At 71.8% G+C, this 89,647-nt stretch carries 76 protein-coding genes and 4 pseudogenes (1 of these 80 cut by a window edge); 43 read left to right on the forward strand and 37 right to left on the reverse strand.

Annotated features, from left to right (window positions below; genetic code table 11):
- The 19 genes in view from ACIQVL_RS41200 to ACIQVL_RS41290 are tightly spaced (at most 16 nt apart) and all read left to right on the forward strand, a layout consistent with a single transcriptional unit that may run on beyond the window.
- On the forward strand, positions 1-1,092 hold the 3' portion of the coding sequence (locus tag ACIQVL_RS41200) for a glycosyltransferase family 4 protein (RefSeq protein WP_403435850.1). Its footprint begins 177 nt before the window's first position; only the last 1,092 of its 1,269 coding nucleotides appear in the window; the start codon falls outside the window, past its left edge; it ends in the stop codon at positions 1,090-1,092.
- Complete coding sequence (locus ACIQVL_RS41205; protein ID WP_403478008.1) at positions 1,089-2,459, forward strand: Wzz/FepE/Etk N-terminal domain-containing protein; 1,371 nt, start codon at positions 1,089-1,091, stop codon at positions 2,457-2,459. Before ACIQVL_RS41200 ends, ACIQVL_RS41205 begins: the two co-directional genes overlap by 4 nt.
- Positions 2,456-4,009 carry a Wzz/FepE/Etk N-terminal domain-containing protein gene (locus ACIQVL_RS41210; RefSeq protein WP_403435854.1) on the forward strand — a complete coding sequence of 518 codons (1,554 nt, stop codon included), beginning with the start codon at positions 2,456-2,458 and terminating at the stop codon, positions 4,007-4,009. The genes ACIQVL_RS41205 and ACIQVL_RS41210 overlap by 4 nt, the downstream gene beginning before the upstream one ends.
- Before the next feature lie 3 nt (positions 4,010-4,012).
- The gene (gene asnB, locus ACIQVL_RS41215; protein WP_403478009.1) at positions 4,013-5,947 is read left to right on the forward strand and encodes an asparagine synthase (glutamine-hydrolyzing); all 1,935 of its coding nucleotides are present in this window, start codon (positions 4,013-4,015) and stop codon (positions 5,945-5,947) included.
- Between the two features lie 16 nt (positions 5,948-5,963).
- Positions 5,964-8,180 carry a bi-domain-containing oxidoreductase gene (locus ACIQVL_RS41220; RefSeq protein WP_403435857.1) on the forward strand — a complete coding sequence of 739 codons (2,217 nt, stop codon included), beginning with the start codon at positions 5,964-5,966 and terminating at the stop codon, positions 8,178-8,180.
- Positions 8,177-10,126, forward strand: coding sequence for an alginate lyase family protein (locus ACIQVL_RS41225; protein WP_403478010.1), 1,950 nt, complete (start codon positions 8,177-8,179; stop codon positions 10,124-10,126). The genes ACIQVL_RS41220 and ACIQVL_RS41225 overlap by 4 nt, the downstream gene beginning before the upstream one ends.
- Positions 10,127-10,133: 7 nt before the next feature.
- Positions 10,134-11,678: a right-handed parallel beta-helix repeat-containing protein gene (locus ACIQVL_RS41230; protein ID WP_403478011.1), complete on the forward strand. Its 1,545-nt coding sequence runs from the start codon at positions 10,134-10,136 to the stop codon at positions 11,676-11,678.
- A gap of 1 nt (position 11,679) precedes the next feature.
- Entirely contained in the window at positions 11,680-12,915 is a 1,236-nt protein-coding gene (locus ACIQVL_RS41235) for an O-antigen ligase domain-containing protein (protein ID WP_403478012.1), read from the forward strand.
- Between the two features lie 2 nt (positions 12,916-12,917).
- Entirely contained in the window at positions 12,918-14,159 is a 1,242-nt protein-coding gene (locus ACIQVL_RS41240) for a glycosyltransferase (RefSeq protein ID WP_403478013.1), read from the forward strand.
- Positions 14,156-15,403 (forward strand): methyltransferase domain-containing protein, encoded by a 1,248-nt coding sequence (locus tag ACIQVL_RS41245; RefSeq protein WP_403435865.1) that lies wholly within the window; start codon positions 14,156-14,158, stop codon positions 15,401-15,403. The genes ACIQVL_RS41240 and ACIQVL_RS41245 overlap by 4 nt, the downstream gene beginning before the upstream one ends.
- Positions 15,400-16,194: a sugar phosphate nucleotidyltransferase gene (locus tag ACIQVL_RS41250; RefSeq protein ID WP_403435867.1), complete on the forward strand. Its 795-nt coding sequence runs from the start codon at positions 15,400-15,402 to the stop codon at positions 16,192-16,194. The genes ACIQVL_RS41245 and ACIQVL_RS41250 overlap by 4 nt, the downstream gene beginning before the upstream one ends.
- The gene (locus ACIQVL_RS41255) at positions 16,191-16,838 is read left to right on the forward strand and encodes a PIG-L deacetylase family protein (protein ID WP_403478014.1); all 648 of its coding nucleotides are present in this window, start codon (positions 16,191-16,193) and stop codon (positions 16,836-16,838) included. The genes ACIQVL_RS41250 and ACIQVL_RS41255 overlap by 4 nt, the downstream gene beginning before the upstream one ends.
- A 6-nt stretch (positions 16,839-16,844) precedes the next feature.
- Positions 16,845-17,870: an NAD-dependent epimerase/dehydratase family protein gene (locus ACIQVL_RS41260; RefSeq protein ID WP_403478015.1), complete on the forward strand. Its 1,026-nt coding sequence runs from the start codon at positions 16,845-16,847 to the stop codon at positions 17,868-17,870.
- Positions 17,858-19,141, forward strand: coding sequence for a DUF4910 domain-containing protein (locus tag ACIQVL_RS41265; protein ID WP_403478016.1), 1,284 nt, complete (start codon positions 17,858-17,860; stop codon positions 19,139-19,141). The genes ACIQVL_RS41260 and ACIQVL_RS41265 overlap by 13 nt, the downstream gene beginning before the upstream one ends.
- Positions 19,138-20,442 (forward strand): hypothetical protein, encoded by a 1,305-nt coding sequence (locus tag ACIQVL_RS41270; protein ID WP_403478017.1) that lies wholly within the window; start codon positions 19,138-19,140, stop codon positions 20,440-20,442. The genes ACIQVL_RS41265 and ACIQVL_RS41270 overlap by 4 nt, the downstream gene beginning before the upstream one ends.
- Positions 20,439-21,389 carry a glycosyltransferase family 2 protein gene (locus ACIQVL_RS41275; RefSeq protein ID WP_403435874.1) on the forward strand — a complete coding sequence of 317 codons (951 nt, stop codon included), beginning with the start codon at positions 20,439-20,441 and terminating at the stop codon, positions 21,387-21,389. Before ACIQVL_RS41270 ends, ACIQVL_RS41275 begins: the two co-directional genes overlap by 4 nt.
- The gene (locus tag ACIQVL_RS41280; protein ID WP_403478018.1) at positions 21,386-22,648 is read left to right on the forward strand and encodes a polysaccharide pyruvyl transferase family protein; all 1,263 of its coding nucleotides are present in this window, start codon (positions 21,386-21,388) and stop codon (positions 22,646-22,648) included. The genes ACIQVL_RS41275 and ACIQVL_RS41280 overlap by 4 nt, the downstream gene beginning before the upstream one ends.
- Complete coding sequence (locus tag ACIQVL_RS41285; protein WP_403435877.1) at positions 22,645-23,196, forward strand: dTDP-4-dehydrorhamnose 3,5-epimerase family protein; 552 nt, start codon at positions 22,645-22,647, stop codon at positions 23,194-23,196. The genes ACIQVL_RS41280 and ACIQVL_RS41285 overlap by 4 nt, the downstream gene beginning before the upstream one ends.
- A 7-nt stretch (positions 23,197-23,203) precedes the next feature.
- On the forward strand, positions 23,204-24,538 hold the full coding sequence (locus ACIQVL_RS41290) for a glutamate-1-semialdehyde 2,1-aminomutase (RefSeq protein WP_403478019.1): 1,335 nt from the start codon (positions 23,204-23,206) through the stop codon (positions 24,536-24,538).
- Positions 24,539-24,545: 7 nt separating this feature from the next.
- On the opposite strand, the gene ACIQVL_RS41295 is transcribed toward ACIQVL_RS41290, so the two are convergent.
- The 9 genes from ACIQVL_RS41295 to ACIQVL_RS41335 form a co-directional block, all read right to left on the reverse strand.
- Positions 24,546-25,394: a phosphatase PAP2 family protein gene (locus ACIQVL_RS41295; protein WP_403478020.1), complete on the reverse strand. Its 849-nt coding sequence runs from the start codon at positions 25,392-25,394 to the stop codon at positions 24,546-24,548.
- 153 nt (positions 25,395-25,547) lie between these two features.
- Positions 25,548-26,876, reverse strand: coding sequence for a D-alanyl-D-alanine carboxypeptidase/D-alanyl-D-alanine-endopeptidase (gene dacB / locus ACIQVL_RS41300; RefSeq protein ID WP_403478021.1), 1,329 nt, complete (start codon positions 26,874-26,876; stop codon positions 25,548-25,550).
- A 696-nt stretch (positions 26,877-27,572) separates the two neighbouring features.
- The gene (locus tag ACIQVL_RS41305) at positions 27,573-28,424 is read right to left on the reverse strand and encodes a PaaX family transcriptional regulator C-terminal domain-containing protein (RefSeq protein WP_403478022.1); all 852 of its coding nucleotides are present in this window, start codon (positions 28,422-28,424) and stop codon (positions 27,573-27,575) included.
- Complete coding sequence (locus ACIQVL_RS41310; RefSeq protein WP_403478023.1) at positions 28,421-28,912, reverse strand: acyl-CoA thioesterase; 492 nt, start codon at positions 28,910-28,912, stop codon at positions 28,421-28,423. Before ACIQVL_RS41310 ends, ACIQVL_RS41305 begins: the two co-directional genes overlap by 4 nt.
- Positions 28,909-31,284, reverse strand: a complete 2,376-nt coding sequence (locus ACIQVL_RS41315; RefSeq protein WP_403478024.1) for a bifunctional salicylyl-CoA 5-hydroxylase/oxidoreductase — start codon at positions 31,282-31,284, stop codon at positions 28,909-28,911. The genes ACIQVL_RS41310 and ACIQVL_RS41315 overlap by 4 nt, the downstream gene beginning before the upstream one ends.
- Positions 31,281-33,005: an AMP-binding protein gene (locus ACIQVL_RS41320; RefSeq protein ID WP_403478025.1), complete on the reverse strand. Its 1,725-nt coding sequence runs from the start codon at positions 33,003-33,005 to the stop codon at positions 31,281-31,283. The genes ACIQVL_RS41315 and ACIQVL_RS41320 overlap by 4 nt, the downstream gene beginning before the upstream one ends.
- Complete coding sequence (locus tag ACIQVL_RS41325; RefSeq protein WP_403478026.1) at positions 33,002-33,937, reverse strand: acyl-CoA thioesterase; 936 nt, start codon at positions 33,935-33,937, stop codon at positions 33,002-33,004. The genes ACIQVL_RS41320 and ACIQVL_RS41325 overlap by 4 nt, the downstream gene beginning before the upstream one ends.
- Positions 33,937-34,452 carry a cupin domain-containing protein gene (locus ACIQVL_RS41330; RefSeq protein ID WP_403478027.1) on the reverse strand — a complete coding sequence of 172 codons (516 nt, stop codon included), beginning with the start codon at positions 34,450-34,452 and terminating at the stop codon, positions 33,937-33,939. The genes ACIQVL_RS41325 and ACIQVL_RS41330 overlap by 1 nt, the downstream gene beginning before the upstream one ends.
- Positions 34,453-34,514: 62 nt before the next feature.
- Complete coding sequence (locus tag ACIQVL_RS41335; RefSeq protein WP_403478028.1) at positions 34,515-35,330, reverse strand: fumarylacetoacetate hydrolase family protein; 816 nt, start codon at positions 35,328-35,330, stop codon at positions 34,515-34,517.
- Between the two features lie 148 nt (positions 35,331-35,478).
- On the opposite strand from ACIQVL_RS41335, the gene ACIQVL_RS41340 reads away from it, so the two are divergent.
- Both ACIQVL_RS41340 and ACIQVL_RS41345 read left to right on the forward strand, forming a co-directional pair.
- Complete coding sequence (locus ACIQVL_RS41340; protein WP_403478029.1) at positions 35,479-35,913, forward strand: RidA family protein; 435 nt, start codon at positions 35,479-35,481, stop codon at positions 35,911-35,913.
- Positions 35,914-36,620: 707 nt separating this feature from the next.
- Positions 36,621-37,363 (forward strand): annotated as a pseudogene (locus ACIQVL_RS41345) (zinc-binding dehydrogenase); the annotation flags it as partial.
- 103 nt (positions 37,364-37,466) lie between these two features.
- On the opposite strand, the gene ACIQVL_RS41350 reads toward ACIQVL_RS41345, so the two are convergent.
- The 9 genes from ACIQVL_RS41350 to dnaK all read right to left on the reverse strand — a co-directional run bounded on the left by ACIQVL_RS41350 (position 37,467) and on the right by dnaK (position 48,159).
- Positions 37,467-38,660 (reverse strand): alcohol dehydrogenase catalytic domain-containing protein, encoded by a 1,194-nt coding sequence (locus tag ACIQVL_RS41350; protein WP_403478030.1) that lies wholly within the window; start codon positions 38,658-38,660, stop codon positions 37,467-37,469.
- Between the two features lie 457 nt (positions 38,661-39,117).
- The gene (locus tag ACIQVL_RS41355) at positions 39,118-40,932 is read right to left on the reverse strand and encodes an FAD-dependent oxidoreductase (protein WP_403478031.1); all 1,815 of its coding nucleotides are present in this window, start codon (positions 40,930-40,932) and stop codon (positions 39,118-39,120) included.
- Positions 40,932-41,195 carry a UBP-type zinc finger domain-containing protein gene (locus tag ACIQVL_RS41360; protein WP_403478032.1) on the reverse strand — a complete coding sequence of 88 codons (264 nt, stop codon included), beginning with the start codon at positions 41,193-41,195 and terminating at the stop codon, positions 40,932-40,934. Before ACIQVL_RS41360 ends, ACIQVL_RS41355 begins: the two co-directional genes overlap by 1 nt.
- A gap of 5 nt (positions 41,196-41,200) precedes the next feature.
- Complete coding sequence (gene trxA / locus ACIQVL_RS41365) at positions 41,201-41,647, reverse strand: thioredoxin (RefSeq protein ID WP_403478033.1); 447 nt, start codon at positions 41,645-41,647, stop codon at positions 41,201-41,203.
- Positions 41,644-44,283, reverse strand: a complete 2,640-nt coding sequence (gene clpB, locus ACIQVL_RS41370) for an ATP-dependent chaperone ClpB (protein ID WP_403478034.1) — start codon at positions 44,281-44,283, stop codon at positions 41,644-41,646. The genes trxA and clpB overlap by 4 nt, the downstream gene beginning before the upstream one ends.
- Positions 44,274-44,681 (reverse strand): chaperone modulator CbpM, encoded by a 408-nt coding sequence (locus ACIQVL_RS41375; RefSeq protein ID WP_403478035.1) that lies wholly within the window; start codon positions 44,679-44,681, stop codon positions 44,274-44,276. The genes clpB and ACIQVL_RS41375 overlap by 10 nt, the downstream gene beginning before the upstream one ends.
- Positions 44,681-45,631: a DnaJ C-terminal domain-containing protein gene (locus tag ACIQVL_RS41380; RefSeq protein WP_403478036.1), complete on the reverse strand. Its 951-nt coding sequence runs from the start codon at positions 45,629-45,631 to the stop codon at positions 44,681-44,683. The genes ACIQVL_RS41375 and ACIQVL_RS41380 overlap by 1 nt, the downstream gene beginning before the upstream one ends.
- Before the next feature lie 6 nt (positions 45,632-45,637).
- Positions 45,638-46,249, reverse strand: a complete 612-nt coding sequence (locus ACIQVL_RS41385; protein WP_403478037.1) for a nucleotide exchange factor GrpE — start codon at positions 46,247-46,249, stop codon at positions 45,638-45,640.
- Between the two features lie 8 nt (positions 46,250-46,257).
- Positions 46,258-48,159: a molecular chaperone DnaK gene (dnaK, locus tag ACIQVL_RS41390; protein WP_403478038.1), complete on the reverse strand. Its 1,902-nt coding sequence runs from the start codon at positions 48,157-48,159 to the stop codon at positions 46,258-46,260.
- Between the two features lie 291 nt (positions 48,160-48,450).
- Between dnaK and ACIQVL_RS41395 the strand changes: the two genes are divergently transcribed.
- Positions 48,451-50,220, forward strand: coding sequence for a PucR family transcriptional regulator (locus ACIQVL_RS41395; RefSeq protein WP_403478039.1), 1,770 nt, complete (start codon positions 48,451-48,453; stop codon positions 50,218-50,220).
- Between the two features lie 161 nt (positions 50,221-50,381).
- Here ACIQVL_RS41395 and ACIQVL_RS41400 read toward each other — a convergent pair whose 3' ends face one another.
- Positions 50,382-51,272: a LysR family transcriptional regulator gene (locus ACIQVL_RS41400; RefSeq protein WP_403478040.1), complete on the reverse strand. Its 891-nt coding sequence runs from the start codon at positions 51,270-51,272 to the stop codon at positions 50,382-50,384.
- Between the two features lie 266 nt (positions 51,273-51,538).
- Between ACIQVL_RS41400 and ACIQVL_RS41405 the strand changes: the two genes are divergently transcribed.
- From ACIQVL_RS41405 to ACIQVL_RS41420, 4 genes and pseudogenes are all read left to right on the forward strand, one after another.
- Positions 51,539-52,726, forward strand: a complete 1,188-nt coding sequence (locus ACIQVL_RS41405) for an MFS transporter (RefSeq protein WP_403478041.1) — start codon at positions 51,539-51,541, stop codon at positions 52,724-52,726.
- 102 nt (positions 52,727-52,828) lie between these two features.
- Positions 52,829-53,143 (forward strand): annotated as a pseudogene (locus tag ACIQVL_RS41410) (aldo/keto reductase); the annotation flags it as partial.
- Positions 53,144-53,436: 293 nt separating this feature from the next.
- Positions 53,437-53,886, forward strand: coding sequence for a DUF1931 family protein (locus tag ACIQVL_RS41415; protein WP_403478042.1), 450 nt, complete (start codon positions 53,437-53,439; stop codon positions 53,884-53,886).
- A gap of 318 nt (positions 53,887-54,204) precedes the next feature.
- The gene (locus ACIQVL_RS41420) at positions 54,205-54,768 is read left to right on the forward strand and encodes a type 1 glutamine amidotransferase domain-containing protein (protein WP_403478043.1); all 564 of its coding nucleotides are present in this window, start codon (positions 54,205-54,207) and stop codon (positions 54,766-54,768) included.
- 132 nt (positions 54,769-54,900) lie between these two features.
- On the opposite strand, the gene uvrA is transcribed toward ACIQVL_RS41420, so the two are convergent.
- The gene (gene uvrA, locus ACIQVL_RS41425; protein ID WP_403478044.1) at positions 54,901-57,369 is read right to left on the reverse strand and encodes an excinuclease ABC subunit UvrA; all 2,469 of its coding nucleotides are present in this window, start codon (positions 57,367-57,369) and stop codon (positions 54,901-54,903) included.
- Positions 57,370-57,702: 333 nt separating this feature from the next.
- On the opposite strand from uvrA, the gene ACIQVL_RS41430 reads away from it, so the two are divergent.
- From ACIQVL_RS41430 to ACIQVL_RS41440, 3 genes and pseudogenes are all read left to right on the forward strand, one after another.
- The gene (locus ACIQVL_RS41430; protein WP_403478045.1) at positions 57,703-58,833 is read left to right on the forward strand and encodes a hypothetical protein; all 1,131 of its coding nucleotides are present in this window, start codon (positions 57,703-57,705) and stop codon (positions 58,831-58,833) included.
- Between the two features lie 193 nt (positions 58,834-59,026).
- Positions 59,027-59,450 (forward strand): annotated as a pseudogene (locus ACIQVL_RS41435) (aldehyde dehydrogenase); the annotation flags it as partial.
- Positions 59,451-59,722: 272 nt separating this feature from the next.
- The gene (locus tag ACIQVL_RS41440; RefSeq protein ID WP_403478046.1) at positions 59,723-61,900 is read left to right on the forward strand and encodes an FUSC family protein; all 2,178 of its coding nucleotides are present in this window, start codon (positions 59,723-59,725) and stop codon (positions 61,898-61,900) included.
- 346 nt (positions 61,901-62,246) lie between these two features.
- Here the strand turns inward: ACIQVL_RS41440 and ACIQVL_RS41445 are convergent.
- Positions 62,247-62,506 (reverse strand): annotated as a pseudogene (locus tag ACIQVL_RS41445) (Hsp20/alpha crystallin family protein); the annotation flags it as partial.
- A 15-nt stretch (positions 62,507-62,521) separates the two neighbouring features.
- On the opposite strand from ACIQVL_RS41445, the gene ACIQVL_RS41450 reads away from it, so the two are divergent.
- A complete protein-coding gene (locus ACIQVL_RS41450; protein WP_403478047.1) occupies positions 62,522-62,821 on the forward strand; it encodes a helix-turn-helix transcriptional regulator in 300 nt (99 codons plus the stop codon).
- A 213-nt stretch (positions 62,822-63,034) separates the two neighbouring features.
- Here the strand turns inward: ACIQVL_RS41450 and ACIQVL_RS41455 are convergent, their stop codons facing one another.
- Together ACIQVL_RS41455 and ACIQVL_RS41460 are read right to left on the reverse strand one after the other, a co-directional pair.
- Positions 63,035-63,673: a phosphatidylserine decarboxylase gene (locus ACIQVL_RS41455; protein ID WP_403478048.1), complete on the reverse strand. Its 639-nt coding sequence runs from the start codon at positions 63,671-63,673 to the stop codon at positions 63,035-63,037.
- Between the two features lie 251 nt (positions 63,674-63,924).
- A complete protein-coding gene (locus ACIQVL_RS41460; RefSeq protein ID WP_403478049.1) occupies positions 63,925-64,554 on the reverse strand; it encodes a type III effector protein in 630 nt (209 codons plus the stop codon).
- Positions 64,555-64,683: 129 nt separating this feature from the next.
- On the opposite strand from ACIQVL_RS41460, the gene ACIQVL_RS41465 reads away from it, so the two are divergent.
- The 3 genes from ACIQVL_RS41465 to ACIQVL_RS41475 all read left to right on the forward strand — a co-directional run bounded on the left by ACIQVL_RS41465 (position 64,684) and on the right by ACIQVL_RS41475 (position 66,112).
- Positions 64,684-65,115, forward strand: coding sequence for an Hsp20/alpha crystallin family protein (locus ACIQVL_RS41465; RefSeq protein ID WP_403478050.1), 432 nt, complete (start codon positions 64,684-64,686; stop codon positions 65,113-65,115).
- A 102-nt stretch (positions 65,116-65,217) separates the two neighbouring features.
- Complete coding sequence (locus ACIQVL_RS41470; RefSeq protein ID WP_403478051.1) at positions 65,218-65,613, forward strand: DUF2267 domain-containing protein; 396 nt, start codon at positions 65,218-65,220, stop codon at positions 65,611-65,613.
- A 58-nt stretch (positions 65,614-65,671) separates the two neighbouring features.
- Positions 65,672-66,112 carry a DUF2267 domain-containing protein gene (locus tag ACIQVL_RS41475; protein ID WP_403478052.1) on the forward strand — a complete coding sequence of 147 codons (441 nt, stop codon included), beginning with the start codon at positions 65,672-65,674 and terminating at the stop codon, positions 66,110-66,112.
- 342 nt (positions 66,113-66,454) lie between these two features.
- On the opposite strand, the gene ACIQVL_RS41480 is transcribed toward ACIQVL_RS41475, so the two are convergent.
- Entirely contained in the window at positions 66,455-66,625 is a 171-nt protein-coding gene (locus ACIQVL_RS41480) for a hydrophobic protein (RefSeq protein ID WP_360497489.1), read from the reverse strand.
- 140 nt (positions 66,626-66,765) lie between these two features.
- Here ACIQVL_RS41480 and ACIQVL_RS41485 point away from each other — a divergent pair, with 140 nt between their 5' ends.
- A complete protein-coding gene (locus ACIQVL_RS41485; protein ID WP_403478066.1) occupies positions 66,766-66,939 on the forward strand; it encodes a CsbD family protein in 174 nt (57 codons plus the stop codon).
- Positions 66,940-67,929: 990 nt separating this feature from the next.
- On the opposite strand, the gene ACIQVL_RS41490 is transcribed toward ACIQVL_RS41485, so the two are convergent.
- The 8 genes from ACIQVL_RS41490 to xylB form a co-directional block, all read right to left on the reverse strand.
- Positions 67,930-69,453, reverse strand: a complete 1,524-nt coding sequence (locus ACIQVL_RS41490; protein WP_403478053.1) for an aldehyde dehydrogenase family protein — start codon at positions 69,451-69,453, stop codon at positions 67,930-67,932.
- 96 nt (positions 69,454-69,549) lie between these two features.
- The gene (locus tag ACIQVL_RS41495) at positions 69,550-70,806 is read right to left on the reverse strand and encodes a GAF domain-containing protein (protein ID WP_403478054.1); all 1,257 of its coding nucleotides are present in this window, start codon (positions 70,804-70,806) and stop codon (positions 69,550-69,552) included.
- A 102-nt stretch (positions 70,807-70,908) separates the two neighbouring features.
- Positions 70,909-71,511 (reverse strand): N-acetylmuramoyl-L-alanine amidase, encoded by a 603-nt coding sequence (locus tag ACIQVL_RS41500; RefSeq protein WP_403478055.1) that lies wholly within the window; start codon positions 71,509-71,511, stop codon positions 70,909-70,911.
- A 53-nt stretch (positions 71,512-71,564) separates the two neighbouring features.
- On the reverse strand, positions 71,565-72,578 hold the full coding sequence (locus tag ACIQVL_RS41505; protein WP_403478056.1) for an acetamidase/formamidase family protein: 1,014 nt from the start codon (positions 72,576-72,578) through the stop codon (positions 71,565-71,567).
- Positions 72,575-74,062 (reverse strand): APC family permease, encoded by a 1,488-nt coding sequence (locus tag ACIQVL_RS41510; RefSeq protein WP_403478057.1) that lies wholly within the window; start codon positions 74,060-74,062, stop codon positions 72,575-72,577. Before ACIQVL_RS41510 ends, ACIQVL_RS41505 begins: the two co-directional genes overlap by 4 nt.
- Positions 74,063-74,223: 161 nt before the next feature.
- Positions 74,224-74,715 carry an NUDIX hydrolase gene (locus tag ACIQVL_RS41515; RefSeq protein WP_403445773.1) on the reverse strand — a complete coding sequence of 164 codons (492 nt, stop codon included), beginning with the start codon at positions 74,713-74,715 and terminating at the stop codon, positions 74,224-74,226.
- A 101-nt stretch (positions 74,716-74,816) separates the two neighbouring features.
- Positions 74,817-76,025, reverse strand: a complete 1,209-nt coding sequence (locus tag ACIQVL_RS41520; protein WP_403445776.1) for an ROK family protein — start codon at positions 76,023-76,025, stop codon at positions 74,817-74,819.
- 95 nt (positions 76,026-76,120) lie between these two features.
- Complete coding sequence (gene xylB / locus ACIQVL_RS41525; protein ID WP_403478058.1) at positions 76,121-77,566, reverse strand: xylulokinase; 1,446 nt, start codon at positions 77,564-77,566, stop codon at positions 76,121-76,123.
- Positions 77,567-77,805: 239 nt separating this feature from the next.
- Here xylB and xylA point away from each other — a divergent pair, with 239 nt between their 5' ends.
- Both xylA and ACIQVL_RS41535 read left to right on the forward strand, forming a co-directional pair.
- A complete protein-coding gene (gene xylA / locus ACIQVL_RS41530) occupies positions 77,806-78,972 on the forward strand; it encodes a xylose isomerase (protein WP_403445782.1) in 1,167 nt (388 codons plus the stop codon).
- A 428-nt stretch (positions 78,973-79,400) separates the two neighbouring features.
- Positions 79,401-79,697 (forward strand): hypothetical protein, encoded by a 297-nt coding sequence (locus tag ACIQVL_RS41535; RefSeq protein WP_403478059.1) that lies wholly within the window; start codon positions 79,401-79,403, stop codon positions 79,695-79,697.
- 18 nt (positions 79,698-79,715) lie between these two features.
- Here ACIQVL_RS41535 and ACIQVL_RS41540 read toward each other — a convergent pair whose 3' ends face one another.
- Positions 79,716-80,999, reverse strand: coding sequence for an alpha/beta hydrolase family protein (locus ACIQVL_RS41540; protein WP_403478060.1), 1,284 nt, complete (start codon positions 80,997-80,999; stop codon positions 79,716-79,718).
- A 303-nt stretch (positions 81,000-81,302) separates the two neighbouring features.
- Here ACIQVL_RS41540 and ACIQVL_RS41545 point away from each other — a divergent pair, with 303 nt between their 5' ends.
- Positions 81,303-81,485 carry a hypothetical protein gene (locus ACIQVL_RS41545; RefSeq protein ID WP_352358723.1) on the forward strand — a complete coding sequence of 61 codons (183 nt, stop codon included), beginning with the start codon at positions 81,303-81,305 and terminating at the stop codon, positions 81,483-81,485.
- A gap of 66 nt (positions 81,486-81,551) precedes the next feature.
- Here the strand turns inward: ACIQVL_RS41545 and ACIQVL_RS41550 are convergent, their stop codons facing one another.
- The 3 genes from ACIQVL_RS41550 to ACIQVL_RS41560 all read right to left on the reverse strand — a co-directional run bounded on the left by ACIQVL_RS41550 (position 81,552) and on the right by ACIQVL_RS41560 (position 83,609).
- Positions 81,552-82,397 (reverse strand): hypothetical protein, encoded by an 846-nt coding sequence (locus ACIQVL_RS41550; RefSeq protein ID WP_403445791.1) that lies wholly within the window; start codon positions 82,395-82,397, stop codon positions 81,552-81,554.
- Between the two features lie 159 nt (positions 82,398-82,556).
- The gene (locus ACIQVL_RS41555) at positions 82,557-82,862 is read right to left on the reverse strand and encodes a hypothetical protein (RefSeq protein WP_403445794.1); all 306 of its coding nucleotides are present in this window, start codon (positions 82,860-82,862) and stop codon (positions 82,557-82,559) included.
- A gap of 138 nt (positions 82,863-83,000) precedes the next feature.
- Positions 83,001-83,609 carry a class I SAM-dependent methyltransferase gene (locus ACIQVL_RS41560; RefSeq protein ID WP_403445797.1) on the reverse strand — a complete coding sequence of 203 codons (609 nt, stop codon included), beginning with the start codon at positions 83,607-83,609 and terminating at the stop codon, positions 83,001-83,003.
- Between the two features lie 141 nt (positions 83,610-83,750).
- On the opposite strand from ACIQVL_RS41560, the gene ACIQVL_RS41565 reads away from it, so the two are divergent.
- The 5 genes from ACIQVL_RS41565 (at position 83,751) to ACIQVL_RS41585 (ending at position 88,616) form a co-directional block, all read left to right on the forward strand.
- Positions 83,751-84,524, forward strand: coding sequence for an MHYT domain-containing protein (locus ACIQVL_RS41565; protein WP_403445800.1), 774 nt, complete (start codon positions 83,751-83,753; stop codon positions 84,522-84,524).
- 38 nt (positions 84,525-84,562) lie between these two features.
- Entirely contained in the window at positions 84,563-87,067 is a 2,505-nt protein-coding gene (locus ACIQVL_RS41570; RefSeq protein ID WP_403478061.1) for a nitrate- and nitrite sensing domain-containing protein, read from the forward strand.
- On the forward strand, positions 87,064-87,501 hold the full coding sequence (locus tag ACIQVL_RS41575; protein WP_403445806.1) for a roadblock/LC7 domain-containing protein: 438 nt from the start codon (positions 87,064-87,066) through the stop codon (positions 87,499-87,501). Before ACIQVL_RS41570 ends, ACIQVL_RS41575 begins: the two co-directional genes overlap by 4 nt.
- Positions 87,502-87,519: 18 nt before the next feature.
- Complete coding sequence (locus tag ACIQVL_RS41580; protein WP_403478062.1) at positions 87,520-87,933, forward strand: DUF742 domain-containing protein; 414 nt, start codon at positions 87,520-87,522, stop codon at positions 87,931-87,933.
- A 77-nt stretch (positions 87,934-88,010) separates the two neighbouring features.
- Positions 88,011-88,616 carry a GTP-binding protein gene (locus tag ACIQVL_RS41585; RefSeq protein WP_403445812.1) on the forward strand — a complete coding sequence of 202 codons (606 nt, stop codon included), beginning with the start codon at positions 88,011-88,013 and terminating at the stop codon, positions 88,614-88,616.
- Between the two features lie 3 nt (positions 88,617-88,619).
- Here the strand turns inward: ACIQVL_RS41585 and ACIQVL_RS41590 are convergent, their stop codons facing one another.
- The gene (locus ACIQVL_RS41590) at positions 88,620-89,048 is read right to left on the reverse strand and encodes a PPOX class F420-dependent oxidoreductase (protein WP_403445814.1); all 429 of its coding nucleotides are present in this window, start codon (positions 89,046-89,048) and stop codon (positions 88,620-88,622) included.
- Positions 89,049-89,144: 96 nt separating this feature from the next.
- On the opposite strand from ACIQVL_RS41590, the gene ACIQVL_RS41595 reads away from it, so the two are divergent.
- Positions 89,145-89,558 (forward strand): roadblock/LC7 domain-containing protein, encoded by a 414-nt coding sequence (locus ACIQVL_RS41595; RefSeq protein ID WP_403445817.1) that lies wholly within the window; start codon positions 89,145-89,147, stop codon positions 89,556-89,558.
- The last annotated feature ends 89 nt before the right edge of the window (positions 89,559-89,647 follow it).

The following is an 89,647-nucleotide window of genomic DNA, read 5'->3' on the forward strand; positions in this document are numbered from 1 at the left end:
GCGGTGATCGACGGGGTGCGGATCCACCGCTACCCGCTGCGCGCCGCCACCGGAGGCCCGGCCGGCTACCTGAAGGAGTACGGGTCGGCGCTCTGGCACACGGCCCGGCTGGCCCGCAGGGTCGGCCCGGTCGACGTGGTCCACGCCTGCAACCCGCCCGACCTGCTGTTCCTGCCGGCGCTGTGGCTGAAGCGGCGCGGCGCACGGTTCGTCTTCGACCAGCACGACCTGGTACCCGAGCTTTACCTGTCCCGGTTCGACCGCGGCAAGGACCTGCTCTACCGCGCCGTCTGCGCTCTGGAACGGCGGACCTACCAGGCCGCGGACATCGTCCTCGCCACCAACGAGAGCTACCGCGACGTCGCGGTACGCCGCGGTGGCCGGCGCCCCGAGGACGTCTTCGTGGTGCGCAGCGCACCCGCCGTCGAACGGTTCCGACCGGTGCCGCCCGAGCCGGAGTTGAAGCGAGGCAAGCCTCATCTGCTGTGCTACCTGGGCGTGATGGGACCCCAGGACGGCGTCGACTACGCCCTGCGGGCCCTCGCCAAGCTCCGCGACGACCTCGGCCGGACCGACTGGCACGCGGTGTTCGTCGGCTCCGGCGACGCCTTCGACGCGATGGTGGAGCTGTCCCGGCGGCTCGGGCTCGACGACCAGGTGCAGTTCACCGGCCGCATCCCGGACGCCGACCTGGTGCGCTACCTCTCCACCGCGGACGTCTGCCTCTCTCCCGACCCGTGCAACCCGCTCAACGACGTGTCGACCATGAACAAGGTCCTGGAGTACATGGCGATGGGCCGGCCGATCGTCTCGTTCGACCTGAAGGAGGCCCGCGTCTCCGCCGGGGAGGCCGCCGTCTACGCGGCCGCCGACGACGAGAGCGAGTTCGCCGTGCTCGTCGCGAAGCTCCTCGACGACCCGGACCAGCGGGCCCGGATGGGCAGGATCGGCCAGGAGCGGGTCAGCGGGCCGCTCTCCTGGCGCAACTCGCAGGCGTCGCTGCTTGCTGCCTACACCGCCGCCTGCCGTGACCACACCCCGGTGCCGGCGGCCGATCAGGTTCGAACAAGAAAGAAGAGGCAGCGCAGTTGAGCGAGGAATCGATACGTCTGGTCACCATCGGGCGGATATTCCGCCGGCGCTGGCGGTTTCTCGCCGTCCTCGCCGTCGTGGGCGCGCTCGTCGGCTACGGCGCCTCGGTGGTGTTCCCACCGCGGTACACGACGTCGGCATCGGTGCTGCTGCCGGGACAGTGGGAAGAGCGCGAGCTGCTGACCCAGGTGGACATCGCGACCAGTTCGACGGTGGTCGACCGCGCGGCCGCCGCACTGAACTGGCGGGACGTCAGCGCCGCCGAACTGCGGAACCGGGTGACCGCCTCGGCCGCCGACGGGAACATCATCAAGATCTCGGGCACGGCCGACACCCCGCAGCGCGCGCAGCAGCTCTCCGACCAGGTGGCCGCGCAGTTCGTCAAGTTCGCCGCACGGGTCGCGGGCGGCGGCACCGACTCCGCGGCGGCCACCGAGGCCGAGGCGCTGCGCAAGCAGGTCGAGGAGACCAACCGCCGTATCACCGAGCTGGCCGACGCGTCCGATCCGGGGCAGACCGTCGAGGGTGTGCAGGCCCGGACCGAGCTGGAGAAGCTGAGCACCTCGCTGGAGGAGGCCATGACCAAGCTCGACGAGGCCGACCCGGCGACCAACAAGGCCGGCATGGTCGTCATGGGCCCGGCGGCCCGGCCGACCGGCCAGGCGCCTCCGACGCGCGTGCAGTTCATCGGTGCGGGAGCGCTGCTGTTCTTCCTGTTCGCGGTCGTCGGCCACCTCGCCGCCGCCCGGACGAACCGCCGGCTGCGCACCGAACCGGAGCTCACCGCGGCGCTGGGCGCGGCACTCCTCGGCACCGTGGAGGTGCCCGACCCGGGGCGCGGCGCGCACCGCCCCGAAGACGGCGCCCGGCGCGGCTGGATCCGCCGCCTCCTCGGGACCGACACCCGGTGGGACCTGCCGACCCCGCCGAGGTCCGACGACGAGGCCGCCCGGCGGATCCGCTACCGCCGGGTCTGCGCCCGCCTCCGGGACCAACTGCCCTCCCCCCGGCGGCTGCTGGTGGTCGTACCGGACGGCGACGCGATCGCCCGCCGGGCCGCCGGACAGCTCGTCGCCGAGGCCAAGGCCGATCCGCAGCTGCGGATCGTGGAGGTCTCCGTGGACCGGCCGATCGTGCCGGACCGCGACACCGAGTCCGGCGCGCTCGTCGTCCTCAGCGCCGGCAGCTGGACCGCGGAGGAACTCGCCGGTGTCGCCGAGGCGTGCGCGGACGGCCGGCACGAGGTCCTCGGCATCGTCGTCGCCGACCCCGTCCGCGCCCGTGAGACGCGGCCCGCCGGCCTGCCTCCGGACGACGCCACTCTCGCCCTCGCGGTTCGCGGCCAGGCCACAGGAGGTTCAGCGTGACCACCAGCACGACCGCGGAGTCGTCGGCCGCCACTCCGCTTGTCGACCTGCAGGCCCTGGTGGTGGCGGTGCGCAGGCGCCGCCGCCTCTGGTACGCGACGGCGTTCCTCGGCCTGGTGGCGGGCTCCGGGCTGGCGGTCGCCATGCCCCCGGCGCCGACCGCCGTGACCGAAGTGCTGGTCGCGCACGAAGCGGACCAGCCGAACGACACCGGAACCCTGATCCGTACCGACGTCCAGCTGCTGCAGACCACGCAGATCGCCGACAAGGCCCTGCGATCCCTCAAGTCCACGGCGAAACCGGAGGACTTCCTGAAGGACTACCGGGGCACCGGCCTGACCAACAACCTGCTGCAGATCACCGTGACCGGCGACACCGACGCCCAGGCGGTGGCCCGCGCCAGGGCGCTGGCCGACGCGTTCGTCACGGACCACGTGCAGCGCATGCAGCGGACCGCGCAGGCCGAGGCCCAGGCCCTGCTCGACCAGCGGGACCGCATGCGGGACGAACTCGCCCAGGTCAACAAGGAGATCGGGGGCCAGTCGGCGGACAGCGACCCGAAGGCCTCGGCGACCCTCGAGTCGCTCTTCGCCCGCCGCGCCGAACTCAACTCGCGCATCTCCGACTTCGACGAGCGTGCGGCGGACGCGCGGACCGGCGCACCCCAGGTCGTCGCCGGCACGCAGATCGTGGACACCCCGCGCGCGCTGCGCCACTCGGTGCCCAAGGCCGTCGCCACCGACGGCGCGATCGGCCTCGTCCTCGGGCTCTTCCTCGGGCTCGCGGGGGCCGCGGTCGGCACGGTGGTGGCGGACCGCCCCGTGCTGCGCCGCGACATCGCGGCGAACCTGGGTGCTTCCGTCATCGCGGAGCTGCCGCGCCGGCCGGGCCGGCCCTGGCAGCGCCGCCGGACCCGGCTGGCCCGCGAACGGCTCGCCGCGTCCCTGGCCCGCACCCTGCGCGGCTCCACGGAACCGGTGTCGCTGCTGGAACTGGGCTGCGCGCGCGCCACGGGCGTGATCGCCCTGGACCTCGCCAGGAACCTGGCGGCGGAGGGGCCGGTGACCGTCGTCGACGCACTGCCCCGCCCGCAGCTGGCCGGCCGCCGCCAGAAGCCGGGCGACCCCACCGTGGTCGGCGCCGAGCACGCCGCGTCCGTGTCTCCCCAGGAGCGCGCTGTCGGCGTCGGCTCGGTGGCGCCGGGCACGGCGTGGACCGACCTCCAGTACCTCGGCACCCAGACCGTGCTCGTGGTCCGGGCCGGACACGGCAGCGCCGCCTGGCTGCACACCGTGGCCCGGCAGCTCGCGGACCAGCGCATCCCGGTGATCGGTGTGGTGCTGATCGACCCCGATCCGCGGGACCGGACCGACGGCACCCTGTGGGACGGACTGCAGACCGCACTGCGCGGCCGGAGCGAGCGCCCGGCTCCGCAGTCGGGTGCGGGTACCTCCCACGCCGTTCAGGCCGTGGGGGAGGGCCGGCGGCGGGCGGAGCGGCAGCCGGTGTGGGCCGTCCGGGGCCCGGACAACGACCAGGAGGCGCGGTAGCACATGTGCGGCATCGCAGGTACCTACCGCTGGCCGGACGGAAAGATCGTGACCGACCGGCTCACCGACACCCTCGCCCACCGCGGTCCGGACGGGTCGGGCCGCTACAGCCACCCCGTGGGCGACGGCGAGGTCCACCTCGGGCACCGCAGGCTGGCCATCATCGACCTGTCCGACACCGGCGCCCAGCCGATGGCCTCGGACGGCCTCGTCCTGACGTACAACGGCGAGCTGTACAACGCGCCCGAACTCCGGGCCGAGCTGGAAGCCGGCGGAGTGCGCTTCCGCGGCACCTCCGACACCGAGGTGCTCCTGGAGGCATGGCGGCGCTGGGGCACGGACTGCCTGCCCCGGCTGCGCGGCATGTTCGCCTTCGGGATCTTCGACGAACGCACCGGCGACCTGGTGCTCGCCCGCGACCAGCTCGGCATCAAGCCGCTGTTCCTGCTCCGGCGCGGCGGCGGCCTGGTGTTCGCCTCCGAGCTCAAGGCGCTCTCCGTCGCCACCGGCCGGTCGCTGCAGGTGGACGACGCGGCGCTGGTGGCCTCGCTGCTGTACTACTGGGTGCCGGACTCGCGGTGCGCGTTCCGCGAGGCCGAGAAGCTGCCGCCCGGGAGCTGGCTGCGCTGCCGGCCCGACGGGCGGGTGGAGCGCGGCCGGTTCTGGAACCTGAAGGACGTCGCCGCGGAGGGCCGGGAGCGGGCCCTGGCCGGTGAGCGGCCGGACCTGGCCGCGATCGTCGAGGAGTCGACGCGGCGCCACCTGCTCTCCGACGTACCCGTGGCGACCTTCCTCTCCGGCGGCCTCGACTCCAGCTACCTGACCGCGCTGGCGGCCCGTCACCAGCCGGGGATCTCCGCCTACACGATCGGGTTCCGCGCCGAGGACGCGAAGTTCGAGGCGATGCCGGACGACCTTCGCTACGCCCGGCAGGTGGCCGAGCGGTTCGGCGTCGACCTGCACGAGATCGAGATCGCGCCGAACGTCCTCGACCTGCTGCCGCAGATGACGTACCACCTGGACGAGCCGATCGGCGACCCCGCCGCGATCAACACCTACCTGATCTGCACGGCCGCACGCGAGGCCGGGGTGAAGGTGATGCTCTCCGGGATGGGCGCGGACGAACTGTTCGCCGGGTACCGCAAGCACCTGGCCAACCTGATCGCGCTGCGCTACCAGCGCGTCCCGCGGCCCCTGCGGCGCGGGGTGTCCGCGGCCGTGGACCGGCTGCCGGTCGCGACCAGCCGCCGCGGCTACCGGTCGGTGCGCTTCGCGAAGCGGTTCCTCTCCTTCGCCGACCTGCCGGAGGAGACCGCCTTCCGGCGCAGCTACACCATGTACGACCGGGACGAGCTGCTCGCGCTGCTCGATCCCGGCCTGGCCGGGACGGTCGAGGACGTGCTGACGGAGCACGCGGACGTCTACGCGGACAACGGCCTCGACGACTTCGTCAACCGCATGTGCCTCACCGACGCCCGGATGTTCCTGCCGGGCCTGAACCTCACGTACACCGACCGCTCCAGCATGGCCGCCTCCACCGAGGTGCGCGTGCCGTACGTGGACGTCGAGGTGGTCAAGGCGGCGTTCGCGGTGCCCGGCGACCGCAAGATCGTCGGGCGGCAGGGCAAGGCCGTCCTCAAGGAGGCGGCCACCTCGGTCCTGCCCCGGGAGATCGTGTACCGGCCCAAGGGCCTGTTCAGCGCCCCGCTGCGGGCCTGGATGAGCCGGGACCTGGCACCGCTGGTGCGCGAGGTGGTCGACGACGGCGAACTCGTCCGCTCCGGGTTCCTGCGCCGTGAGGCACTGCAGCGGCTCGTCGCCGAGGACGCCGCCGGGCAGCGGGACAACTCGAAACATCTGTGGCACGTACTGACCCTCGAGTACTGGTATCGCGACGCGACCTCCGGGTCCGGCCAGCGCACTCGGCTGACGGCTTAGGAATCAGGGGACTTCGGTGAAACAGGTCGTACAGAACTACAAGAGCGGCGAGCTGGCGGTGCTCGACGTTCCGGTGCCGGGGTGCAAGCCGGGCGGGGTGCTGGTCCGCAGCGCCTACTCGCTGATCTCCACCGGCACCGAGCTGATGAAGGTCTCCGAGGCCGGCATGTCGATGCTGGGCAAGGCCCGCTCCCGCCCCGACCAGGTGGCCAAGGTCATGCAGAGCGTGGCCACCAACGGGCTGCCCGCCACGTACCGCAAGGTGATGGGCAAACTGGACTCCTACACGCCGCTGGGCTACTCGCTGTGCGGGGTGGTCGAGCAGGTCGGCGCCGGCATCGACGACGTGAAGGCCGGGGACCTCGTGGCCTGCGCCGGCAACGAGCACGCGCTGCACGCCGAGTTGAACTGGGTGCCGAAGAACCTCTACACCCCGGTGCCGGACGGCCTCGCACCGGCCCACGCCGCCTTCGGGACCGTCGGGTCGATCGCGATGCAGGGCGTCCGCCAGGGCGAGCCGCAGCTCGGCGAGGTGGCCCTGGTCATCGGCCTCGGCCTGATCGGGCAGCTGGTGGCCCAGCTCCTCACGGCCTCCGGGGTCCGCGTCGTCGGCGCCGACCCCGACCCGGCGCGCTGCGAACTCGCCGAAAGCCTGGGCGCGGTGGCCTGCGGCGACCCCGCGTCGGCGGCCGTGGAGGCCGCCGTCGCCGAACTCACCGACGGGCACGGCGTGGACCAGGTGTACCTGGCCGCCGGCGGCGGCAGCAACCAGCCCGTCGAGCTGGCCGCCCGGCTCTGCCGGGACCGCGGCCGGGTCGTCGACATCGGCAAGTGCCGCCTGGACCTGCCGTGGAACGCGTACTACGAGAAGGAGCTCGACGTCCGGTTCTCGCGGTCCTACGGCCCCGGTCGCTACGACCCGGAGTACGAACTGGAGGGACGCGACTACCCGATCGGCTACGTGCGCTGGACCGAGCGCCGCAACCTCGCGTGCTTCCTCGACCTGGTCGCCCGCGGCCGGGTCGACGTGGAGCCCCTGGTCTCCCACGTCGCCGACTTCGCGGACGCGGTCGAGACGTACCGGCGCCTCAAGGACGGCGAGCTGAAGGCCGTGGCCGTGCTGTTCCGCTACCCCGACCAGCCGGACGAAGCCGAGGCGGGGGAGACGGGGGAGGCAGGAGAGGCGGTCCGGACGCTGTCGGTGGCCGTGCCCGCGGTGCGCCGCAGCGGGGACGCGTCCGCCCCGGCCCGGTCCGCCGCCGCACCGGTGCGCGTCGCGTTCGTCGGCGCGGGGAACTACGCGACGTCGATGCTGCTGCCGCACCTGGCCCGGCGCGACGGCGTCGAGCTGTCGACCGTCGTCACCACGACGGCGCTCTCCGCGGCCAACGCACAGCGCAAGTTCGGCTTCGCCGAGGCGACCACCGACCTGGACGCCGTGCTCGGCGACAAGTCGGTCGACGCGGTGTTCGTGGTCACCCGGCACAGCTCGCACGCCGAGCTGACCCGCAAGGCGCTGCTGGCCGGCAAGACGGTGTTCGTGGAGAAGCCCCTGGCCCTCACCGAGGACGAACTGGCAGGCGTCCTCGCGGCGGTGGAGGAGTCCGGCAACGACCGCCTCCAGGTGGGCTTCAACCGTCGGTTCGCACCGCTGCTGACCGAGGCCAAGCAGCGCTTCGGCGCCCGGACCGGACCGGCCAACCTGCGCTACCTGGTCAACGCGGGCCGGCTGCAGCACGGCAGCTGGTACCTCCGCCAGGGCACCGAGGGCTCGCGGTTCGAGGGCGAGGGCGGCCACTTCGTCGACACCGCGAGCTGGCTGCTCGACGCCGACCCGGTCTCGGTGTACGCGGTCGCCCCGTCCGGCAACGAGGACCTCCAGGTCGTACTCCGCTACCCGGACGGGTCCACGGCCACCATCAGCTACGTCACCACCGGCGCGCCGGGCTTCCCCAAGGAGACGCTGGACCTCCTCGCCGACGGCAAGGTGCTCAAGCTCGACGACTTCGTGCGCGCCTCGGTGTACGGCCGCAGCCGCTGGCTCAGTTCGCGGCTGCCGAAGGCCCGCGACAAGGGCCAGAACGCCGAACTGGCCGCGTTCGTCAAGGCCGTGCGGACCGGCGGGCCGATGCCGGTGCCGCTGGAGTCGCTGGTCGCGACGACGGCGGCCACCCTCGCGGTGCGCAGTGCCCTGGCCGCCGGTGCGCCCGTGACGCTGGAGCGGGCCCGATGACCATGAGCGCGGGCTGGTACCTGCGGCGCCTGTCCCGGATGGGGCCGCGGGAGATCGCGGGCCGGGCGGGCGACACGGTGCGCAGACGCCGGTGGCGGTCCGCCCGGCCGGACTGCCCGGAGGTCACCGGCGCCCGGTTCACCGCCGTCCTGCCCGCCGGGACGCTCGCCGCAGTGCCGCCGGACGCCGCGAAGCGTCTCGTCGCCGAGGCCGACCGGCTGATGTTCGGGCACGTCGAGTTCTTCGGGGTGGTCCGCGACGACCTCACCGACCCCGACTGGTGGTACGACCCGAAGACCGGGCGCCGGGCACCCTGGGGCTACGCCTTCGACGTGCCGTACCGCGACGAGGACGCGGCCGGGGACATCAAGCAGATCTGGGAGCTGTCCCGGCACCAGTACCTCACCGTGCTCGCCGCGGCCTACGCGGTCACCGGGAACGAGCGGTACGCCGAGCGCGTGGCCGAGCACCTGCGGTCCTGGTGGACGGCCAACCCGCCGCTGCGGGGCGTGCACTGGATCAGCGGCATCGAACTGGGCATCCGGCTGCTGTCCTGGGTGTGGATCCGCCGGCTGCTCGACGACTGGCCGGGCGCGGCCGGGCTGTTCGAGGAGAACCCGGTGGCGCTGAACCAGGTCTGGCACCACCAGCGCTGGCTGGCCGCCTTCCCCAGCCGGGGGTCGTCCGCGAACAACCACGTGATCGCCGAGGCCGCCGGGCAGTTCGCCGCGGCCTGCGCGTTCGGCTGGTTCCCCGCCTCGGCGCGCTGGCGGGCCGACGCGCTGCGGTCGCTGGAGCGGCACCTGCGGAGCAACACCTTCGCCTCCGGTGTCAACCGCGAGCTGGCCAGCGAGTACCACGGACTCGTGCTGGAGCTCGGCCTGGCCGCGCTCGCCGAAGCGGATGCCGCGGGCGTGCGGGTCCCCCCGTCCGTCCGGCTGGTGCTGCTGCGGATGACGGACGCGCTTGCGGCCGTCGTGGACAACCGGCTGCGGCCGCCGCGCCAGGGAGACGCGGACGACGGACACGGCCTGGTCGTGGACGGCGCGGGCACCGACCGCTGGGCCTCGCTCCTCGCCACCGGCGCCGCCGTGTTCGGCCGGCTCGACTGGTGGCCGGAGGTGACCGGCACCGACGTCCGCACCCCGCTGCTGGCCGCGCTCGTCAAGCCCACCGAACCGTCCGTGACCCGCCCGGCGGACCGGCCCGCGCACTTCGCCGACGCGGGCATGACGATCCTGCGCGGTCCGGGAGAGATCTGGTGCCGCTGCGACGGCGGTCCGCACGGCTTCCTGTCCATCGCCGCGCACGCCCACGCGGACGCGCTGTCCGTGGAGGTCCGGCACGACGGGGTCGACGTGCTCGCCGACCCGGGGACGTACTGCTACCACGGGCAGCCCGCGTGGCGGCAGTACTTCCGGTCGACCCTGGGTCACAACACGCTGCAGCTGGACGGCACCGACCAGTCCGTCTCCGGCGGCCCGTTCCTGTGGACCCGGCAGGCCCGCACCCGCGTCCTGGCCGTGGACACCTCCGACTCGGGGACGGCCGGCTGGAGTGCCGAGCACGACGGGTACCAGGGCTCCGTGCACCGCCGCCGGGTGGAGCTGACGGCCGCGAGCCAGGAGCTGAAGCTGGTCGACGAGGTGCGCGGCCCGCGCCGGACCGTACGGCTGGCGTTCCACCTCGGTCCGGAGATCGCCGCGGACCTGGTCGGGAACCGGGCGGTGCTCACCTGGATCCGGGACGGCGAGGGACGTTCCGCCGTACTGGACCTGCCCGAACAGCTCTCCTGGCGGGCGCATCGCGGCGCGACCGACCCGCCGCTGGGCTGGTACTCCGCGGGCTTCGGGCGCAAGGAACCCACGACGACGCTGATCGGCACCGGCACCAGCCCCGCCGACGGCGCGGGCGGGTTCACCACCGTGCTCAGGTTCGGCGGCTAGGGGGCACGTGGTGATCAAGAGGCGGCACTGGGCGCCGGCGGTGGCACCGCTGGCGCTGGCCCTGCTGCTGACGGCGACCGGCTGCGACAGCACGTCGCGCGCCGGGGCGGCGGAGCCGACCGCCGCGCCGTCCACGTCCACCTCCGCGGCCCGCGCCGTGGCCCGGGTGTGCGCCAACCCGGCGGCCGGTCCGGCGAAGGCGCCGGCGGGTGCGGTGACGGTCGACCCCGCGGTCGTCGGCGACCTGGCGGCGAAGACCAGGAGCAGCCCGCCGGACACCACGTTCTGGCTCCGGCCGGGCAGGCACCGGCTCGACCCGGACCGCTACGCCCAGGTGATCCCCAAGACCGGGGACCGCTACCTCGGTGCGCCGGGCGCGGTGCTCGACGGCGGGAAGAAGAACCAGTACGCGTTCGCGGGCACCGCGCGCGACGTCACCATCCGCTACCTGACCGTGCAGCACTTCGTCGCGCCGCAGAACGAGGGCGTGGTCAACCACGACTCGGCCGACGGGTGGGTGATCGAGCACGCGACGATCCAGGACAACTCCGGGGCGGGGCTGATGGCCGGTGCCCGCCAGCGGGTCCGCGCCAGCTGCCTGCGTGACAACGGGCAGTACGGAATGAACGCGTACAAGGGCGGCGGCGGGATCAGCGGCCTGGTGGTCGAGGACAACGAGATCGTGGGCAACAACACCGACGACTGGGAACGGCGGCAGCAGGGCTGCGGCTGCACCGGAGGCATCAAGTTCTGGGCCGTCGACGGCGCGGACATCCGCGGCAACTGGGTGCACGGCAACCACGGGGCCGGACTGTGGGCCGACACCGACAACAACGACTTCCTCATCGAGAACAACGTGCTCGACGCCAACGACGGGGCTGCCCTGATCTACGAGACCAGCTACAACGCGGTCATCCGGAACAACACGATCCGGCGGAACAACTGGCTCGACGGCCGCAGATACGCCGACCGCGGCGACAACTTCCCCTACGCGACGATCTACCTGTCCGAGTCCGGCGGCGAGCCACGGGTCCGGGCCCGCACCGACAAGATCGAGATCTACCGGAACGTGTTCGAGAACAACTGGTCCGGGATCACCCTGTGGGAGAACGCCGACCGGTTCTGCAACAGTCCGGCCAACACCTCGTCCGGTGACTGCACGCTGCTGGTGAAGAACGCCGACCGCTGCGCGAAGCCGGCGATCGACAAGGCACCGCTCTACGCCGACTGCCGGTGGAAGACCCAGCGGGTCGACATCCACGGCAACCGGTTCGTGCTCGACGAGTCCGTGGTCAAGTGCACCGAGATGTGCGACCGCATGGCGGTGCTGTCCAACTACGGCACCTATCCGGACTGGTCGCCGTACAAGGGCGAGAAGGTGGCCGAGGCGATCACCCACAAGCAGGACAACCGCTGGCACGACAACGTCTATCTCGGACCGTGGGAGTTCGTCGCCCACGACCCGAGCCGGGTGCTCGACTTCGACGAGTGGCAGGGCACGGACTACCGGCAGGACGCGGGCAGCACCCTCGACCCGGGGACCGGTGGTTGAGATGGAGACACAGTTCCGCGCCGGACCACCGAGCCCTGCCGGCACCCCGAGGATCGTCGGGGTCGTCTGGGGGCTGCTGGTCCTCAACACGCTCGGCTCCGCAGGGGCGAAGACCATCGTCCCGCTGCCCCGCTCCCTCATCCAGATGGTCACCATGGGCGCCCTGGTCGCCGCGTTCGCGCTGGCGCTCGCGGTCAACCTCCGGCTGCGCATCCGGCCCAGCGCCTACCTGCTCCTGCTCACCCTGCTGCTGGTGACGAGCGTGCTCTCCAGCGCCCACCTGGAGTCCGGGTTCGGCGCGCTGTTCCGCTGCTTCCGGCTGACTCTCTTCGTCGGCACCCTGTGGCTGCTCAGCCGCTGGTGGGACGGCAGCCTGACGTTCGTCCGCTACCACGTCCGGGCGTACTTCGCGGTGCTCGGCTCGGTCGCCGCCGGCCTCGTCGTCTCACCCGGCGCGGCCCTGCCCGACCTCTACGGCGGCCGCCTGGTCGGTGCGCTGTGGCCGCTCACCCCGCCGCAGATCGGGCAGTACGCGGCGGTGATCATCGGACTCACGGTGCTGCTCCTCATGGGCCACCGGACCGACCGCAGGAGCGCCGCGGTGGTCATCGTGCCGTCCTTCGTGCTGCTCGCGCTGACCCACACCCGTACGGCCACGCTCGGCCTGCTCCTCGGGCTGGCGCTGGCGATCGGCTCGCTCATCCTGACCAGCGCGGCCGCCCGCCGGTTCTTCAGCTGGGCGGTGCTGGTCGGTGCGGTGGCCGCGGTCGGGTTCGCCGGCGCCCTGCAGACGTGGTTCCTGCGCGGGCAGAGCAAGGAGAACTTCTCCAGCCTCACCGGCCGGGCCAAGGTCTGGGACGCCCTCCTCGCCGCACCCCGGACGACCTCGGAGAAGCTCCTCGGCGTCGGCCTGGGCGACAAGTCCTTCGGCGGGCTGCCGATCGACAACAGCTGGCTGGCCGTCTACAACGAGCAGGGCCTGATCGGCGTCGGCCTCGTCGCGGTGATCATCGTCGTGCTGGGCGGCGTCGCGCTGCTGCGGCCGCCGTCGCTGCAGCGGGCCTGCGCGATCTTCCTGATCAGCTACTGCGCCATCGCCTCGTACACCGAGGCCGGCCTCGGCGACGCCTCGCCGTACCTGCTCCATCTGGCCCTGGCCGCCTCGCTGCTGGCGACGCCTGCCGCGGCGGCACCCGCTTCGACGCCCGAGCTGCCCAGCCGATCGGAGGTGACCTGAGCATGCACGTCCTCGTGGTGCACAACCGCTACGGCTCCGCACAGCCGAGCGGCGAGAACAAGGTCGTCGACCAGGAGGTGGCGCTGCTGCGTGCGGCCGGCCACCGGGTCGAGGTGTTCGAGCGGCGCAGCGACGACATCGCCGCCCGGTCCCTCCTCGGCAAGGTCGCGGTGCCGCTCCTGGTGCCGTGGAACCCGGCGGTCCGCACCGAACTCGCCGCCCGGCTGCGCGCCGAGCGGCCGGACGTGGTGCACGTCCACAACGTCTTCCCGCTCCTGTCGCCCGCGGTCCTCGCCGCGTGCGCCGACGCCGGGGTGCCCGCCGTCGCCACGCTGCACAACTACACCCAGGTCTGCCCGCCCGGCACGCTCCAGCGGGCCGGCCGGCCGTGCACCGAGTGCGTCGGCTCCGCACCCCTGCCCGCCGTCCGGCACGGCTGCTACCGCGACTCCCGCCTCGCGACGGTGCCGCTCGCGGTCAGCCTGTCGGTCAACCGGCGCCGGTGGTGGTCCGGTGTGGAGCGCTTCCTCTGCATCTCCGCGGCCCAGCGCGACGTCCTGGTGCGGTCCGGCATGCCGGCCGAGCGCCTGACGGTGAAGCACAACTTCGTGCCCGACCCGGGCGGTTGCCGGGAAGGCGAGGGCGAGCAGGTGCTCTACCTCGGCCGGCTCGCGGAGGCCAAGGGAGTGCGGCTGCTGATGGCCGCGTGGGACGAGATCGCGGCCGGTGGCGGGCTGGGCGTACCGCTCGTGATCGCCGGCACGGGGCCGCTGGAGCGCGAGGTGACCGCCTGGGCGGCGGGCCGGGACGACGTCTGCTACGCCGGTCTGCTGGACACGGCGGAGTGCCGGAAGGCCATCGCGCGGTCGGTCGCCGTGGTGGCTCCCTCGACGTGGCTGGAGGCGTTCGGCCTGGTGGTCGTGGAGGCGATGGCGGCCGGGGTGCCGACCGTCGCCGCCGGCCACGGCGCCTTCGTCGAACTCGTCGAGGACGGTGTGACCGGGCTGTTGCACCAGCCCGGCGACGCGGGCTCGCTCGCGTCCGGCATACGCCGGATCGCGGCCGACCCGGACCGCAACCGGGAGCTGGGCCGGGCGGCCCGGCTCCGCTACGAGCAGGGCTTCAGCCCGGCCGTCGGCCTGGAGCGGCTGCTGGAGGAGTACCGCACCGCGATCGCGGGGCGGTCGGCACAGGCTCGCGACGGGGAGACCCGCGCGAGCAGGGGGGATGGGGACAGCACATGACACGATGCCGACTCTGCGGCTCGGAAGCGATGGCGAGCGTCGTCGACCTGGGGGCGACGCCGCCGTGCGAGAGCTTCCTCGCCGCGGACCGACTGGACGATCCGGAGCCCGCGTACCCGCTGCACCTGCGGGTCTGCACCGACTGCTGGCTCGCGCAGATCCCACCGCTGATCACACCCGAGGAGACGTTCAAGGAGTACGCCTACTTCTCCTCGTACTCGACGTCCTGGGTGGAGCACGCGCGCACCTTCGTCGCCGACACCGCGCAACGGCTGGCGCTCGGCCCCGACGCCTTCGTGGTCGAGGTGGCGAGCAACGACGGTTACCTGCTCAGGCACGTGGTGGACCGGGGGATCCGCTGCCTCGGCATCGAGCCGTCGGTGAACGTCGGCGCCGCGGCCCGGGAGGCGGGCGTGCCCACGCTCACCGAGTTCCTCTCCCCGGACACCGGCGCGGCCGTCCGCGCCGAGCACGGCCCGGCCGACCTGGTCGTCGCCAACAACGTGTACGCGCACATCCCCGACGTGGTCGGCTTCACCCAGGGGCTGCGCGCGCTGGTCGCCGACGACGGCTGGGTCTCCATCGAGGTGCAGCACCTGCTGACCCTGATCGAGGAGAACCAGTACGACACGATCTACCACGAGCACTTCCAGTACTACACGGTCGCCGCCGCGATCCGGGCCCTGGCGAGCGGCGGACTCGCGCTCGTGGACGTCGAGTTGCTGCCCACGCACGGCGGCTCCATCCGGCTGTGGGCCCGCCCGGCCGAGGCGGCCGGCGAGCCGACGCGGCGGGTGGCCGACGTCCTGGCCCGGGAGAAGGCCGCCGGGCTCCAGGAGCTGTCCGGGTACGCCGAGTTCTCCGCCCGGGTGGCCAAGGTCCGCCGGGACCTGCTGCGGTTCCTCATCGACGCGGCCGAGCGCGGCGAGACGGTCGTCGGCTACGGCGCCCCGGGCAAGGGCAACACCCTGCTCAACCACTGCGGCATCCGCCCCGACCTGCTCGCCTACACCGTCGACCGCAACCCCTACAAGCACGGCAGGTTCACCCCGGGCACCCGCATTCCGATCCTGGCGCCCGAGCGGATTGCCGCCGACAAGCCGGACTACGTCCTCGTCCTCCCGTGGAACCTGCGGGCCGAACTCGCCGAGCAGCTGTCCTTCGTCCACGAGTGGGGCGGCCGGCTCGTCTTTCCCATCCCGGAACTGAGCATCGTCGAGGCCGCGAAAGAGGTCACAGCATGAAGGTCGTCCTGTTCTGCGGCGGTTACGGGATGCGCATGCGCAACGGCACCTCCGACGACGTGCCCAAACCGATGGCGATGGTCGGCCCGAGACCGCTGATCTGGCACGTCATGCGCTACTACGCGTACTTCGGGCACACCGAGTTCATCCTGTGCCTCGGCTACGGGGCCCACCACATCAAGGACTTCTTCCTCAACTACGAGGAGACCACGTCCAACGACTTCGTCCTGCGGGGCGGGAAGACCGAGCTGCTCTCCACCGACATCGCCGACTGGACGATCACGTTCGCGCAGACCGGCATCGAGTCACCCATCGGGGAGCGGCTGCGCCGGGTCCGCCACCACCTGGACGGCGACGAGATGTTCCTCGCCAACTACGCCGACGTGCTCACCGACGCCCCGCTGCCCGAGATGATCGACAAGTTCGCCCAGCGCGACGCCGGGGCGTCGATGATGGTGGTCCCGCCGCAGTCGTCGTTCCACTGCGTGGAGCTCGGCGAGGACGGCCTGGTGGGCGGCATCACCGCGGTGAGCGAACTGCCGCTGTGGGAGAACGGCGGCTACTTCGTGCTCCGCCAGGAGGTCTTCGACCACATACCGGAGAACGGCGACCTGGTCGCCGACGGATGCGCCCAACTGGCCAAGCGGGGACGCCTGGTGGCACACCAGCACCGCGGCTTCTGGAAGCCGACCGACACCGTGAAGGAACGGGCCGCGCTCGACGAGGCCTACACCAGGGGCGACCGCCCGTGGGCCGTCTGGGAGCGGGACCGCGCCGGGGCCCGAGCGTGATCCGGCTCGGGGCCGGACCCCTGGACCGGATCGTCGCGGTGGGCGCGCACTGCGACGACATCGCCATCGGCGCCGGCGGCACACTGCTGACGCTCTGCCGGGCGCGGCCGGGCGTCCGGGTCGACGCGCTGGTGCTCACCGGCGGCGGCAGCGAGCGCGAGCAGGAGGAGCAGGCCGCGCTCGCCGCCTTCTGCCCGGACGCCGACCTGCGGCTGACCGTGCACAAACTGCCCGACGGCCGGTTCCCCGCCCACTGGGAGGAGGCCAAGTCCGCGGTCGAGGAACTGCGCGCGCAGACCGACCCGGACCTGGTCCTCGCGCCGCGCACCGACGACGCCCACCAGGACCACCGCGGCCTGGCGAAGCTGATGACGACCGCGTTCCGCGACCACCTCGTGCTCGGCTACGAGATCGTCAAGTGGGACGGCGACCTCGGCCGGCCGGCGGCCTACCAGCCGCTGGCACCGGAGACCGCCGAACAGAAGGTGCGGCTGCTGCAGGAGCACTACCCCTCGCAGCGGCACCGGCCCTGGTACGACCGGGAGGCCTTCCTGGGCCTCGCCCGGATCCGCGGCATCGAATGCCACGCGCGCTACGCCGAGGCGTTCGCCGTCACCAAACTCACGCTCAACCTGGGGGGTTGACCAACCTTGCGCGTACTACTGACCGGACACCAGGGTTATCTGGGCACCGTGATGGCCCCGGTCCTCAAGGCCGCCGGGCACGACGTCGTCGGCCTCGACTCCGGCCTGTTCGCCGGCTGCGTGCTCGGCCCGCAGCCCGAGGACCCGCCCGGACACCGGGTCGACCTGCGCGACGTCACGGCCGAGCACGTGGCCGGGGTGGACGCCGTGATCCACCTGGCCGCGCTCTCCAACGACCCGCTCGGCTCGCTGGCGCCGGAACTCACCTACGACATCAACCACCACGCGTCCGTCCGCCTCGCCCGGCTGGCCCGCGACGCCGGCGTACGGCGCTTCCTGTACGCGTCGACGTGCTCGGTCTACGGCGCCGCAGGCGGCGACGACCTGGTCGCCGAGGACGCCCCGCTGCGCCCGGTGACGCCGTACGCGGAGTCCAAGGTGCGGGTCGAGGACGACCTGCACGCGCTGGCCGACGACGACTTCACCCCGGTGTTCATGCGCAACGCCACCGCCTTCGGCTTCTCGCCCCGGCTGCGCGCCGACATCGTGCTCAACAACCTGGTCGGGCACGCCCTGTTGTCCGGTGAGGTACTGGTGCTCTCCGACGGCACCCCCTGGCGCCCGCTGGTGCACGCCGCCGACATCGCACGGGCCTTCACGGCCGCGCTCACCGCGCCGCGCGAGGCGGTGCACGACCGGGCGTTCAACATCGGCAGCGAGACCAACAACGTCACGGTCGCCGAGATCGCCGAACAGGTCGCCGAGGCGGTGACCGGCTCCAAGGTGGTGATCACCGGGGAGAACGGTGCCGACCCGCGGTCCTACCGGGTGGACTTCTCCCGGTTCCGGGCCGCGCTCCCCGGCTTCGACTGCGAGTGGACGGTCAAGCGGGGCGCACTCGAACTCGCCGACGCCTACCGGAAGTTCGACCTGACCCGGGAGGACTTCGAGCAGCGCTACACCCGGCTCGCCGTACTGCGCGCCGCCTCCGACGCCGGCACCGTCGACGACACCCTCAGGTGGCGCAGGTGACCGACGTGAGCGAGGAGATGTACGCCCTGGTGGAGCGGATGTACCCGCTCTGCCGGAGCATCACCGGCGACGGTGTGCGCGCCACCCTGGACATCGTCGGGGAGCACATCCCACTGCAGGTGCACGAGGTGCCGACCGGGACGCAGGTGCTCGACTGGACGGTGCCGCAGGAGTGGAACATCCGGGACGCCTACATCGCCGACAGCGCGGGCCGGCGGGTCGTCGACTTCGCCGCGTCCAGCCTGCACGTGCTCGGCTACAGCGTCCCGGTGTCGGCGACCATGCCCCTCACCGAGCTCCGGGGCCACCTGCACACCCTGCCCGACCACCCGTCCTGGGTGCCCTACCGCACCAGCTACTACAAGCCGGAGTGGGGGTTCTGCCTGGCCCAGGAGACCCTGGACGCCCTGCCCGACGGCGAGTACGAGGTCCGCATCGACTCCACCCTCGCCGACGGCCACCTCACCTACGCCGAGTACGTGGTCCCCGGACAGGTCGCCGACGAGGTCATCGTCTCCTGCCACGTCTGCCACCCGTCGCTGGCCAACGACAACCTGGCCGGCATCGCGGTGGCGACGTACCTGGCCCGTGCCCTCGCGGAGCAGCCGACCTACTACACCTACCGGTTCCTGTTCGCGCCCGGCACCATCGGGGCGATCACCTGGCTGGCCCGCAACGCGGAGCGGGTCGACAGGGTCAGGCACGGGCTGGTGCTCGCCTGTGCCGGGGACCCGGGCCAACTGACGTACAAGCAGAGCAGGCGCGGCGACGCGGAGATCGACCGGGTGCTGCAGCATGTGCTGACCGCGTCCGAACGTCCGCACCGCGTCACCGAGTTCACCCCGTACGGCTACGACGAGCGGCAGTTCTGCTCGCCCGGGTTCAACCTGGGCGTGGGCTCGCTCACCCGCACCCCGTACGCCGGCTACCCCGAGTACCACACCTCGGCGGACAACCTGGACTTCGTCTCCCCGGCGGCGATGGCGGACACCCTCGCCGTCTGCCGCGAGGCGTTCGCCGTCCTCGACCGCAACCGGCGGTACGTCAACCTCAGCCCCTACGGCGAACCGCAGCTGGGCCGGCGCGGGCTGTACGACGCGCTCGGCGGCCGCAGCGACACCAAGCAGGCCCAGATGGCCATGCTCTGGGTGCTCAACCTCTCCGACGGCGAGCACAGTCTGCTGGACGTCGCCGAGCGGTCCGGGCTGCCGTTCGACACCGTGGCCGCCGCGGCCGACGCCCTGCGCGGCGCCGACCTGGTCAAGGAATGACGCCCATGACCACCCAGGGGGAGAAGGAGAAGCCGACGGTACCGGCCGGGTCCGCCAGGCGGGCCCTGGTCGGCCGGCTGTCCTGGGGACTGGCCGACCAGGCGGCCTCCAGCATCAGCAACTTCGCGGTGGGCCTCTACGTGGCCCGCTCGCTCGGGGTCACCGCGTTCGGCGTGTTCAGCCTGGCCTGGGTGACCTACGGCGTGGTGCTCAACGTCTCCCGGGGCCTGGCCACCGACCCGCTCGTGGTCCGCTTCAGCGGCGTGCCGGAGGCCTCCTGGCGCGGCGCGGTGGCCCGCTCGACGGGCACCGCGCTCGGCGTCGGCGCGGCCCTCGGCGTGGTGTGCCTGGCGGCCGGACTCGGCCTCGGCGGCCGGGTGGGGCCCGCCTTCGCCGCCCTCGGTCTCATGCTGCCGGGGCTGCTGCTCCAGGACGCCTGGCGGTTCGCGTTCTTCGCCGCGGGCGCCGGGCGCAAGGCGTTCGTCAACGACGTCGTGTGGGGCATCGCGCTGGTCCCGGCCCTGGTGGTGGCGGCCCACGTGGACACCGTGGCCGCCTTCGTGCTCGCCTGGGGCGCGTCCGCCACGGTGGCCGCGGGCTACGGCTACCTCCAGTCCGGCATCCGGCCCCGGTTGGCCGAGGCCCGCGGCTGGCTGCGCGAACAGCGCGACCTCGGCTACCGGTACCTGGTCGAGAACGTCAGCCTCAGCGGCGCCAGCCAGGTGCGGGCGTACGGGCTCGGCGTGATCGTCGGGGTCGGCGCGGTGGGCGCGGTGCGCGGCGCCGAACTCCTGATGGGGCCGTTCCTCGCGGTGCTGATGGGGCTCTCGCTGGTCACCGTCCCGGAGGCGGCCCGGGTGCTGCGCCGGGCCCCGCACCAACTGGGCAGGTTCTGCCTCCTCCTGGGCGGGGGACAGGCCGCCGGCGCGCTGCTCTGGGGCTCCGCGCTGCTGCTGATGCCGGACCGGCTCGGCGACCTGGCGCTCGGCGACGTCTGGCACTCCTCCTCGCACCTCGTCGTGCAGATCACCCTCAGCGTCGCGGGGGCCGGCCTCGGCACCGGCGCGGCGGCCGGACTGCGCGCGCTCGGCGCGGCCCGGCGCAGCCTGCGCTGCCAGCTGTTCGCCTCCGCCTGCTACGTCGGCGGCGGCCTCGGCGGCGCGGCCCTCGCCGGTACGTCCGGCTCGGCCTGGGGCGTCGCCGCGGCGACCCTCAGCGGCTCGGCCGTCTGGTGGCTGCAACTGCGGTCCGCCCTGCGCGAGCGCCACCGCAATCCCATCCCCGAAGTGAGGACCGCATGACCGACCGACCCAGGCTGAGCATCGGCCTGCCCGTGTACAACGGCGAGGAGTACCTGGCCGAGTCGTTCGACGCCCTCCTCGGCCAGACCTACGAGGACTTCGAACTGGTCGTCTCCGACAACGCCTCCACCGACGGGACCGAGGACATCTGCCGCAAGTACGCCGCGCAGGACGCCCGCATCCGCTACCACCGGCTGCCCCGCAACATCGGCGCCACCCCGAACCACAACCACGTGTTCGCCGAGTCCCGCGGCGAACTGTTCAAGTGGGCCTCGCACGACGACCTCTACGGCCGCGACCTGCTCCGGCGCTGCGTGGAGGCGCTGGACGAACGTCCCGACGTGATCCTCGCCCACACCGACCAGGCGGTCATCGACGGCGACGGCCAGGTCACCGTCCCCTACGAGTACACCCTCGCCACCGGCTCGCCGCACGCCCCGGAGCGCTTCCGCAGCCTGCTGTTCGAGCCGGGCGGCGACGACTTCTACGGGGTGCTGCGGGCCGACGTGCTGCGCCGGGTGAAGCCGATGGACAGCTACCACCACGCGGACCGCACGTTCGTCGCCGAGATCACCCTGCACGGGCGTTTCCACCAGGTGCCGGAACTGCTGTACTTCCGCCGCGACCACCCCACCCGCGCCGAGCGGGCGAACCCGTCCAAGCGCTCCCGGTGCGTCAACCTGGACCCGCGCCGGGCCGGCCTGCTGCACCCGACGCCCCGGCTGCTCGCCGAGTACGTCTGGGGCTTCGCCTCGGCGATCCGGCGGGCGCCGCTGTCCGCGGCCGACCGGCGGGAGTGCTACCGCCACCTGGCCGCCTGGATGACCAGCCGGGTCCGGCCGAACGCCGGCGAACGCGTCGAGGACCGCGCCCCGGTCGACCCGGCCCAGCTCACGGTCTCCGTCGACGCCCTCGTCGCCGGCCGCGAGGGGAGGCGGCAGGCATGACGTCCGCAGACGGAACTCCGGTGCGCGTCGGGGTGTTCGGCCTGCTCGGCTCCGGCAACCTCGGCAACGACGGCTCGCTCGAAGCAGTCCTCGGCTACCTCCGCGCCGAGCACCCGGACGCGGTCGTGGACGCGTTCTGCGGCGGCCCCGAGGCGGTCACGGCCCGGTTCGGCATCCCCGCCACGCGCATGCACTGGAACCGCGCCGAATACCGGACCGCGTCCCGTCTCGGCGCGATCGCCTCGAAGGGGCTCGGCAAACTCGTCGACGTCTTCCGCACCGCGGCCTGGGTGCGCCGGCACGACGTGGTGATCGTGCCGGGCATGGGCGTCCTGGAGGCCACCCTGCCGCTGCGGCCCTGGGGCTTCCCGTACTCCCTGTTCCTGCTCTGCGCGAGCGGCCGGCTGCTGGGCACCCGGGTCGCACTGGTCAGCGTCGGCGCCGCCGAGATCCGCAACCGGCCCACCCGGGCCCTGGTCCGCCGGTCGGCGCGGCTCGCCGCGTACCGGTCGTACCGGGACGCCCAGTCCCGCGACGCCATGCGGGCGATGGGCGTGGACACCAGCCGCGACGAGGTCTACCCGGACCTCGCCTTCTCCCTGCCCACACCGGCGGTGAGCGCACCGGCGGAGACGCCCGGCCCGGTCTGCCTCGGCGTCATGGACTTCCACGGCGGCAACGACGACCGCGCCCGTGCCGACGAGATCCACCGGCGCTACCTCGACGGGACGATCCGGTTCGTCCGCACGCTGGTCGAGGAGGGCAGGCCCGTGCGGCTCCTCACCGGCGACCAGTGCGACCTGTCGGTGGTCGCCGCCATCCTCGACGCGGTCGAGTCACCGCTGGTCACCGCGGCCGAACCGGCCTCACTGGCCGACCTGATGAACGAGATGACGGCCGCCGACACCGTGGTGGCCGTCCGCTACCACAACCTGATCTGCGCGCTGAAGACCGGAACGCCCGTGCTCGCCCTCTGCTACGCGGCCAAGAGCGACGCGCTCATGGACGGCATGGGTCTGGGCGCCTACTGCCACCCGGCCCGCGAGGTCGACGCCGACCGGCTCCTCGAACAGTTCCGGGACCTGGAGAAGCACGCGGCGGAACTGCGGCGGACCCTCGCCGAGCGGAACCGGATCGCCGCAGAGCAACTCGGCCGGCAGTTCTCCGCCTTGACCGCGACCCTGTTCCCGGCGAACGACCACGACCACACCCACGACCACACCCACGACCACGCCCACGTCCCACGGAAGGCTTCATGAAAGCGACCGAAGTCCCGGAGATCGCAGGCGCGTTCCTGTTCGAGCCGACGCCCCATGCCGACGAACGCGGCTTCTTCTGCCGCACCTTCGACGCCGACGTGGTCCGCTCGGTGGGCCTCGACCCGGACGCCTTCGTCCAGGACAGCGTGTCCCGCTCGGTCCGGGGCGTGCTGCGCGGCCTGCACCTGCGCTCCGGCGCCGGCGAGGCCAAGCTGGTGCGCTGCTCGTACGGGCAGATCTTCGACGTCGTCGTGGACCTGCGGCCGGACTCGCCGACGTACCTGGGCCGGGCCTTCTTCGAACTGTCCGGCGAGACGCAGAAGACCGTGTACATCCCGGCGGGTTGCGCACATGGCTTCCAGACTCTTACCGAAATCTCAGACACCTCTTACCGTATTGACCGTCAGCACGATCCGTCCGAGGACGTGACGATCGCCTTCGACGACCCGGAACTCGCCATTCCCTGGCCCCTGCCGGTCACGTCGATGTCCCGCCGGGACCGGGAGGCGCCGAGCCTCGCCGAGGTCCTGAAGCACCAAGAAAGATGAGGTCGGCGTGCACACCCAAGACACCGAGGGGCTCCTCCTGTCCCGCTCGCGGCAGGCCAACGAGCGACTGCACTCCATGATCCCCGGGGGCGCGCACACCTACGCCAAGGGCGACGACCAGTACCCCGAGAACCTGGCCCCGGTCATCAGCCACGGCAGCGGTGCCCACGTGTGGGACGTCGACGGCAACCGCTACATCGAGTACGGCTCCGGCCTCAGGTCGGTCAGCCTCGGACACGCCCACCCCCGCGTGCTGGAGGCGGTACGGCGGGAACTCGGCCGCGGCAGCAACTTCGTCCGGCCGTCCATCGTCGAGGTCGAGGCCGCCGAACGCTTCCTGGCCACCGTGCCGACCGCCGACATGGTGAAGTTCGCGAAGAACGGCTCCGACGCCACCACCGCCGCGGTGCGCCTCGCCCGCGCCGTCACCGGGCGCCCGCGGGTGGCCCTCTGCGCGGACCACCCGTTCTTCTCCGTCGACGACTGGTTCATCGGCACCACGCCGATGAACGCCGGCATCCCGGCGGCGACCACCGAGCTCACCGTGTCCTTCCCCTACGGTGACCTGGCCGCCACGGAGGAACTGCTCACCCGGTACGAGGGCGAGGTGGCCTGCCTGATCCTGGAACCCGCCACCCACACCGAGCCGCCGCCCGGCTACCTGGCCGGCCTGCGCGAGCTGGCCCACCGGCACGGCTGCGTCCTGGTCTTCGACGAGATGATCACCGGCTTCCGCTGGTCCGAGGCGGGCGCCCAGGGCCTGTACGGCGTCGTCCCCGACCTCTCCACGTTCGGCAAGGCGCTCGGCAACGGGTTCGCCGTCTCGGCGCTGGCCGGGCGCCGCGACCTGATGGAGCGCGGCGGACTGCGCGACTCCGGCGACCGGGTGTTCCTGCTGTCCACCACGCACGGCGCGGAGACCCATTCGCTGGCCGCCGCGATGGCCGTGCAGGCCACCTACGTCGAGGAGGGCGTCACCGCGCGCCTGCACGCCCTCGGCCAGCGGCTGGCCGCCGGTGTCCGGGACGCCGCGGCCGCCATGGGCGTCGGCGACCACGTCGTCGTCCGGGGCCGGGCCAGCAACCTGGTCTTCGCCACCCTCGACGAGGACCTGCAGCCGTCACAGCAGTACCGCACCCTGTTCCTGCGCCGGCTCCTCGCCGGCGGGGTGCTCGCCCCGTCGTTCGTGGTGAGCAGCGCACTCGACGACGCGGACATCGACCGCACCGTCGATGTGGTGGCCGAGGCGTGTGCGGTGTACCGGAAGGCCCTGGACGCCACGGACGTCCGCCCCTGGCTGGCCGGGCGAGCCGTGAAGCCCGTCTTCCGGCGCCTGGCGTAACGCGGCGTCAGCCCCGCTCCCGCCGGCCGACGTCGGCCGGCCGGTCGTCGGCCCGTCCGTCTCCCTGGCCCGTCACCCGATCCGTCGCCCGGTCGCCCCGCTGCCCGGTCGACAGGCAGGCCGGCCGGTCTGCCGACCGGGCGGTCACCTGGCCGGTCATCCGGTCGGCCGTCCGGTCGACCAGCCACGCGGTCGCCGGTGTCACCACCAGTGCGGTGCACCAGCCGCCGAGGGCGTCGGTCGGATAGTGCGCGCCCAGGGAGACCTCCGCCCAGCCCATCATGGCGCCGGCGACCAGCGCGGCGGCCAGCACGAGTGCCGTGCCGGCCGCCCTGCCGAGGCCGAGCCGACCGGTCGCGAGCAGCGCCGCCATGAGGGCGAGCGCGGTGAAGAACGCGGTGTGCCCGCTCGGGTAGGAGAGGTTGCCGGGGCCGTGGATGGTCCGTCCCACCACGTGCTTGAGCAGCGTGGTCGTCCCCACGGCCAGGCCGGAGCCGGCGGCGACGAGCACTGCCCCGCGGAGCCGCCGCAGCAGCAGGCAGCCCGCCACCCCGGCCACGATCACCATCGCCGATCCCGCGGGTTCCCCCAGGAAGTCCAGGGCCAGGGCGACGTGCCGCCACGGCCCCCGCACACTGTCCGCCGTCGGCCGGACGAGCCACCGGTCCACCCGGCCCGGCTCGCTGTGCCCGGCGTACCGGACCCCGAGGACGGCGACCACCAGTGCGGCGAGCGCCGCGACCGGCCCGAGCCAGGCCCGCAGCGACCGGGGCAACAGCGCGTGCGCCGCGGATCTGGCCGGGCCGGTCTCCAGGCCCGCTCCTGCCAGCCGATCCAACGTGAGCCCCCCCGTCATGTCCGAACCGCCCCCTCAGCGACCATAGCCGCCCGACGCCGGACCGACGGCCGGACCGGTGGCCGGACCGGTCCGGTGGCACAGTTCAAGCCGGCTCGGGGCCGGTCCGGGGCCGGTCCGGGCCCGGCTCCGCGCCGGCCGGGACCGACTGCCCTATGCCCAGCAGCCGTTGACCGTGGCCGCCAGGCCGTCGAGGGCGTCCTTGGTGGCGGCCGGGTCGGCGGTGGAGTTGTTCTCGATGAAGGAGAAGATCTTCCAGCGTCCGTCCTCGGCCTTGGTCAGCCCGCTCAGTGCGATCGCACCGGTGAGCGTGCCCGTCTTCGCCTGGACCTTGCCGACGGCGCACTGCGAGTCCGCGGTGTCGAAGCGGCCCCATTCGGGCCCCAGGGTGGAACCGGCCTCTCCGGCGACGGGCAGGCCCTCGATGATGTACCCGAGGGTCTGGGCGTTGCGCGCGTCGTCGGCGACATCGAGGATGCCGGCGATGGTCTGTGCCGGAATGCGGTTGGCGCGGGACAGGCCGCTGCCGTCGTGGATCACGTAGTTGTCGAGCGAGATGCCGTACCCGCGGAGCACCTCGCGTACGACCGCCGCGCCGTCCTCGAAGGTCGGCTGTCGGCCGGCACCGATCGCGGTCATCCGCAGCAGGGTCTCGGCGATGTCGTTGTCACTCACCTTGAGCATGTGCTCCACGACGGCGGACAGGCGGTCGGACTGGTGCTGGGCGACCGGCACGTCGCCCGTACCGGCCGTGCCGTGCGTGACGCCGCCCGTGACGGTGACACCCTGCTGGGCGAGAAACCCGGCGAAGACCTGACCCGCGTCCAGCGACGTGTCCGTGACCTGGTGGCCGTCGACCACCAACGCCCGTACCGGTGCCACGGAGTCCGGGTAGTAGCCGTCGTTCCAGCCGGTCGCGAGCGTGGGCTCGGGGAAGAGGCTGTCGTCGACCCGGACCTTGACCGAGGTGAGACCCGCGCTCCTGAGTCCCGCGACGGCGGTCTTCGCCATCGCCTCCAGGTCGGCGCCGGTCAGGGTACGGTCGCCGCCGCCGACGAGGGTGAGCGTGCCGTTGCCGTAGACGGCCCTGGTGGTGAACCGGTGGTCGGGGCCGAGCACCGTCAACGCGGCGGTGGCGGTGCCGAGTTTGGTGTTGGACGCGGGCATCAGCGCGGTGGTCGCGGCGTGGCCCCAGACGGCCTTGTCGGACGCGGCGTCGATGACGACGCCGCTCAGCGTGGAGCCCAGACGGGTGTCCTGCACGCGGGCGTCGAGATTGTCCGCGATCTTCTGTTCGGCGGGGTCGAGTGCCGTGGCCGCGGAGACGGTCTCGCCGGCGGCGAAGGCGCTCGTGCCGAAGAGGAACGTCCCGGCGATGGGCGCCGCCACGGCGACGACGGCGACCCGGCGGAGCGCGGGGTGGAGGTTTCCCGCCGTGCGGTGACGAGCGGCCGTACGGACGGGGGATGGGGGGTTGGACATGCAGACCTCGTAGAAGTACTCGTGGAGACAAGGGAGTTGGCAGACAGAACGTGATCTCTTCAGAGAGAAAGCTACCGCTGCGCCCCTGCCCTTCCACCGCAACACGAGGGCACCGACCGCCTGCCTTCCGCGGCACCGGAGGCGACTGGTGCGCGAGGAGGCGAAGGCCGGTGCCGGCCACCTGGCCCAGGTCCGTGCGTACCTGCACCCCCCAGGTGGAGGAGATCACCGGCACCCTGCCCGCCGGCCTCGGCGCGGGGCTCCTGCGCTCGACGTCGTTCGGGCGGCCGGTGCACATGCCCGTCCACCGAGGCATCGTCCTCAACACGACGTCCTTCACCGGCTACACCACGTTCCGCCGTACTCGCCAGGCTCCGCCCGCGCTCACTGCGCTTCGTCCGCGAACAGGAGGTCATCGGCGCCTGGCTGGACCTCGCGCTATCCACGGCCGCGCGCCGAGGCCCTCGCGGACGAGGGCGGGACGCAACTCCGGCCCCGACTCGGCGCGTTGCCGACCCCGACCGGCTGACCCGCCCGGCCCGCCCGGCCGGCGTCCGCCGAAAGGCACGCGGTATGCGGAAGGACACGGACCCAGGTGCACGAAGCCGCGCTCCCGAGTAATGACGGCCACCGACGTCCGGCCCGGGGGCCGGCGGCGCGGCATGCACAGCGTCGGGCCGGCACGCCGCACGGTGGTCACGACGGCGAGGACCAGTACGCGGCCGCATGGGCCAGCGCCCGGCCCTCCAGGATCGTGACCATGCGTTCGAAGAGCTGGACGGCGGCCGGGCCGGACCAGTTCTCGGGGAGTACCTCGCGGGGCAGCCCGGGGTCGCGGAACGGGAGCTTGCGCCAGTGGTCGATCACGCCGAGATACGTGAGGTAGGCGTGCCGCCCGTCGATGACCGCGGCCTCGGTCAGGCGCTCCGCCTCGCCCTCGTACGCGCGGATGAACTCCCGGTAGCGCAGGTCGATCTCGTCGAGGTCCCAGCCGCCCCGGACCATGGCTGTCAGAGGCTGCCCGGCGACGTAGTCGCCGACGAAGACGGCGCACTGCTCGGTGAGGTCCAGTTCGGCGATGGCGCGCTGCGCGGCCGGGAGCATCCGGGCGGGCGCGATCCAGACCGCGGAGCCGATGTTGCCGAAGCCCAGCGAGGTCAGGTGGCCGGTCAACCGGTGGCGCAGCGCGCGGGCCGACTCGGGCACGGAGAAGTTCACGAAGCACCAGCCGTCGCCGAGTTCGGCCGGCTGCCGGGCGTGCCAGATGACCTCGTCACCGGCGGTGAGCGCCTCCAGCGCGGCCGGCGTCAGCGTGTAGCCGCGCATCCCCGCGCGGCTCTCCGACTCCAGCCAGCCGCGCTTCTTCAGCCGGAAGACCGCGGTCCGGACGCTCGCGGCGTCCAGTCCCGACGCGGTCAGCAGCTCGACCGTGCCGGCGATGGGCATCCAGTTGCCCATCTTGCGCACGATGGCGCCGAGGAAACTCACGAGCACGGTCCGGGACCGGCGCGCCGTTGTGGTGGGCCGGTCGCCCTTCGTCTCGCTCATTCCAGTGAGTATGCCGGACCGGGATCGCATGATCGGACCGCCCCGGTCGATCGAACGGGACTGGTCAGCGCCGCGATCCACTCCTGCGGCCAGGGCCTGCTCGCGGCACCGTCCGCATGGTCACGGCCGATGTGCGCGGTCACATACCGGCCGTGCGCGGCCCGGCCGGGCGGACGGCCCCGGAACTCCTCGCCCCAGACCTCGAAGGTGAAGGTCATCGAGCTGGTGCCGATGCCCACCAGCTCCACGACCGTGCGCACGTCCTGGCCGAAGAAGAGCGGTGACTCGAAGTCCACCTCGTAGCGGACGCGGGGCGCCGCCGGGAAGTAGTCGTGGAGGCCGAGCCCCGCCATGAGCGAGGCCTCCGCCGCCTCCACGAACCGTACGACCGTGCTGTTGTGGTAGATGCCCGCCGCGTCCGTGTCGATCCACTCGATGCGGGTCCGGTGCACGCCGACCGCGTGCGCTGCCGGGGGCACGGCGCTCACGCCGGTACCGTGCTCGCGGCCGGGGTCCAGCGCAGGTGCACAGCGCCGCCGACGCCGTCGCGCAGCAGCGACAGCCTGGGCGGGACCTTGTCGGTACGGGAGGTGGGCGGCTTGCGTCGGCCCGCTGCCCACTGCACCGGCCAGTCGGCACCGGCCCCGCGGTACTCCTGCTCCGCCGCGGCCTGCAGGGTCCACTGCGGGTTGTAGAGGTGGGTGCGGCCCAGGGCGCACAGGTCGGCCCGCCCGGCGAGCAGGATCGAGTTCACGTCGTCGTACGAGGAGATGGCCCCGACGGCGATCACCGGTACCCCTGCGGGTCCGGCCACCCGGTGGCGGATCCGGTCGGCGAACGGGGTCTGGTAGGAGCGGCCGAACGCCGGCTTCTCGTCCTTGGCGACCTGTCCTGAGGAGACGTCGATGGCGGCCGCGCCGTGCTCGATGAACGCGCGGGCGACGTCCACCGCGTCGTCCGCGGTGTTGCCGTCCGGCATCCAGTCGGTCGCCGAGATGCGGACGGTGACCGGGATGCCGAGCGGGACGACCTGGCGTACCGCGTCGAAGACCTCCAGCGGGAACCGGAGCCGGTTCTCCAGGCAGCCGCCGTACTCGTCGGTGCGCCGGTTGGCGACGGGGGAGAGGAAGGAGGAGAGGAGGTAGCCGTGGGCGGCGTGCACCTCGACCAGGTCGAAGCCGGCCGCCACTCCGCGTACGGCGGCGGCGGTGAAGTCGGCGACCACCTTGTCCAGGTCCTCGCGGGTCGCTTCCCGGGGGACGTGGCAGTCGGCGCCGTACGGGAGCGCCGAGGGGGCGATGACCTCCCAGTTGCCGTCGTCGAGGGGCTCGTCCATGCCGTCCCACATGAGCTTGGTCGAGCCCTTGCGGCCCGAGTGACCGAGCTGGAGGCCGATCTTCCCGGTCGTACGGTCGTGGACGAAGTCCGTGACCCGGCGCCAGGCGTCGCGCTGCTCGTCGGTCCACAGCCCCGGGCAGCCCGGCGTGATCCGGCCCTCGGGCGACACGCAGACCATCTCGCTCATGACCAGGCCGGCGCCGCCCAGCGCCTTGGAGCCCAGATGGACGAGGTGGAAGTCGCCGGGGACACCGCCGTCCGAGGAGTACATGTCCATCGGGGAGACGATGATCCGGTTCTTGAGTTCCAGCTCACCGATCCGCACCGGCTGGAACATCGCCGGGGCGACTTCGGGAGCCTGCTGGTGCCGGGCGAACTCGGACTCCATCAGCGCGGCGAACTCGGCGTCGCGCTCCTTGAGGTTCTCGAAGGTGATGCGCCGCGAGCGGGTGAGCAGGTTGAAGACGAACTGCGCCGGGTCCTGGCCCGCGTACATGCCGATGTTCTCGAACCACTCCAGCGATGCCTGCGCGGCCCGCTGGGTCGACTCGACGACGGGCTTGCGTTCGGTCTCGTAGGCGGCCAGCGCCTCGGTCACCGTCGGCTGCTCGTGCAGACAGGCGGCCAGCGCGAGGGCGTCCTCCATGGCGAGCTTGGTGCCCGAGCCGATCGAGAAGTGCGCGGTGTGGGCGGCGTCGCCGAGCAGCACCACGTTGCCGTCGGACCAGTGCTCGTTGCGCACGGTCGTGAAGTTCAGCCACTTCGAGTTGTTGGTGAGGACCCGGTGGCCCTTCAGCTCGTCGGCGAAGATCTCCGCGATCCGGGCCACGGCGTGGTCGTCGGAGACGCCCGGCGGGAACACCTGGTCCTCGGTCCGGTCGAAGCCGGCCCGCCGCCAGACGTCCTCGTGCATCTCGACGATGAAGGTCGAGCCGGTGTCGGAGTAGGGGTAGCCGTGGATCTGCATGGTGCCCCACTCCGTCTGCTTGACGAAGAACTGGAACGCCTCGAAGACCAGGTCGGTGCCGAGCCAGATGTACTTGTTGTGGCGCCGGTCCAGGGACGGCCCGAACACGTCGGCGTACTTGGTGCGGATGGCGGAGTTGAGGCCGTCGGCGGCCAGCACCAGGTCGTGGGTGGCCCGCAGTTCGTCCACGTCGGGGGCCTCGGTGCGGTAGTGGACGGTGACGCCGAGCTCGGCGGCCCGCCGCTGCAGGATCTGCAGCAGTTCTTTGCGGCTCATCGCCGCGAAGCCCTGACCGCCCACGGTGAACCGGTCGCCGTCGACCTCGATGTCGATGTCCGTCCAGCGGGCGAAGCGGTTCTCCATCGCGGCGTGGACCACGTCGTCGGCGTTGTCGATGCCGCCGAGGGTCTCGTCGGAGAAGACCACGCCGAACCCGAAGGTGTCGTCGGGCGCGTTGCGCTCCCAGACGGTGACCTCGTGCGCCGGGTCCAGCTGCTTCATCAGAGCGGCGAAGTACAGCCCTCCGGGGCCGCCGCCTGCGATAGCGATCCTCATGACTGGTCCTCCACGATCTGCTCCTCCACGATCTGCTCCGTCGCGATCTGCTCCGTTGCGATCTGTTCTGTCATGATCTGTTCTGTCGTGATCTGTTCCGTCACGATCTGACGGAGCTTGAAATGCTGAAGCTTGCCGCTGGGGTTGCGCGGCAGGGAGTCGGTGAAGCGCACGTCGCGCGGGTACTTGTACGGCGCGATCTGCTGTTTGACGTGGTCCTGGATGTCCCGGGCCGTCGCCGCGTCACCGGCCGCGCCCTCGCGCAGGACGACGAACGCGCAGACGATCGAACCGCGTTCGGCGTCCGGCTCCGCGATGACGGCCGCTTCCACGACGTCCGGGTGGGTGAGGACGGCGGCCTCCACCTCGGGACCGGCGATGTTGTACCCGGACGACACGATCAGGCCGTCGTTGCGCGCCCGGTACCAGAAGTAGCCCTCCTCGTCGCGGAGGAAGGTGTCACCCGTGACGTTCCAGCCGCCCAGGACGTACGCGGACTGCCGTTCGTCGTCGAGGTAGCGGCAGCCGACCGGGCCGATCACACCGAGCAGTCCCTCGGCACCGGGACCGAGCTCCTTGCCGTCCGGTGTCAGGATGGTGGCGCGGTAGCCGGGCACGGGCTTGCCGGTCGCCCCGGGGCGGATGTCGTCGCCGTCGGCCGAGATGAAGATGTGCAGCATCTCGGTGGCGCCTATCCCGTCGATGACCTTGAGGCCGAGCCGGTCGCGCAGTTCCTCCCACAGGCTCTGCGGGATGTGTTCGCCCGCGCTGACCGCGCGGCGCAGCCCGATGAGCCGGTCCGCCTTTCCGGACTTGAGGATCTGCTGGTACGCGGTCGGAGCGGTGGCCAGCACGGTCACCCCGTGCTCGGCGACGAGGTCGGCGAGCCCCGCCGGCGGCACCGACTCGGTGAGGAAGGCGCAGGCGCCCGCCCGCAGCGTGAAGACGACCAGCAGGCCGAGGCCGAAGGTGAAGGCGAGCGGGGCGGTGCACGCGACCAGGTCGTCGGGGAGCAGCCGGAGCGTGTGCTTGCCGAAGGTGTTGTCGATCGACAGGATGTCGCGGTGGAAGTGGGTGGTGATCTTCGGGACGCCCGTGGTGCCCGACGTCGGCCCGAACAGCGCGACGTCGTCCGCGGCGGTGTCGGCCGCGGTGAACCGCCCCGCCTTCGCCTCGACCCGGTTGCTCAGGTCGTCGGCGGTGTCGCCGCCGTACGGCACGACGACCAGGTCCGGCGCGACCGTGTCCCGTACCGCGAACACGTCGTCGAGGAAGCGGTGGTCGACCAGCGCGACGACCGGCCGCGTCTTCTCCACGACGGGTGCCAGCTCGCCGGCCCGCAGTACGGCCATGGTGGTGACGACGATCCCGCCGGCCTTCACCACACCCAGCCAGGCGGCGACGGTCCAGGGGTTGTTGGGGGAGCGCAGCAGCACCCGGTTGCCGGGCACCAGCCCGAGGTCCTCGGTGAGCACCTGGGCGATCTGGTCGGCCCGCCGCTGCAGCTCGCGGTACGTCCAGACGTCGCCGTCGGCGGTGCGCAGTGCGGGCCGGTCGGGGCCGAAGGCCGCCACCGCACCGTCGATCAGCTCGACGGCGGCGTTGAGGCGTTCCGGGTACCTGAGCGCCTCGGTGGTGAACTCCAGCACCGGCCACTGCCCGACCTGCGGGAGATGGTCGCGGGCGAAGGTGTCGGTGTGCCCGGAGGGCGACAGCGTCATCGGTGGCCTCCCTCGCCGGCGCGGATCATTCCTTCTTGGACGACGGTGGCCAGGTGGGTGCCGTCGGGGGTGAAGAACCGCCCGGCGGCGAGCCCTCTGCCGTCGTCGGCGGCGACCGCCTCCTGGGCGTAGAGCAGCCAGCCGTCCACCACACCCGCCCGCGGGGCGCGGTGGAACCACATCGCGTGGTCGAGGCTGGCGGTGACCAGCCCTTCCCTTGCCCAGGGCAGGTCGAGGACGCGGAGCACCGGCTCCAGGATCGTGTAGTCGCAGACGTAGGCGAGGGCGGCCGTGTCACGCTGCGCGTCGGTGAGCCCGTCGACCGGCCGCAGTGCGTCGAAGGGCCGTACCCAGACCGCCTGGTGGGGCTTCCGCTCGCCCTCGACGTCGAGGTAGACCGGGCCCGGCACATGGCGCATGTCGAAGCCCCGGCCGCCGCACCAGTAGTCCTTGGAGACCTCGGTCATCGTGCCGCCGGTCCGCCCGGCGAGGTACTCGGCCGAGCTGAGCAGCTTCTCGGGGCCGGGCAGGCCCGCGGCCGTCAGCCAGTCGGGCAGGCCCTCGCCGTAGCTGCCGCCCGGTTCGCCGGCGGCGAAGTTGGCCAGGCAGACGTAGAGCGGCCTGCCGTTCTGGTACCCGCGCACCTGCCGGGTCGCGTAGCCGCGGCCGTCGCGCAGCAGCTCCACCTCGTAGCGGACCTCGGCGCCGATGTCGGCGGGGCGCATGAAATAGGAGTGCATGGAGTGCAGTGTCTTGCCGTCGGTGACGGACTTCATCGCCGCCGCGGCGGCCTGGGCGACCAGGTCTCCGCCGTACGCCTTGGGCCACGGGCAGGGCTGGGTGACCGCCGTGAAGGCGAGGTCGAAGCGCTCGGCCTCGGTCGGGGTCAGCGTGACGGCGGCGGTGAAGACCTCGGAGGTGGTGTCGGTCATCAGGGGCGGTCCGTCCAGTCGCGCAGGTCCGTGTCGGCGACCTGGGGGAGGTTGACCACGATGTTCTCCGGAGTGCGGGTCGTCATCCAGGTCAGCGGGTTGTTGCGGTCGAGGTTGCACTCGACGTGCGGCAGGAACGGCGGGACGAAGACCCAGTCGCCCTCCGCCATGTCGATGTAGTCCTCGAACTTCGCACCGAAGTAGATCCGGGCCCGGCCGGAGAGCACATAGCCGCCGGTCTCGGCCTCGCCGTGGTGGTGGGGCACCGAGCGGTAGCCGCCGTCGTTGTGGACCTTGCCGAACCAGATCCTGGTGGCCGGGGTGTGCTGGATGCTCACGCCCGAGATCCGGGTGGCGCCGGCGGACTGCCCGGTGTCACCGGGTTCACTGCCGCCACGGGTGACGACCGGCACCACCAGGCCGCTCTCCGTGGCGTACATCGAGTTGTCGCCGTCGAGGACGTACTGACCGGGGACCTGCTGACCAGGGACGTACTGACTGGGATCGGGGTTCATGAGGACTCCTCGTCGGTGGCTGGGCGGATGTCAGCGGGGGATGCGTAGGTGGTGGGCGGGCGTCAGCCGGTGAAGCGCACGGTGTTGCGGAGCGTGCCGATGCCGGGGATCTCGGTCTCCACGACGTCGCCGTCGGCGAGGAAGCGCTGGGGCTCCCGGGCCACCCCGACGCCGCCGGGTGTGCCGGTCAGCACGAGGTCGCCGGGGCGCAGCACGGTGAAGGCCGAGATGTACGCGAGCAGGTCGGCGGCGTCGAACACCAGCGTCTTGGTGGTGTCCCGCTGGACCATCTCGCCGTTGACCCGGCAGATCACCTCCAGGCCCGCCGCCGGGTCGACCTCGTCCGGGGTCACGATCACGGGGCCGACCGGGGTGGAGGCGTCCCAGGCCTTCCCCTGGAACCACTCCAGGGTGCGGTACTGCCAGTCGCGCACCGAGATGTCGTTCGCCACGGTGTACCCGGCGATCCCGGCCAGCGCGGTCGCCCGGTCGGCGCGCCGCAGGGTGGCACCGACCACGACGGCCAGCTCCACCTCCCAGTCCACCTGGAGTCCGGCCGGCAGCACGATGTCGGCCTCGGGACCGGTCAGGGTGTCCGCGTACTTCGGGAAGAGCGTGGGGTACGACGGCAGCTCGCGCCCCGTCTCCCGGATGTGGTCGGCGTAGTTCAGCCCGCAGCAGACCACCTTGCCCGGAGCCGGCAGCGGCAGCACCGGAACGGCGTCGACCAGCGCGTCCCCGGCCAGGCCGGCCACCTGCTGGACCGGTACCGCCGTCAGCAGGGCCGACAGGTCGGCGGCCGGCAACGCCCGCCAGGTGTTCCCGTCGAGCACCGCGGCGCTGGTACCGGCGGCGTGGACGACGGTCGAAAGACGCATGGGTTCTTCCCTCTCTTCGGCGCTGCGGCCCCTTCTGGATATTTCATTATTTCCGCGAGCGTCATATCTCTGTCAATAGATGCTACGGTGTGGCGCCAGACAGAACAGTCCCGGCACAGACCCGGCAACGCCCCCGCAGGAGCTCTCCATGGCGACCAACTCGGCCCCGGTTCCGGTCAACCCCGCGTCCCTGCCCAAGCCCAGCGGCTACTCGCACGGGACGCTCAGCGGCAACACGCTCTACCTGGGCGGTCAGACTGCTCTAGACAAGGACATGAAGATCGTCAGCGGCGGGATCGTCGAGCAGTTCCGGCAGGCGTTCGGGAACGTCCTCGCCACGCTGAGGGAAGCCGGTGGCATCCCTCAGGACCTGGTGAGCATCACGCTCTACCTGACCGACATCCCCGACTACCAGGCGCACGGCAGGGAGATCGGGGCGGTGTGGCGCGAGCTCGCGGGGCCGGTCTATCCCGCGATGGCCGGCATCGGCACCACGGGCCTGTGGCAGCCCGAGGCCCTGATCGAGATCCTCGGCGTCGCGGTCATCCCCGACGAACGCCTCGCCCGGCCTGCCACTACCTGAGCCCCCCCCGCGCCCTCGTAGGGGGGGTACGACAGCCACCCCGGCCGTCACCCGGGAGAACGAGCATCTCTCCGGTGGCGGCCAGGGCGTCTTCCTGCGGCCGGCCGGCGGTGTCAGTGCCCGCGCGGGCGTCGGCCCCGGCGCAGCAGCTGCGGGGCGGCGAGATGGCCGGACCGGCATCGCGTGGGCGGGGTTCCCGTCCCCCCGCGGAACACGGCTCCGCACGGGTGCAGGCATGCGTTGTGAACGCCCGGAGCGCAACGAAGCCTCCGGGCAACCGACGTCGGGTTCTGGAAGAACCCGAGCTTCCGCGGACGGTACGAAACGAGAAGATTCTTCGTCTGCTGGTGGTACACGCCTGACCTCGCTCCTGACGCGCAAATAGATAGGTTCCAAGGTCACGAAGGCCCCACCGCCTTCGATTTGCCCGCCCCACGGCGGGCGGCGGAGCCGCCCTGGGTCGCTGACCTGCGACAAAGAGCGGGAACATCGAGTGCCGGGCTGAGTCGGTCCGCACCTGGTCCGGATCTTGATGAGTGGTACGTGGTGCTAGCGAGTGGGCCGCGGTGTCACATGGCAGAGGTAGTCGGAACCGTCTTCTGGCGTCCATGTGGTCCAAGTCGGGGGCGTTTGGCCTGTTCAGGGCCTTGTGGTTCCGGAGCGCCGACGCCCTTGGCGACACGCGCGCGGCAGGTGTGACCTATGTGGCGCTCGCCGCCCACGGCTTCCGGGACGGCCATATCCATGGCAGCGAGGTCGCGGGAAAGGTCACCGCGGTGGGAGGAGGCGTGGATGCCTCGTGGTTCGGGCGGCGGGTGTGGGCGTTCACCGGCTTGTCCGGTGGGTAGGCCGTGTAGGCCGTCGCCCTGATCGCTGACGTCGTTGTGCTGTCCGACGGCCCGACCGGCGCTGACGCGGTGACCCTCGGCGGCTCCGGCGTGGTCGCCCGCCTTGCCCTGGACCGGTCCAGCTCGCAGCCAGGGGTGGCGCGAACCCGGTGGCCGTCACCACCTCGTCGGTGGAGCGTGACGACCGCCCGCGGGACCTGGGCGTGACCCGTGTCCTTGACCGCTCCGGCGAGGGCCGCCCGGACGCACCGGCGGGCTTCGACGTGGTCATCGATGTCGTGGGGATTCCCCAACTTCTGCTTCTCCTAGCGAAGTTGACCTCCACCGGGCGGTACGTGGCTTCGTGTGGTCGGTGAGCAGCCGCCGGCGGACTTCGGTATGCGGCGATGGACGCCTTCCGTGAGTCGTTGTCTTTCGCATTCAGTTCTGACACTGTGCCCGGCCACGACCGGCAGGCCGTGCGGTCGTCCCACTTCGCCGATGCTGCGCACGGGGACCTGTGCACAGTTGTGCATGCGGTGTTGCCGCTGGGCCAGGCGGTGCTGGCCCACCGTGAGATGGACGCGGGGAAGATGTTCGGCAGAGTCGTGCTGGCGCCCTGAGCCGGGCCGGGACCGTGTTCGGATGCGAACCGACTGCCACCCCGCGAACTCGCAGTCTCTCCGAACGGGGACTGCGGGTTCTGCGAGCCGGATAGGGCGGGCCTCATGCGGGAATGAGGCCGTGGGGGTTGATGATGAACTTCTCGGGCACTCCCGTGTCGAAGGTCGCGTAGGCGTCCGGGGCGTCGTCGAGGCTGATCACTGTCGTATTGAGCATGGCGCTCAAGTAGGGCATGCGGTCCCACAGGATCGCCATCATCAGTTCGCGGTTGTAGTGCATGATCGGTGCCTGTCCGGCCGAAATCCGCGGCGACTTGATCCATGCCTTGCCGAAGTCGATCGGGTACGTTCCTTCTTGCTCGGCCTTCGATTTCGCGAGCGGGTCGGGGCCGTAGACGCCGATGACTCCGGTGGCTCCGCCCGCCCGGGTGGCGTCGACCACCTGGTTGATGGCGTAGGCCGGGTCCATGTCCCCGCCCTCGCGGCCGATGCCGTGTGCCTCGGTGCCGACGTAGTCGACCGCGCAGTCGACCATGGGTTCTCCCAGGATGGCCTCGATCTGGTCGGTGAGTGCCGCGTCCTGCCTCAGGTCGATCGTCTCGCAGCCGTTCTTCTCCACCAGATCCAGACGGTCCGTGCTGTAGTCGCCGACGATGATGCAGGACGCCCCGAGGAGGCGCGCCGCTGCTGCGCCGCAGCGGCCGACCGGGCCGGCGCCGGCGATGTACACGGTCGAGCCCGGCTTGGCACCGGCCTCCATGAGACCGTGGAACGCGGTGGGCAGGATGTCCGAGAGCAGCGCCAGGTCGCGGATCTTCGCCATGGCCTGGTCCCTGTCAGGGAAGCGCAGGAGCTGGAAGTCGGCGTACGGGACGAACAGGTACTCGGCCTGGCCGCCGGTCCAGTCGCCCAGGTTGAAGCCGTAAGCTCCGCAGGACACCTTGGGGTTCGTGGTCTCGCAGACGTCGGTGCGGCGTGCCCTGCAGTTGCGGCATCGGCCGCAGGCGACGTTGAACGGGACGGAGACGAGGTCGCCCTCGCTGAGGAATTCGACGTCGGGGCCCACCTCGATGACCTCCCCGGTCATCTCGTGCCCCATCACCATGCCCTGGGGCACGGGGAAGGATCCGCGGTAGATGTGCAGGTCACTCCCGCAGATGTTGGTGGCGACGATTCTGAGGATGACTCCGTGCGGAGCCTGCTTCCCGTTCGGCATCTGAAGCTTCGGGAAGTCGAGTGATTCGACGCGCATGTCTTTCGGGTTATGGAAGACGACGGCGCGATTGCTGCTTGCCATGACGATCTCCTCTGCTGATTCCACGGTGACTCCGCCGTGGCGGTGCCGGCGATCATTTGAGGTGGCTATGTGGCTTAGGCTTCCCGACGTTCGGCTGTCAGCTGCCGTCTGCACGTTGGGATCGGACCCCCTGTGCCCGTGTGCCATCGCCTGAACGCTGCGTGCGATTCTCCCGGCCAAGCATGTCCGTTTTCCTTCCTGACAGGTCCGCGGGGTCCGGCTTCGAGGGGCGACCGACGCGACGCGTTACGAACACCGCACGCACTCTCAGCCACGACCTGTGGAAGGGCCGCTCCGCGGAACTGCCCACGGCGACGCGCCGGTTCGGCGCCACGCCCGGAGACGACGGGCGGCGGAACCCGGGCCGGGGAGGGGCAGAAGCGACACAGCCACAGGCCGTCCAACGGGCCGGGACTCCCACGGCGCCATGCCGACTCCGCGATCCGTCCGCCATTCGTCATGCGAACCATGCGGACTCCTTGCGCCGTACGTGGGGGGAGACGTCCGAGTGGCCCGCTGCAGCGGACGAGCCCGTGGTGCCGGGCGCGGCCGAGTGCCCCAGGTGCCGGTGCACGAAGTGGATGGCCATGGCGCCCTCACCGGCCGCCGAGGCCACCCGTTTCACCGAGCCGCTGCGGACGTCCCCTACCGCGAAGACCCCGGGCAGGTTGGTCTCCAGGGTCATGCACGAGCGGCCGCGGCCGTGCCACACCTCGGGGTAGGCGCAGGTTTCCTGGGCCTCCGGGCCGGTGAGGACGAAGCCTCGGGAGTCGAGGGCGATGACGTCGGCGAGCCACTCGGTGTGGGGGTCGGCGCCGGTGAAGACGAACAGGCTCCGTACCGCGAGTCGGTGGTGCCCGCCCGTGCGGTTGTCGACCAGGTCGAGTTCCTCCAGCACCTCCTGGCCGATGACCTCGGTGACTTCCGTGTGCAGCATGACCTCCACCCGCGGATGTCGCTCGACCTGGTCGATCAGGTAGCGGGACATGCTGGCCTCGAGGCTGGGTCCTCGGACCAGCAGGTGCACCTTCGGCGCGTGCCCGGCGAGGAACAGCACCGCCTGGCCGGCCGAGTTTCCTCCGCCGACGACGGCCACCGGGTCGGTGCGGCACTGCTGGGCCTCGTAGACGGTCGCCGAGTAGTGGACGCTCGTTCCCTCCAGGCGTTCGATGCCGGGCACCTGGAGCCGGCGGTAGCGGGCACCCGTGGCCAGGACGACGGCGCGGGCGGCGATCTCGCTGCCGTCGGCGAACGCCACCACGTAGTGGTCCTCGTCCTTGGGAAGGAGACCGGTCGCCTCCACCGGAATGCTGATCCTGGCGCCGAACTTGTCGGCCTGGAGCACGGCGCGTTCGGTGAGTTCGGCGCCGGAGATGCCGGCGGGGAAGCCGAGCAGATTCTCGATGCGGGACGACGTGCCGGCCTGGCCGCCGGTGGCCATCGCCTCCACCACGGTGGTGCTCAGACCCTCGGAGGCGGCGTACACCGCGGCGGCGAGGCCGGCGGGTCCGGAGCCGACGATGAGGACGTCGCCGTGACGGTTTCCGGCGGGCAGTGACGGCAGGCCGATGAGCCGGGCCAGTTCCGCGTTGCTGGGGTTGCGCAACAGGGTGGTGTCCCGCCAGATGACGAGTGGAGTCTGCTCCGGGCCGACGCCGAAGCGGCGCAGCAGGTCCTCGGCTTCCTTGTCGGTCTCCAGGTCGATCCAACGGTGCGGCAGCCGGTTGCGGATGGCGAACTCGCGCAGCCGCCTGGTGTCGGGCGAGTAGCGCGAGCCGATGATGCGGAAGCCGGCGCCCTGTCCGACGAGCAGCGCACGACGGCCCAGACAGGCGCGCAGCACGACGTCCCCGATGGCGGAGTCCTGGGACACCAGGTGGCGCAACTCGTCCAGGGAGACCACGAGGACCTCGCCCGGCTCCCTGGCGACAGCGGTGTAGAAGGCCACCTGCCCCCACAGCAGCCCGAGTTCGCCGATGAAGCGACCGGGGCCGTGCACGCGCAGCACGTGCTCCTCGGGAGTGCCGTAGTCCTCGACGACGGCGACGGTACCGCCGAGGACGACGAAGAACGTCTCGCAGCGCTCCCCCTCCTGGATCAGCACGTCGTTCGGAGCCATGCTCCGGCGTTGCCCGTGCTCCGCCAGACGTGCGATCTGGTCCTCCGTGAGGCGCGGATACGCCCCGCAGGTGTCCGGGGTCTCCCGCAAGACGGCCTCGTCCGCCTCCTGCGGCACCGGAACTCCGCCCGGCATCGGCTGGTCGCCGGACATCAGACGAACGCCTCGTGAACGTAGCACCAGCGCCATTCCTCGCCGGGCTGGAACGACTGCACGATCGGATGGGCGTCGGCTGCCGCGTGCTTGCGCGCGTGCCTGTTCGGCGAGGAGTCACAGCAGCCGACGTGTCCGCAGGTCAGGCAGAGCCTCAGGTGGACCCACGGGGAGCCGAGCAGCAGACACTCCTGACACCCTTCTGGGGTCAGCGGCCGGACCGGCCGGACAAGCGCGAGGTGGGGGTCTGCGTGCAGGGTCATCCGGATCACCCTTCCCGGGCCGTGATCGACTGTTCCACCCACTGGCGCAGAGCGGGGGCGGGCGCCGCCCCCGTCTGCCGGGCGACCGTCTCGCCCCGGTCGAGGACGAGCAGTGTCGGTACGGCCTGGACCTCGAAACGCTGCGACAGTCGCGGGTTCTTGTCGATGTCGACCTTGACGAGTTTGATGCGGCCGGCGAGATCGGTGGCGACCTTCTCCAGCGCGGGGCTGACCAGGCGGCAGGGGCCGCACCAGGTGGCCCACAGGTCGACCACGACGGGGACGGCGGCCTGCTCGGCGATCTCGGTGAAGTCGTCGTCGCCCGCGTCCACCATCCACGGTAGGGGCTGCTTGCAGTGGCCGCACTTGGGGCGGCCCTCCGCGGCCACGGGCACCCGGTTGGTGCGCCCGCAGTGGGGACAACGGACGGTCGTCGCCTGGATCGTGCTCATGCCGCACGCGCTCCCTTCACGTCCTCGGACTGGTCGTAGGTGACCACCAGCTCTCCGTGTTCGGCGTCGACGCGGACCGTCGCGCCGTCCTGGACGTCGCCGCGCAGCAGGGCGCGTCCGACCATCGTCTCGACCTCGTGGGAGATGTAGCGGCGCAGCGGCCGGGCCCCGTACACCGGGTCGTAACCCTGGTGGGCGATCACCTCGCGTGCGGCATCGGTGAGTTCGACGGTGATGCGGCGTTCGGCGAGGCGGCGGCGCAGTTCGTCGAACTGCAGCTCCACGATCCGCTCGATCTGCCGCTCGCCGAGCGGCTTGAACAGCACGATGTCGTCGACGCGGTTGAGGAACTCCGGGCGGAAGTGCCCGCGCAGCTCGCCCATCACCAGGGCGCGGGCGTCCGGCTTGATCTCGCCCTCGGCGGTGGCGCCGTCGAGGAGGTGCTCGGAGCCGATGTTCGACGTCATGATGATCACGGTGTTGCGGAAGTCGACGGTGCGGCCCTGGGAGTCGGTGATGCGGCCGTCGTCGAGGACCTGCAGCAGGGTGTTGAAGACATCGCTGTGCGCCTTCTCGATCTCGTCGAACAGCACGACCGAGTACGGCTTGCGGCGCACGGCCTCGGTGAGCTGGCCGCCTTCCTCGTAGCCGACGTATCCGGGCGGTGCGCCCATGAGCCGGCTGACGGTGTGCCGCTCCTGGTACTCGCTCATGTCGAGGCGGACCATGTTCTCCTCGGAGTCGAACAGGGCCGCCGCGAGGGTCTTGGCCAGTTCGGTCTTCCCGACGCCGGTGGGGCCGAGGAAGATGAACGAGCCGATGGGGCGGCGCGGGTCGCGGATGCCGGAGCGGGCGCGGATGACGGCGTCGGCGACGAGTTTGACGGCCTCGTCCTGGCCGATGACGCGCTCGCGCAGGATCTCGTCGAGGCGCAGCAGCTTCTCGCGTTCGCCCTCCTGGAGGCGGGCGACGGGGATGCCGGTCCAGGCGGCGACGATCTCGGCGATCTCCTCCTCGGTGACGACCTCGCGCAGCAGCCGGTTCTGCCCCTGTTTGGCGGCCAGTTGCTCCTCCTCGGCGTTCAGCCGGCGCTCCAGGTCCTGGAGGCGGCCGTAGCGGAGTTCGGCGGCCCGGTTGAGGTCGTATGCGCGTTCGGCCTCCTCCGCGTCGTGGCGGACCTGCTCCAGTTCCTGGCGCAATTCCTGCACGCGGCGGATCGCCTGGCGTTCGGCCTCCCACTGGGCGTGTTTGGCGTCGGCCTCGCCGCGCAGGTCGGCCAGTTCCCTGCGCAGTTCCTCCAGGCGGGCTTTGCTGGCGGGGTCGGTCTCCTTGGACAGGGCGGCTTCCTCGATCTCCAAGCGGGTGACGCGGCGGGTGATCTCGTCGAGTTCGGCGGGCATCGAGTCGATCTCGGTACGCAGCCGGGCGCACGCCTCGTCGACCAGGTCGATGGCCTTGTCGGGCAGGAACCGGTCGGTGATGTAGCGGTGGCTGAGGGTGGCCGCGGAGACCAGCGCGGTGTCCTGGATCTTCACGCCGTGGAAGACCTCGAGACGTTCGCGCAGTCCGCGCAGGATGGAGATGGTGTCCTCCACGCTCGGCTCGTCGACCAGGACCTGCTGGAAGCGGCGTTCGAGGGCGGCGTCCTTCTCGATGTGCTTGCGGTACTCGTCGAGGGTGGTGGCGCCGATCATGTGGAGTTCGCCGCGGGCGAGCATCGGTTTGAGCATGTTGCCCGCGTCCATGGCCCCTTCGGCGGCGCCCGCTCCCACGACGGTGTGGAGTTCGTCGACGAAGAGCAGGATGCGTCCTTGGGCGGCCTTCACCTCGGACAGCACGGCCTTGAGGCGTTCCTCGAACTCGCCACGGTACTTGGCGCCGGCGACCAGGGAGCCCATGTCGAGGGCGAACACCGTCTTGTCGCGCAGCCCCTCGGGGACGTCGCCGCGCACGATGCGCTGGGCCAGGCCCTCGACGATGGCGGTCTTGCCGACGCCGGGGTCGCCGATGAGGACGGGGTTGTTCTTGGTCTTGCGGCTGAGGATCTGGGTGACGCGGCGGATCTCCGCGTCACGGCCGATGACCGGGTCCAGCCGTCCGGACCGGGCCTCCAGGACCAGGTCGCGGCCGTACTTCTCCAGCGCCTCGTAGGCCACTTCGGGGTTGGCGGAGGTGACGCGCTGGTTGCCGCGGACCTGGGTGAGCGCGCTCAGGAACGAGTCCCTGGTGATGCCGGCCTGTTTGAGCAGGCGTCCGGCGGCGGTCGAAGAGCTCTCCTCGGCCAGGGCGAGCAGGAGGTGCTCCACGGACACGTACTCGTCCTTGAGGCGCTTGGCCTCCCGTTCGGCGGCGTCGAGCAGGCGGGTGAGGCGCTGGGTGACGAAGACCTGGCCGGGTGCCGCGCCGGGGCCGGTGACCTTCGGGCGGCGGGAGAGTTCCTCGCCCACGGCCGCGCGCAGTTGCCTCGGGTCGGTGCCTGCCTGTTGCAGCAACCGCGGGATCAGACCGTCCTCCTGCTCGAGAAGTGCGAGCAGCAGGTGTTCCCCGTCGACCTCGGTGTGCCCCATGCCGACGGCCGCGGTCTGGGCCTCCTGGAGGGCTTCCTGGGACTTCTGGGTGAGACGGTTCATGTCCATGGGGGTGTTTCACTCCTCATGCCGCGGCCGCGCAGCGCGGCTTCGAGCAGGCTGATGCGGTCGAGCAGGTCGAGCACCAGGCCGATGGATGCGTAGTTGAGGCAGAGTCCGGTGCGCAGCCGCTGGATGCGGGCGAGAACCGCCGGGGCCGTGGGGTCGAACACCAGGTGTCCCGCGGCGTCGCGTTCGGCGTCGACAAGGCCGAGGGCGACGAACCGGCGGATCAGGTCGGGGTGGAGGCCCGAGCGACGGGCCACGGCGTCGAGGGAGAGTCTGGGGGCGGGCACGAGCGCGTACCGGACAGCCGTCGAGGCGGTGATGTCTGCGCCCGTGCGTACCGGACGGGCGCCCCCACCGGCCCAGCCGATGCCTGCCGCTCCCGCGGGTCGGTCGGTCATCACGTCCTCCTGGGGTCGAACGAGGAAGTGGCGGCGAGTTCCTCGAACAGTTCGCGCTCCCGGTCGCCAAGGGTGGGCGGCACCATGATGCGGAGTTCGGCGTACAGGTCGCCGTTCGTACCGCGCGGGTTCGGCATGCCCTCGCCACGCAGCCGCAGCCGCCGGCCGCTGGACGAACCCGCGGGCACCGTGACCTTGGCCGTGCCGCCGCCGGGCGTGGGCACCGGCACGGTCGCGCCCAGGGCCGCCTCCCAGGGGGCGACCGGGACCTGGACGTGCACGTCGCGGCCGTCCAGCCGGAACCGCGGGTGCGGCTGGATACGCACTCGCAGGTACAGGTCGCCCGCGGCGGCGTCACCAGTGCCCCGGCCGCCCTCGCCCGCCAGCCGGATGCGTTGCCCGTCGGTGACGCCAGGCGGCACGTCGACCTCGTACCGTCGCGGCTGCCCGGTGGGACCGGCGAGCGTGACGGTGCGTCGGCCGCCTCGGTAGGCCTCCTCGACGGTGAGCGGCAGCTCGGCCTCCTGGTCCGCTCCCGGAACGCGGCCTGCGGCGGCGCCGGCTCCGAACATGGAGCCGAACAGGTCCTCGATGTCGATGCCTTCCGCGCCGAGGTCGTCGCCGAAGCCGGTGGCGTACCGGACACGGGGCCCGCCCCCGCCCGCGGTCCTCCGACCGCGGAAGCCGCCGCCCGCTCCGGCCGCGACCCGTTCGTCGAAGTCCTCGGGGATCTTGCGGAAGTCCTCCCCGAAGCGGTCGTAGCGGGCCCGGGTCCTGGGGTCGGACAGGACGCTGTGTGCCTCGTTGAGGTCCTTGAAGCGCTCCTCCGCGCCGGGGTCCTTGTTGACGTCGGGGTGGTACCTGCGGGCGAGTTTGCGATACGCCTGCTGGATCTCGTCCTGGCTCGCGCTCCGCGGCACGCCCAGCACCTCGTAGTAGTCCCGTGCCATGACCCGTCACTCCCGTTTCGCGACGGTCACCGCGGCCGGCCTGAGCTGCCTCTCGCCGTCCCCGTAGCCGGGGCGCAGCACCTCGACGACCGTGCCCGGCGGGGCGTCGGGGTCCTGGACGACGCCGACCACCTCGTGCCGCGCCGGGTCGAAGGCGACGCCGGTCTCCGCGTGCCGCGGGTAGCCGAGCAGTTCGAAAACATTCACCGCCTGGTCGCGTACGGCCCGGATGCCCTCCACGATCGCGCCCGGATCGGCGCCCGCGTGGGTCAGGGCGAGTTCGAGGTTGTCGAGGACGGGTAGGAAGGCGGCCGCCGTGCGGGACCGCTCGGCCGCCCGTTCGCGCTCCAGTTCCCTGGCGTGGCGCTTGCGAAGGTTGTCGAGGTCGGCGAGTGCGCGCCGCCAGCGGTCCTCCAGTTCCTGGATCGCGGTCGTGTACTGGTCCTCGGCAGTCGCGGGGCCGGCGGCGTCGGGTCCCGGTTCGCCGCTCGCCGCTTCCGGCCGGGTCGGCGAGCCCGGTTGGGGCAAGTTCCCGCGCGGAGGGCGGACGGCGCCTTCCGGGACCGGTTCGACCGGATCCGACGCGGCCCGGCCGGGTTCCTGGGGGTAGGAGGGCATGGCGCGCCTCAGCCCTTGTCGAACTCGGCGTCGATGACATCATCGTCACCGCCACCGCCACTCGTGGGACCACCGGCGGCGGCATCCTGGCCGGGACCGCCATCCGCGGTGGCGGCGCCCTGGTGGGCCGTCAGCCCGGCGAGCACCTGCTGGAGTTCGGAGGTCAGGGGCCGCACACGCTCCACGCCCGCTTCTTCCTTGACCGCCGCGCGGGCGTCGGACACGAGCATCTCGGCGCGTGCCTTCTCGTGCGCCGGCGCCGCGTCGCCCAGTTCGGCGAGGCGCCTGTCGACCTGGTACGCGACGGCGTCGAGTTCGTTGCGGGCGTCGACGGCCTCGCGGAGTGCATGGTCCTGGCCCTGGTTGCGCTCGGCCTCCTGGACCATGCGTTCGACCTCACTGCGGTCCAGGTTGGAGCTCTCGCTGATGGTGATGCCCTGTTCCTTGCCGGTGTCCCGGTCGCTGGCCTTGACGTTGAGGATGCCGTTGGCGTCGACGTCGAAGGTGACCTCGATCTGTGGTTCGCCCCGCGGCGCCTGCCGGATGTCGGTGAGCTGGAACCGGCCCAGCACCCGGTTGTCGGCCGCGGACTCGCGCTCGCCCTGCAGCACCACCACGTCGACGGCCGGCTGGTTGTCCTCGGCGGTGGAGAAGGTCTCGGCGCGGCGCACCGGGATGGTGGTGTTCCGCTCGACGATCTTCGTCATCACTCCGCCCCGCGTCTCCACGCCCAGCGACAAAGGTGTGACGTCGAGCAGCAGGACGTCCTTGACCTCGCCCTTGAGCACCCCGGCCTGGATCGCGGCGCCCAGGGCCACGACCTCGTCGGGGTTGACGCTCATGTTGGGTTCCTTGCCGCCGGTCAGCCGGCGGACCAGGGCTTGGACGGCGGGGATGCGGGTGGAACCGCCGACCAGGATGACCTCGTCGATGTCGCTCTCGCCGACCTTGGCGTCGGCCATCGCCTGCTGGACCGGTCCCAGGCAGCGCTCCACCAGGTCGCTGGTGATCTGCTCGAACGTGGACCGCATGATCGAGTCGGTGAGGTGCTTGGGGCCAGAGGCATCGGCGGTGATGAACGGCAGGCTGACCTGTGTCTGCGTCACCGAACTCAGCTCGGTCTTGGCCTTCTCCGCTGCCTCGAACAGTCGTTGCAGCGCCTGCGGGTCCTTGCGCAGGTCGATGCCGTTCTCCTTCTGGAAGTCGTCCGCGAGGTGATCCACCAGACGCCGGTCGAAGTCGTCGCCGCCCAGGTGGCTGTCGCCTGCGGTCGAGCGCACCTCCACCACGCCGTCGCCGACGTCGAGGATGCTCACGTCGAAGGTGCCGCCGCCCAGGTCGAAGACGAGGACGGTCTCGTGCTCCTTCTTTTCCATGCCGTACGCGAGGGCGGCCGCCGTCGGCTCGTTGATGATCCGCAGCACCTCCAGTCCCGCGATCCGTCCGGCGTCCTTGGTGGCGGTGCGCTGAGCGTCGTTGAAGTAGGCGGGCACCGTGATGACCGCCTCCGTGACCCGCTCCCCGAGTTGCTTGGAGGCGTCGTCGGCGAGTTTGCGCAGCACCTGTGCGCTGATCTCCTCAGGCGCGTAGAGCTTGTCGCGCACCTTGAAGCGAGCCGCCCCGCCCTCGCCTTCGACGACGTCGTACGCGACCGCCCTGGCCTCCTCGGAGATCTCGTCGAAGTGCCGGCCGATGAACCGCTTGGCCGAGTAGATGGTGCCCTTGGGGTTGAGGATCGCCTGGCGCCGGGCCAGCTGGCCCACCAGACGTTCCCCGGTGTCGGTGAAGGCCACCACGGACGGTGTCGTGCGGTTGCCCTCGCTGTTGGGCACGACGGACGGCTCGCCGCCCTCCCACACGGCGATCACAGAGTTGGTGGTGCCCAGGTCGATGCCCACTGCCTTGGCCATGAGGAACTCCTCCCGGTACGGCGCCCGCGTCGACTCTCCGGATCACGTTCGCTCAGGTAGGGGTGGGACCTCCGCCGGTTTCCCACCGGTGCGCACGGAGGGTCTCGAGCACTCCCCAGGGTGACGAACCGGGTGGCTGCACGCCTGCGCCTGGCGAGTCAGGAACGCACGGTCCCGGTCGTCCTACGAGTACGAGAGAAAGAATCCGAACATCTTGGGTAAGTCGACTCAAAGGGGGTAGGGGAAGTACCTCTCACCTCCCTGATGACGCGGGGAGAACGGGGTGATCGCATGGCCGGCAGTCGGGCGTCCAGCCCGTACCACCGCTGCGCCGACCGGGCAGGCAGCGCCTGGCGGCACTCGGCCGCCGCTCGCAGGCAGCCCCGCCCGCCCGCTCGTACCCGGGCCGACCATGACCCCCGCGACCTGATGGTGCTCTCCGGCGCCCTGTTCGACACCCCGGACGAGGACGAGATTCTGCACCTGGCCATGGACCACGTAGCGGCCGCGGGGCCGTACCGGGTCGAGGCCGGATACCTCAAGAGGGACGGCGACCTGGTCCCCAGCCCGAGGAACGGGCAGACGCAGGCTCTGGCTCTGGGTCGCAGGGTGCGGGAGCTGGCCGGGCAGGACGGCCCTGTGACCGTACCCGGCAGGTCCTGGGGCAGGGCCCTGGGGCTACGCGGACCTGAGGGACTTTACGGCTACCTCGTGGTGTCGTCCTCCCGCTCCTGGCCGCCGGAGTCTGACCGATTCCTGCTCGCCACGATCGTCGAGCACACTGCTGCCGCACTGTCAGTGGCGTTCGCGCGCCGCATCCGACGCAGGGACGCGTGGGAGCTGCACCGGCTCAGGGACGAACGCGCAGCCCTCCAGCGACAGCTGATCTCCGTCGTGGCTGAGCTCGGGTACCAGCGGGCCGTTCTCGCGCTCACGGCCGACGTCGCTGCCTCGAGCGGAGGCGAGGAAGCCATCACCCGCGCACTGCACAGGCTCACTGGACTCCCCGCGCTGGTCGAGGACCGCTTCGGTCGGCTGAGGTCCTGGACCGGCCCCGGCCGCCCCGACCCCTATCCCGAACCGGACCCCGTGCGTCAGGACGAACTGCTGCACGCCGTCGCCCGGCAGACGGGGCCGGTGCGGACAAAGGGCCGGCTGATCACCCTGGTACGCCCGCACGGCGAGATCCTGGGCGTGCTGGCCCTGGTCGATCCCGGGGACGAGGCCGACGAGCACACCGTCCTGGCCCTGGAACAGGCAGCCGCGTCGCTCGGCCTGGAAATGACGCACCTGCGCAATCTGGCCGAAACGGAGCTGAGGCTGCACCGCGAGCTGGCCGCCGACCTCCTGGCAGGGACGGACGATCCGAGCGCCTACGCCCGGTCCGAGGCAGTCGGACACGACCTGCACCGCACCCACTACATCGTCGTGGTGCAGTGGCCGAACCGGACCGCCGACGATTCCTTCGCACAGACCGTGGGGCGGGCGGTCTCCGTCGTGGGCATGCGCGCGCTGCTGACCCGTCGCTCCGACCACATCGTCCTCATCGCCGACGAGAGGCCGCACGCCCGCGCGCTGTACGAGGCGCTCGCCCGGGAGACCGGAACACGGTCCGGGACGATCGGGGTGAGCGCCCCTTCCTGCTCCCCGAAGGACATCCCCCACCACTACCAGGAGGCGCAGCGCGCCCTGGACGTGCGCCGCCACTCCCGCGAGCGCTACGGCACGACGTTCTTCGACGAACTCGGCCTCTACCGCATCCTGGGACCTGGCAACGATTACCGGGAACTGGAGACGTTCGTCCACGAGTGGCTCGGTCAGCTCATCGACTACGACTCCCGGCATCACACGGCCATGGTGGAGACCCTGTCCCGGTATTTCGACTGCGGCGGCAACTACGACGAGACCGCCGAATCCCTCGCCATCCACCGCAGCACGCTGCGCTATCGGCTCCAGCGCATCCGCGACATCAGCGGCGACGACCTTGCGAACGTCGAGGACCGGCTGAACCTCCAGGTGGCGACCCGAGTGTGGAAGATCGTACTGGGCGCCCCCCGCTGATACCTCGCTGGAACTTCCGGCCCCGAGAAGGTGTCCGACACCGCCTGCTGGGCGACGGCGGCGTGAGCGTCGGCGGATGCCGCGGCGGATGCCGCGGCCGGAGCGAGCGCGGCGGGCCGGACACCACCGACGGCTGAGGCCAGGGCATCGCGGCCCGGACGTCACAGGGCGATGACGTGGAGGTCGACCAGGTCGAGCAGCGCCCCCAGGGCCGAGCTGGGCCGCCGGGTCGACGACGTGCCGAGATGCATGCTCCAGCGGAGCATGGTGTTGTCGACGTCCAGGACGTGCAGGCCGGGGGTGCGGGCAACGGCGAACGTGGGGAGGAAGGCGATGCCCAGACCGTGCCGGACCAGTGCCGCCCCCATGTCGATGTCGGGCACTTCCAGTGCCACCCGGCGTACGACGCCCGCCGCCGCGAATGCCCGGTCGACCACCTCGCGGTTGCCGTAACCGGGCGGGAAGTCCACGAAGGGCTCCTCCGCGAGATCCGCAAGTGCCACCTCCCCCCGCTGCGCGAGCGGATGGGCGGCGCCCACCACCAGGACGAGCGGCACGGTGGCCAGCTCCCGCGCGTCGATCCCGGCGGGCCTGTGCTCGGGCAGCGACAGGAAGGCCACGTCCAGGTCTCCGCTGAGCAACGCGTGCGCCAGTCCCGCCGAGCCGGTCGTCGCCAGCCGCAGCCGGACGTCGATCGCCGGATGCCGGGTGTGCAACTGCCCGAGGAGCGCAGGCAGGTCCACCACCTCGACCGAGGCCATGGCGCCCACGTTCACCGTGCCGCGCAGTGTGCCCTGTGCCTCGCGCACGGCGTCCTGGGCCGCCTGGGCGGCGTGCAGGGTGGCCCACGCCTCCGGCAGCAGCGCCGCGCCCGCCCCGGTGAGCCGGACCTGCTGCGACGTCCGCTCGAACAGCGCGCAGCCGAGCTCGCGCTCCAGGGAGCGGATCGCGGCTGACACCCCCGACTGCACCATGTGCAGCCGACGTGCGGCACGCGTGAAACTCAGCTCCTCGGCGACGGCGATGAAGTGCTCCAGCTGACGTAGCTCCACACGAGAAGTATCTCTCACATTGCTCGAGCCCAGCAGAAACATTCGTTGGCTTTGATCCAGGCTGGTGAGGAGGATGGAAAGCGCCATCCGATTCCGCCTGAGGAGGGGTACCCCTGCCTGCCGTTCCCAAGCCGCTGAGCCGTCCCACAGCCGACGCTCCCGGCGGCCCGACCCGCCGGATCCCTGCGTCCGTTCCCGCCGGCCTGCCGCCCCGCGCCCCCGCCCGGCGCCGTGCCTCGCACACGACCGGCTTCTGGTTCGTGGCGGTGGCCTTCATCGTGCTGATGGCCTTCGGCACCGCGCCGACCCCGCTGTGGCCGCTGTACGAGGCCCGGGACCACTTTGGCGCGACCACGGTCACGGTGGCGTACGCCTCGATGGTCGTGGGCGCGGCGGCCGCCTTCCTCGGACTGGGACACCTGTCGGACCGGCTCGGCCGGCGGCGCATCATCGTCCCGGCGCTGCTGGTCGGAATCGTCGCGTCGGTCGTACTGATCGCGTGGCGGGACCTGCCGGGGCTGATCGCGGGCAGGATCCTGAACGGTGTGGGACTGGGACTGATGGCCTCGACCGCGACGACGTACCTGCACGACCTCCACCACGAGGCCCGCCCGGAACGGACGGGTTCTCTGCTGCCCGGCATCGTGGCCACCGCCGCCAACCTCGGCGGCCTGGCCTCAGGCCCCCTCGTCGCCGGAGCCGCCGCCGAGTGGCTTCCCGCGCCGCTGATCACCACCCAGGCGATCTTCACGCTCGCCATGGCAGTGTGCCTGGCGCTGGTGCTGTCCACCCCGGAGACCGTGGACCTGGAGCTGCCCGCGGCCGAACCGCCCAGCAGGTTCGACCTGCGCCCCGGCGGCCGGCGGACGTTCGGCGCGGCCGGCGCACTGGGCGCCTTCGCCTTCGCGATCCTCGGCCTGATCTCCTCTCTCGGGGCGAGCGTGCTTCACGGCACCCTGCACACCGACTCACACCTCCTGGTCGGCCTGGCGGCCTTCCTGATGTTCGGTTCCGCGGCGGTCGCCCAGCTGGTGCTTGGGCGCCTTCCAATGCCCCGGGTCCTGACCGTGGGGGCAGTGGTCTTCCCGGTCGGCCTGGTCCTGTGCGCCGTCGCTCTCTACCACCCGGCGCTCTGGCTCTACCTGGTCGCCGTGTCCCTGTCGGGACCCGGCTCCGGGCTGCTGTTCAAGGGAGGCGTCGAACGTGCCGTCTCAGTGGCCGAGCCCGCCTCACGCGCGGGGGTCCTCGCCGTCTTCTTCGTCGTGGCGTACCTCGAAATGGGCGTGCCCTCCGTCCTGTTCAGCATCGCCTTGCGGCACTTCGCCGTGCAGACCGCGATGATCGGCTTCGCGGCGGTCCTCTCCTGCGGCGCCACGGTGTCGGTCGCCGTCGCGTTGCGCGATCGCGCACCCGGTCCCGGCACGGGCACGGTGCAGTCCGCCCGCCCTTTCTGACCTCCCTGCGGCGCATGTGGCACCGCTTGTCCGGGAGGCGCGGACCTGGGTACTCGGCCCAGGCGCGCGTGACACGGATCCACGGCGGACGGGAGGCCCGAGATGTCTGCGGAATCGGCCAGAACGATCACGCTCCCCTCCGGTGAGGAGATCGCGGCGCTCGGGCAGGGCACCTGGTACCTGGGCGAGGACCCGGCCCGGCGTGAACAGGAGGTCGCCGCGCTGCGGCTGGGTGTGGACCTGGGCATGAACGTCGTCGACACGGCGGAGATGTACGGCGACGGCGCAGCCGAGGAGCTCGTCGGGGAGGCCCTCCGGGGACGCCGGGAGGAGGTCTTCCTCGTCAGCAAGGTGCTGCCCGGCCACGCCGACCGGAAGGGCACCGTCGCCGCCTGCGAGGGCAGCCTGCGGCGGCTCTGAGGGGGCCCCGAACACTCCCGCTTCCACGAGCTGGTCCTCTCGTCCGGTCAGCAGTTCTCGTTCGAGGCGTTGCAACGCCGTGCAGCCATCCCGCGGACGGCCGAACCGCTGGCCAAGGGATGCCTGAGCACTTCATGCTGCCCTGCCAGGGGAAGAGGGGGTGGCCTTTTTCGGCCCGGGGTGCGGAGGCACTCAGCAGGGGGTCTGGGAATCTCGACCGGGTAACAACCCGATGGCGGCGCAGGCGCGAGGGAACGACGCCGTCCGTTCCCCGTGAGGAGGCGACAGGCATGACTGTGATGGGCGTGTCGAAGTTCGAGCGGTTCTTCCGCGCCGCCGCAAGCCTCGACGTGGACAGGAACGACCTCAAGCGGTACGGCGACTTTGTCGACGCCAAGCTCTACGACCTCCTGGTCGTGGGTCAGGCGTCGGCCCAGGCCAACGGAAGGGACACCGTCGAGCCGTGGGACCTACCGATCACCAAGGGCCTCCAGGAGAGCATCCACCGGTTCCGGCGGCTCGACGAGGAGGTCGAGCTGAAGCCGATCCTGGAACAGCTCGCCGCGCACCCTCCCCTCGACAGGGCACCCACCCAGGAGGCCGAAGACCGCTTCCCCGAGATCATCGGCGGTCTCAGCGTCGCTCTCGCCGAGACGTTCAGAATCATGTATCCGGATGTCAAGAACCCCCAGACCAGCCACTGGGAGGGCGCGACCGCGGTGTTCGACCGGCTGCTTTAGCAGTCGCGCCCCGGCGCATGTCGGCGAACTGAACCGGCGGGCGGAAGGTGGAGACCGGGAATCCTCGCCAAGGCTTGGGGCGCGCCGCACGTGCTCGGGGATTCGCGAGCGCGGTTCCAGTGGGGCTGGTCGCCCCGCCGGGAAAACCACACCCTTTTGCCTCCACGCAACGGCCCCTGACCCGGAAGGTCGTTTCGAGGGTGCCTCTCGTCCCGCGGTGCGCCGACCCGAGGGAAAGCCGGGCCGCCTCCGGCCGGGCCTGGCGGTCGCCGGCCCGGAAAAGGGATGCGGACAGCGACTCGTGAAGGGAGCCGAACCATGACACAGGAACTCCAGGGGATGCGGGTGGGGATTCTCGCCGCCGACGGCGTCGAGCGCGTGGAGCTCGACCAGCCGCGCGGTGCGCTGCAGGGCGCGGGGGCGAAGACCGAGATCGTCTCGCTCCATCCCGGCGAGATCCAGGCCCGCCAGTTCGACCTCAACGCGGCCGGAACCTTCCCTGTGGACCGCCTGGTCGCCGACGCCTCCGTCGACGACTACCATGCCCTGCTGCTGCCCGGCGGCACCATGAACCCCGACCAGCTGCGCATGGACCGCGACGCGGTGCAGTTCGTCAAGGACTTCATGGCCAGCGGGAAACCGGTCGCATCGATCTGCCACGGCCCGTGGACCCTGGTGGAAGCCGACGCCGTGCGCGGCCGCCGTCTGACGTCCTGGCCCAGCATCCGCACCGACCTGCGCAACGCCGGCGCGGAGGTCGTCGACCAGGAGGTGGTCGTTGACGGGCAGCTGGTCACCAGCCGCAGCCCGGCCGACCTGCCCGCCTTCTGCGCCGCCGTCGTGGAACAGTTCGCCCGATCCCACCACCCCATGCCCGGCTGACCCGGCGGAACGGGCCCGGAAACGGGACACTTCGCGATCGATGTCCGCCACACCCTGGAACGCAGCAGTGCGACGCGCGCGACCCCGTGCCCCGCACCCGGCTGACCGGTGCTCAGGCCCTCGTACCGTCCGTCAGGAGCGCGCGAGCCGGGCCGCGAGATAGGGCGCGGTGGCGCTGCGGCGGGCCTTCGCCACCTTGGCCGGCGGTCCCGTCGCGACCACCCGGCCGCCCGCGTCTCCGCCGCCAGGCCCGAGGTCGATGACCCAGTCGGCGGTGGCGATCGTGTCCAGGTCGTGCTCGACGAGGACGACCGTGTTGCCGGCGTCGACGAGCCGGTGCAACTGTCGCAGCAGCAACGCGATGTCCGACGGGTGCAGCCCCGCCGTCGGCTCGTCGAGCAGGTACAGCGCGTGCCCGCGTCGCGCTCGCTGCAGTTCGGTGGCCAGTTTGATGCGCTGCGCCTCGCCACCGCTGAGTTCCGTCGCGGGCTGGCCCAGCCGCAGGTATCCCAGTCCCACCTCGCGCAACGTCTCCAGGCTGCGGGAGGCGGCCGGGACGGCGGACAGGAACTCGGCGGCGGCGTTGACGGACAGCGCCAGTACGTCCGCGATGTTCTTGCCGCGATAGGTCACCTCCAGCGTCTCGGCGTTGTAACGGGCGCCGTCGCAGGTCGGGCACGGTGCGTATGTGCCGGGCAGGAACAACAGTTCCACGGCGACGAATCCTTCTCCCTGGCAGGTATCGCACCGCCCCTCGGGCACGTTGAAGGAGAAGCGTCCGGCCGAGTAGCCGCGCGCCCTGGCGTCGTCCGTCGCCGCGTACAGCTTGCGCACCGCGTCGAACATCCCCGTGTACGTGGCCAGGTTGGACCGGGGAGTCCGGCCGATGGGCCGCTGGTCGACCCGGACCAGCCGGTCGAACGACTCGACCCCCGAGGCGTCCTGGACGTCGACCTCCAGCTGCGCCTCGTCGGGCCCTTCGGGCGCGAGTCCGAGGTGGCTGCGGACGACCTCGGCGAGCACCTGCGTCACCAGCGTCGACTTTCCGGAACCGGACACGCCCGTGACCGCCGTCAGTACGCACAGCGGTACCTCGACGGACACATCGTGCAGGTTGTGGCGGGAGACGCCGCGCAGGTGCAGCCAGCCGTGTGGTGTGCGCGGGCGGTGATCGAGCGGCTGGGCACGCCCGAACAGGTAGCGGCTCGTGGCCGACTCCGCGACCCGCTCGAGACCGGCGACCGGGCCGCTGTACAGCACGCGTCCGCCGCCCTCACCCGCGCCGGGGCCGATGTCGACCACCCAGTTCGCCCGCCGTACGACGTCCATGTCGTGCTCCACGACGAAGAGCGAATTGCCCGCCGCCTTGAGGCGGTCCAGCACGTCCATCAGCGGTTCCGCGTCGGCCGGGTGCAGACCCGCGGAGGGCTCGTCGAGGACGTAGACGACGCCGAAGAGCCCTGAACGCAGCTGGGTGGCGATCCGCAGGCGCTGCGCCTCGCCCGGCGAGAGGGTCGTCGAGCGCCGGCCGAGGCTGAGGTATCCGAGGCCGAGGTCGAGCAGTACGTCGATCCGCGCGACCAGGTCGCCGCAGATCCGGACCGCGACCTCGGTGCTCTCGCCGGAGCGGGCGGTCGATGTGGCGGCCTCGGCATCGGAGCGTCCCGCGGTGGGCCGCAGCAGCTCCACGACTTCGGTGAGCGGCATTGCGTTGATCTCGGCGATGGAACGTCCGGTGAAGGTCACGGCGAGTGCCTCGGGCCGCAGTCCGCTTCCGTGGCAGGCGGGGCAGGGCACGCTCCTGACGAAGCGAAGCGCCCGTTCGCGCATCTTCTCGCTCTTGGAGTCGGCGAGGACGTGCATGACGTGTTTGCGGGCGCTCCAGAACGTGCCCTGGTATCCGTAGTCGACGCGGTCCGCCTCCGGCTCGATGTACACGGAGGGCTGCTCGTCCGTGTACAGCAGCCAGTCGCGGTCCTTCTTCCTGAGCCTGCGCCATGGCCGGTCGATGTCGATGCCCAGGCCGTTCACGACACTGCGCAGGTTGGCGCCCTGCCAGGCTCCCGGCCAGGCGGCGATCGCACCCTCGCGGATGCTCAGTGAGGGGTTCGGGACGAGCAGGTCCTCGGCGACGTCGTGCACGACGCCCAGCCCATGGCATTCGGGGCAGGCGCCGGCTGGGGTGTTGGGCGAGAACGACTCGGCCTCCAGCCGTGCCGCCCCGGGCGGATAGGTCCCGGCGCGGGAGTACAGCATGCGCAGCAGATTGGACAGCGTGGTGAGGGTGCCGAGCGTCGAGCGCGAACTGGGCGACCCGCGTCGCTGCTGCAGGGCCACGGCCGGTGGCAGGCCGGTGATTTCCTGCACGTGCGGTGCGCCGACCTGCTGCAACAGCCTTCGGGCGTACGGTGCCACGGACTCGAAGTAGCGCCGCTGGGCCTCCGCGTAGAGAGTGCCGAACGCGAGCGAAGACTTGCCCGAACCGGAGACGCCGGTGAAGGCGACCATCGCGTCACGTGGAACGTCGACATCGATGTTCCGCAGGTTGTTCTCATTGGCGCCACGGACATGCACAAAGGGGTCGATCGCGACCTTGTTCACCGTTCCTGATTACCTGATCGCGCCGGGAACCGCGCGACAGGCGCCGTCACCGGGTCCCGGGCCTCACCCTCTGCCTAGGAGGACGATTGTCCGGCCGAAGCCTCATGGAGCCCCCGCCGCGAGGCGACGGCCCTCGGCGCCCACTCCCGATCGGACCTGGCTATGGATCCACCGAACCCGTCGGGGCCTTGCAGGCCCTGCACGGGGAGGAAGAGATCTGACCGTACTGCCTGCACCCGGCGGCAGGGGTGAGCGTGTCACGCGGCGTCGGCGGTACCTCCGGGGCATCCTGTGGGCACGGGCGATCGCGGGGGCAGCCGACGAGAAGGAGTCATGCGGGTGTCGTCCCAGGACGTTACGGTCGTGGCTCTCCTGGCGGATCCCGACGCGCCCACGGAGATCGCTCAGCGCATGGCTCGAATCCTTCCCACTCGGCTCGCCGACGAGTCAGGCCATGGCGGACGGTTCGACGTCGAGGTGGTCAGTGAACCCTTCACCGCAGGCACTGAGGACCCGCCCACCTTGATGCGCCGGATCATGGACCGCGGAAGAGCGGAGAGGTGGGACATCGTCGTGGCCCTCACCGACCTTCCGTTGCACTCACACGGTCGCAAGGTCGTTGTGGATCTGAGTCACGAACACGGCTTGGCACTGCTGTCTCTTCCTCCGCTGGGGGGCTTGCGTCTGCAGACGAGGGCCCGGCGGGCCGTGGAAGAAGCGGTGCTCAGCTTGGCGGGTCGGCGAGCCGCCGGGGCTGAGGGGCCTCCGCAGGGTCAGCCGCATCTGGAGCCCTTCGTCAGTCGTCTCGCGCCTATTCACCCGGGCCCGGTCAGTGAGGAGGAGACCGCTGATCTTCGGTACGTCGTCAGCGGGCCGCGCGGTTACCTGAGGGTGCTCGTCGGCATGGTCCGTGCCAACCGGCCGTGGCGGTTGGTGCCGGGCCTGTCGAAAGCCCTGGCGGCCGCGCTCGCCACGGGAGCGGTCGCCACCGTGAACTCCACCATCTGGAACCTGGCCGAGCTCCTGAGCGTGCCACGCCTCGTGATCGCCACGGTCGGGTCCGTCGCGCTCATGATCGGCTGGCTGATCGTGGACGCGCAGCTGTGGCATCGATCAGCGGAGGTCTCGCGGGAGGCGAGGCAGAGGGCGGGGCTCTACAACGCCTCGACGGTCATGACGGTGGGTATCGGGGTGCTCGTCTGCTACGTGGGTTTGATCGTCATCAACTTGGTGTGGGCCCTGTTCATCCTCAACGGCCAAGTTTTCGACTCCACGACACGAACCCCGCTTCGCGCCGCGGAATACTGGACGTTGTCCTGGTTCGTCGCTTCGGTCGCCACGGTGGGGGGCGCGCTGGGAACGGGCCTGGAGAGCGACGAGGCGGTCCGGGCAGCGGCCTATTCCAAACGGGAACAGGAACGCCGCCACATGCTCCACGACGACGGTGACCAGCCGGCGACCTGAGCCAACGATTCGTCAGTGGTTGGTGATCGGTGATTTCGCTGATCGATCGGTGCGGGCTGTTACGCGTCGGGGCCGACGGGGACCCGGACGGTATGCCGCCTGAGCGCCGAAGCTCTGACGGGCAGGACCGTGGCGGCACCACCGTTCCACCTGAACCGGGTGGCCGGCCCCCCGAGGCGTGCCGGAGACATGCTGCGAGCGCCTCGGCTGCCAGGCGCAGGACCCCGAGGGACATGAGGACGCCAGCCTCACGCTCAACGGCCTGATCGACTCGGTAAGGTTCACCGGCGAAATCGGCGTGGTGGGCGTGTTCCTGCCCCGGGACCCGGCGGCGCGGAGGCCCAGGGCGAACTGGAGGCGCGGGACAAGGTCCCGATCGACTTCGGCATGATGTGGTTCGAGGGCCAGCACATGGGCGCCGGGCAGGCGCCGGTGATGAGGTGCAACCGGGCGTTGCGGGATCTGATCGCCAGCGGGATGGCGAAGCCGAGCTTCGTCGTCTCCCACGAACTCGGCCTGGACGAGGCCCCCAACGCCTACGAGCACTTCGACGCCCGTGACGGGGTTGGACCAAGGTGGTCCTGCATCCCAACGGACACGGGAACGGCCACAAGCGGCAGGCGACCCGGGCCGCCGTCCCGCCTTTTCCGGCCGGGGCCAGGGGCAATCGCCCGCGCTCCGGTCGGTCCCGACCCAGCGGCGATTGCCCGGGGCCCCGGTCCGGTAGGGCGGACGGCGGACGCCCAGGAGTGCCCGCAGTGGCTGCACCCCGTCCAGCGGCTGCGGCCTCCGGCATGTTCGCGGGGTGCGCAGGCTTCCTGCCCGAGGGCTGCCGTACCTCGATCTGGCCGACGCGACCCCGCAGAGTGTTCCGGCTAAGCTCACACCCGTGACGTGGCTGCGGGCCTTCGGGGAGGTCGTGCGATCCGGGCTCACGATCGAGGAGACGCGGCTGGAGCCCCTGCTCGCGCTGCGCACGGCCGCTGGGGTGGCGATCGTCGTCGGGCCGGCGCTGTGGCTCGTCTCCCCTGCGTACGCCGCGTCCGCCGCCCTCGGTGCCTACTCCGCGGGTGGGGCCACCTTCCAGCGCACCTGGCGTCCACGCAAGGTGATCGCGCTCGGCGCGGGCGCGGGTCTGGCGCTCAGCACCTTCGTGGGCTACCTGGCGGCGGGGCGACTCGTGACGTTCCTCCCCCTCCTGACCGTATGGGCCTTTGCCGCGGGGATGGCTTGGGCCGTCGGATCCACCGCCGGGATCGTCGCGGGGACGACGGTCGGCAGCATGCTGGTGACCGTCACTCTGCCCACGAGCGTCGGGCGGGCCCTGGAGCACGCCGGGGTCATCGCGCTCGGGGGCCTGGCCCAGGCCGTGCTGATCCTGCTGTTCCCGATCCGGCGTTGGGGGGCGCATCGTGACGCGCTCGCCGACGCCCTTGCCGCCGTGGCGGACTACGCCCGTCGGTTGCGGCACGACCCGACCGCCCCGTTCGACCCGGAGCCGCTGATGACGGCCCGGGACGCGGCCGCCGTGACACCGTCACAGGCTCGCTCCCGTCCCCCCGTCCTCCACGGCCCCCGGGGCCTCGCCGAGCGCATTCGGCCGGTCGTGGCCGCGCTCGCCGACCCGGACGTCGGCGCCCCGGTGGAGGGACCCGGGCGGGACCGCGCGCGGGAGCTGCTCGACGCGGCCGCCGACGTCCTGGACGCGGCCGCTCGTTCGATCCGCCGCGGCACTCCCGCCGAAGTGCGGCCCGGCAGCACGGACGTCCTGCGCGTCGACGAGGAGCACGAGGTGTTGGAGGGCCCCGCGCGAGAGGCCGCCGAGCGGCTCGTGGAACTGCTCGGCGAGGCGTTGGAGATCGCCGGGACCGGCTGCGCCCGCGGGAGGACGCCCACGCCGCGCGGCCCGGCGGACGCCCAGTTCCTGGCGCGCCCGACCATGTTCCGGCTGGTCCCGGTCGTCGTTGGGGCGGTCCGCCGTGAGCTCCGCCGGGACTCGCCGGTGTTACGGCACGCCGTCCGCCTGGCCGCGGTGGCCACGCTTGGCTACCTGATCGCCGCCCGGCTGCCTCTGGGCCACGGCTACTGGGCGCCCATCGCCTCGGTGATGGTGATGCGGCCGGACTTCCACAGGACGTACGCGCGTGCGGTGGCCCGTCTCGCCGGGACCCTGGCGGGGGTCGCACTCGCCACCGGGATGGTGCGGGCCCTGGGCCCGGACGCCCATGTGTTCGGCGTCCTGGTGGTGGTCTCGGCGGGCCTGTCGTACATGCTGAACCGTACCGGCTACGCCTACTCCCAGTGCTTCACCGCCGCGTACGTCGTCTTCCTGCTCGGCATGGGCGGCCAGGCATGGGAACAGACGGTCACGGAGCGGGTGGTGCTCACCCTGCTCGGCGGGGCCCTCGCCATGCTGGCGTACGTGATCTTCCCCGCGTGGGAGACGCCCCGACTGCCGGGCCGGCTCGCGGACTGGCTCGCCGCCAACGGTCGCTACGCGGCCGCGGTGCTCCGCAGCTACGCCGAACCGACCCGTGAGCATCACGCCGACATGCGCAGGGCACTGCTGGCGAGCAGGGAGGCACGTGCCGCCTGGCACGAGGCATACGACCGGGCGAGGCGGGAACCGGTGCGCCCCAGGGGGCTGACGTCGCGCGAGGCGGAGGAGGCGCAGGAGGCGCTCAAGGGTTTCGGCCGGGCGGCGATGCTCATGGAGAGCCACGTCCCGCAGGCTGACAGCCGTTTCGTCCCCGAGGCGGAGCGGCTCGCCGAGGCCCTGGAGGCGGACACCGCGCAGGCGGCAGCCGATGTGCGCGAGCACAGGAATCCGGACTGGGGGCGCGTGGAGGAGGCGCTCCACGCGTGGGAGGACGCCACCGCCGAGGACCGCAGCCAGGTCGCCCGGCTCGAGGCGGAATTGCAGAAGCGGGCCTTGGAAGACCTCGCGACGGCCGTGAGCCGCACCCCCCTGGAACGGGACGTCGGCTCTGCTCGCGAGGAGCAGCGGGTGCGGGCGGCCTTGGCGGCGGAGGGTGACGGATCAGGACCCGCGCACCGGGGCGGGTGACGGCCCCGGCGACGGCGAGCGCCGCGCCTGCTGGACCGGGAAGTAGTCTCCCGGCCGCGTCCCGCGCCGCCACACGTGGGCCGCCGTCGCCCTCACGAGGATCAGACCCGCCAGGATCAGCAGTTCGATGCCCTCCGCGTTCCCGTACGCAGGGTCTGTGATTCGCGGATCGTGTGGGTGGTGTCGTGGACCGGATGCGTTTCCTGTCAGGTTCAGCGTGTTGAAGGCCGACCTTCACCGAACTCGCCCTGCGGTGGGAGACGGATGGCCGTCTCGTACCGGGCCGGCCGGATGGGGAGATCGGTGCCCCGTCCTCCGCCGCTGTTCGGCTCCTGTCGTCCTTGGGTCAGCCGGAGATCTCACTGCGGCCGGATCCGCCGCCGACGGCGATCTTGCGGGGCTTGGCGCGCTCCGCGATCGGGGTCCGCAGGGTGAGCACGCGGGCGTAGTAGTCGGCCTCGATGTGCTTAGTGTCCAGCGTGTCGGCCAGCACGATCTGGCGGGAGAAGACACCCGGCGGCGCTCTGACAGTTCCATCCGAGTGTCGTCGGCCTTCGCCACGGGCCGACGCTCGGCCTTGACGATCAGCATGTTCCGCTCGACGTCGTGGGACGGGTAGGGGTGGATGAGCAGTTCGGGAAGTGGTACTTGCTCACCAACCATGCGCGCGTACTGGTGATCATCGCACGCGAAGCCGCACCCCTTCTCCGCGACATCGCCGAGGAGTGCGGTATTACGGAACGCACAGTCCAGAGCATCGTCACCGATCTGGAACAGGCCGGCTACCCGCGGCGCGAACGTGAGGGACGTTGCACGCGCTACAGCCTTCGCTTGGACAGCAGCCCTAAGCATCCGGCAGAGGCACACGTGTCCGTCCGGGAGCTGCCGGAACTCTTCGGACCACGCGACAGCCGCCGATGAAGCCCCCTGCCCACTCCCACGTCGGCATGCCGGGGCTGGGCCTGGAACTGACGCTGGCGGTCCGGCATCGCGTTCGCGTGGAGCCGACCGGACCCCCGTCGTGAAACGTCATCTGCTGCTGCGTTCACCTCCGCCTGGGGTATGTAGAGCTGCTCCGGCTGGGGGCGAACCAAATGACACGACCGGGCTCCGAGCGGGTCAGCGCGTTGCTCGTCAAGCGCGGTCGAGCCGGGTGACACCGGCCACCGTCTTCTGTCCGACCTCGACCGCGACCTCCACGCCCTCGGGCAGGTAGATGTCGACGCGCGAGCCGAAGCGGATCAGGCCGATGCGGTCGCCCTGCTCGACCTTCGTGCCCTGCGGGAGGTAGGGCACGATGCGACGGGCCACCGCGCCGGCGATCTGGATCATCTCGATGTCGCCGAGTTCGGTGTCGAAATGCCAGACTACGCGCTCGTTGTTCTCGCTCTCCTTGTCGAAGGCGGGAACGAAGCCACCGGGGATGTGCTCCACCGACGTCACGGTGCCGGACAGCGGCGCCCGGTTCACGTGGACGTTGAGCGGGCTCATGAAGATCGCGACGCGGGTCCGGCCGTCCTTCCACGGCATGATGCTCTGCACCACACCGTCGGCGGGGGAGATGACGCGGCCCTGGGCGATCTCACGCTCGGGGTCGCGGAAGAACCACAGCATGCCCGCCGCGAGCGTGGTGGCGGGCACGGCGACGGCCTTCGCGGCGCCGGAGCGACGGGCGCGCAGGAGGCTGACGGCTGCGGTGGCGACGGTCGGGAGAAGCCACGGCGATGCTCCGCGCGCGAGGCGGACCGGGCGGGGAGAGGGCGGGAAGGGCACAGAAACTCCTGATCAGCAGGTTCCGACGAAGACATCTCATCCTGGCCCCCGCGCCAAGCCCAGCAGGTCCGCTTGAAAGAGGGTGTGAGACCAGCACAGAGGCTGAGGCAGACCCGCAGCGATCATCCCGCAGCCGGGAAGGCGGCGTACTCCATCAGGCGTACATGCCGTCCCCGGTACGACGTGAGGCGGCCGCAAATGCCACTCCCCGAATGGCTCGCACCCGGCTGAGTGGCGGGGCGTCCCGCGCGTCAGGGGGGAGTGAGGGTGTCGAGTCGGTCGGCGAGGTCGGGGTGGGCGGCGGCCAGGTGGGGACGGGTGGCGGCCAGGGGGGCGAGGAGGGCGGCGGGGTCGTTGTGGGCGAGGGCGGCGTGGAGTTCGTGGAGCGGGCGGCGGGCGGCGGGGGGAAGGTCGGTGAGGGAGGTGATCTGGCCGGCGAGGCGGCGCAGGTCGGCCGCGTGGTCGCGGGCCCAGCCGGTGGTGTTGCGGTCGGCGGCCCGGGCCTGACGGGTGGCCGTCACGCGCTGTTCGCCGGTGGTTCCGGCCGGGCCGGGGCGGCCGCGCAGGTAGCGGCGTTCGGCGGCCTGACGGCTGGCGACGCCCAGGGGAGAGGCGAGGTCGGCCCAGCTGGCGCCTGCGTTGCGGGCGGTTTCGATCAGGCCGCTCTCCCATCCGGCGAGCCGCTCGCGTACCTGCCGCAGCAGCATCAGCGAGGCGAGGGCCTGCTCCGGGGCCGGCCCGGTGCCGAAGATCTCGGGGGTTTCGTGCTGGGCGTGGCGCAGAGCGCCGTCTATGGCTTCGAGGGCCGCCGCGGCGGCGAGGAACGATGCGGGGCTGTGGGCGTCGGCGTCGGTGGGGACCGGTTGGTCGGGTGCGGTCACGGGCACCTCCCTCGTGTCGTCATCGCATCGACGACATCGTGTTTGTCATCCATTGGATGACATGCTACAACGGTGTCAGTGCAGCGCATTGGCAGTAACTGCCTACAACCTGCTGGAGGTGTTTTCACGATGTTGATGCGCACTGACCCCTTCCGTGAGCTGGACCGGCTGGCGCAGCAGCTGATGGGCCCGGGCACCTGGTCGAAGCCGTCGGCGATGCCGATGGACGCCTACCGCGAGGGCGACGAGTACGTGGTGGCCCTCGACATCCCCGGCGTCACAGCCGACGCGATCGACATCGACGTCGAGCGGAACATGCTCACCGTCAGAGCGGAGCGGCGGCCGACGGCGAAGGCCGACGACGTGCAGATGGAGCTGTCCGAGCGGCCGCTGGGCGTCTTCTCCCGCCAGCTCGTGCTCGCCGACACCCTCGACACCGAGCACATCGAGGCCGACTACGACGCGGGTGTGCTGACCCTGCGCATCCCGATCGCCGAGCGCGCCAAGCCGCGGAAGATCTCCATCGGCGTCGGGGCCGGCCGCAAGGAGATCTCCGGCTGACGCCGGCCGGACAGGTGCGGAGAACGGGCACCCGATCTTCCCTTCACCCCGTTCTCCGCACCCCGTGGGCAGACCGAAGAAGCTGGAAGGGGCGGCAGCGAGATGACTCTGCGACGCGAAGCGTTCCTCGACCACGTGAGGGAGCGCGGCGAGTACGGCACCGCGGAGGAAGCCGAGCGCGCGGCCCGTGTCGTGCTCGCCCTGCTCGGCGCGCATCTGGTCGGCGAGGTCCGCGCCCAGCTCGCGGCACGTCTCCCGGAGGAATACGCCCTGATCCTGCTGAACCCACTGCACAGCGCCGAACCGCTGTCCCCGGCGCGGTTCGTGCGGGCGGCCTCGGCCTGGATCGAGGGCGCCACCGAGCAGACCGCGACCTGGGACGTCAGCGCCGTGCTGTCCACGGTCGCCGACGCCTCCGGCGAGGACCTCCTGGGCCAGATACTGCTCCAGCTCCCCGCCGGCTACGACCTCCTCTTCGGCCGCCCCCAGCCCACCTGACCCCGATCTCGGTGCCACACACCCCCACTCTTCTACGATACGAAAGGCATGCACCGCAGTGATGACCGACGTGCGCGTACCGGCTGACCACCGGCAGCCGTACTCGACGGCGTATGAACAGATGCTGGAAAAGGTCCGCTACGAGGGTGCCTACCCCACCCGCGAGCGAGCGGAGGAAGCGGTCCGGCTCGTCCTTGCCGGACTGGGACGCCAGCTGACCGGCGACGAACGCGTCGACCTCGCCGCCCGCCTGCCCCTGGAAGCGGCACGCGTGCTGACCCTGCAAATCCCCGACCCGCACCCCCTCACCGGGTGGGGCTTCGTCAAGGACCTCGCCGCCCGCACCGGTGGATCCCTGGCCACCACCCGATGGGACACAGGCTCGGTCTTCTCCGTCGTCGCCGCGCACGCCGGCCCCGACCTGATCACCCGCATCCTCGGCCAGCTGCCGGCCGGCTACGCCCTCCTGTTCGGAGCCGAACTCACCCAAGTCGCATAGACACACACCGACCCGGGCTGGGCGTGGAGACCGCCACGTTGCGCCCCCGATATGGTTCGGGATTGCGGACGACGAGCGGGCACTGAACCGCGTGCCGCCTACGGCGGAGAGGGGAGGTCGCCCACTCGCGGGCGGCGCTCGTCTGAGGTCGGGGGCGGGGTTCAGGCCGGAGGTTGCGCGGGTTGCACGCGCGTGCCCGCCCCGCCCTCGACGGTGAACCATCTACCCCCGCATCCCATGTGCACCCGCACGGGCACCTTGCATCACATCTCGCGTAACGCGGTGGGGGCTCGGCCAGCACGCTGGCCGAGCCCCCACCGCGTTGATCGTGGATAGGTCAGGTCACCATCGGTACCAGCGTCCGCGACCGCCGCTGGCGTTGGTGGAACGGGCGACGAAGCCGAGAAGCCACAGCACCAGCACCACGACGGCGACCCACCACAGGACCTTGACGGCGAAGCCGGCACCGAAAAGGATCAGCGCGAGAAGAAGAACAAGCAGCAGGGGAACCATAGTTATCTACCCCCTGCGCCACCGATTGCCCTCCACTGGCGAACTCATTCCTCGAATTCACCTTGTTTGTGAAGGTGAGCGAGGGGCACCCTGAGCTGTGCCGCGAGAGCGGCGAAAAGAACTACGAGGGGGCGCGATCCGTGCCTGCCGGCGAGGGGACCGGGGCGAAGACCGAGCAGGCCAAGAGCAAGGCCAAGGAGACCCTTGGAAACGCGGTCGGCAACGAGCACATGGCTGCCCAGGGCCAGATGGAGAAGAGCACCGGGGATGCCCGCGAGGCCAAGGAAAAGGCCAAGGACACGTTCAAGCACTGACACCTCACACCGCCCTGTGAGATCGAGAGGGGGCTGTTCCGGATCAAATCCGGAACAGCCCCCTCTGCTGTCGGAACGGCCCGCAGCGCGCCCAGCATGCTTCCGAGTGACCGCGTCCATCCCGCCTCGGAGAAGCCGCCTCCTGGAACCTGTCCTCCCGCGCGCATCAGGAGGACAGGTCAAACTGGCTTCCCTGCCGCAGGGCAGTACGGATGCGGCCGCGCCCATGCTTTCACCCAACTTTCCGAGGCCACAGGAGAGCGAGGTGCCTGCGGACTACGAAGCGCTGCTCACCGTCTTCCGCAGGTATTCCGGGGTGCTGAGTACCGGCCCCCGCCGAGCAGGTTGCGCTCGACGAGCGCCAGGCTGGCCCCCTGCCCCGGCGAGCCTGGCGGCTCCCGGAGCAGGCCCCACCCTGTTCAAGACTGTTACCGAAGGCCGGTCCAGGCGGCCTTTCGGCAGAGGACTGGAAAAAGGAGAGCAGATCACTACGCAGCGCCGCGCCGTGTGCGGTTATGCGGCGAGCAGCGCGGACAGGCTGCCCCTGCCTTGCGCGGGGCGGCGGCCTGCTCGTGACGGGCCTACTTGAACCCTCCCGGGCCAGCCTCGCCCGCGGGCTCCGCCAAGACTTCGACACTGTCACCGTCGGCCTCACGGTGGAGTGAAACTCCGGTCGGGTCGAGGGCAACGTCAATCGGGTGAAACGCGTTAAGAGGGACGGCTACGGGCGAGCTGGCTTCGGCCTACTCCGCTTGCAGATCCTCTATGCGGACTGAACGCCGTCAGGCTCAGCCACCGGCCACAGTAGTGGATCGGAACCGTTTGTCATGGCCGCCGTCATGGGGTGACGTCCTTGGTCCGCGACTGGTCCGGCGGGAACTCTCTCGGATGCCAGACGGTAACGCGAAGAACCCAATTGATTACAACGGGTACCTACCGGGTCGGGTTGCCTGGAGCCCAACGATGCCTCCAGGCAACCCGACTTCAGGGCTAGAAGAAGCCAAGCTTCTGTGGGCTGTAAGAACAAAGAATGTTCTTCGTCTGCTGGTAGTGCTCCAGCATCATCTTGTGTGTCTCGCGGCCGATACCCGACTGCTTGTAGCCGCCGAACGCGGCGTGTGCCGGGTAGGCGTGGTAGCAGTTGGTCCACACCCGGCCGGCCTGGATCGAACGGCCCGCGCGGTACGCGGTGTTGATGTCGCGGGTCCAGACGCCCGCGCCGAGGCCGTACAGGGTGTCGTTGGCCGTCTTGATCGCGTCGTCGAAGTCGTCGAAGGACGTCACCGAGACGACCGGGCCGAAGATCTCCTCCTGGAAGATCCGCATCCGGTTGTCGCCCTCGAAGATGGTCGGCTGGACGTAGTAGCCGCCCTTCAACTCGCCGTCGTAGTTGATGCGTTCGCCGCCGGTGAGGATCTTCGCGCCCTCCTGCCGGCCGATGTCCAGGTAGGAGAGGATCTTCTCCAGCTGGTCGTTGGAGGCCTGGGCGCCGATCATCGTGTCGGTGTCGAGCGGGTGGCCCGGCTTGATCAGACGGGTGCGGGCGACCGCCGCCTCCATGAACTCGGCGTAGTGGCCGCGCTGGACGATGGCCCGGGACGGGCAGGTGCAGACCTCGCCCTGGTTGAGGGCGAACATCGTGAACCCTTCGAGGGCCTTGTCACGGAAGTCGTCGTCGTGCGCCCAGACGTCGTCGAAGAAGATGTTCGGGGACTTGCCGCCGAGTTCGAGTGTGACCGGTTTGATGTTCTCCGAGGCGTACTGCATGATCAGCCGCCCCGTGGTGGTCTCGCCGGTGAAGGCGACCTTTGCCACCCGCGGGCTGGACGCCAGCGGCTTGCCCGCCTCCACGCCGAACCCGTTGACGATGTTCACCACGCCCGGCGGCAGCAGGTCCGCGATCAGGCTCATCCAGTAGTGGATGGAGGCCGGGGTCTGCTCGGCGGGCTTGATGACGACCGCGTTCCCCGCGGCGAGGGCCGGCGCGAGCTTCCAGGTCGCCATCAGGATCGGGAAGTTCCACGGGATGATCTGCGCGACGACGCCGAGCGGCTCGTGGAAGTGGTACGCCACCGTGTCGTCGTCGACCTCGCCCAGCGAACCCTCCTGCGCGCGGATCGCCCCCGCGAAGTACCGGAAGTGGTCGATCGCCAGGGGGATGTCGGCGGCCAGCGTCTCCCGCACCGGCTTCCCGTTCTCCCAGCTCTCGGCGACCGCGAGCGGTTCGAGGTGGGCCTCCATCCGGTCGGCGATCTTCAGGAGGATGTCGGAACGCTCCGTCACCGACGTACGGCCCCAGCCCGGCGCCGCCGCGTGCGCCGCGTCCAGCGCCCGCTCCACGTCCTCGGCGGTGCCCCGCGCCACCTCGGTGAACGGCTGCCCGTTCACGGGCGACGGGTTCTCGAAGTACTGACCGCGGGCCGGCGGCACGTACTCGCCGCCGATGAAGTGGTCGTAGCGCGCCTGGTAGGAGACGATCGCGCCCTCGGTGCCGGGCGCCGCGTAACGGGTCATGGTGGCCTGCCTCCTTGCAGATGCGCTGCCCGCCCTCGGGCAGCTCCCGGCGCGGAGGCTAGGGGAGCGGAGGTTGCGCCCACGTTGCGCGGCAGGTCAGCCGACCGGCGCCGTGAGCTCCGCCTCCAGGGCCGCAAGCCGGGACCGCACGGCCGCCGTCGGCCGCACCGCCGCCAGCGCCCGCCACACCTCGACGTCGTCCTCGCCCCACGGCGCGTGCGCCCACTCCGCCAGCAGGTCGGGGTCCTGACACCCGATCAGCGCGGCCCGCATCCCGCCCGCCAGCCGCTGCCTGAGCCGTACCACCGCGGGTGCCTGCGAGCCCGGCAGCAACGGTCCGGTGTACGCCCCTGCGGCCGCCGTCACCGCGCCCGCCTCCAGCCGCCGCTCCACCACGCCCGCGTCCGACTCGACCGGCGCGGCCAACCGGTACGGACGGGAGGCGAGCAGCCCCGGGCCCAGCAGCCGGCGCAGCCGGACCAGTTCCGCCCGCAGCGTCACCGGCGTCACCGACTCGTCCTCGTACAGCGCGCACAGCAGTTCGTCGCCGGTCAGCCCCTCCGGGTGGCGGGACAGCAGCACCAGCAGCTCGCTGTGCCGGCGGCCGAGCCGGATCCGGCGGCCGTCCAGCCGGAGCTCGGCCTCGTCCCGGCCGAGCACCGTCAGCGCGGGCGCCTCGTCGGCGGGCACCGGCGGGTCGAGCAGCGCCAGCTGTGACTCGGCGGCCCGCGCCACCGCCTGGACGAAACCCAGGCTGTGCGGATGCGCCAGCCGGTCGCCGCCGGTGATGTCGACGGCACCCAGCACCCGTCCGGTGCGCGGATCGTGCACCGGCGCCGCCGCGCACGTCCACGGCTGCACCCGGCGGATGAAGTGCTCAGCCGCGAACACCTGCACCGGCCGGTCCACCGCCACCGCCGTCCCCGGCGCGTTGGTCCCGACCGCGGTCTCCGACCAGCGCGCGCCCGGCACGAAGTTCATCCCGTCCGCCCGGCGCCGGGTCGCCGGATGCCCCTCCACCCACAGCAGCCTGCCGTCCGCGTCACACACCGCCAGCAGGTGCTCGCCGTCCGCCGCGAACGTGCCCATCAGCTCCCGGAACAGCGGCATCACCCGGGCCAGCGGATGCTCCGCCCGGTACGCCCCGAGGTCACCGTCCGTCAGCTCCACGCGCGCCGCGCCGTCCGGCCCCACCCCGGCCCGCGCGGAACGCCGCCACGACTCGGCCACCACGGACCGCACCGGACGCGGCACGGTACCGGCCGTGGTGAACGTTTCGTGCGCCCGGCGCAGCACCCGGGCGCGCTCGGCAGGGTCGGCCCCCGGTTCCAGGGCCACCCAGGGATCGGTCAACTCGGCCTCCCGACGGCGATGCGGCTGGGGACATCGTCGTGCGGGGTGTTCGCGCCGACAACCGTTTCGACCGGCCTCCCTCCGCGGACCGGTCCACGGGCCTCACTCCGCCTCTCCCACCAGCCTCATGTAGCGGACCCAGTCCCAGTGTTTGCCGGGATCGGTGTGGTCGGTCCCCGGCACCTCGACATGCCCGATGACGTGCTCGCGGTCCTTCGGGATGCCGTATCTTTCGCAGATCGACGCCGTCAGCCGCGCCGACTCCCGGTACAGGGCCTCGGTGAAGTACTCCGGCCTGTCCACCCAGCCCTCGTGCTCGATGCCGATGCTCCGCGTGTTGTAGTCCCAGTTCCCCGCGTGCCAGGCCACGTCGGTCTCCCGCACGCACTGCGCGACATGCCCGTCGGCCGAGCGCACCAGGTAGTGCGCGGACACCCGCTTCTTCGGGTTCTGGAAGATGGACAGCGTGCCGGCGTACGCCTGCTGCGTGACATGGATGATCACCCGGTCGATCGGGTACTCGTCGGGACGCAGGGCCGGTGTCCGGTTCTCGCTGCTCGCCGCCTGCCACTCGGCCGACGGATAGTCGACGACCCCGGTCTGCGCGCCCGCCCGGCCCGCGGGGAGCAGCGCGTACGGGACGACGGCGAGGGCCGCGCCCTTCAGGAGCCGCCGCCTGCTGGGGAGCGGTCGTACCCGGTCCATGGATGGGGTGCCTTTCGGAAGCGTGCTCGCGGCACGGGGGAGTCGAGGGCCGGTCAGCGACGCAGGGCCGCCGCCGTCTCACGCAGTCGCGCATGCAGTCCGCGGTAAGTCTCGCGCGCGGGCAGCCACTCCTTGCGGAGCTTGGCCACACACGTGTAGTTGGTGTCGCACACGTTGGCCAACGGCGATTCCACCGTCTGGGTCGCGTACTGGTAAGCGTCGAGTTCACCGAACCCGTAGTCGCGCACCAGCCACTGCACCAGGTCCAGCTGCGATATCCGGAAGGCGTCCTCCAGCGGACGCGCCGACCCCGTCGAGACGATGTGCGTGTCCGACTCCAGCCGGGGCCACGGCGTCGCGATCCCCTTCAGCAACTCCACGATCACGACGGTGTTCATCGCGCACTCCACGGCCACCCCGCAGGTCTCGCCCTCGCCCTGCCGCGCGTGCCCGTCGCCGAGGCTGAGCAGCGCGCCCTCGACGTTGACCCCGAGGTAACAGGTGACGCCGGCCCGCATCTCCGGCGTGTCCATGTTCCCGCCGTGCGCGTCCGGCACCAGGGCCGAGCGCACCTCCAGGTTCGCGGGGGCCACCCCGACGGTGCCGTGCATCGGGTCCAGCGGCAGCTCCAGCTCGATGCCGCCCTCGTGTGCCCGGAACAGGGCCGTGCGCCGGGTCCGGTCCAGCTGCCAGATCCAGACCGTCTCCGGCAGCGGCGGCTGGAGCGTGGCCGTGGTGTGTGTCGAGGTGAGCGCCCCGAACAGCGGGACCGTCGTGGACGCCGCCCAGTCCCGGGCCGGTTCGATCGACACGAAGTGCACGGCGACGGTGTCGCCCGGCTCCGCGCCCTCGACGTGGAAGGGCCCGGTCTGCGGGTTGAGGAACGGGAACTCGCAGACCTCGGAGACCAGGTCCTTCTCCGACCGCACCCGGCCGGCGAAGCAGTCCTCCGTGTACAGGTCGAGGACCGTGCCGGGCGCGATCCGCGCCACCGGCGGCGCCCCGCCGAACGTCCAGGCGTAGTCGTCCGGTCCGGGCCGGACGGCGAGGATTCGGGGGTCGCTCATCGCGGTCGTGCTCCGTTCTGTGCTGTGACGATGCCGGTGGTGTCGTCTTCGAGGTGGACCCGTGCGGTCTCGGCTATGCGCTCGGGGTGACGGCGGACCAGCACCAGGAGGACGACCACTCCGATCGCCATCCACACCCCGACCACCGGACCGGCGTACGACACCGGGGCGGTCAGCTTCGTCACGAAGTCGAAGACGGGCAGCCCGGCCGCGGTGAGCAGGGCGGGGACGAACGCCACGATGCCCAGCAGCGGGAGGAGCAGGTGCCGCACCGGCTTGAGGGACGGGCGGCCGCGGCGCAGGAAGTAGCCGGCACAGGCGAGGTTGACGACGATGTAGACGGCGGTCACGACCGTGACGATCACCGTGGCCAGCAGCAGGAACCCGGTCACCGGGTCGTAGCCGAAGCCCAGCCCCAGCACCGCGCCGACCGCCACGACCGTCTGGACCGCGATGCCGGCCACGGGGGAGCGGTACCGCGGGTGGAGCGTGGCGAGGACCCGCGGGAGGACCCGGATGCGGGCCAGTGCGAAGGCCGTCCGCGTGGACACGTTGGCGCAGGCGTTGGCGTTGGCGATCGTCGAGTTGACGACCGCGAGGAACACCAGCACCCAGAAGAGCCCGAAGGACGTCCGGGCGACGCCCTGCCAGGACGCCTCGCCCGCCGCCCCGAAGGAGGCGAACCGGTCGGGGCCGAAGAACACGGTCATCCCGTAGGTCGTGACCACGTAGAACAGGCCGATCCCCAGGGCCGCGCCGAGCACCGCGCGGTGCATGGTGCGGCGCGGGTCGCGGGTCTCCTCGGCGAGCGGCGCGGCCGCCTCGAAGCCGGCGAACGCCAGCACGGTGTAGACGGAACCGGCGAAGACCCCGCTGACCCCTTCGTAGCCGTTCGCCGTATGGGAAGTACCGAACACGGAGAGGGTGTTGTGGCCGCCGGCCCGGATGATCAGCCATCCGGCGAAGACGAGGAACACCGCGATCTCGAAGACCCCGAGGACGGTCCCGAAGCGTGCCGACGCGCGCACCCCCAGGTACCCGGTGACGGCGATGACGGCGGCGCCGGCCAGCGCCCACGGCCACCACAGGTCGGCCGGCCAGGAGGCCCACTCGTCGTGCAGGGTCCCCGCCGCGGTGAACCCGAGCTGGAGCAGCAGCAACGGCGGTACCAGCGCCTCCACGAACACGTAGCCCCAGCCGACCAGGAACCCCACGGCCGGATGCAGCCCCTGCGCCGCGTACGTGGCCACGGACCCGGCGGCGGGCAGCTCGCGCGCCAGCTCCGCCACGCACGACGCGGTGAACAGGCAGGCCACCAGGGCGATCAGCACGGCCAGCGGCAGGCTGCCGCCGGCGAACGCCGCCCCCGCGGGAATGGACGCGGCGACAGCGGCGGCAGGCGCCATCGCCGTGACGCTCTGGAAGAGCACCTCCCGCAACCCCACCGCGTCCCGCCGCAGTCCCGCGGCCGCCTCTCCCGACATACGTCCCCCCGACGTGCGTGTTCTGCTCGTTCCGGCAGATGCCTCGCGTGAATCACGGTACGGCGCTTGCGGGTTGGGCAGAAGAGCGCCCGGAGGTTCCGTGGACGGAGCGGCGACTGTGGACAACGGCCTCACCCGGACGGGTGACGGAAGTGCGCGCCTCACACGGGCTCTCCCTCCCGCAGACAGACGCAGGAGCCCGAACTTGCCGCCGAATGGAGCGCGACGAGGGCCGAGAACGGCGCGACGAGCGGCGTCACCGCCAGCTCCCGCAGGGAGATCAGGGCATGCCGGTCGTGCTCGTCGCTGAGCCGTACTGCCGTCCCCTCGGGGAGGATCCCGCCGTCGAAGTAGCAGTCCAGTACAGGGCCGGTGCCGTCCACGTCGGCCCGGTGGTCGATACCGAGCAGCCTGAGCGCCGGACCCAGAACGATGCCGGTCTCCTCCAGCATCTCCCGCCGGGCCGCGGTCAGGGGATCCTCGCCGTGGTCGAGCATCCCGCCCGGCAACCACCACTCGCCGGCCACCGGCTGGCCGGGGCCGTAGCGCAACAGCAGGACCCGATCACCTTCGTCCCGTATGAACACGCACGACGCGATGAGAGCCTGGGGCTGGGTCCTGATCCACTCCTCGCGGGGAACCCACTCGGCCACGCCAACCTCCCGGAGTCCGACGGAACTTCAGGGTGACTCCCCAGGGCACGGCCGTCCCGAACCCGCGGGCGTGAAGGCGGAGACTTCCGGGCGCCTCTCGGTCAGACCCGCTCAGCCACGGTCGCCGGATCGTCAAGGACGGCCCGGATCACCGAGTGGGCCGCGCCGAGGAGGGGGCCCTCGGAGCCCAGGCGGGAGACGGAGACCGGGCAGGCCGGGCCGGTTGTGCGGTCGGCCAGCTCGGCTTCCAGGGAGGGGAGGAGCCAGGGCGCGAGACCGGCCAGGGCCCCGCCCAGGACCACGGACTCGGGGTCGAGGAGGTTGACGGCGCCGGTCAGGGCGATGCCCAGGGCCGTACCGGCGTCCTCCAGGGCACGTCGCACGCCCTCGTGGTCCGCGCCCGCCCGTTGTGCGAGCAGTCCTACCGCGTCCTCGCGGGACTCGAGGCCGGCCGCGCGCAGCACCGCCTCCTCGCCGGCGTACTGCTCCAGGCAGCCGCGCCCGCCACAGGCGCAGCGCGGCCCGTCGGGGTGGACCGGCACATGGCCGAGTTCGCCCGCGAAGCCGCGTTTCCCGCGCAGCAGCTGTCCGTCCACCACGACGGCGGCGCCGATGCCGATCTCCGCCGACACGTGCAGGAAGTCCCGGGGCGTCGCGTCGCCGAGCCACAGCTCGGCCAGGGCGCCGAAGTTGGCCTCGTTGTCCACCGTCAGCGGGAGGCCGGCGGGCAGCAGCGCGGCGAGGTCGGTGTCGTGCCAGTCGAGGTTCGGGGCGTGCACGACCGTGTGCCCGTCGCGGGCCACCAGGCCGGGGACGGCGACCGCGAGACCGGCGGGCCACAGCCCGTGCCGTTCCGCGTCCGCCACGACCAGCCGGACCAGGCCGGTCAGCTCCGCCAGCACCGGGCGCGGATCCCGGCCCCGGTTCGCACCGTGCCGCACGGCACGCGCGCGTACCTCGCCGCGCAGGTCCACCGCGCACACGGCGAGGTGGTCGACCCCGACCTCCGCCCCGAGACCGGCCGGACCGTGCCCGCTCACCGCGAGCGCCGAGCCGGGCCGCCCGACGCGGTTGGGCCGCTCAGGTCCCAGTTCCTCCAGGAGTCCCCAGCGGATCAGCTCGTCGACGAGGGTCGACACGGCCGCTCTGGTGAGGCCGATGCGGGAGGCGACCGCGGCCCGCGACAGCGAGCCCTCCGCACTGACGGCGTGCATCACGCGCGCGAGGTTGCGCCGGCGCATGCCCTGCTGGGTGTCCGGCAGGGCACGGCCGGTCGCCGTCGGACGGGCCTCGTGCAGCGGTGCGGTCATGCCTCCATCAATCCTCTGGGATTCTCCGGGATCCTCTCGAATCCCCTCGAATCCTCTTGTAACCCTTTCGAACCCTCTCGGCAGTCCCCTGCCGGTCAGCGGTTCTCCGGCGCCCGCTCCAGCAGCGGGGCCGCGTCGGAGAGTACCCCGGAGATCCTGGACAGCGTCCCCGTGTCCCGCTCCACCGCGTCCAGCACGGGCCCCGCGGCCGTGTTCCAGCGGCGCGCCACCGCCGCCGGGTCCTCGCCGGTGAGCAGCCCGGCCGCCTGCGCGGCGGCGCCGAGGGCGACCAGTTCCTTCGCCTCGGGCACCTGCACCGGCCGCCCGGACAGCCGCCGTACCGTCTCCTGCCAGGCCCGGCCCCGGGCGCCACCGCCGATCAGCAGCAACGGGCTGGTGCGGTCGGCGTCCTCGTCGAGCACCAGGTCCAGGGCGCCCAGCAGGGCGTGCACGGCGCCGTCGTAGGCGGCCTGGAGGAGCTGGCCCGCGGTGGTGTCGTGGCGCAGACCGTGCACCAGGCCGGAGGCGCTCGGCAGGTTCGGGGTGCGCTCGCCGTCCAGGTACGGCAGCAGGGTCACCGAGGTGCCGGGCTCGACGGCCTCGCGGTCCAGGCCGAGCAGCGCCGCGACCCGGTCGACCGCCAGGGTGCAGTTCAGGGTGCAGGCGAGCGGCAGCCAGTCGCCGTGCGCGTCGGCGAAGCCCGCCACCGTGCCGGTCGGGTCCGCGGGGCGATGCCTGGAGACCGCGTACACCGTGCCAGAGGTGCCGAGGCTCAGCACGGGGGTGCCCGGACGCAGTCCGAGCCCGAGCGCGGCCGCCGCGTTGTCGCCGGTGCCGGGCGCCACCAGGGTGCCCTTGGAGAACGGCAGGTCGTGGCTGTCCCGGACGGTGCCGGCGACCTCGCCCGGCCGGACCACCCGGGGCAGGAACGCCGGGTCCAGGCCCACGTGGGCGAGGGTCTCCGCGTCGTACGCCTCGGTCGCCGACGCCCACCAGCCGGTGCCGGAGGCGTCACCGCGGTCGGTGGTGCCCAGCCCGGTCAGCCGCTCGGTGAGGTAGTCGTGGGGGAGCCGTACCGCCCTGGTCGCCCGGACCGCCTCCGGTTCGTTCTCGGCCAGCCAGGCCCACTTCGTGACAGTGAACGACGCGCCCGGCACACTCCCGGTGCGCTCCGCCCAGGCTTTCGGGCCGCCCAGCTCCTCGATCAGCCGCTGTGCCTGCGGTGCCGAGCGGACGTCGTTCCAGAGCAGCGCGGGCCGCACCGGCTCGCCGTGCTCGTCCAGGGTGACCAGGCCGTGCTGCTGCCCGCCGATCGACACGGCCGCCGCCTCGTGCGCGGCGTCCCCGCACTGGCGCAGCGCCTCGCACAGCGCGTCCCACCACTGGCGCGGATCGCTCTCCCGGCCCGCACCGGTGGTCACGGTGTGCGGTGCCTGGCCGCTCGCCACGACCTCGCCGGTGGACGCGTCGACGACCAGCGCCTTGGTGGACTGGGTGGACGTGTCCACGCCGACGACGAGCGGACCCTCGGCTGCTGACATCGGGCTCTCCCTTTTTCCGCGGCTCGCGGGTGATCTGACCTGCAGTTTTACCGGTTCGTCGGGGTGTCGCGACCCGGTTTTCGTCCTTCGGGGACAGGGTGACCCTTCCCAGGGACGCGTCGGCATACTAATTTGTAAACCGCGATGACGAAATAGTCGGCACGACAGTCATCCACCGGAGATCCACCGGTCATCCACCGCAGTCATCGAGCACAGCCCCCGAGCAAGGAGCCGCGGCAATGAGCTTCCAGCCCACCCCCGAAGACAGGTTCACCTTCGGCCTGTGGACCGTCGGCTGGCAGGGAAGGGACCCGTTCGGCGACGCCACCCGCCGTGCCCTCGACCCCGTCGAGACGGTCCAGCGCCTGTCCGAACTGGGCGCCCACGGTGTGACGTTCCACGACGACGACCTGATCCCCTTCGGGTCCTCCGACAGCGAGCGCGAGTCGCACATCAAGCGCTTCCGGCAGGCCCTCGACGCCACCGGCATGAAGGTGCCGATGGCCACCACCAACCTCTTCACGCACCCGGTCTTCAAGGACGGCGCGTTCACCGCGAACGACCGTGAGGTGCGCCGTTACGCGCTGCGCAAGACGATCCGCAACATCGACCTGGCCGTCGAACTGGGCGCCGAGACGTACGTCGCCTGGGGCGGCCGAGAGGGCGCCGAGTCCGGCGCCGCCAAGGACGTGCGGGTCGCCCTCGACCGCATGAAGGAGGCCTTCGACCTCCTCGGCGAGTACGTCACCTCCCAGGGCTACGACCTGCGCTTCGCCATCGAGCCCAAGCCCAACGAGCCGCGCGGCGACATCCTGCTCCCCACCGTCGGCCACGCCCTCGCCTTCATCGAGCGCCTGGAGCGCCCCGAGCTGTACGGCGTCAACCCCGAGGTGGGCCACGAGCAGATGGCCGGCCTGAACTTCCCGCACGGCATCGCACAGGCCCTGTGGGCGGGCAAGCTCTTCCACATCGACCTCAACGGCCAGTCCGGCATCAAGTACGACCAGGACCTGCGCTTCGGCGCCGGTGACCTGCGCGCCGCCTTCTGGCTGGTCGACCTCCTGGAGAGCGCCGGCTACGCGGGCCCGAAGCACTTCGACTTCAAGCCGCCGCGGACCGAGGACCTCGACGGCGTGTGGGCGTCGGCCGCCGGCTGCATGCGCAACTACCTGGTCCTCAAGGAGCGCGCGGCCGCCTTCCGTGCCGACCCGGAGGTCCAGGAGGCACTGCGCGCCTCCCGACTGGACGAGCTGGCCCAGCCGACCGCCGCGGACGGCCTCCAGGCCCTCCTCGCCGACCGCACGGCCTTCGAGGAGTTCGACGTGGAGGCGACCGCCGCGCGCGGCATGGCCTTCGAGCAGCTCGACCAGCTGGCGATGGACCACCTGCTGGGCGCCCGGGGCTGAACACGCACGCGCGCGTGAGGGCCGCTTTCGCAGCGGTGCCCTCACGCGCGCGTCGTCCTCGATGCCCGGATCCGGTGCCCGCACGACCGGTTCGCACCGGAAATGCTCCGGAATCGTGCGGTCCGTGGCATGAGTCCGTGTCAACTCCCGCGCCGGGCTCGCACGGAGACCGGAACGCGGTGACTCTTGGCGGTATGGCCATGCCGCCCGTACCGCCACGCCCGCCCGGCCCGCCGAACGGCACTCCGCCGCCCGGCGGAGGCTACGACCCGCCTCCGTACGGGGGATACGACCCGCCACCGCACGAAGGTTTCGGATCGCACCCGCAGGCCGGCTTCGGTGCTCCCCCCGGTGACCGGGAGCCGCCCACCGCCGTCGGGTGGATGCCACCGCGCCCACCGGGGCCGCCCCGTCGGCGCAGGGGCCCGTTGCTCGCCGTTCTGGCCCTGCTGGTTGCTGCGGTGGCCGTCGCCGTCGTCGTCCTGATGACGTCCGGCGGCGACGGCTCGACCGACAGGAAACCCGGTGCGAGCAGCCCGAGCCCTTCCGGCCCGGCCCGCCCTTCGCTCGGCCTTCCCGGCGGGCTGCCCAGCAGCCTGCCGTCGGGCCTGCCGAGCGAATTCCCGTCGCAATGGCCCTCGGAACTGCCGAGCGAGTGGCCGAGCGGTCTGCCGAGCGAACTGCCGAGCGGTCTGGATTCCGTGCTGCCCTCACTGCTCGGGTAGCCGCGGCCTCCGGTCTGCCTACCCCAGCGTGCGGAACCACCGCACCACGGCGGCGGTTCCCGCCTGCTGGGACCCGAGATGGCGGGAGCCGCCGTAGTCCGGGGTGCCGAGGTCGACCATCGGGGCGTCCACGCCATGCGCGCGCAGGGTGGCGTGGCAGTGGACCGTGTTCGTGTTGACGGCCTGCTCGTCCCCTTCGGCGTAGTAGAGCCTGACCGGAGCCCGCGGCACCCAGTCGGTGCACACGCTGTCCGTGGTCCGCAGGGCCGCCGCCAGCGGTCCGGTGGGGTGGGCCAGCATCGCCCGGCCGCGGGCGGTGAGCAGCGCGTCCAGGGAGTCCGGGGTGCCGGCCACGACCTCCTGACCGGTGTGTGTGCCGTCCAGCAGGTCCTCGACCGTGCGATCGTACGGTGCCCGGAACACCTGGGCCGGCGTGTCGTAGAGGTGGTACAGGCGGTTGAACGCGACCAGGGCCAGCGCCGTGTAGATCACGCTCGCCTTCGGGTCCGTCTGCCCGGCCAGCAGCGACGGAATCGCCACGTCCCGGAACGCGTAGGCGCCGCTGACGGGTGCCACCGCACGGAGCCGGAACCAGCCGTCGGCCCCCGCCTGCAGCGACCGGGCCAGCCCCAGCGCCGCCGACGCGCCCTGGGAGAAGCCGGTGGCCAGTACGTCCCGGCGCATCTCCCGGCCCTTCCGGGCCGCGACGGTGCGCGACGCCCGCAGCATGTCCAGCGCGGCCGTGGTCTCCGACGGCACGTCCATCCAGGGGTGGGGGCCGGGGCCCAGGCCCAGCCCGAGGTAGTCGGGGAGCACCGCGGCGAACCCGGCGGACGCGTAGGTCAGGGCAGGTGCCTGGTCCCACACCTCGGCCGAGACCGAGGCGACGTCGCCCTTGAACAGTTCGGTGCCGTGCGTGAACGACACCGCTCGCAGCCGTCGTTCACCGCTGCGCGGCAGGGCCAGCAGCCCGCTGGCGGTGGTCGGCCTGCCGTGCGGGTCCACCGTGCGGTACACGATCCTGAAGGTGTCCAGGCCGTAGCGCACGGCGCCGGTGTCCCAGGCGCCGCCCTCGTCGCCCGCCAACTCGGCAGCGGCCTGCCGGGCGGTCAGTGTCCGCAGGTGCTCGACGGACACCACGGTGCCCCGTGACGCGTGTGCCCCCGTCGGGGCGGAAGTGGCAGCCTCCGGTGCACCGGACCCCTGCGCGACCACAGCCGTCGCGCCGCTCGCGGTCAGGGCCACCGAAACTGCCGAAATCACCAGTAATCTGCTGATCCGCTTCATGTTGGTTCGCTTCATACCGTGACCGTACGAACCGCCGCAGCCACCGGCCATCCGGCCAACAGGCCTGTGCGGGTGGGGTTTTCCGCAGGGCCGAGCCGTTCCGGGCTGCTCCGGGCCGCTCCGGGACGTCCGGCGCGGCGGTCTACCGGGGGTGGTTACCCTGGGGCGGAGCTGCTTCACAACCTGTTCGAGTCGGTACTCGGGGACACGTAGGGGTGGCTCGTCAGGGATGTCTCAGGGGCGTGGTCCGGAACCGTGGGAAGCGCGGGCCCGTTCTCACATCAGAGAGCGGCAAGGGCCGCGAAGGAGGCGACGCTGATGTCGAAGAACGCGAAGATCGCCGCAGGAGGTGTGGCGGTCGGGCTCATCCTGCTGATATGGCTGCCCTGGTGGGTGACGTTCCTGATCGTCGTGGGCGTCCCGGTGGCCGCGTACCTGACCCTCGACCCCTCGCAGCGGCGCAGGCTGCGCCGGGTCACGCGCAGGGAGATCGGCCGCTGAGCCACCTGCCCGGGACCGCGCCCCGCCCCTGACCTGCGCCGGGCGGCGGGATGCGGCCCGGCAGGGTCACAGGGGCCGTACGGCCATCTTGTCGAGGGCTTCCAGAAGGCCGGGGAGTTCGGGGCCCCGGCCGACCGGCAGGACCTCGCCGGGTTCCTCGTCGAGGAGGACGAAGGCGATGTCGTCGGTCCGGGCCACCAGCGACCAGCCGGGCCCGTCGGCGCGCAGCGTGCGCGCGTCGCCCGGGGCGAACGAGGAGCGCACCCGGCCCAGCGGCGGAGGCGCGTCCACGTAGGCCCACGCCTCGGCCAGGACCCGTCGCACTCCGACGTGACCCTTCGGGGCCTCCGGGGCCGCCTCGTCGTCCTGCGGGGCCTTCTCGGGGGCTTTCGCGGCCTCGGCGGCCGCCGGGAAGTGGTCGTCGCTGATCTGCTCCCGCCAGATCGCCCACTGGAGGGCGATCTCGTCCGCGCCCAGCCGCCGCTGCGCCGGACCCCAGATGCTGGTGTCCGGCGGGGTCAGCGGGGCCTGGTCCGCCACCTCCGGACCGGGGTCGTGCGGCGCGGGCACGTTGGGAGCCGCCACGGCGACCGCCAGCGGCCAGCCGGGCAGGGCGGCGACCACCGTGCGCTCGTCCGGCGACAGGTCGTACTCCATGCCGCAGTCCCAGGACGCGATCGCGACGGCGACCAGCGAGACGTCGTCGATGACGACCGTCCAGCGCGCCCCTTCGCCGTCCTGGCCGAGCACCAGGCCGTACCCGTCGGCGCGCGGCGCCAGCTCCAGAGCCGCGCACGCCTCCGGATAGTCGTCGCCCAGCACACTCGGAAACTTCGCCGGCGTCAGCAGCACCGCCGTGAGCACGTACAGAGCCTCGTCCGCGGCGACGGCCTCCTCGTCGGTCCCGGCCATCCCTGCCTCCCCAGTGGTTCGTCCAACGGCGCGCACCCTAGTGCGACGGGAAGGCCCTTGTCACGACCGGCTTCCACACGCGAGCTGCAGGTTTCCACCGGGACGGGACGAAACGACCTCGCAGGCACGGAAGACCGTGACCTCAGCGATACCGAAGGGTCAGGCCACCGGCAGCCCGAGAAGGTCGCGCGCCACCGCCGCCGGTGACGCGTCGCGCTCCCGGGCCAGGGCGACCACGGCCCGGCACGCCAGCTCGCTCACCCCGAACGACAGCGCCTCCGGCGACACCCAGCCCGCCGCCTCCTCGATCCGGTCCTGGTCGTCCTCCGCACGGGCGGCGACATAGGCGGCCGCGGCCTCGAACAAGTTGTGCGCGCGCCGCTCACGGCTCGCTCGCGCTTCCGGCACCGCTCCGCCCTCGGCGCCCCGCCGTCTGCCTGCGTATCTGCGGATCCGGTCGAACACGCGGGTCTCCTTCCCCCTGTCGGCTGTCGGCAGCGAACATCTGCCTTCCTCCGTCGAACGTAGGGTTGAAGCCCCGGCAACAGAAGAGGGCGTGGCACAGTGGGATCGGCCCGGCGCCTTCGCCTCGGCGGTCGCCGGCTAGCGTCCGCGGACCGCGAGCGCCAGGAACCGGGCGTCCTCGTCCACGTACGACGTCATGCGCCAGCCCGAACCGGCAAGCAACGGACCCAGACTGCCCTCCGCGCGCAGATCGTCCGGCGTGATCTGCCGCCCCTGGCGCGCGGCCAGCGCGGCCCGGCCGATCGGGTGGAACAGTGCGAGGGTGCCGCCGGGGCGGACCACGCGCGCCAACTCCCGCAGGTTCTCGGCCGGACGGGGCAGATGGGCGATCAGGCCCGCGGCGAACACGGCGTCGAGGGACTCCGAACGTACCGGCAGCGCGGCGACGTCGGCGAGCAGCAACTGCCCGTCACGGTCCCGCCCGGCCTGCCGGGCGGCCTGGAGCATCGCGGGTGTGAGGTCCGTCCCGAGAACCGTGCCGGTGGGCCCCACGGCCCGGCGCAGCGGCGGCAGGGCGCGGCCGGTGCCGCACCCCGCGTCGAGGACCCGGTCGCCCGCACGCAGCCCCAGTTCGGCGACGGCGGCCGCGTACGCGGGACCGTCGTCGGGAAACCTGCTGTCCCAGTCGGCCGCCCGTGCGGTGAAGAACTCCCGGACGTGTGTGTGGTCATCGCTCATGGTCCGCATGATCCCTCACCGTCACGGAGGACGACTCTGCGCGCATGTTCGAGCGGGACGCGATCGTTCCGGCACATCTCTGAGTCATATTGCAACACCTTTCGAAATGCGCCCCCTTTGTGCGCCCGTGCCCCCTAGCGTCCCTGGGCCATGGGACATCTGCACCACGCCACCTTCGGCTGGCTGACCCCCGTGCTCTCGTACGCCATGGCCTGCATAGGCGCAGCCCTGGGGCTGCGCTGCACGGTCCGCGCGCTGGCCAGCACCGGCCGCTCGCGCCGCAACTGGCTGCTCACCGCGGCCTCCGCGCTCGGCACCGGCATCTGGACCATGCACTTCGTGGCCATGCTCGGCTTCAGCGTCAGCGGCACCGACATCCGCTACGACGTGCCGCTGACCGTCCTCAGCCTGCTCGTTGCCGTGGCCGTCGTCAGCGCCGGCGTCTTCGCCGTCGGCTACAGCCGCGACCGCAACCGCGCACTCCTGCTCGGCGGACTCACCACCGGGCTCGGCGTCGCCAGCATGCACTACCTCGGCATGGCGGCCGTCCGGCTGCACGGCGCCGTGCACTACGACCCGATGCTCGTCGGGCTCTCCGTCCTCATCGCCGTGGTCGCCGCGACCGCGGCCCTGTGGGCGGCGCTCAACATCAGTTCGCCCGTCGCCGTCACCGTCGCCTCCCTGGTCATGGGAGCGGCTGTCAGCAGCATGCACTACACCGGCATGTTCGCGGTCAGCGTGCACGTCACGCCCTCCGGCAGCCCCCTGTCCGGGGCCACGGCGATGCAGTTCATCTTCCCCCTCGCCGTCGGCCTCGGGTCCTATCTGTTCCTCACCTCGGCCTTCGTCGCGCTCTCGCCCACGGCCGGGGAACGCGAGGCGTCCGCCTCGGCCCAGCGGCCCGTCGCGGGCACCGCGCGCTGAACCGGCGCCCGGACCCGTCTTTCCCGAGCGAGGAGGCCATGCGTACACCCCGTAGGACCCCGACAGCAGGCCCGGAGACACCGTCATCGCGGCCGCCGCGCGGCCGCCGCGCGCACGCCGGACCACCCGCCGACGAACCGGTCGACGACGTCGTCGGCACCGCATCCGACAACGCGGCCACCCGGCCCGGCGGCTGGCGGATGCGCCCGCGGACCGTGCGGGCCAAGGTCGTCTGCCTGCTCATGGTGCCGGTCATGTCCCTGCTCGCCCTGTGGGCGTACGCCACGGTCACCACGGCCCAGGACGTCGCCCGGCTGCGCCAGTCCCAGCGCGTCGACGCCGCACTGCGCACCCCGGTCGCCACCGCCGTCGCCGCGCTCCAGGCCGAGCGGGCCGCCGCGGTCCGGTACGCGACCGACCCCGCCGCCGAACGGAGCGCGGACCTCAAGCGGCTGGGGACCGACACCGACCAGGCCGTGTCCGAACTACGCCTCGGCAAGGACAGCACCGTCGCCGACGGCGAGGAGCTGCCCTCGGGCGTCGCCCAGCGCCTGCAGGCCTTCGTCACCGGCGCCGAGCAGTTGCCCGCCCTGCGGCGAGAGGTACAGGACCGCGGTGCCGGCTGGGACGCTGCCTACGGGCAGTACACGCAGGTCATCGCCTCGGCCTTCGCCGTGGACGGCGCCCTCACCGGCATCCAGGCCGACGACATGGGCTCCGACGCGCGCGTGCTGCTCGAATTCTCCCGGGCGGGCGAGGCGCTGGCCCAGGAGGACGCGGTCCTCGGCGGCGCGCGTCCGGCCGGCGGCCTCGACGGCGAGCGGCTGCGGCTGTTCACCGGCGCCGTCGACACCCGCCGCGTCCTCACCGACGCGGCCGTCGCCGACCTGCCCGGTGCCCAGCGCACCGCCTGGCACCGCCTTGCCGACGGCGACGACTACGCCGCGCTGGGCGCCGCCGAGGACCGGATCCTGGCGAGCTCACCCGGCGCCAAGGCGGTCGGCGCGGCCTCGGAAGCCACCTGGAACACCGCGCACACGCGCGTGCAGGACGGCATGCGGAGCATCCAGGCCGGCACGGCCCACGCGGTGGCCGGCCAGGCCGACCCGTTCGAGCGCGGCCTGCTCTCCCCGGCCGGCGCCGCCGTCCTGTTCGGCCTGCTCGCCGTGGTCGCCTCGCTCGTCATCTCCGTGCGCATCGGGCGCGGCCTCGTCGTCGAGCTGGTCACCCTGCGCAACAGCGCCCTGGAGATCGCCCGCCGCAAACTCCCCGAGGCGATGCACAGGCTGCGGGCGGGCGAGGAGATCGACGTCCGTGCCGAGGCACCCCCGGGGCCGCCCGCGGAGGACGAGACCGGACAGGTCGCCGAGGCCCTCGGCACCGTGCACCGGGCCGCCCTGCGCGCCGCTGTGGAACGCGCCGAACTCGCCAGCGGCATCTCGGGCGTCTTCGTCAACCTCGCCCGCCGCAGCCAGATCCTGGTCCACCGCCAGCTGAGCCTGCTGGACAGCATGGAACGCCGCTCCGACGATCCCGGCGAACTGAGCGACCTCTTCCGCCTCGACCACCTCACCACCCGCATGCGCCGCCACGCGGAGAGTCTGATCATCCTCTCCGGCGCGGCCCCCGGCCGGGCCTGGCGGATGCCCGTGTCCCTGACCAACGTCGTACGGGCCGCCGTGTCCGAGGTCGAGGACTACGCGCGCGTGGAGGTACGGCAGCTTCCCGAGGCGGCCGTCGTCGGCGCCGCCGTCGCCGACCTCACGCACCTGCTCGCCGAGGTCGTCGAGAACGCCGCCCAGTTCTCACCGCCGCACACGCGCGTGCGCGTCACCGGAGAACCCGTCGGCAACGGATACGCCGTGGAGGTCGAGGACCGCGGGCTCGGCATGGGCCAGGAGACCCTCGCCGAGGCCAACCGGCGCATCGAGCAGTCCGAGGCCCTCGACCTGTTCGACAGCGACCGGCTCGGCCTCTTCGTGGTCAGCAGGCTCGCGGCCCGGCACGGCATCAAGGTGCACCTGCGCACCTCCCCGTACGGCGGCACCACCGCGGTGGTCCTGCTGCCGAAGGCCCTGCTGCACGGCGGCCCGGCGGAACATCCCGTCCCCCAGGCCGTCGACACCGGGCAGGCACCGGCACGCGCCCACGCGCGCGTGCCCGGTGCAGCCCTCCCCGAGCCGGCCTCCGCCGGCCGTCCCGCCCTAGCCGTCACCCACACCGCACCGCGACCCGCGCCCGAACCGCCGCCCCCCGGAGTCACCACCTTGAGGCCGCACCGCCCACCGCACGACTCCGAGCCCTCCGACGAAGAACTGCCACGCCGGGTGCGGCAGGCGAGCCTCGCCCCCCAGCTGCGCGATCCCCGTGCCGAGGAGCCCGCGCCCGCCCGCGGCCGGGACGAGCGCACCCCCGAAGTCGTCCGCGACCGCATGACCGCCTACCGCGACGGCTGGGCGCGCGGCGGCGGCAGACGGCCAGGCCGCGGAGCCGCCCCGGAACCCGAAGAGGGCACCGACCGCACCGAAGGAGACCGCCCATGATCCAGGACCCGAGCCCGAGGACGGACCGGCGCTCCGGCGAACTCGACTGGCTCCTCGACGACATGGTGCTGCGTGTCACCGAGGTACGGCACGCCGTCGTGCTCTCCAACGACGGCCTCGCCGTCGGCGCCTCGACCGGCCTCGAACGCGAGGACGCCGAGCACCTCGCCGCCGTCGCCTCCGGGTTCAACAGCCTCGCCAAGGGTGCCGGACGGCACTTCGGGGCGGGCGGGGTGCGCCAGACCATGGTCGAGATGGACGACGCCTTCCTCTTCGTGGCCGCCGCGGGCGACGGCTCCTGCCTCGCCCTGCTCACCGACGTGACCGCCGACATCGGCCTGGTCGCCTACGAGATGGCCCGCCTGGTCAAGCGTGTCGGCGAGCACCTCTACACCGCACCGCGCGTCGCCGCCCGGCCGCCCGCCGCCGGCTGAGCCGGAAGACCGCCACCGATGACCGACTACTTGACCGGCACACCGCACGAGCCGGGCAGCCAGTGGTACGACGGCGAGGCCGGGCCGCTGGTCCGCCCCTACGCCATGACCGGGGGCCGGACCGAACCCGGCCCCACCGGCGTCAAGTTCGACCTGATCGCCCTGGTCACACTCGACCCGGGCCGGTCCGGCACCGAGGACGACACCCCGCTCGGCCCCGAACACCGCGCGCTGGTCGACCTGTGCCGGCTGGAGACGCAGTCCGTCGCCGAACTCGCCGCCGGCGCCGACCTCCCTGTCGGTGTGGTCCGGGTGCTCCTGGGCGACCTGCTGGAAATGGGCCGCGTGACGGTGAGCCGCCCGGTGCCACCGGCCCAGCTGCCCGACGAACGGATTCTGCGCGAGGTCATCGCGGGATTGCGGGCACTGTAGATGAGCATCCGGAACCAACCGGGCCCGAGCCGGCCAGAACAGACGCCTTCCAGCAAGCCCTTCCGAGAGAAGTGATCATGGTCTCCGAGCACCCCGAGTCCACCACCGACGACACGTCGGCCATGGCGCTCAAGATTCTGGTCGCCGGCGGCTTCGGCGTCGGAAAGACGACCCTGGTCGGCGCCGTCAGCGAGATCCGGCCGTTGCGCACCGAGGAGATGCTCAGCGAGGCGGGCCAGCTGGTGGACGACACCGACGGCGTGGACCAGAAGGTCACCACCACCGTCGCCATGGACTTCGGACGGATCACCATCCGCTCCGGTCTCTCCCTGTACCTCTTCGGCACCCCGGGCCAGGACCGCTTCTGGTTCCTCTGGGACGAGCTGTCGCAGGGAGCCCTCGGCGCCGTCGTCCTGGCCGACACCCGCCGCCTGGAGGACTGTTTCCCGGCGGTCGACTACTTCGAGCACCGGCGGATCCCGTTCGTCGTCGCCGTCAACTGCTTCACGGGTGCCCGCTCCTACGGCGCCCAGGACGTGTGCCGCGCCCTCGACCTGGACCGGGGCACGCCCGTGGTCCTGTGCGACGCGCGGGACCGGGACTCCGGCAAGGAGGTGCTGATCCGGCTCGTCGAGTACGCCGGGCGGATGCACACCGCCCGGCTCCTCGACTCGGTGGGCTGAGCCTCAGCCCGTCAGGTCCTTCAACGCCACGACCTTGTCCACGGTGACCCGGACCAGCAGCTCGCCCGGGACGCCGTTGCGGGCGCCGAACTCCTCCGCGCGCTCCGCTCCCATGTACCGAGCCGCGATCCGGGTGGCCGAATCACGCAGTTCGCCCAGGTCCTCCGACAGCCGGGCGTGCCCGTTCAGCACCACGAAGTGGAAAGGGGGCCGGTCGTCGTCCACGCAGAGGGCGACACGCCCGTCACGGGCTAGATTGCGCCCTTTCACGGTGTCCTTGCCGGTGTTGAAGACCAGCTCGTCCCCGTCCAGCAGGAACCAGACGGGCGCCACATGAGGGCTGCCGTCTGCGTTGACGGTGGACAGTTTGCCGGTACGGGTGCCGTGCGAGACGAACGCCCGCCATTCCTCGTCGGTCATCTTCTCTGCCATGCCCCCATCCTCCTTGCCCGGACGCCGGTGGTGGGGAAGGCTGGCGGGGAGATCCTCCAGCCAGGGGGAGACGGTACACGGGGAGACGCTTACGACATGACGCAGAACCAGAAACTCGGCTGGCTGCTCGACGACCTGACCGAACGTGTGGAGCACGTACGGCACGCGCTGGTCCTGTCGAACGACGGGCTGGTCACGGGAGCCAGCACCGGCCTTCGCCGGGAGGACGCGGAGCATCTGGCCGCCGTCGCGTCCGGGCTGCACAGCCTCGCCAAGGGCTCCGGACGGCACTTCGGGGCGGGCCAGGTCCGGCAGACGATGATCGAGTACGACGAGGCGGTTCTGTTCGTCACCGCGGCCGGGTCCGGCAGCTGCCTGTGCGTGCTCAGCGGTGCGGAGGCCGACATCGGCCAGATCGCCTACGAGATGACCCTGCTGGTCAACCGCGTCGGCGAACACCTCGCAGTGGACGCCCGGCAGCCGGAGAGCTCTTCTGTGATAGACCTCTGACGCGTAAATAGGTGCAGGTCAGGGCGATCGTGGGCAGGGCTGGGTGCCGGGTGGCTGTGGGCCGCCGGGCGTCTGGTCTTCTGGTCTTC

This window comes from Streptomyces sp. NPDC090499, assembly GCF_044769305.1.
Taxonomy (GTDB): domain Bacteria; phylum Actinomycetota; class Actinomycetes; order Streptomycetales; family Streptomycetaceae; genus Streptomyces.

What these genes read in the sequence shown, in the direction of transcription:
- asnB (WP_403478009.1), top strand. Translation starts at nt 4,013, where the DNA reads ATGTGCGGCATCGCAGGTACCTACCGCTGGCCGGACGGAAAGATCGTG.
- ACIQVL_RS41225 (WP_403478010.1), top strand. Translation starts at nt 8,177, where the DNA reads ATGACCATGAGCGCGGGCTGGTACCTGCGGCGCCTGTCCCGGATGGGG.
- ACIQVL_RS41235 (WP_403478012.1), top strand. Translation starts at nt 11,680, where the DNA reads ATGGAGACACAGTTCCGCGCCGGACCACCGAGCCCTGCCGGCACCCCG.
- ACIQVL_RS41240 (WP_403478013.1), top strand. Translation starts at nt 12,918, where the DNA reads ATGCACGTCCTCGTGGTGCACAACCGCTACGGCTCCGCACAGCCGAGC.
- ACIQVL_RS41245 (WP_403435865.1), top strand. Translation starts at nt 14,156, where the DNA reads ATGACACGATGCCGACTCTGCGGCTCGGAAGCGATGGCGAGCGTCGTC.
- ACIQVL_RS41250 (WP_403435867.1), top strand. Translation starts at nt 15,400, where the DNA reads ATGAAGGTCGTCCTGTTCTGCGGCGGTTACGGGATGCGCATGCGCAAC.
- ACIQVL_RS41270 (WP_403478017.1), top strand. Translation starts at nt 19,138, where the DNA reads ATGACGCCCATGACCACCCAGGGGGAGAAGGAGAAGCCGACGGTACCG.
- ACIQVL_RS41275 (WP_403435874.1), top strand. Translation starts at nt 20,439, where the DNA reads ATGACCGACCGACCCAGGCTGAGCATCGGCCTGCCCGTGTACAACGGC.
- ACIQVL_RS41280 (WP_403478018.1), top strand. Translation starts at nt 21,386, where the DNA reads ATGACGTCCGCAGACGGAACTCCGGTGCGCGTCGGGGTGTTCGGCCTG.
- ACIQVL_RS41285 (WP_403435877.1), top strand. Translation starts at nt 22,645, where the DNA reads ATGAAAGCGACCGAAGTCCCGGAGATCGCAGGCGCGTTCCTGTTCGAG.
- ACIQVL_RS41295 (WP_403478020.1), bottom strand. Translation starts at nt 25,394, where the DNA reads ATGACGGGGGGGCTCACGTTGGATCGGCTGGCAGGAGCGGGCCTGGAG.
- dacB (WP_403478021.1), bottom strand. Translation starts at nt 26,876, where the DNA reads ATGTCCAACCCCCCATCCCCCGTCCGTACGGCCGCTCGTCACCGCACG.
- ACIQVL_RS41305 (WP_403478022.1), bottom strand. Translation starts at nt 28,424, where the DNA reads ATGAGCGAGACGAAGGGCGACCGGCCCACCACAACGGCGCGCCGGTCC.
- ACIQVL_RS41315 (WP_403478024.1), bottom strand. Translation starts at nt 31,284, where the DNA reads ATGAGGATCGCTATCGCAGGCGGCGGCCCCGGAGGGCTGTACTTCGCC.
- ACIQVL_RS41320 (WP_403478025.1), bottom strand. Translation starts at nt 33,005, where the DNA reads ATGACGCTGTCGCCCTCCGGGCACACCGACACCTTCGCCCGCGACCAT.
- ACIQVL_RS41325 (WP_403478026.1), bottom strand. Translation starts at nt 33,937, where the DNA reads ATGACCGACACCACCTCCGAGGTCTTCACCGCCGCCGTCACGCTGACC.
- ACIQVL_RS41330 (WP_403478027.1), bottom strand. Translation starts at nt 34,452, where the DNA reads ATGAACCCCGATCCCAGTCAGTACGTCCCTGGTCAGCAGGTCCCCGGT.
- ACIQVL_RS41335 (WP_403478028.1), bottom strand. Translation starts at nt 35,330, where the DNA reads ATGCGTCTTTCGACCGTCGTCCACGCCGCCGGTACCAGCGCCGCGGTG.
- ACIQVL_RS41340 (WP_403478029.1), top strand. Translation starts at nt 35,479, where the DNA reads ATGGCGACCAACTCGGCCCCGGTTCCGGTCAACCCCGCGTCCCTGCCC.
- ACIQVL_RS41350 (WP_403478030.1), bottom strand. Translation starts at nt 38,660, where the DNA reads ATGGCAAGCAGCAATCGCGCCGTCGTCTTCCATAACCCGAAAGACATG.
- ACIQVL_RS41355 (WP_403478031.1), bottom strand. Translation starts at nt 40,932, where the DNA reads ATGTCCGGCGACCAGCCGATGCCGGGCGGAGTTCCGGTGCCGCAGGAG.
- ACIQVL_RS41360 (WP_403478032.1), bottom strand. Translation starts at nt 41,195, where the DNA reads ATGACCCTGCACGCAGACCCCCACCTCGCGCTTGTCCGGCCGGTCCGG.
- trxA (WP_403478033.1), bottom strand. Translation starts at nt 41,647, where the DNA reads ATGAGCACGATCCAGGCGACGACCGTCCGTTGTCCCCACTGCGGGCGC.
- clpB (WP_403478034.1), bottom strand. Translation starts at nt 44,283, where the DNA reads ATGGACATGAACCGTCTCACCCAGAAGTCCCAGGAAGCCCTCCAGGAG.
- ACIQVL_RS41375 (WP_403478035.1), bottom strand. Translation starts at nt 44,681, where the DNA reads ATGACCGACCGACCCGCGGGAGCGGCAGGCATCGGCTGGGCCGGTGGG.
- ACIQVL_RS41380 (WP_403478036.1), bottom strand. Translation starts at nt 45,631, where the DNA reads ATGGCACGGGACTACTACGAGGTGCTGGGCGTGCCGCGGAGCGCGAGC.
- ACIQVL_RS41385 (WP_403478037.1), bottom strand. Translation starts at nt 46,249, where the DNA reads ATGCCCTCCTACCCCCAGGAACCCGGCCGGGCCGCGTCGGATCCGGTC.
- dnaK (WP_403478038.1), bottom strand. Translation starts at nt 48,159, where the DNA reads ATGGCCAAGGCAGTGGGCATCGACCTGGGCACCACCAACTCTGTGATC.
- ACIQVL_RS41395 (WP_403478039.1), top strand. Translation starts at nt 48,451, where the DNA reads ATGGCCGGCAGTCGGGCGTCCAGCCCGTACCACCGCTGCGCCGACCGG.
- ACIQVL_RS41415 (WP_403478042.1), top strand. Translation starts at nt 53,437, where the DNA reads ATGACTGTGATGGGCGTGTCGAAGTTCGAGCGGTTCTTCCGCGCCGCC.
- ACIQVL_RS41420 (WP_403478043.1), top strand. Translation starts at nt 54,205, where the DNA reads ATGACACAGGAACTCCAGGGGATGCGGGTGGGGATTCTCGCCGCCGAC.
- ACIQVL_RS41430 (WP_403478045.1), top strand. Translation starts at nt 57,703, where the DNA reads ATGCGGGTGTCGTCCCAGGACGTTACGGTCGTGGCTCTCCTGGCGGAT.
- ACIQVL_RS41465 (WP_403478050.1), top strand. Translation starts at nt 64,684, where the DNA reads ATGTTGATGCGCACTGACCCCTTCCGTGAGCTGGACCGGCTGGCGCAG.
- ACIQVL_RS41470 (WP_403478051.1), top strand. Translation starts at nt 65,218, where the DNA reads ATGACTCTGCGACGCGAAGCGTTCCTCGACCACGTGAGGGAGCGCGGC.
- ACIQVL_RS41480 (WP_360497489.1), bottom strand. Translation starts at nt 66,625, where the DNA reads ATGGTTCCCCTGCTGCTTGTTCTTCTTCTCGCGCTGATCCTTTTCGGT.
- ACIQVL_RS41490 (WP_403478053.1), bottom strand. Translation starts at nt 69,453, where the DNA reads ATGACCCGTTACGCGGCGCCCGGCACCGAGGGCGCGATCGTCTCCTAC.
- ACIQVL_RS41500 (WP_403478055.1), bottom strand. Translation starts at nt 71,511, where the DNA reads ATGGACCGGGTACGACCGCTCCCCAGCAGGCGGCGGCTCCTGAAGGGC.
- ACIQVL_RS41505 (WP_403478056.1), bottom strand. Translation starts at nt 72,578, where the DNA reads ATGAGCGACCCCCGAATCCTCGCCGTCCGGCCCGGACCGGACGACTAC.
- ACIQVL_RS41510 (WP_403478057.1), bottom strand. Translation starts at nt 74,062, where the DNA reads ATGTCGGGAGAGGCGGCCGCGGGACTGCGGCGGGACGCGGTGGGGTTG.
- ACIQVL_RS41520 (WP_403445776.1), bottom strand. Translation starts at nt 76,025, where the DNA reads ATGACCGCACCGCTGCACGAGGCCCGTCCGACGGCGACCGGCCGTGCC.
- xylB (WP_403478058.1), bottom strand. Translation starts at nt 77,566, where the DNA reads ATGTCAGCAGCCGAGGGTCCGCTCGTCGTCGGCGTGGACACGTCCACC.
- xylA (WP_403445782.1), top strand. Translation starts at nt 77,806, where the DNA reads ATGAGCTTCCAGCCCACCCCCGAAGACAGGTTCACCTTCGGCCTGTGG.
- ACIQVL_RS41540 (WP_403478060.1), bottom strand. Translation starts at nt 80,999, where the DNA reads ATGAAGCGAACCAACATGAAGCGGATCAGCAGATTACTGGTGATTTCG.
- ACIQVL_RS41545 (WP_352358723.1), top strand. Translation starts at nt 81,303, where the DNA reads ATGTCGAAGAACGCGAAGATCGCCGCAGGAGGTGTGGCGGTCGGGCTC.
- ACIQVL_RS41550 (WP_403445791.1), bottom strand. Translation starts at nt 82,397, where the DNA reads ATGGCCGGGACCGACGAGGAGGCCGTCGCCGCGGACGAGGCTCTGTAC.
- ACIQVL_RS41560 (WP_403445797.1), bottom strand. Translation starts at nt 83,609, where the DNA reads ATGCGGACCATGAGCGATGACCACACACACGTCCGGGAGTTCTTCACC.
- ACIQVL_RS41565 (WP_403445800.1), top strand. Translation starts at nt 83,751, where the DNA reads ATGGGACATCTGCACCACGCCACCTTCGGCTGGCTGACCCCCGTGCTC.
- ACIQVL_RS41570 (WP_403478061.1), top strand. Translation starts at nt 84,563, where the DNA reads ATGCGTACACCCCGTAGGACCCCGACAGCAGGCCCGGAGACACCGTCA.
- ACIQVL_RS41575 (WP_403445806.1), top strand. Translation starts at nt 87,064, where the DNA reads ATGATCCAGGACCCGAGCCCGAGGACGGACCGGCGCTCCGGCGAACTC.
- ACIQVL_RS41580 (WP_403478062.1), top strand. Translation starts at nt 87,520, where the DNA reads ATGACCGACTACTTGACCGGCACACCGCACGAGCCGGGCAGCCAGTGG.
- ACIQVL_RS41585 (WP_403445812.1), top strand. Translation starts at nt 88,011, where the DNA reads ATGGTCTCCGAGCACCCCGAGTCCACCACCGACGACACGTCGGCCATG.
- ACIQVL_RS41590 (WP_403445814.1), bottom strand. Translation starts at nt 89,048, where the DNA reads ATGGCAGAGAAGATGACCGACGAGGAATGGCGGGCGTTCGTCTCGCAC.
- ACIQVL_RS41595 (WP_403445817.1), top strand. Translation starts at nt 89,145, where the DNA reads ATGACGCAGAACCAGAAACTCGGCTGGCTGCTCGACGACCTGACCGAA.